The following is a 97902-nucleotide window of genomic DNA, read 5'->3' as shown; positions in this document are numbered from 1 at the left end:
CCCAAAACTGCCTCCAAAAAGCAGCCTTGAATCAATCCCGAGCCTTGCCGTCAAGCTTTGTCCACGAGGCCTAGGTCCATTTCATGTTGGACGCAACGCTTTGAACTTATGACGGGCGGCAAACTCGGACGAGGCTGACGCGATCAGGGCAGATTTCTAGATCAGTGAGCGAGCAATGGCATCCGCGGCTCGATCGGCACCAACGTGCTCAGCCCCAACAGATCCTCGAGCACGGCGCCTGCACCCAGTAGCGCTGCCTCGCCGCGTGGGCGGCCGATAAGCTGCACGCCGACGGGGCGGCCGTCGGTCGTGAAGCCGGCGGGGAGGGCCAGGGAGGGGCAGGAGGTCATGGTGACGACGCTGGCGATCTTGAGCCAATCGACATAGTTTTCGAACACCGTGCCCTCCACTTCGCGGACCCAGCGCTGCTCGATGCCGAGCGGCGGGGTGCAGGCAGCCGGGGTGACCAGCACGTCATAGCGCGAGAAGAAGGCAGCGATATCGTCATAGAGCTTGCTGCGGCGGAGCATGGCGGCACCGATCGTATCGGCCTCGAGGGCACGGCCTTTCTCGATGTTCCAGATCACGTCGGGCTTGAGTTCGCTGCGGCGCGTCTCGAGCAATTCGCGCATGCCGGCGGCGTAGGACAGGGCGCGCAGCGTCTGGAAGGCTTCCGGCACGCCGGCAAAGTCGGGACAGGCTTCCTCGACGATGCTGCCGGCCTCTTCCAGCCGCCTTGCAGCGGCCTCGGCGATGGCCCGGGTCTCGCGATTGACCGGGGTGACGCCGAGGTCGGGCGAGAAGGCCACGCGCTTGGGTGCCTGCCGGCGGCGGGCGCTTTCGCGAAAACCGATAGCCGGTGCTTCCAGCGACAGCGGGTCCTCGATATGCCAGCCGGCCATGGCGTCGAGCATCAGGGCAACATCCTCGACAGTGCGCGCCATCGGGCCGTTGACCGGGAGGGTCTCGAACTTGATGCCGTCTGGGCCGCTGGCGACCCGGCCGGGCGAAGGGCGCAGGCCCACGACCGAGCAGAAGCTGGCGGGCGTGCGCAGCGAGCCGCCGAGATCCGAGCCGGTGGCCAGCCAGACCTGCCCGGTGGCGAGCGCCACGGCCGCCCCGCCCGAGGAGCCGCCGGCATTGAGGCTGGTGTTCCAGGGGTTGAGCGTGTCGCCGAATACGGCATTGAAGGTATTGGCGCCGGCGCCGAATTCGGGCGTGTTGCTCTTGCCGATGGTGATGCCGCCGCGGGCTTCCAGGCGCTCGACCATGATGTCCGAGCGCTCGGGCACATGATCCCTATAGATCTGCGAGCCATAGGTCGTGCGCACGCCGGCAACGTCGTTGAGGTCCTTCACCGCAAGCGGGAGGCCGCCGAGCCAGCTGGGATCTTCGCTTGGCGCAGTCGCCATCAGGCGACGGGCCTGGTCGCGGGCGCGCTCGGGGCAGAGCGTGACCATGGCATTGACCTTGCCGTCGACAGCCTCGATGCGGGCGAGCGAAGCCTCGACGAGATCAAGCGGGCTGATTTCGCGCCGTCGCAAGCGCTCGACGACCTCGCAGGCGGTGAGACGGATCAGGTCGTCGGCGTTGCTCATGGCGTTAATTCCCGGGAGGCTGGACTGGCTTTGTCATGCGCAGGGCCGGCTGGGTCGCCAGCTCTCGATATTTGTCGATCGGCAGGCCTGGATCGGCCGTTGCCTCAGCCGAAACGGGCCTTGAGATAGGCATAGAGCGCGCGGGCGCCCATCACCTCGGCCCCCTCGGGCCGGCCGGGCTTGGCGGAAGGGGTCCAGGCGAAGATGTCGAGATGCACATAGGCGTCGGCCTTCTCGACGAAGCGGTTGAGAAAGAGGGCAGCGGTGATCGAGCCGGCAAAGCCGCCGCCGGGGGCATTGTTGAGATCGGCGACCTTGGAATCGAGCATGACGTCATAGGGGGGCCAGAGCGGCAGGCGCCAGAGCGGATCGTTCTCGCTGGCGGCATAGGCCAGGAGGTCGGCTGCCACCGCCTCGTTCCGGCAGAACAAAGGCGGCAGGTCAGGGCCGAGAGCGACGCGGGCGGCGCCCGTCAGCGTCGCCATGTCGACGATCAGTTCGGGCGCTTCCTCGTCGGCAAGCGTCAGGGCATCGGCCAGCACGAGGCGGCCCTCGGCGTCGGTATTGCCGATCTCCACGCTCAGCCCCTTGCGCGAGGCCAGGATGTCGCTGGGCCGGAAGGCATCGCCGGAAATCGAATTCTCGACCGCCGGGATCAGCACGCGCAGGCGCAGTTTGAGGCCTGCGGCCATGATCATGCTGGCGCAGGCGAGCACAGAGGCAGCCCCGCCCATGTCCTTCTTCATCAGCAGCATGCTGGCCGATGGCTTGATGTCGAGGCCGCCGGTGTCGAAGATCACGCCCTTGCCGACCAGCGTCACCTTGGGATGGACGGCGTCGCCCCAAGTCAGGTCGATCAGCCTGGGCGCGCGCGAGGAGGCGCGGCCGACGGCATGGATCATCGGGAAATTCTCGGCGAGCAGCTCCTCCCCGACCACGACCCGGAACGAGGCACCATGCTTTTCGGCCAGGGCGCGTGCCGCCTCGGCGAGTTCCGCCGGACCGAGATCATTGGCCGGCGTGTTGACGAGATCGCGCCCGAGCGCCACGGCCTCAGCGACCGACAGGATCTCATCGCGATCGATACCATCGGGTGCGACCAGCCGTACAGCCTTGATATCTTTGCGCTTGTAGCGGCCGAAACGGTAGAGGCTCAACACCCAGCCGAGGGCGGCGAGCCGGTCGTCATGGCTGGCATTGGCGAAGCGATAGGTGCCTGCCGGCAGCACAGTGGCGAGCTTGCCGGGCAGGAAGCCGTCGCGATGGCGGGCCGATTCGCCCTCGAGGCCGAAGATCACCCCGGCGAGGTTGCCGTCAGGCCCCGGCAGAACGAGGTGGCGGCCGGCGCTTGCCTCGAAACCGTTGGCGGCGATCCAGTCCCGCTGCACCTGCGGCAGGTGCTCCAGCACCGCGCCGGCGGTCTCCTTGGTGGCGAACCAGATGGGAACGGCCTGGATCGATGCGCTTTCTTGGGCGGCAAGCAGGAACTCGGACATGGTGCGACTTTCAGGGTTCGGGGAAGATCTCGTCGATGCGCCCGCTCAGCCGGTAGGACAGCAGACCGATCCACTCGCGCACGGCGAGGTTCACCTGGCGCAGCCCGTCACTCATCGCGTAGAAGGGCCGCACGCCATCCTGCGGGCCCGCCGTGCGATAATTGACGGGATAGGCCATTACATCGAAGCCTGCCTTGCGAAACAAGGCCATCGAGCGCGGCATGTGGTAGCCGGAGGTGACCAGCAGATAGGTCTCGCCGGGCTTGGGCTTGAGAAGATCGTAGGTGAAGACGGCATTCTCATAGGTGTCGCGCGAACGGTTCTCGAACAGCATCCGCTCGTCGGGGATGCCGAAGCTGCGGAAAAGCTGGCGCGAGGCGTCCGCCTCGGTGATGTCGCCCCAGATCTGGCCGGCCAGCGAGCCGACGCCGCCGGTGAAGATGATGCGGGCCTCGGGGAACTGGCGCGACAAGCCGGCGACGGCCGTCATCCGCTCGGCTGAATCGGTCAGGGCCGTCTCGTGCCTGGTGGTGGAGATGTGGGTGTCCACCGCGCCGCCCAGCACGATGATGCCCGCAATCCTGGCCTGGGGGGCGATCGCGGCCTGGGGAAAGCGTTCCTCCAGCGGCTGGATCAGCCAATTGCCCAGCGGAGACCAGCCCATCACGGCAAAGGCCAGCAGCGCAAAGCCCATCAGGAAGCGGCCGAAGCGCTGTGCGCGGCGGATGAAGCTCAGGAGCAGGCCGACGAGGCCGACCACCAGCGCCGCGTTGGAGGGCAGGATCAGGAAGCCCAGGGTCTTGGCGAGATAATAGAACATGAAAACTCGGTGTGCCGGTCTTCAGACCGGCAATAGCCCAATCAGTGCCGATCGCGCGTCATGGATATGCAAATGCCGGTCTGAAGACCGGCACACCCATTTACGCTGCATCCGCCTTCAGGAAGCGCTGGTCGGCGAGGTCGAGCTGGCGGCGCAGGCGCACGATGGTGAGGCTGTCGTCGACGACGCAATTGTCATGGCTGAGCAGTTCGCCCTTGCGGATCGGCTTGGTGACGCGGGCACGCTCGGCCAGGCCCAGCGGCAGCAGCCGCTCCCGCCTGGCATCGGCCCAGCGCATCGACCAGCCGCGATAATCATATTCGCCGATGCGCCCGAGTACGGTGCCGGGGGCGAGGTCCCGCTTGGCCACTGCCGCGGTCTCGGCCACGGGATGGTCGAGCGGCTGCAGGTCGGCGGTGCCGTAGAGCACGGCGCGGGCGGCGGTGAGCGGCGTCTCCAGGCTGGTGAGATGGTAGGGGCGATGCAGGGTGAAGAACGGGCCCTTGCCGACATGCAGGTCGGTCATGCGTTCGAGCACGCGCGGATGGTTGGGCTCGACCACGCAGAACACGCCCGGCGCCACGCCCTTGCCGATAGTGTAGTCGACGCAGCCGCGCTTGGAGAGCACGCCGCCATGGCTCACCGGGATCAGCACCTCGGCGAGTTCTTCCTTGCTGGCGCGCGGCCCATGCAGGCCGGGCTTGTCCGGCTCGAGGCCGGTGGCATTGGCGAGGGCCACCATCTCCACCATGGTCTTGGAGCCGTCGACGAATTCCACCAGCACGCGCGGGTTCATGTCGCGCGCCGTCGCCTCGGCGACATAGTCGTCGGGCACCGCATCGAAATTCAGGGCGTTGTTCTTGCCCTTGCCGGCGGCGACGACCGTCATGCCGAGGGTGCGGGCGAAACAGACCAGTTCGAGCGCGGCGGCAGGTTCGTCCCCTGCGGCACCGGTATAGATCACGCCGGCCTTCTCCGCCTCGGCCTTGAAATGGCGGCCGATGGTGATGTCGGCCTCGACATTGAGCATGACGATGTGCTTGCCGTGCCGGATGGCGGCCTCCGCCACGATGGCCCCGGATTCGGGATGGCCGGTGGCGTCGATGATCACTTCGATGCGCCCGGCGGCGGCCAGCGCCTCCAGGTCGGTGGTGATGGCGATGCGCCCGGTTTCGATGGCCCGGTCGATTGCCGAGGCATTGGCGACCTCGACGAGCTCGTCGAGCCGATGGCCGGCGCTCAGGGCAGCCGCTATGGCATTCTGCGGGCGTGAGCGCACCGCGACCGCACCGATACGGATGCCCTGCATCAGCGCGATCTGCACGATGAGGTCGGTGCCCATCTGGCCGGCCCCGACCAGGCCGATGGTAACAGGGCCCTTGTCACGGGCGCGTTCCATCAGATCAGCGGCAAAGGAGGGGTTCATCGGCGGCTCCGCAATCTCGTTACGCCCCGTCTAAGCACCAAATCGCGGCGCTGCAAAGGAAAATGCCTGTGTCCTTTCGGTGCAGGGGGGCGTCTTTTCGGGTGAAAGGACGGCCCGTTTCGTTCAGGTGCCGAAGCGTTCCGCCCCATAGGCGGATGGATCGATGAAGGGCTTTTGGCCTGTTATCATCTCGGCCAGCAACCGGCCCGTGGCGGGCCCCAGGGTGAAGCCGAGATGCTGGTGGCCGAAGGCTAGCCAGAGGCTATCATGGCGTGGCGCCTTGCCGATGATCGGGCGCGAATCGGGGAAGATCGGCCTCGATCCCATCCAAGGTTCGGCCTCGGCGCGCTCGCCGAGCGGGAAGAGCTTGCGGGCGAGCTTTTCCGTGCGCTCGACTTGCACGGGTGTCCTCGGAGCGTCGCGCCGGGCGAATTCGGCGCCGGTTGTCAGGCGGATGCCGCCGACCATCGGCGTGATGACGAAGCCGCCCTGTTCGTCCAGCACGGGGCGGCTGAGGCCGGCATTGCCCTCGGCGCGGTAATGCATGTGATAGCCGCGCTTCACCGCGAGCGGGAAGCGGTAGCCGAGCGGGGAAAGCAGGTCCATCGACCAGGGGCCGAGCGCCACGACGGCCTGGCGCGCCTCGATCGGACCGTCTCCTGTCGTGACGCTCCAGCCGGAGGACCCCGGGCGCAGGCTGCGTGCGTCCCCGGTCAGGACCCGCCCGCCGATCGTCTCGAAATAGCCGGCATAGGCCTTGGTGACGCTGCCGGGATCGGAGACGCTATGCGGATCCTGCCAATGCACGGCCGCGGTGAAATCGGGCCGAAGATTGGGTTCGAGCGCCAAGGCTTCATCGCGCGTCAGCGCTTTCACGCGATAGCCGAACTCCGCGGCGAGGGGGAATTCCCGCTTTTCGGCTTCGAACGCCGCCTCGCTGCGATAGACCTTGAGCCAGCCGGTGTCGCGGAACAGGGAGTCGGCACCGGCCTTGGCCGCCAAAGAGCGATGCTCGTCCACGGTGGCGCTGAGCAAGGGCTGCATCATCCGGGCGGTGGCGAGAAGCCTGTCGGGGGCGGAGTTGCGCCAATAGGCGAGCAGCCAGGGGGCCAGGGCCGGCAGGGCCGACCAATGATAGTTGGCACCGGGATAGCGCTTGAGCACGACGTCTGCGAGGGCGGACAGGCTGCGCGGGAAGGCAACGGGAAGCAAGGCGGAGCGCTCGACCACGCCGCTATTGCCGTAGGAGGTTTCCTCGCCCGGGCCGCGCCGGTCGACCAGGGCGACGGAGCGGCCGCGCTGCTGCAGATGTGCGGCGATCGAGGTGCCGACGATGCCGGCGCCGAGTACCACGACGTCGTAACGCATGGAAAAACCCCATTGGTGCTGAAAAGAAGTTCGGTATCGAATGCGGTTCGGTTGGAGCGGCCTGCCGTCAGCCGAGCCTGCGCCCGTTCTCGTCCAGCAGCAAGATGTCCTGGGGCGCGATGTCCACCGCGACGGCCTCGCCGTCATGCCAGACCCTGTCCTCGATGGTGGCGTTGGCCTGCAGCCTCAGGCCGTCGAGGTCGAGGACATAGGCGGCGGTGCCGCCGAGATAGGAAGCGGCGACGATGGTGGCGCGCAGCTCACCGGGATGGCCGCCCGGCGGGCCGAGCCGGATGCGCTGGGCACGCACCACGCCCGTCGCCCGAGTGCCGGCGCGGGCGCTCGCCGGCGCGATGGCGACCAGTTGCACGCCATTGTCGAGATGCAGGGCAAGACGCCCCTCGGATACGTCCATGATCTTGCCCTCGACCAGGTTCGACTGGCCGAGGAAGCTGGCGACAAAGCGGGTATCGGGAAGCTTGTAGACCTGCTCGGGCGTGCCCTGCTGCTCGACCACGCCCTTGTTCATCACCACGATGTGGTCGGACATGGCCAAGGCTTCTTCCTGGTCGTGGGTGACGAAGATTGAGGTGATGCCGATCTCGCGCTGGATGATCTTGAGCTCGGTGCGCATTTCCTCGCGCAGATGCGCGTCGAGGGCCGAGAGCGGTTCGTCGAGCAGCAGCACGTCCGGCTCGATCACGATGGCGCGGGCGAGCGCGATGCGCTGCTGCTGGCCGCCGGAGAGTTCGGAGGGCAGCTTGCGCTCGACGCCGGGCAGGCGGACCATGTCGAGGGCGCGCTTGACCTTGGCGGCGATGGTGGCCTTGTCGGCGCCGCGATATTTCAGGCCGAAGGCGATATTGTCGTACACGCTTTTGTGCGGGAACAGGGCGTAGTTCTGGAAGACCAGGCCGATATTGCGCTTGTGGATCGGTACATTGTCGATGCGCTTGCCCGCCACCACGATCTCGCCGGCCGTCGGCTGCACCAGGCCGGCGATCGAGCGCAGGATCGTGGTCTTGCCGCAGCCCGAGGGGCCAAGCAAAGTGACGAAGTCACCCTTGCGAATGGTGAGGTTGACGTCCTTGACGGCAACGAAATCGCCATAGGCCAGATTAACATTGGTGAGTTCCACGGCCGTCGGCTTGGTCATCAGTCACGCTCTCGTTCGACAGGGGCGATATGGATGCTTTTCCCCTGGTCCATTCAGATGGGTTTGATCTTTCCGTTCCATGGCCGGCCGATCCACACACGGGTAGTCCGATGATAAAGCGCGGGAATCCTTCCCCGACTTCGGGGAAGGTGCCGGTGTGCAGCACCGGCGGAAGGGGGAGCGTGGCAGGAGCGATCAGAAAAAAGCTCGGTCGTACCACTCTCCCCCACCCGAGCCGGCCTTCGCCGGCCCACCCTCCCCGAAGTCGGGGAGGGATTGTCGCGCTTCAACCGTTCTGGCCGAGCCGTGCAGATCCACCAGCTATGAAGCTGGAAGGACTTTCTCCCAAATTACGCACCCTTGGCGATGCGATCCCAGGTCTTGGTCCACTCGTCCGTGTGCTTGTCCCAATAGGCGGCGTCGGCGAAGGTCAGCGAAGCCATCTTGCCGGTGGGGTCGAAGGCCGGCAGCGCCTTGACCTTGTCCGTCAGCTTCACCTTGGTGGGATCGAGCGCCGGCGGGTAGCTCTGCCCCTCCGCCACCGCGATCATCACTTCGGGCTGCAGCATGAAGTTGAGCAGTTCCTCGCATTCGGCCATCGGGGCGCCCTTGAGCACCAGCAGGTCTTCCATCCAGGCATAGGAGCCGGGCGGATCGAGATAGCCGATCGGTGCGCCCTGGGCTTGCAGGGCAGCGACGCGTCCCGACCAGGCATCGGTCACCACCACCTCGCCCTTGGAGAGCAGGTCCATCAACTCGGCGCCCGACGACCAGTATTTCTTGGCGAGGTCGCGCTGCTCGCGGACCTTGTCCCAGACGGCATCGATGTCCTTGATGGCATTGGGGTCCTGCCCCAGGGCAAGCGCCGCGTACCAGACGCGGGTGATCATGTTGCCATAGCCGCCGATCTTGTCCTTGTATTTGGGATCGAACAGCAGATTGACGCCCTTCTCCTTGGCCTCGGCCTCGGAGATGACCTTGGTGTTGTAGGCGATGCCGGTGGTGCCGTAGTCATAGGGCACGCAGGACAGGTCCGGCGAGATCTTGCGGAACGGCTCGAACATCACCTGCATGATGTTGGCCATGTTGGGGATGTTGGCGTCGTTGAGCTTGGTGGTCAGCCCGGCATCGACATAGCGCTTGTAATATTCGACGCCGGAGGAATGGATCACCTGGAACTCGCCGGGCGAGGCGGTCTTGACCTTGGTGATGATCTCGTTCTCGTCGCCGAAGGTGCCCTGCACCACATTGTTGCCGGTTTTGGCCGTGTAGGGCTTGAAGGCGTATTTATCCATCGCCTCCTGCACGCTGCCGCCCCAGCCGTCGAAGCGCACCTCCTTGGCGGCGGCGAGGGCCGAGCCGCCCCATTTCAGATTGATGCCGGCCCCGGCCGCCGCTGCCGCGGTGAGGCCGAGGAAGGTGCGGCGGCTCATGCCGCCATTGAGATAGCGCTCCTTGAGGCGCTCCAGGCGCCTGGTCTGCGACATTTTCATTGGTCTGGTTCCCCTCCTGGTGGTTTAATGACTGGCCCTAGCGAATGCCGCGGGCGAGATAGCGGGCAAGGCCGCCGCCGATCAGCGGCACGCCCACGGTCAGCAGGATCATCAAGGCGCCGAGGGCGTTGATCTCCGGGCTGATGGACACTTTCAGCATCGACAGGATCTGCGTCGGCATGGTCTCGACGCCCGAGGGGCGCCAGAACAGGCTGGCGGTGACGTTGTCGAAGGATATGGTGAAGACGAGCAGCAGGCTGGCGATGACGGCCGGCATCAACAGCGGCAAGGTGATCTCGCGGAAGGTGTGGAAGCGGTTGGCGCCGAGCGACAGGGCCGCTTCCTCATAGACCTTGCGGATGCCCACCAGCCGCGACTGCACCACCAGGATGACATAGGGCAGCGCCAGCATGATGTGGCCGAGCACCAGCAGCACCAGCGTGCGCGGCTGCTGGGCCCAGCGCATCAGGAGCAGCAGGCCGACGCCGAGCACCGTTTCCGGCACCAGGGCAGGGGCGATCAGCAGCGTGTTGATGAACTGCTTGCCCGGGAAATCGTAGCGCACCAGCGCCATCGCCCCCATGATGCCCAGCACCGTGCAGACCACCGCGGTGATCAGGGCGACCCAGAGCGAGGTCTTGAAGGCGCGGATCACCGCCTCGTTCTCCATCAGCTTGCTGTACCAACGCAGGCTGAAGCCGGTCATCGGGAAGCCGCCGAATTGCGAATCGTTGAAGGAGAGGATCACCACCACCAGGATCGGGGCGAACATGAAGATGTAGACGAGGATGGTGAAGACCTTCACGGCCTGCCAGGACCAGTCTCTCTCCATACCGGGCAGGTCGCTCATTGGCTCAACCCCTTGAAGATGCGCGACAGGCCCATATAGCGACTGTAGATCGCCGCCACGATGCCGAGCAGCACCAGCAGCACGATGGAGAGCGTCGAGCCCAGCGGCCAGTTCAGCTGCGTCATGATGGTGTCGTAGATCAGATTGCCGAACAAAGCGTCGCGGGTAGAGCCCAGCACCTGCGGGGTGACGTAGCTGCCCGCCGCCAACACGAAGCAGAGCAGCAAGCCCGCCATCAGGCCCGGCAGGGACAGCGGCAGCACGACTTCGCGGAAGGCCTGGCCCTGGGTGCAGCCGAGCGTGCGCGCTGCCGAGATCAAGTTGCGGTCGATGCCCTCGAGGCTGACATAGATGTTCAGGATCATATAGGGCAGCAGGAAATGGATCATGCCCATGATCACCGAGCCCTGGGTGTAGAGCATGCGCAGCGGCTCTGAGATCAGGCCGATTTTCATCAGCACCACATTGATGATGCCCTGCTCGCCCAAGATGTGGATCCAGGAGAAGGTGCGGATGGTGAAGCTGATCCAGAACGGCACGATCAGGAGCAGCAGCAGCAGCCATTTGTGCCGCGTGCGCGTCATCGCAATGAAATAGGCCGGCGGATAGCCGAGCAGCGCGCAGAGGATGGCGGTGATGGCCGCCACCTTCACCGTCTTCCACAGAAAGAGGTGGTAGAAGCTGTCGGTGAAGAATTCGTGCCAGTTCGCGGTGGTGAAGACCTGCTTCTCCACCCCGGCGGTGACGAATTCATAGAAGCTGAACACCGTCATGATGACGATGGGCACCACCATCAGCACGGTGAGGACGATCAGGGTCGGGGAGAGCAGGTACCAGGGGCGCAGCCGGTCGCGCGCAGAAAGCTGCTGGCCTGCCATCATGTCCCCACGCTGTTCCCTGGAAGTAATATTTGTTTCGTTCAGGGTGGATCTTCTCTAGGCATGTGTCAATTGCCGGACAATACAAATCCGGCTGTGGTTACCACCCGTGCCATGAGGCCCCGCTCCGATGCTGTTGCCAGACTATCTCGCCCAAGCGGTGCCGCCCGGCCTCGAAGGGCTGAAGCCCTTCGTCAAGATGCACGGCCTGAGGAATCATTTCGTCATCTTCGACCAGCGCCTGCATCCGCGCGCCCTGCCGGTGGCGGATATCGTGCGGCTCTGCGATGTCGAGGCCGGGGTGGGGGCCGAGCAGGTGCTCACCATCGAGGCGCCGACGTCGGCCGGCGCGGCGGGCGGGAGCTATGCCCGCATGCGCATCTTCAACATAGACGGGTGTGAGGCCGGGGCCTGTGGCAACGCAACGCGCTGCGTCGCCCATATCCTGCTGGAAGAAAGCGGGAGGGACGAACTGGTGCTGGAGACGGGCGGGGGCCTGCTGGCTTGTCGCCGGGCTGGCCCCATGGCCGTGGCGGTGACGCTCGGGCCGATCGTGATGGGGTGGGAACAGATTCCGCTCGCCCGCCAGGCCGACACCACCCGCCTGCCGCTCACCAGCGGCCCGCTTCGCGATGGCCTTGCCCTGAATATCGGCAATCCGCATGCGGTGTTCTTCGTCGAGGACCTCGATGCCGTCGATGCCCGGGCCGTGGCGCCGGCTATCCAGAACGATCCGCTGTTCCCGGAAGGCGTCAATGTCGGCATGGCAGAGATCGTCGATCGTACCACGCTGCGCCTCAAGGTCTGGGAGCGGCCGGGGATCCTGACAAAAGCCTGCGGTACCGGTGCCTGCGTCGCCGCCTATGCCGCCCGCCTGCGTGGTCTCATCGATGGCGACCACGTTGCCATACACTTGCCGGGCGGAACCCTCTCCATCGAATTGCTGCCGGAGGGCTACGCGATCATGACCGGGCCGGTGGCCATATGCTGCCTCGGCTATGCCTGAGAGAGAGCTGGCCGCGCTTGTTCTTTCTCCCAGGATGAGGCGCGGATCATCCTTCCCCGACTTCGGGGAAGGTGTCATTTCGTAGAAATGACGGGAGGGGGAGTGTGGCGCGACGATGCCAATTTTGGCCCGAGAATCATCACTCTCCCCCACCCGACCCGACTTTGCCGGGCCACCCTCCCCGAAACCGGGGAGGGATTGTCGTGCTTTATTCGGCTTGGTCGGAATTATGGTGTGCGCTGTCCGCAAGCATCAGGCATGGCGCAGGCGCGAGCTGAGGCCTGAAATCTCGATGACGGTGGCCGCCGGGGCGCCCTGGGTGCGTGGGCGGGGCGGCGGCATGCGCGTGCCGATGGTGAACATCACGGCGCTGGCCGCGGCAAAGGCGGCGAAGGTGAGGAACATGCCGGTGCCCCCGAAGGCGCCGAGCATCAGGCCACCGATGGCGGGGCCGAAGAAATTGCCGATGGTCGAGAAGGAGTGGGCGCCGAAATAGCTGCCCCGGTTGCGGGCATTGCAGATGCCGTCGACCAGCAGATATTCGGAGGGCACCACCAGGATCTCGCCGATGGTGAACAGCACCATGAAGAGGGCGAAGCCGGTGAAACCGGTTGAGGCCAGGAAGCCGAGCTCGCTGGCGAGAATGAGCACGCAGCCCATCACCATGGCATGCAGGGCGCCGACCTTTTCGATCAGGCGGCGCGCGAACAGATTGCCGACAAGCACCACCAGCCCGTTGATGGAGAGGAGATAGGCGAAGATGTCGACGCCGCCTTCCATCGTGGCGCCGAGATAGGGAGCAAGGGTGGCCGACCACTGGCCGTAAACGGCGAGCAGGAGAGTGCCGCCGCCAACGAAGAAGGCGAGCCGTGGATCCCGCGCGGCCGAGCGAATGCTCTCGATGACGGAAGGTTGCCGATGGCTTTCGCTCCTTTCGGCATCGACGGTTTCGGGTGTGCCGAGCAGATGCAGCGCGATGGCGAAGACAGCGTAGATGCATCCGGCCACGATGAACATCGCGCTGAGCGCTGTCCCGGCGGCCACACCGATCAGGGGCCCGACGGCCCATCCTGCATTCGCAACCATGTAGCGCCAGGAGAAATATTTCAGGCGTCGCTCGGGAGGGCAGATATCGCTCATCAAGGCACGCGATATCGGCTCGTAGACGGCGATCGATACAGCCGCGACGATCTGGGCCGCGCAGAAGGCCGTGACCGATTGCGCAAATCCCATGCCGATCAGGGCCAGGGCCGTCAGCGACAGCATCAACACCAGCATGAGCACCCGGCCGACCCTGTCCGACAGCGAGCCGGCGAAGGGAGCCGCGATGGCACCCAGAAGCGGTCCGGTACCGAGCAGGATACCAATGGCAGCAGGTCCCAGCCCGAAGGATTTCTGCAGTTTCACCGCGAGGAAGGACAGGCTCATCGCGCGGGCCACACTGACGAGGCCCGATCCGGCGATCAGGAAATAGACGAAGCGAAGGCGGCGCGAATCGGGGTTCATCGGCTGATTCCGGGCAGGATTGCGACCCTTTACTATGTCGTGCTCGGCTTCACCACTTCCTTCCCGGGGCCGCCAGCATCTCGCTGGCTCTTCCATTCAGCAAACGCCCCGTTTCCGAGAGCCGGCAGGGCGCTTGCGGTCCCAGGGGTCACGTCTTGAAGAAGGCGCGGATCTGCGCCAGGAACTGTGCGGGCGGGCCTGGCTGCGCATAGAGAGCGGCCGCCTCGTCGCGGGCGAGGAAGGCCTGGCCCCGGCGGACCGAAGCCTCGAACGCCTCGGCCAGCCCGGGTTCGGCAGCGAGGACGGGATCGAGATCCTCCTTGCGAAGTTCGAAGACGATGCAACGGGTCAGGGCCAGGATCGTGCCCGGATTGGGGGCGCCGGTAATCACGCCCAGCTCGCCGAAATGATCGCCCGGCCCCAGCCGTCCCACCACATGCGAGTGGTCGCGGATGGTGCGGCTCGCTTCCAGCACGCCGGAGGCAACCACCAGGAGGGAAGCGAGCGATCCCCCTTGCGACACCAGCGTCGCCGTTGCCTCGAGATGGCGCTTGACCATCTTGCCGGAAAGGTCGGCCCGCTGCTTCGGCGAGAGCTCACGGAACAGGGGGATGTCGGCAAGGAGCTGTTCGGGCGGCAAGGTCTCCAGTGGACCGAGATTGACCTGGACCGGGCCGATCGGCGTCGACACCGCACCTGGATTGACCAGCCGGATGCCGTGATAGTGGAATTGCCTCAGCACTTGGCCGAGCAGGGCGCTCTTGACCTTGCCGAGATGGTCCGTGTGCGCCACCGAAAAGCTGATGTCGTAGCTGTTGGTGCGGGCGCCGATCCGCGCCAGTGAGGTTCCGGGAGCGGGGCTGGAGAGGATCTGTGCCGTCAGCAGGGCCGCATGGCGCAGATATTCCAGCACGAGATCCGGCCGGGCCGTAGAATCGCAGGCAACCTGGACCGAATCGTCGCGCCGGGTGCTCGGCCGGCTGCGATTGATCACCCGCGACTTGGAGATCAGGCTGTTGGGAATGGTGACGATGTCGTTGCCATCGGTGCGCACATGGATGGAACGCCAGTTGATCTGGACGATCACGCCCTCGAAGGAACCATCTATGCCGATGCGGTCGCCGACCACATAGGGATGCTCGATGCCCACCGCGATGCCGGCGAAGACGTCGGCCAGCGTGTTCTGCAGCGCCAGGGCCAGCACCACGGCGATGATGCCCGAGGTGGCCAGGAGGGCACGGACGGGCAGGTCGAACACGAAATTGACGATCGCCAGCACGGCGGTGAGATAAGTCAGGCCGGCCAGGAGGTCCGAAGCGATCTTGGGTTGGCTCGATTCGCGCTTCTGCCAGAGGATCAGGGGCAGGATGCCCACTGCCAGCCTTGCGCCGAGCAGCCACCACAGGGCGATCAGGCCGCGCTGCCAGGTGGCGATCCGCGTGTCGGCATCGAGCACCGGCGCGGCCGGCATGCCGCCGACCCGCAGGACCAGCAGGGTGAACAGGCAGAAAAGGCCAGCCGCGACACCGATACGCAGCCAGGCCGGCTGCCAGCCGATCCGCCAGTTGAGGATGATCACGGCCGCGAGGGCCGTGGCGAGGATCAGTTCGGAGAGCAGCGACACCGGGGCCACGCAGCAGGACGAAAGGGCGGCATGATTGCATCACTCCGCGCTGCATGCCAGAGCGGGAATGCGGCAGGGCCCAAGACGAAACCAAACATGGCAAACGATCCAGCCTCTCCGCACCTGTCCGTCTCGTCATACCGGAAGGAACGGTCTTGGAACTGAAATGGCTTGAGGATTTCCTGAGCTTGGCCGAGACGCGCAGTTTCTCGCGCTCGGCGGCGGACCGCAACATCACCCAATCGGCCTTCAGCCGGCGCATTCGGGCGCTCGAAGTCTGGCTGGGCACCGAACTGCTGGATCGCAGCACCTTTCCGATCACCCTGACCGCCGATGGCCGGCAGTTCCGCGAAACGGCGGAGGAAACGGTGCGCCTGCTCACCCTGGCCCGTTCGCAGTTCCGCAGCCGCCAGGAGGGCAGCAAGCTGCCGGTGCTGGCCGTCACCGCGCTGCATGCCCTCTGCCTGACCTTCCTGCCAGGCTGGCTCACGCAGATCCGGCGCAAGGTCGGCCCTGTAACGAGCCGCGTGCTGCCGGAGAACTTCCACACCTGCATCCAGGCCCTGGTGGAAGGCGGCTATGATTTCCTGCTCACCTTCCATCATCCCAACATCTCGGTGCCGCTCGATCCCGAACGCTTCGCTTTTCTCACTGTCGGGCGCGACAGCCTGGTCGCGGTGGCGGCACGGCCCGAACGCCGCAATTGGCAGGCCGGTGACGAGCGTGTGCCGCTGCTGCATTATTCGCGCGGTTCCTTCCTGGGGTTGCTGGCCGCCATCGCCCAGGCCCGCGAGGGTGCTCCGGCGACCTATCTTGCCCATACCAATGAAGGCTCCATGGCCGAGGCCCTGAAGTTCATGGCGCTGGACGGCCATGGCGTGGCCTGGCTGCCGCGCAGCCTGGTCGCCGACGAGATCGCCGAGGGATCCCTGGCCGCGGTCGCGCCGGAAATGCCGATGGATATCCGGCTCTACCGCAGCGCGGACCGCTCCCGGCCCTTCGTCGACCGGGTCTGGAGCGCGGCGCGGGAGGCTTCCGGCTGAAGGTTATGCAGATTTGGAATAGGCTTTGCCGCGATAGCATTGGCGGGGAGTTCCGGTCGGGCGTATGAGCCTTCCCAGCGCGGCGGAACGGAGCCGGCAAAGCAAGACCTGCCTCGTTCCGCCCGCTGTTTCACGATCCACCAGCGCGCTTGGGCGCGACGCTGCAACTCGCCGTGGCCTGGGGAGACCCTGGCGCTTGGCCGGAGGAAACCTGCCTTGTCCGAGATCGCCTTCCGCCTCGAGCACGACCTCTTGGGTGACCGCGAAGTGCCCGTCGATGCCTATTATGGCGTCCACACCCTGCGGGCCGTCGAGAATTTCCCGATCAGCGGCCAGACCCTTGCCACCTGCCCGGACCTGATCCGGGCCCTGGCCTCGATCAAGCAGGCGGCAGCCCTCGCCAATCGCGAGCTTGGCCTGCTCGACGACAAGCGCACCGCCGCCATCGTGGCGGCCTGCGAGGAGATCAGGGCCGGGGCGCTGCACGACCAGTTCGTGGTCGACCTCATCCAGGGTGGCGCCGGCACCTCTACCAACATGAACGCCAACGAGGTGATCGCCAACCGGGCTCTGGAGCTCCTCGGCCACCGGCGCGGCGACTACGGCCAGCTGCACCCCAACGAGCACGTCAATATGGGGCAGAGCACCAATGACGTCTATCCGACCTCGCTGAAGATCGCGGCCTGGTTCGGCATTCACCGGCTGATCGAGGCGATGGGCGTGCTGCGCCGGGCCTTCGAGGCCAAGGCGGAGGAATTCGCCGACGTCCTCAAAATGGGCCGCACCCAGCTGCAGGACGCCGTGCCGATGACGCTGGGCCAGGAATTCGGCACCTATGGGCTGATGCTGGCTGAGGACGAGGCGCGGCTCGCCGAGGCGGCCGGCCTGATCCGCGAGATCAACATGGGGGCCACCGCGATCGGCACCGGCATCACCGCCCACCCGCTCTATGCCGGCATCGTCTGCAAGCGCTTGGCCGAGATCACCGGCATCGACCTGATCACCGCGCCCAACCTGGTGGAGGCCACCCAGGATTGCGGCGCCTTCGTGCAGCTTTCGGGTGTGCTCAAGCGCGTCGCCGTGAAGCTCTCCAAGACCTGCAACGATCTGCGCCTGCTCTCCAGCGGGCCACGGGCCGGGCTCAACGAGATCAACCTGCCGGCGCGCCAGGCCGGCTCCTCGATCATGCCGGGCAAGGTCAATCCGGTGATTCCGGAAGTGGTCAACCAGATCGCCTTCGAGGTGATCGGCAACGACGTCACCATCTCCTTCGCGGCCGAGGCCGGGCAGCTCCAGCTCAACGCCTTCGAGCCGATCATCGCCTACAGCCTGTTCCGCAGCGTCGAGCATCTGCGCGCCGCCTGCCTGACGCTGGAAAAGAACTGCATTACCGGCATCACCGCCAATCGCGAGCGCCTGCGTGCCAGCGTCGAGCAGTCGATCGGCATCGTCACGGCTCTCAATCCCTATATCGGCTATCGGCATGCCACCGAAGTGGCGATGGAGGCGCATGCCACCGGCCGCGGCGTCTACGAGCTCGTGCTGGAGAAAGGGCTGATGCCGCGCGACCAGCTCGACGCCGTGCTGCGACCGGAAAACCTCACCCGGCCGCAGTCCTTCGAGATGAAGCTGTAGGCGTCATCGTCAATGCCTTTCGGCATCAGCCGTTCAGCGTCTTCTGCATGAAGACGAGGTCGAGCCAGCGCCCGAATTTCTGGCCGACTTCGGGCATGCGCGCCGTTTCGGTGAAGCCGAAGCGCCGATGCAACGCGAGCGAGGGCTCGTTACCGGCTTCGATGCCGCCCAGCATGACATGCTTGCCGGCATCGCGGGCCGTGCCGATCAGGGCATCCAGCAGGGCAGCGCCCGCCCCCCGGCGGCGCGCCGACCCGGCGACATAGATCGAGTGCTCGACCGTATGGCAATAGCCGTCGAAGGGCCGCCAGTCGCCATAGCTGGCATAGCCGATCGCCGTGCCCTCGGCGTCGGCGACGAGGATGGGATAGCCCTGGCTCCTGCGCAGATCGAACCAGGCCTGGCGGTTGGCGAGGTCGACCGTGTTCCAGTTCCAGATCGCCGTCGAGTTCAGCACGGCATCATTGTAGATCGCGAGGATATCAGGCAGGTCGTCAGGGGTGGCGGGACGGATGATCATCGATCCAAATCTTTCCAGAACAAGGTGGTGTCGCAATAGCCGCCCTGTGGCCAGAGCGCATAGCGCGGAATGACGCCGGCCTTCTGCCAGCCAAGATTTTGATAAAGCCGCTCGGCGGACGAGCCGGTCGCGGTGTCCAAGCAGAGCACGATGCGCCCTTCGGCCCGGGCGCTCTCCTCAAGGGCTGCCATCAGCGCGCCGGCGATGCCGAGATTGCGGCCGCGCCGATGCACCATCAGTTTCTGCACGTCGGCGCGATGGGGCTGGTTCGCGCGATTTTCCGGACTGAGCAGCACGGTGCCGACCGGCTGGCCGTCGAGATAGGCGACATGCAGCAGGGTACCGCCCTCGGCCACCCGTGCGGCGACGCCGCGCCAGAAGGCTTCGGCCTCCTCGCGAGCGAGCGGCAGCATGAAGCCGATGGAGGCTTCCCCCTCGACGCAGTCGATCAGGATCTCTGCCAAAGCGGGCACGAGTGTCTGCGCCTGCTCCGGCGTTGCAATGGCGATGGTAAGGTCGGTCATCGGGAAACCTGTCGCGAGGGGCAGAGCATGACGAAGTAACGCGCCGGCTCGTCGCCTGGATTATGGAACATCACCAGCTTGTCGAGCCGCATATGCAGGCAGTCGCCCGGCTCCAACGGAAAGGCCGCGCCATCGACCGTCATGGTGAGGCTGCCCGATTGCAACCAGACCAACTGGTCGAAGGAGGTTGCCTGCGGTTCGAAGGGGATCAGGGCGCCGGCTGGCAGCTCGACCTCGACAAGATCGAGAATGCCATTGGCCGTGGCGGGCGAAACCGAGCGGCGCAGATAGCCGGTGGCCGGATCGCGCCAGAGTGACTGCTCCGCCCGCCGGGCCAGGGGGGAAGCCGTCGGTTCCACGGCGGCGAACAGGGTCGACAGGCTGACGCCGAGGCCGCCGGCGAGGCGAGCCAGCAATTGGGCGGTGGCGCTCGACTCGCCGCGCTCGATGCGCGAGATCATGGCGCGACTGACCCCGCTGGCAGCAGCGAGCTGATCGATCGTCAGATGCATCTGGCCACGCAGGGCCTTGATGCGACCGCCCAACTCCCTATCGATGGTGACATCGCTTGATTCCATAATGTAAGAATATTTATCCACTATAGTGGAGTCAAGTTCGCATAGCCCTGTTGCAGATCGGCTGGCATGAGCCTAGAACCTAGTTCGTTTTCTTAAGCAACAAATTGGACCTGCCATGTCGGAGACCATTCCCGCTCTCAGCCTGCGTGCGCTCGATGATCTTGCCGCGGTGGTGAAGGCCCTCCCTGACGATGCGGCCGACGGCCTGATCGAAGCCCTCGCCACGGCGGGGCGCATCGCCATCTACGGCGCCGGCCGCGAGGGGCTGCAGATGCGCGGCCTGGCCATGCGCCTGTTTCATCTCGGGCTCGACGTCCATGTCGTCGCCGACATGACCGTGCCGCCGATCGGTCAGGGTGACCTCCTCTTCGTGTCGTCCGGGCCCGGCGCTTCCAATATCGGCGATGCCTTGATCGGCGTCGCCCGCAAGGCCGGCGCCAAGGTTGCGGTTGTCACGGCCCAGCCCGAGGCGCTTACGCCCAAGCTCGCCGACGTCGTCTTCACCATTCCGGCCCAGACCATGGCGGATGACCGGGGGGGCGGGGTTTCGGTGCTGCCGATGGGCTCGCTGTTCGAGACGGCGCAGATGCTGGTCTTCGAGATCATCGTGCTGAAGCTGCGCGATCGTCTCGGCGAAACCGCCGAGACGATGCGGGCGCGCCACACCAATCTGGAGTGATGCCGTCAGGCCGCCGGCGAGGCCCGATCTTTGAGAAAGGCCGAGACGGCGTCTGAAAAATCATAGCCGCCGAAGGCCGAAAGCGGCACGCCGTGCTCGACCAGGGCCCGCGCACAGCCGACATAGTCCTGCGGCACGATGCTGGCGATATCCTCCGCCTGGCTGGCATAGGAGAGCGTGCCGAGGACATTGTTGCCGAAGCCGTGCTCGGTGCGCCAATCGGCTCCCTCCTCCAGGAGCAGCCGCAGCATGGCGGCATCGCCCTGGAACATCGCCTTGTTCAGGGCCGTCGCCGACCATTCATGCTCCTTCACCTCGCGGGGCCAGCCCAAAGCGAGCATGACGCGAACGGCCTGGATCGCGCCATTCCCGGCCAGCAAGGGCAGTGTCCGTAACTGCCTCTCGCTGAGTCGGGCGAAAATGTCCGGCTCACTGTCGAGAATTTCAGCTGCGGTCGCCTGGTCTGCCCTCGTGCAGGCCGCGACGAAGGCCTCTTCCCGCGTAAGATCCTCCTCGACACCCAGCACCTCGAGCATCTCGACCACGTCAGTGCGGCCCTGCTCCTGGGCAAAGCGATAGAGGCTCATGCCGTCATCGTTGGTCGCGCGCGGGTCGGCGCCGGCGTCCAGCAAGATTCGGATATGGGCGGCGGAGCGCCCCCGTAGGATGGCATGGTGGATCCAGGGCCGTTCCCTGGCATCGCCGCCATGGGCAAGCAGCAGCCGGAGCGCGTCGAGCTTGTCGAAATCGAGCACGCGGCCCAGCGCATTGGTATCGGGGACGCGCGCGCCGGCCGCGAGCAGCAGGCGGGTACCGACGTCGTCGGAACTTTCGACGGAGTGATAGAGGGATTCGTTGTCGTTGGGATCGGCGCCTGCTTCGAGCAGCAGCCGGATCATTGCCTCGTCATGGGTGCGCCCGGCCGCGCCATAGAGCACGGAAAGCGGCGAATCCGGCCAGCGCGGATCCGTCCAGGTCGCGTTGACGTCCGCGCCATGGGCGAGTAGCAGGCGGGCGCAGGCGAGCAGCTTCATCTTGAAGCCCGGCTCGCGGATGAGGCCGGAATGGCTGACGCCGATCAGGGGAGGCATGGCGAGCGGGCCGCCGCTGCGGTTCGCGAAGGCGGGATCCTCGGCGATGAGGGCCCTGAGCCGAATCTCGTCACCGGTGATGCAGGCGAGCCAGGGATCCTGCGCGAACAGGGCCGGCTGTTCGGCGAGGGTGCGGCGCGCCAGATGACGCTGGGCCGCATTGCCCTCCAGCACCCAGGCGAGCCAGGTTCGCAGTCTTTCGGCCGTGGCGCTGCGCGTCCACTCGACATAGTGCTTGAGCTCGTTCCAGGACCGGAAGCCGTAATCGCGCGCGATGACCGACTGGGCGTCATGCAGAGCGAGCTCGCGGCCGGCGAGCTTTGCCGGATCGACGCTGCGGGCCGAGGGCAGGCTTTCGGCGAAATGGCGAAGGGCCTCGCTCTCGCCATTGCGGGCGGCGCGCAGGAGCTGCTTGGCCTGGTTCTTGAGATGCGAAAGGTCGGGCGAAACCGGAAGGGTCTTCATGGTGCCTCCATGTGCGCAAGGCCGAAGACCCGCAATCGGCTGCACAGGGGCAGATCGTCTGACGTCGATGATGGTGAGGGGGCTGAGCCCTTCCCGCGGGTCCGGAGGCGTCTCGCAGCGCCGAAGCGGAGCTTAGGGCGTTTCTTGTCCGGAGGGAAGCCCGACCCGCCGTGCAGTGACCGGCTTTCTTGGCGAGGATCGGTGGCTGCTATGCTCCGGCGAGGCGGGATTTGCCGAGCGACGCCATGAGATCGCCGAAGCGTTCGCCCTGGATGGCGACATGGGCGCGCAGATGGTCCGCGGCGCGCAGGGTTTCGCCCGCGCGGATGGCGGCGACGACCGCTTCATGCTCCTCCTGTGAGGTCTTCATGCGGTTGCGCACGCGCAGTTGCAGGCGGCGGAAGGGCGCCAGGCGCTTGTTGAGGGCCAGGGCCTGGCCTGCGAGGAACGTATTGCCGCCGGCGCGATAGATGATGCGGTGAAAGATCTCGTTCTCATAGTAATAGGCGTCGGGATCGCCCCTGGCGGCCGCCTCCTGGCAGGCGGCCAATGCCGCCACGAGTGCCTTTTCATCCTCGGCGAGAAGACGGCGGGCGGCAAGGCGGCCGCACATCGCCTCCAATTCGGCCATGACCTCGAACATTTCCATGAGCTGGCTGGGGTCGGGCGCACTCACGACGGCGCCGCGCCGCGCCCGCAATTCCACCAGACCGGCGGCGGCGAGTTGCTGGAGCGCTTCTCGGATCGGCGTTCGCGACACGCCGAAACGCTCGGCAAGGGACACTTCGTCGAGACGCTCACCCGGCTTCAACTGGCCGGTGGCAATCTCGTCCTCGATCGAATCCCGCAATTGGGTGGCTCGGCGCTCGGTCATAGGCCCATATCGCGCCTTCTGCCGATGCCGGCAAGCCGTGATTGCCTTCACGGCGCCGCGAAGGGCGAGGCATGCCGGTTCGGCCGCCTCGCCTGTTGGCGTCATGCCGGCTTGAGCGCCGGCGGCAGCCTGTTCTGCGGCCAGCCGGTGGCCTGCTCATAGGCGTAGGCGAGCTGCAGCACGGACATCTCGGCATGGTTGCGGCCGACGAGCTGCATGCCCATGGGCAGGCCGCGTTCGTTGAAGCCGACAGGCACGCTCATCGCCGGACAGCCGGACATGGTCACCGGGATCACCACCTCCATCCAGCGATGATAGGTATCCATCGCGCGGCCGTTGACCTCCTTGGGCCAATGCGTGGTGGCGTCGAAGGGGAACACCTGCGCCGACGGCAGAATGAAATAGTCGTAGCGCTCCATGAAATTGCGGACCGCCTGATACCATTGCGTGCGTGCGGCGGCGGCATCGGAGAGCTGGACGGCGCTGAGCTTGAGGTAGTTCTCGATCTCCCATTGCGCCTCGGGCTTGAGCAAGGTGCGCTTGGCCGGATCGTCATAGAGCACCTTCAGGCCGGAGCCGGTCTGCCAGGCGCGCAGCGGCAGCCAGTTGCGCCAGACATTCTCGATCGGATAATCGGGCCTGGCTTCCTCGACGGTGCAGCCGAGCGTTTCGAAGGTCTTGAGCGCCGTCTTGCACAGCTCGAGCACGCCCGGCTCGAAGGGCAGATAGCCGCCACAATCACCGAGCCAGGCGATGCGCACGCCCTTGAGATCGCGCTTCAGGGGCTCGGTGAAACGCGTGGGATCTTCATGGAGCGAAAGCGGTGCGGCAGCGTGATAGCCCGACTGCACCGCGAGCAGCAAAGCGAGATCCGAGACATTGCGTGCCATCGGCCCGTTCACGCCCAGCGCCGCATCGAACACGTCGGCGCCCGGCGAAGGAACCCGTCCGAAGGAGGTGCGAAAGCCCAGCACATTGTTGAAGGCCGACGGGTTGCGCAGCGAGCCGGCATGGTCGCTGCCATCGGCGACCGGCAGCATGCGCATCGCGAGGGACACGGCGGCCCCGCCGCTGCTGCCGCCGGAAGTCTTGCTGTGATCATAGGCGTTCAGCGTGGTACCGAAGACCTGGTTGTAGGTCTGCGACCCCAGCCCGAACTCCGGCGTGTTGGTCTTGCCGACGATGATGCTGCCCGCGCGCTTCATGCGGTCGACGAAGATCGCGTCGGCCTTGGGAATGCGGTCCTTGAACAGGGGCGAGCCCTGCGTGGTGCGGATGCCCTTGGTGTCGGCCAGGTCCTTGATCGCCTGAGGGAAGCCATGCATCCAGCCGGCATAGTCGCCACGGGCGAGCTGGGCGTCGCGCTCTCCGGCCTGCTTGATGAGGTCGCCGCGCTCCTGCCGGGAAACGATGGCGTTGACGGTGGGATTGAAGCGGTCGATGTGATCGAGATAGGCCGTCATCACCTCCACGCAGGAGATGGATTTCGACTTGATCGCCTGCGAGAGCGGGATCGCATCCATCATCACGATGTCGGAGGGCGGCGTTTTCGCCAGGGCGGGGCCAGGCCGGGCCGCCTGGCCGACAAGAGCCGCCGATGCCGCACCGGCCAAACCCTTCGCGCTCAGATTCAGGAAACTGCGTCTGCTGAAGCCACGCCCCTGCGTGGGTTGCGACGTGCCGCTGTGTTGCTTGCCGGCCATGGGACACCTCCTCGATCAACCTTCTGGATGAGGTTGTGTCCACACATTGTCAGACTCTGTGTCACCGATCAATTAAATTGTATACAAAAATATTAATCAATAATACATAAATGGCATTTACTTATGCAATGAGCAAACCAAGCTTTTGCGATGTACGCGCTAGAGCATGATTGCCGCGTGGCGTGGGTAGTGCGGCAGGGCAACTGAATTGCGGCCGCAATGTCGGGTTGATGCCGGGGATCCCGAAGGCCTGCCCTGGCGGCGCGGTTATCCCCGGTCTTCGACCAGTTCCGCCAACTGCCCAATCACCGTGCCCCAACCGTCATGGAAGCCCATCTTTTCATGCAAAGCGCGATCCGCGTTGCTCTTGTGCATGACATGGGCGCTGTAGTCAGTCCCGTCCGGGTGGTCGGCGAAATCGATGATCGCCGTGATGAAAGGCTGTTCGGCGGGGCGCCAGCCGCCGGTGAGCGCATTGGTGAACACGATGCGCTGCTGATCGTCGACAGTCAGGAAGCAGGCATCGAGATGGGGCTGGAAAGCGTCGCCATCCTCGCTGATCCGGGTCACGAAGGCGCCGCCCGGCGACAGGTCCATCTCGGCGACCAGGCATCGGGCTGGGGCCGGCACCCACCATTGCTCGAAAAGCGCGCGTTGGGTCCAGGCCTGCCACACGGCGGCCCGCGGAGCCTTGATGACACGGCTGATGTGGAGGTCGCGTTCTGGATCGAAGCGGTGGCTCATGTCGGCTGTTCCTTATCGAGCATGGCAGCGACGACGCGTTCCAGCCTGTCGGTCCGGCCTTCCCACACGGCGTGCTGGGCGGCCAGCCAGCCCTCGACGGCGGCGAAAGCCTGTTCTTGGATGGTGCAGGTTCGTACGCGTCCGTGCTTGCGGGTGCTGATCAGGCCCGTGCCTTCGAGCATGCGGATATGTTTCATGAAGGAGGGCAGGGCCATGTCGAACGGCTCCGCCAGGTCGCTGATGCTGGCCGGTCCCCGCCCCAGGCGGCCGAGCACGGCGCGTCGGGTTGGATCCGCCAGGGCCAGGAAGATCTCGTCGAGTTGCTCGGTACGATAAGCCATCAGGCTAAGTATCAGATCGATGTCCGACCTGCAAGGACCTCATCCGGCCATGGTTTCGAACCCAGCTGCGGACTTGCCGTCCGGGCTGCCAAATATGCAATTCAAACAATTTGAACAATAATTATGACTCGAAATCGAGTGCACAAGCGTATTGACGATTGCCATGACCTCCAGTCTCGATAATATGAAGGTATGAGTGACGAAAGGTAGTTGCGTGTCAACGACCCGGGCGGGCCGATTAAAATTTCGACCGCTTTGGCTAAAGCAAGCGACGTATTGGTAACTGAACAGTCTGACGCCAGGCTGAGTTGGAGGAAATAATGTCCTGGTTGGTTTGTATCCTCCTATACTGCTTGTCTTCCTCGATCATGGCTTCTTTGCTCGGACAGTTGCTGCGTGAGGAACGCGTTTCCTGAATGCGATCGCATTCCAAGAATTTCTTTATTGAAGGCAGAAGCCAATCCATCTCCATTGCAATTGCATGAATCAACGCGCCGGCCTTTGATGGTAACAGGGCGTGTCCTCGGCACGCCGTCACCCATGCTCGGTCCATAACAGCCTTCAGGTATCGACATGGCGTTGCGCTTCCTCACGAACGGCCCCGAGGATGCAGGGATCACCCTCCTGCTCGCGCATGGTGCTGGCGCACCTATGGATTCGGCTGCCATGTCCGCCAGCGCCGAGGCACTCGCTGCGGCCGGATTGTGCGTTGCCCGGTTCGAATTCGACTATATGGCGGCCCGGCGCCAATCGGGCGTCCGCAAGCCGCCGCCGCGCGCCGAGACGCTCGAAGGCGAATATCGCGCTGCCATCGAGGCCTTCGGGGCGGCAAGGCCGCTTGTCATCGGCGGCAAATCGATGGGTGGCCGGGTCGCCAGCATGATCGCCGACGACCTCCATGCCAAAGGCCGCATCGCGGGCCTGCTGTGCCTCGGCTATCCCTTCCATCCTATCGGCAAGCCGGGGCAGTTGCGTACGGCGCATCTCGCCGGTTTGCGCACGCCGGCTCTGATCGCCCAGGGGACGCGCGATCTTTTCGGCACGAAGGAAGAGGTTGCGTCCTACGCCCTGTCGCCCCGCATCGAAATCCTGTGGCTGGAGGACGGCGACCACGACCTCAAGCCGCGCAAGGCCGTTTCCGGCTTTTCGGCCGCCGACCATCTCAAGACCATGGCGACGGCCGTCGCGGCGTGGGCCTCGCGTCTCACCGCCTGATCTGCCCGATCAGGACGGGAGCTTTCCAAGAAAGTCGAGCACCGCCCGGTTGAAGAGCGCCGGCCGCTGCAGCGGTGCGAAGTGGCTCACGCCCGGCAGAATGGTCAGCCTCGCCCCGGGAATGGTGCGGGCGAGATAGGCGGCATGGTCGGGGCGGATGAACTCGTCATGCTCGCCCAGCACGATTTCGACCGGCACATCGATCGCGCCTAGGTCGCTCGCGCTGTAATCGGGCTGGGTGCGCATCATCTCGCTGACGGCGGCGACGAAGGGCTCGAATCCATCGGGCGTGGCTGAGAGCGAGACATAGTCCTGGCGGTGCCGGGCAAAGCAGCGATCGAGCGCCGGGCTGGGCCCCATCGGCTTGGTGCCGCTGGGATCCATGTTGCAGGCGAAGAAAAACACGCCTGCCGCGCGTTCCGGACGCTCGGAGGCCAGTACCAGGGCAACACAGGCGCCGTCGCTCCAGCCGACGAAGCGGGCCTTGTCGAGACCGAGCCGATCCATCACCGCCCGCACGTCCGAGGCCATCAATTCATAGGAATAGGGCCGGTCGTCCCGCGTGCTGCGGCCATGGCCGCGGCTGTCGACCAGCACTACGCGATAGCCGGCGGCCCGCAGATCTTGCAATTGGTAGCCCCAGTTGCCGGCATGGCCGAGGCCGCCATGCAGCAGGACCACCGGCGGCCCGTCGCCATAAGACGTATGCCAGATGCGGGCGCCGTCATGCTCGAGCCATCCCTCCACATCGGCGGGCGGCAGCGGTGGTGCGCCATAGGCGTGGAAATGGCTGAGATCATCGTCTTGCGTGCTCATCGCCGTCCCTTTCCGTCCCGATGCACTCCGAAGGTCCCAGAGCGTTTTTGCGATTTGGCGGGATCGCCAGGAATCGCAAAGACGCGTCCAACCAAAGAAGTGGAGCGCGTTTCCGTCTAAACGTGCTTTGCTCGAGGCGTCGGTTTACCACATCCGGACCAATTGCAAACAGCAAGCACCCTTGCGTAGGTATGCGGCCCTGTCCAGCCTGCCTGCTTCATTCGCTCAACAGGCCGTGGCGCCGGTGCCAGTCCTCCAGCGATTCCTCGGGAAAGGTGTCGAAATGCAGATGGCCGGGATCGTCAGGTACATCGACCCAGCCGGGGGCATCGGCCAGCATCATCTCCACGATTTCCGGCGGCTTCGGCAAGGGCGTGTCGATCGCCGAGGCATGGGGATGGATGAGCTCCGGCCAGCGCGGATCCCACAGCCAGAGCGCGCTGCCGCACTCCCCGCAGAAATGCCGCCCGGCGGGCGAGCGCTGGTCGGGCTGTCCCTCTTCTCGCAACACAGCGTGATAGACGCGCAGATGCTCGCGCCCCTCCACCTTCAGGCTGTCGGCGTGGGCGCCGAGATTGATGGCATAGCCGCCCGATCCCGCCGTCTTGCGGCAGATCGAGCAGTGGCAATGCATGAAGGGGGCGGGGCTCATTGCCTCGACGCTGAACGTCACGGCGCGGCAATGGCAGGATCCTTTCAGCAGCATGTGCGTTTCCCTATAGTTTTGGTCCAGTGGACGAGATGGCCGGCTTTCGGCCGGAGCCTCCTCGCCATCCAATCCGGAAAGGATGACCCTTGAAAGGCAGATTTGTCATCATCGCCGCCGCAGCCCTGCTGTCCTCCTCCGCCGCGCAGGCCGGCGAGTATGCACCGCTCGATTGCGCCAAGGCGGCCTCGCCGGCCGAAAAGGCCGTCTGCGACAGTTACGCCCTCGGCCAGGCCGAAGCCCGCATGGCGACGCTTTACGGCGTCTCGATGTCGCTGGTGGCGATGGGCCAGCGCGGCAATATCGGCGAGGCCCAGCAGGCCTGGATCAAGACGCGCGAGGCTTGCGGCGCCGACACCGCCTGCCTCGACAAGGTCTATGGCGAAAGGATCGGCGTGCTGGACGAGGTCATTCGCAACATCGCTTCGCACGGCCCGTTCTAGACGGAGAGCCGGCAGGCCCCGCAAACCGGGGCCTGCGGCGGCCCGGAATCCCCATTTACGCTTGGCGTTGCAATCCCTTCCTGCTATTGCGCGCGGATGAGCGAAGAACTGATCGAAAATATCCGGAATTTCTCCATCGTGGCCCATATCGACCACGGCAAGTCTACCCTTGCCGATCGTCTGATCCAGGCCACGGGCACGCTGACCGACCGCGAAATGGTCGAGCAGGTGCTCGATTCCATGGATATCGAGCGTGAGCGCGGCATCACCATCAAGGCGCAGACCGTACGCCTGAACTATCGCGCCCAGGACGGCAAGGACTATGTCCTCAATTTGATGGACACGCCCGGCCATGTCGACTTCGCCTATGAGGTCTCGCGCTCGCTCGCGGCCTGCGAAGGCTCGCTCCTGGTGGTCGATGCCTCCCAGGGCGTCGAGGCCCAGACGCTCGCCAATGTCTATCACGCCATCGACGCCAATCACGAGCTGGTGCCGGTGCTCAACAAGATCGACTTGCCGGCGGCCGAACCCGACCGCATCAAGCAGCAGATCGAGGACGTGATCGGCATCGATGCCTCCGAGGCCGTGCCGATCTCGGCCAAGACCGGCCTCAACATCGACCTGGTGCTGGAAGCCATCGTCACTCGTCTGCCGGCGCCCAAGGGTGACCGCAACGCCCCGCTCAAGGCGCTCTTGGTGGATAGCTGGTACGATGCCTATCTCGGCGTGGTCGTGCTGGTACGCATCTTCGACGGCACGCTCAAGAAGGGCCAGCGCGTGAAGATGATCGGCACCAATGCGCAGTATGAGGTCGATCGCCTCGGCGTCTTCAGGCCGAAGATGCAGGCCATCGCCGAGCTTGGGCCGGGCGAGATCGGCTTCATCACCGCCGCGATCAAGGAAGTTGCCGATACCCGTGTCGGCGACACCATCACCGATGATCGCAAGAACACCAACATCGTACCGCTGCCAGGCTTCAAACCGGCGCAGCCCGTGGTGTTCTGCGGCCTGTTCCCAATGGATGCGGCGCAGTTCGAGGATCTGCGCGCCGCCATGGGGCGGCTTCGCCTCAACGACGCCTCGTTCTCCTTCGAGATGGAATCCTCCGCTGCGCTCGGCTTCGGCTTCCGCTGCGGCTTCCTCGGCCTCCTGCATCTGGAAATCATCCAGGAGCGCCTGGAGCGCGAGTTCAATCTCGACCTGATCGCCACCGCCCCATCGGTGATCTACAAGATCAACATGACCGATGGCAGCCATATCGAGCTGCACAACCCGGTCGACATGCCGGATGTGGTGAAGATCACCTCGATCGAGGAACCGTGGATCCGCGCCACCATCCTGACGCCGGACGACTATCTCGGCTCCATCCTCAAGCTCTGCCAGGACCGTCGCGGCGTGCAGGTCGACCTCAATTATGTCGGCAAGCGCGCCATGGTGCAGTATGATCTGCCGCTCAACGAGGTAGTGTTCGACTTTTATGACCGCCTGAAGTCGGTATCGAAGGGCTATGCGTCCTTCGACTATCATCTGACCGACTACAAGGAAGGGGATCTGGTCAAGATGCAGATCCTCGTCAATGCCGAGCCGGTGGACGCGCTTTCGATGCTGGTGCATCGTGATCGTGCCGAGAGCCGCGGCCGTGCCATGTGCGAGAAGCTGAAGGATCTCATCCCGCAGCACATGTTCGTCATCCCGATCCAGGCCGCCATCGGCGCCAAGATCATCGCCCGCGAGACCATCCGCGCCCTGCGCAAGGACGTTACGGCCAAGTGCTATGGCGGCGACATCTCCCGCAAGCGCAAGCTTCTGGAGAAGCAGAAGGAAGGCAAGAAGAAGATGCGCCAGTTCGGCAGCGTCGACATCCCGCAGGAAGCCTTCATTGCCGCGCTCAAGGTGGACGGGTAGGGCGGTTAGCTTTGTTCTGGGATTACCGGCTTTCTAACCGGCGTTTGGAAACCAAGTGCGCCGTGATTGAAGGGCTGGCTGGAAGGCTGGCGGTCCCAGGAACCGACAATGCGGCTCACTCGCTGTAGCGCTCTTCCCGCCAGGGATCGCCGCGATTGTGATAGCCGCGCACTTCCCAGAAGCCTGGCTTGTCGCGGCTGGCGAACTCGATGCGGGTCAGCCATTTGGCGCTCTTCCAGAAGTAGAGCCGGGGCACCACCAGCCGCACCGGGCCGCCATGGTCTGAGGTCAGTGGCTTGCCTTCCCAGGCATGGGCGATCAGCACGTCCTCGCCCAGGAAATCCTGCAGGGAGAGGTTGGTGGTGTAGCCATCGGCCGAATGCAGCACGACATGACTCGCCTCCGGCCTGGGGCGCACGATCTCGGCGAGAGCCAACGTGGGCAGGCCCTCGAAATGGTTGTCGTAGCGCGACCAGGTGGTGACGCAGTGGATGTCGCAGACCTGTGTCACCTGGGGCTGGGCCGAAAAGGCCGTGAAATCCCAGACGACCGGATTCTCGACCGCCCCGAACACATCGAGCTGCCAGTGCGCCTTGCCGATGCTGGGCTGCAGGCCGAGATCGAGCACCGGCCAGTCCTTGACGAGATGCTGGCCCGGCGGCAGGCGGTCGCTCTCGGGCCGGGAAGCCCGGCCGGTGAGGAACTTGCCGGCCTGGGCCCAGAGCTGCTTGGTGCGGGTGAGCTTGGAATCGGTCGGCGTCGCCGGGTCGTTTTCATCGGCCATGGTGCCCTCCAAAATCAAAAGATAATGCATATTTCAGGAGACGGAAGGTCGGCTGCTATAAGGCCGTATCCGAATCGAGGCTCCTGCATGTCCGCTGATACCAATCCCCTGCTCGCCCGCTCGTCCGCTCCCTTCGACGCACCGCCTTTCGCCGAGATCCGCACCGAGCATTATCGCCCGGCCTTCGAGGCGGCGCTGGCCGAGAACAGGGGCGAGATCGATAGGATCGCGGGCAACGCCGCCGAGCCGAGCTTCGACAATACGGTGGCGGCGCTGGAACGATCGGGCCGGGCGCTCGACCAGGTCGCCTCGGTGTTCTTCAACCTGGCTGGCTCCGACACCAACGACGAATTGCAGGCGATCGAGCGCGAGATGGCGCCGGTGCTCTCGCGTCATCACACCGCGATTTATCTGAACGACGCTTTGTTCCGGCGCGTCGACGCCGTTTTCGCCCGCCGCGCCGAACTCGGTCTGTCGCCGGAGCAGGCCCGGGTGCTCGATCGCTATCACACCGCCTTCCGCCGGGCCGGAGCCGGCAAGCCGGAGGCGGTCAAGCAGCGGCTATCAGCGATTTCCGAACGCCTTGCCAGCCTGGGCACCCAGTTCGGGCAGAATGTGCTGAAGGACGAGAAGGCTTGGTCGATGAAGCTCGACGGCGAGGCCGATCTTGCCGGCCTGCCCGATTTCCTGCGCTCTGCCAGCGCCGGCGCCGCCGGAGATCGCGGCGAGAGCGGCCATGTCGTCACGCTCTCGCGTTCCCTGATCGAGCCCTTCCTGCAATTCTCCGCCCGCCGCGACCTGCGCGAGACGGCCTTCAAGGCCTGGCTGGCCCGCGGCGAGGGCGGCGGCGAGACGGACAATCGCGCCTTGATCGCCGAGATGGTGGCGCTGAGGGCCGAGCGCGCCAGGCTCCTGGGCTACCAGACCTTCGCCCATTACCGGCTCGACGATTCCATGGCTCGCACGCCCGAGGCGGCGCTCGATCTCTTGCGCTCAGTGTGGCAGCCGGCCCGCGGCCAGGCCGAACGCGAGCGCGCGGGCCTGGAGGCGCTGGCGGCCGGTGAAGGCGACAATATCGCGCTGCAGGCCTGGGACTGGCGCTATTATGCCGAGAAGAAGCGCCGCCAGGAATTCGACCTCGACGAGGCCGAACTCAAGCCCTATCTGCAGCTCGACAAGATCATCGAGGCGGCCTTCGACACGGCCCGGCGCCTGTTCGGCATCACCTTCACCGAGCGCAAGGACGTGCCGGTCTATCATCCCGACGTCCGGGCCTTCGAGGCGACGGATGCGGCCGGCGCCAGCATCGGCCTGTTCTATGGCGACTATTTCGCCCGGCCCTCCAAGCGCAGCGGCGCCTGGATGAGCGCCTTCCGCAGCCAGGAGCGGCTGAACGGCGCCATCAGCCCGATCATCGTCAATGTGATGAATTTCGCCCGCGGCGCGGAGGGCGAGCCGACCCTGTTGTCCTTCGACGACGCCCGCACTTTGTTCCACGAATTTGGCCATGGCCTGCACGGCCTGTTGTCGGACGTCACCTATCCCCTGCTCTCGGGTACCGGCGTGGCGCGCGACTTCGTCGAATTCCCTTCGCAGCTCTACGAGCACTGGCTCGAACAGCCCGAAGTGCTGCAGCGCTATGCCGTGCACTACAAGACAGGCGAGCCGATGCCGAAGGCCCTGCTCGATCGCCTGCTTGCCAGCCGCACTTTCAACCAGGGCTTTGCCACGGTGGAATATGTCTCCTCCGCTTTGGTCGATCTCGAAATGCATCTGCTTGATAAGGCCGAGGCCTTCGATGTCGGTGCCTTCGAGGCCAAGGTGCTCGGCGAGATCGACATGCCCCGGGCCATGGTGATGCGTCACCGCCCGCCGCATTTCCAGCATGTCTTCTCGGGCGAGGGCTATTCGTCGGCCTATTATTCCTATCTGTGGTCGGAAGTGCTCGATGCCGACGGCTTCGATGCCTTCGTCGAAGCGGGCGATATCTTCGACGGTGAGACGGCCCGCAAGCTCAGAGAGTTCGTCTATGCCGCCGGCAACCGGCAGGATGCGGCACAGGCCTATCGCGACTTCCGCGGCCATGATCCCAAGCCCGAGGCCTTGCTGAAGAAGCGCGGCCTGGCGGCCTGAGGGTGTGCCGGTCTTCGGACCGGCATTGACCCCCTACGGTCGTCTTGGACATGCCGGTCTGAAGACCGGCACACCGCTACGCCGCGTGGCGTTCCGCGCCGGCGCCGAAATGGCCGACATAGCGGGCGCTGATCTTCTCGACCGGCAGGACCACCAGCACGTCGGTGGTACCGAACTGGTGGTCGACCACTGCGCCGTCGCCGAAAGTGGCGCCGAGGCGCAGATAGCCCTTGATCAAGGGCGGCAGGGCATGCAGCGCCTGCTTGACGTCGATGCCTTCCTTGGCGATGCGGTTCATCGAGACATAGCGCTCCGGCACGGCCTTGACGCGCCATTCGCCCTCGGCGGCAGCATGGTGGTGCAGGAAGGCGAGCGGCAAGGCAAGGCGGCTCGGGTCGGTGCCTTCGAGGCTCGCGCAGCCCAGCATCACATCGATCTTGTGGTGCAGCACATAGGTCCAGATGCCGTGCCAGAGCAGTTCCACCGTGCGCTTGTTGCGATAGGCCGGCAGCACGCAGGAACGGCCGAGCTCGAGGAAGCGGCGGCCAGGATGGGCCGCTATCAGCGGCTCGATGGCGTATTCGCCGGCCGAATAGAAGCCGCCATGGCGCTCGGCCACGTCCTGGCGCAGCAGGCGATAGGTGCCGACCACACGGCCGCCCGGCTTGCCCAGCTTGGTGGGAGCGTCATGGTCGATCACCAGCAAGTGGTCGCAGAGCGTGTCGTAATCGTCGCGGTCACGCCTGGAGATCAGGGACAGCGCGTCCGGGATGGCGGCCATCTCCTCGTAGAACACCTGATAGCGCAGCTTTTGCGCCTTCTTCACGTCCCTTGCGGTCTCAGCCAACCGCACTTCCAGGGAGCCGATGCGTCCGAGAGTCATCGGCAGACCGATATTCTCGATGCGGCGTTGGCGCAAGGCGGGCTTGAGCCGGCGGCGCGGCGCCAAGGGCACGATGCCGGCCGGCAGCTTGCTGCCCCAGCCGCGCGGATTGATCATTGCAAACAAGCCTTTCGGCGGCGTCGTCGGCATCTTCAGCCCCTGCCCGAATCCCCATCGGAGCAGCATCATCACAGTTTTCGCACGGATTTGTGACAACAAGCCGCAGTATCGCGTTACCTGATCAGGCAGTTCTAGCCGGCGCCATGGCCTGGTCGATCGCCACCACGATCAGTCCTAGCACAAAGAAGCCTGCCAGGATGACGAGGCCATTGGCGAGCGCGCCGCCATAGCCGAGCACCGTGACGTCGCCGAACGGATAGAGGTAGCGGCCGGTCAGAGCGCCGTAGAGCAGCGAATAGGCGACATAGAGCAGGGGGTAGAGCATCCATGCCAGCGGGTCGCGCCAGCTCAATCGTCCCTTCGGCACGAAGAGGAGCCAATAGAGCACGAACAAGACCGGCACGACGCGATGCAGCATGTTATCGACCGCAAGCGTCAGGCCGCTCATCGGGCGCAACCCGGTAAGAAGGACTGCGAAGATCACGCCGACCACGAAGATATAGATGGCCACGGCTGCCCGGGTTCCCGGCCGGGTCAGCAAGCCGTCGCGTTCTCCGAGAAGGGCGCTGGCCCCGGACACGATCGCCACCAGCGTGTTGGTGAGCACGGTGAAGTAGCTGAAGACGAGGATGACGCCCTCGAGCGCGCTGCCTCCCCGCGCCTGCACGGTCTCGATGCCCAGCAGCACCTGCAACAGCACGGCGCCGCCCGCGATGAGCGCGATCACCGCTGCGAAGAGGCGCCCGAGCGCTGGATTGCCTGTCACGCCATGCCTCGCTGTGGCTGCGTTCGGCGGCTTAGCAACGGGTCCATCATCATGATACCGTCAGTCGTCATTGTCGCGCGCGGATGGCGGAGCCGGCGAGAGCGCGATCGAGCGCCACCAGCGCAAGGCCGAGGCCGTAGAAGGCCAGGAGGATGAAGGCGGCATTGCCGAGGGCGCGGGGATAGCCGAGCACCGGCACGTTGGAGAAGGGATAGAGATAGCGCCCCGTCAGCGCGCCATAGACCAGCGAATAGACGACGTAGAGCGCCGGAAAGGCGAGCCAGGCCAGCGGATCTCGCCAGGCCAACCGCCCCTTCGGCACGAAGATGAGCCAATAGAGCGTGAAGAGTACCGGCACAACCCGGTGCAAGGCGATGTCGACGGGGACGGCGAGGCCCGTCAGCTGCCGCAACCCGGCGAGAAGCACGGCATAGATCACGCCGACGATGACGATGTAGACGGTGACGGCTGCCCTGGTCGCGGGCCGGGTCAGGAATCCATCGGCCTCTCCGCGCACGGCGCAGGCGGTGGCGACCACGGCCAGGATCACATTGGTCTGCAGCGTGAAATAGCTGAACACGGTGACGAGGCCGTCAAGCGCCGTGCGTCCCTGCGCCATCACTGCCCCGACTACGATCCAGGCGCGCAGGGCGACGGCGAGCCAGGCGATGATCGCGATCAGCGCCGCAAAGAGGCGTCCGGCTGCCTGGCTGCCCGTCATCAATCACCTCGATCGCTGTTGCGGCTGGCGATCCAGTCTAAAGCATCGAGCCGAAAAGTGGGCGCCGGTTTTCGGCAGGAACGATGCCAGCCCAATAGCTTGCAGCATCGGTCGAGGCTGGCCGGCCCGCAGCGTTCAATAGGGATCGCTGCGTTCGAGGATTTCCTGGCCCATCAGCACGCAGTCGCCCGGGATCTGGGCGTAGATCAGGCGCATGCGGTAATTGCCCTTATAGATCGAACCTTCGACCTCGATCACGTCGAAACGCCCCTTGCCTACCAAGGCGCCGACGGTGCCGATCGCCTTGACGCTGTCGGGATCGACCGTGGCGCGGTCGTCATTGTCGGAATGGAAGGCGAGCAGTTTCTGGGCCTGCTTCACGGCGGCGTCGGCACAGCGAGGACGGGGAGCGGCCTGGGTGGCAGCGGTGCCGGCGAGCAAGGCGAGCAAGGCGAGGCAGGCGAGGAGGGCGGGAATGCGCATGACATGTCTCGGGTGAACTTCGGCTCGGTGCTGTCTGCAGATAGCCGCTTCGCGGCCGCGTCGCCAGTCCGTCCATGCCACGGATGCTGTGCAGGGGAGGTCGAACCTATGCCAGCACCGTCGCCCGGTCTGTCCGCGCCCGGTAGCTCAGGGCCTCGGCGATGTGGATGCGGCCGACATCGGCCTCGCCGTCGAGATCGGCCAGGGTGCGCGAAACCCTGAGCACGCGGTGGAAGCCGCGGGCGGACAGGCGCATGGCTTCCGAGGCGTCGCGCAACAGCTTGGTAGCCGCCGCATCGGGGCGGGCGACCTCCTCGACCACATTGACCGGCACGCTGGCATTGGTGGAGCCGTCGGGCAGGCCGAGCGTGCGATAGCGCCGGGCGGCGCGATCGCGGGCCTCGGCCACCCGGGCCGCCACCTCGGCCGAACCCTCGGCGGGCGGCGGCAGGATGAGATCGGCGGCCGAGACGGCAGGCACCTCGACGACGATGTCGATGCGGTCGAGCAGCGGGCCGGAGATCCGGGCCTGGTAGTCGGCGGCGCAGCGCTCCACCGGTCCGCGCCGGCAGGCGAAGCCGGGATCATTGGCCTTGCCGCAGCGGCAGGGGTTCATCGCCGCGACGAGCTGGATCCGCGCGGGATAGGTGACGCGGGCATTGGCCCTGGCGATCACCGCCTCGCCCGATTCCAGCGGCTGGCGCAGGGCATCGAGGGTCTGCGGCGTGAATTCCGGCATCTCGTCGAGAAAAAGCACGCCGTGATGGGAGAGCGAGACTTCACCGGGCCGGGCATGGATGCCGCTGTCAGTTTGCGAAATAGCTGCGACTCGACGGGAATGAATCAATGAGTTACGATAAACTTGGACGAAATAGATGCGACTGGAATCTCGAATTAGCTGCGACTGGGTTCGAGATGATACGAAATAGCTGCGACTCGATTCAGTTGGAGCCCGTCCGCAAGATTGGGCCGACGCGACGGAGCGTGTCCGGCCTGCACGTCTTTCGTGGCGAGACGTCGATCCCCTACGAATCGTCGCTGGAGCGGGACTATCTGATACGGCTCGACTTCCTGCCAGGCGTGCTGGACGTGATTCCGCAGCCTGTTGCGATCGAGTTCAAGACGCCGCAAGGACGGTCGTTCGCTTATACCCCAGACTATCTGGTGTATTTCAGACTTGGAGACTTGAACTACCTCGACTACCCCAAGCCTTTGCTCGTCGAGGTGAAGCCGCAAAGCGAGTGGCGGAGCCATTGGCGTGAGTGGCTGCCCAAGTGGAAGGCAGCGTACAGGTATGCTCTTGAGCAGGGATGGCAGTTTCGGATCATGGATGAGAGTCGTATCCGGGATCTGGCCCTTGAAAACATCCAGTTTCTGTCGCGTTATAGACGCATGCAGTTTGCGCCCGAGGACTGCATGCAGGTGCTCGAAACTTTACGGCGGGCAGAAAGCACTACGATCGACTATCTGCTCGGGCGGCACTTCGTAGGTCCGTGGCGGGCGGAGGGGATCGCACTCGTCTGGCATTTGATCGCGATGCACCGGATCGATTGCGACATTTCGCGACCCTTGAACGATGCAACGGAAGTGTGGATCGGCGAGCATGGATGAAGCCACCGACGACGGTCGCCAGGACAATCCGGCGTTTCAGCCTAACCGCCGACCGGTGAAGGTGGAGCCTGGCGCGCTTGTGACGCACGCAGGTGGCACGTATCGCATCAGCGAGGTGGTGGATCTTCAAACTGTCGTAGCGCGAGCGATCGAGACCGGCCGAACGGCAGTTCTGCGAATAGGAGAGCTCGAGCCTGCCGCGACCGATCCCTTGGTTTGCAGCTCGGATCTTGGTGAGTTCTCGGAGGATGATTGGAGTGTCGCCCAGGCTAGATATGAGACCATCAAGCCGCTGATCGAAACAATCCCCTTGCGACGCGCCGACGTTGTCAATCGGTCGGCCGAGACGGGTCGTGATCCTGCCACTCTCTATCGATGGCTGCGACGTTATCAAGCTGTTGGGAGCCAGTTGGCCCTGCTGCCCAAGGCTCGTGGCTGGAGGGCGGGCAAGTCCCGGCTTAGCCGCGACACTGAAAATACGATAGACCGAGCCCTTCGCGAGCATTATTTGAAGTATCAGCGATCTCGGCCGAGCAAGACAGTGATCGAGGTCCTGCGTCGATGTGACGAGTTGGGAGTTACGCCGCCCAGCCCGGAGGCGATACGCCGACGCATTGCACGATTGCCGGAACGGGAAGTTTTGCGGGGCCGGGGTTATCGGGAACGAGCCAAGAATAAGTTCTCGCCTGCCGCGGGCTCGTTTCCGGGGGCCGACTATCCATTGAGCGTCATCCAGATCGACCATACCCGCGTGGATATCGTGCTTGTTGATGACGTGCACCGGTTGCCGGTGAAGCCGCCGTGGATCACGCTCGCGATAGATGTCTATTCACGGGTAGTGACCGGATATTATCTATCCTTCGACGATCCGTCGGAAGCATCGGTGGCTGCCTGCATTTCTCATTCGATGCTTCCTAAGGAAGAGTGGTTGCTGTTGCATGGATGTGATGGTGATTGGCCGGTCTGGGGTATACCGGCCAAGGTGCATGTCGATAACGGTCCCGACTTTCGATCCGATACATTCCGATATTCATGTGCAGCTTACGGCATCGATCTTGAGTACAGGCCAGTCAAGCAGCCAAATTATGGAGGGCACATCGAGCGTCTGCTGGGGACGCTGATGCGGGAGATCCATGATCTGCCCGGCACGACATTTTCATCGGTCAAGGAGCGCGGAGACTACGACTCGGAACGTCATGCGGTCATGACGATCACGGAGTTCGAGATCTGGCTCGTAAACTTGATCACGAAGATCTATCACCGCAAGAAGCATTCCTCGCTTGGCATGACCCCTTTGCGCCAATGGGAGCTCGGCATTTTCGGTGATCGCGAGAAACGTGGCGTGGGTCTGCCGGCGCGCCCCTCCGACCGGCAAACCGTCGTGTTGGATTTCATGCCGATGTTCCGGCGCACCATCCAGACTTTTGGCGTGTCGATCGAGGGGCTGACCTATTATGACGAGGCACTGCGGCCGTGGATCAATGAGTCTGATCCGAAAACGGGAACCAAGCGGGAGTTCATATTTCGGCGCGATCCGCGCGATATCAGCAGTATCTGGTTCTTTGACCCGACCCTGAAGCGTTATTGCCGCATTCCATCTGCAGATCTTTCCCTGCCCAGCATGAGCAAATGGGAATATCAATCCGCAAAGGAGCGGGTTCGGGAGGAAGGCGCGGCAAGCGTGAACCCGCAAGAATTGCTGCGTGCGGTCACCGAAATGAGGGCTCAAGTTGAGGCCGCATCTGAGAAGACCAAGAAGGCGCGACGGCAGGCACAACGGCGTCGCGAGCACGAACGCAAACTTTCGCAGGTCAAGCCGGTTGCGTTGGCGGCGGTAACCCAGACCCCCTCCCCGCCCCCTGCGGCAAATGGGTTGCTGAGTGGGGACATCAATGGCTTTGAGGACATCGCATGATGTCGTTGGAGCACATACACCCTGCATTTCGGCACGTCATGGCGCTGTCGGATCGGGAGCGCATGGCGTTCATGGATGAGCCGCGCTGGATCGGTCACAAGGCGGCGCAACACGTCCTCGATATCCTCCAAGGCCTGCTCAGCAAGCCGGTCCGCCATCGCATGCCGAATCTCTTGATCGTCGGCGATTCCAACAACGGCAAGACGACGGTCGTTCGTCGCTTCAAGGAATTGTGCGGCCAAGCTTATGTCAACGAGGACGCAGAGCCGGTCAAACCGGTCATCCTGGCTGAGGCGCCGCCGTCGGCTGACGAGAAGGGGCTTTACATCTCGATCCTCGAGCAGTTCTGGGCGCCCTATCGTGCCACGGACCCTGCCTCGAAACTGCGATACCAGGTCGTACATCTGGCGCGGGCCTGCAAGGTCAGGATGCTGATTATCGACGAGTTCCACTCCCTGCTCACGGGGACGCCGGTCAAGCAACGTGAGGTGATGAACGCCCTCAAGCTCCTGTGCAACGAGCTGTCGATTCCGGTCGTCGGCGCTGGCACCCGGGACGCGGTTCGGGTCCTCCACACGGATCCGCAGCATGCCAGCCGGTTCGATGTGGCCACGTTGCCCCTGTGGGAACTCAATGCTGAGTTTCAGCGCCTCCTAGCCGGGTTCGAGAAGGTGATTCCACTCAAGCAGCCTTCCCGTCTGCATGAGCCGGAACTTGCCGCACTTCTTCACGCCATATCGGAGGGCAACACCGGTAACCTGCATCGTTTGCTCGTCGAATGCGCTCTGGAGGCCATCCAGACGGGCAAGGAGCGCATCGACAAAGCGACTATCGAGAAGAAATCATGGTTGCGGCCGACCCGCGGAATCCGGGAACTGATGGGCTGACACGACTATGGGTCCTGCCTGTCCCGATCCTGGGAGACGAGCTGATCTCCTCCTGGCTAGCCCGCTCTGCTCTGACGCTGGGTTGTGATCCTCTGGTCTTGACCGGGGCTATATGGCCGCATTGGCGGGTATGGACTGTGGATGTGGATCGTGCTTTCCCGGAAGACAGGCTTGAGGCACTGATCCGAGCCTGCGGCATAGCACGTGCCAGAATCTGCAAAGCTGGTCTGGAGGACGTGCATCAGGCCATTTCCTGCCACATAGACCAGGGTATCTGGCCCTGGCTGTTGGCGTACGGTACGCGCAATCGCCGACATCGTGGCGGGCTGCAATATTGCCCCCGTTGTCTGGGCGGCAATCACATTCCCTATTACCGGCGTGCCTGGCGGCTGGCATGGCATACGGGCTGTGCAATCCACGGCGAAACTCTGCGTGATGGCTGTCCTTGCTGTTCGGCAGCGATCGAGCCGCATCTGTTGACGGCGCAGGCCATTCGTCTCGACCGCTGCGCGAGCTGTGGCGGAGACCTTCGGCAGGCGGGGCGCGGGCCGTTGCAGAGAGGAGCGTTTCGGTTTCAGCAATTGGCGGACGAGGTCGTCGAGGTCGGATGCGGCCGGTTTGGAGATCAAACCATGCCAAGCCGCGAGTGGTTTGCGTTGGCGCGCTTTCTGATCGCCTTGCTCCGGCGGGTTTCGAGCGGCAAGTCTCGGGGGCTGAGGCATTTCTTGACGAGCCTGGATGTGGATCCTTCGGACGTGGACTTACCGCCAGTGTTGCAACTTCCCCTTGAGCTGTTGTCGACTGGTGAACGTATTCAGTTGTTGAGGCCTATTGCAGGCTTGCTGGAGGCCGGGGTCGACCGATTCATCACTGCGGCGCGCGGGGCTCGCCTGACGCAGGCGTCTCTTCACAGTGTTCAACCAAATGTTCCAATCGGGCTTGGGCCATTGGTGAAAAGCCTTCCCTGCTCGAATTATTGTCGCCGACACAATTCGGCGCGTCGCCCGGAATTTCCACGCACTCCCAGTGCCGTGTTGCGCCAGTGCCGCCTGATGCACAGGCGGTTGGCACGCCGATGAGTTCGGTTGTCGATGCGAGCACATGCGACGGATGCGGTCGCCAGATGGCGCAAGCGCATCGGGTTCATCAAGGCTTGCGGTACTGCTCGACCTGTTATGCCCGCGAGTTTCGACGCCGGCTTTGCCAGCGCTGTGGAAACTTTTCCCTGCTTCCCCGGAACGAGGACCCAGGCGTTTGCAGAACTTGTGAGCGAGCAAAGCCCTGTGTGCGATGCGGACGCAGCGGGCTGCCGATCGGCAAGCTCACGGCGTATGGGCCGGTTTGTAATGCCTGCTCGGTGTATTTTCGTGCGGAACGCGCCTGCGCAGAGTGCGGAGACCTGTCAAGGCGGTTGTCGCGGGTAAGCCGGCTTGGAGTGGATGTCCAGGTTTGCTCCAAATGCGCGCGGCGAGGGATGGGCACCTGTTCATCCTGCCGACGCCATCGCATCCTCGTGACCGAGGGGGCGATGAGGCTTTGTGCCAAATGTGTCCAGGATGGCAATAGCCAGTGCCGAACCTGTGGTGATGCAATGCCCGCCGGAGGCGGCAAGATCTGCGAAGCCTGCTCGTGGCGCCAGACGTTGAGACGCAAGGTGGCTATCGACCAGGCGGCCTTTGCGGGAACATCGATGGCTGGATTATTCGGTGCCTTCGCCTCTTGGCTCGACAGCGTGACCGGGCCCAAGAAGGCTGCGATCAAGCTTCATCGGTTCCTGCCCTTCTTTCTGGAGATCGAGGGACAGTGGTCGGCGGTTCCGACCTATGAGCAGCTTCTGCAGCATTTCGGGGCGGAAGGGCTGAGACGGGTGCGTCTGCCGATGCGTTGGCTTCGTGAGCTCCACGACATAGTTGTCGATCCCAGGGCGCGTGAAGCGGATTCCGAACGTCGGCGGATCGAAGCGATATTGCATACGCTTGATGATCGACCCAGCCATGCGATACTTGCGAAGGCTTACGTCTCGTACTTGCAAGCACAGCCGCGATCGGCATCGCTGGCGCCGAAATCGCTACGCCTGGCCTTACGCCCTGCCGCGGATATTTTGCTCTTGCTCGAGGCCGACGGGGATCTGCCGGACCAGGCTACAATCGATCGCTATCTCAACCGCAAACCCGGCCACTGTGCCTCGCTCGGCGGATTTGCAAATTTCATGAGGCACGAGAAAGGCGTGGAGCTCGCAGTGAGGGTTGATCGCGCCGAAGTCAGGCGCCTGCAGGTTCGACGGCTGGAGAAGCGCCTCCAGATATTAGCGCAGGCTCCCGAGGAAGTGAACTTGGACGAATGGCTCTCAGTCGCTCTACCGTTGTTCCACGGCCTGCCACGGAATGCTGGTCGTCGAGCGGTTCTGATCGATCAAGAGTATGAATCGGTCCCGGGGGTTCAGGCGGCGCTCGGTGGCCGAACCTATTGGGTGCCCAGTCCTCAGGGATTTGCCGGTTTCATGCGGAGCGGTGCATGGCGGGTAACTGGGTGATTTTGGCCGCATGTTGCTGATCTCAACGCTGTTTCCGAATTCCAGACACTTCAACGCAGCACGAGGAAACATATCCATGACGCAGATCACTCAAATCATGAGCCTTTTGAGCGGCAATTTTCCAGAAATCCTCAAATGGCCGCTACTGATCGTTGGCGTACTGACGCTTGTGGCCGTCGCTACACACAAGATATTCAAGTGCCTCTATGCCCCTGCAACGCGCAAGGGTTTGAGAGCCGTCGGGCGTGCCCTGAACGCCCTGTTTATTGCTCTAGTTGAGTCCGTAATCCCGGAGCGGCCATTGCCGCTTCCGCGATGGTTCGATCGCACCATTCGAGATATCGCCGACCTCTCGATCGTACTGTGCGCTTCGCTGACGGCGATTTCGATGGGGGTGATGACTCTTCAGATCTTCATTGGACTGGCGGTCCATCCCGAGCAGCCGTTTCTCGGTCGTATAGCTGCAATGGGCTTTGCTGCGTTTTTTCTCTGGCTGACCTTGTTTGTAGCCAAGATGGCGGTCGACCACGGACGGTCTCTGTGGCACCGGGGCTTCGGACCCAGGCTCTAAACTCAAGAGGACCCTGGCTCGGCCTGATTGCCATTCAGTAGTCGGGTATGCGGAGGCACGGCCAATGCCAAGTTTGCGTGCAATGGCTGTGGCACCCAGCTTGTCCTGGTCGTGCGATCTCCGAATCTCGGCGGAATCGATGGTCCTCTTCCGTCCGCGATAGACGCCGCGTGCCTTGGCTGCCGCAATGCCTTCCAGTCGCCGTTCGCGCCTAAGATTGGTTTCGAACTCGGCGAAGACCCGAAGCATGTCGAGGAATGCCTTGCGAGGCGACACCCGTGCGCTTGAGGGACATGCGGGCGCCGGTGCCTTTCTGGCATGCGAGTGCGGTGCTCGATAAATTCTATGCCCCAATCCCGCTTATCGGTAGATGGAGGAACTCGCATCTCAGCAACTTAGGGAAATGAAGACCTGAGGCCGGTATCAAGCGGCAAAAAATTGATCGATCTTCTTTTGGGAGCATTTTCGGCCAACATCGCCTGTGACGCCGAGCCTAACAGGGAAAACCTCGAAATCCTCACTGAGGTGATCACGGAGATTGAAAAGTTCATACCCGATCCTTGGGAGCTGCCGATCACCAAAATCGGCTGGCCTTTGGCGTCGCGCCTTCGTTCAGCGGTTGACATGACTGATCGCTTAGAAGCGTTGAAGGAGCACAGCATCCGCCTCTTTGCGGGGGCGTACACGGCAAGCGCGCAGATTCCATACTACGATAGCGAGGATGGTCACATGTGTGTGCTCAGTACCCAGCCATTCAAGCCGGTCAGCGTTTGCCGTGTTGTATTGACCACAAGTGCGTTGGACCGGCTTACCGTTCAGGTCGACGACATGTTCATACCGCCGGCTCCCACGCCGCCGATAACATCTGCCGAAGAGAGTGAAGTCCCATTCTAGCCGAGCCACGCATCCCTATTTGGGCGTAATCTTCACATCACAGCGCCAATCGACCCGAAATTTACGAAACCGCCCGGACATTCGTGACCGGTTGGGGAATGGTCCTCTATTTTCGTGCTTCCCAGCTATGTCCTCTTAACCTCTACATCCTTCTTAAGAAGAGACATTTCGGCCTCCAGGGGTACAGTCGAAAATGACTGGTACCTAGGCGTCAAATATGTCCAGTCAGATACCCTTGAAAAGCTTCTGCGGAAACAACATTCTTTTCTCACAAGGAGAACGTCAGATGCCCGACAAGGATAGCACGACCGAGCAGGAAATCACACTCCCCGCAGCGGGAAAGAAAAAGAGCAGCAGGGCCTCAGCCGAGCGGTGGGGCGACAAGGTAATGGAGCTGGGCTTCTGTATTCTGCCTTCTCTGGTCTTCCGTGCTCAGAGGCGCCTTGGCTTGAGTCCCATACAACTTGCGGTGCTGCTGCAGCTTGCGGATTTTTGGTGGGATGCGGCCCGCAAACCGTTTCCGAAGAAGAGCGATCTCGCCGAGCGCCTGAATCTGAGTGAGCGCCAGGTTCAGCGTCATATCGCAGACCTGGAACTCGCGGGTTACGTACGCAGGATCGAACGCTTTGCGAAGCACCGTGGCAAGATCTCAAATGAATATGATCTGTCAGGCTTGGTGGAGAAACTTCAGGCCCTCGAGCCTGAGTTTCGGCAGGTGGCGGATGAGAACAAGGCGCGGAAGAGGGCAGTGGCGAAGCCGGGTTACAAACCGCCAGTCGCGGAGACGCCGGCATGATTGCGATCAGCATCGCTCTTACAGTGATGGAGCTTTTCTGTGGCCGCCGGACTTAACAAAAAGGTTCTGTGCTTCATTGACGAGTACGGGCAGGCCGGAACCGAGATATTTTATCTCGGTGCCGTCTTTGTCCTCGCTCGGGATGCCGGTCGCCTCGACAAGTGCTTTTCGGACCTGCTCGAGCCCAATGCCAACGAGATTCACGCGGTGGATCTCGATGATCGTTATATTCAGGGACTGATGCAGAGGTTTTGGGCAGAGGCACCTCAAAAGAAGGCCGTTCTGATCAATCAGAAGATACCCTATCGAGTTGGCGAGGCCCCGGTACTGTATGCCCAAGGGGTCGTAGAGACCGTCAAGATCGGTCTGAAGCGATTTCAGAGGGATGTCTTGGGGCGTGCAACCATTGGCAACGTGGATGTCATCACGGATGTCAACCAGCACAATGAGCACCCGTTGTTCGACAGCGAGCTTCGGCGCTCGCAAGAGCATGATGGGCGCTTCAAAGGGGTAAACAGGATCACGCGGGTGGATTCAGCAGCATCCAGATTGCTGCAACTTTCTGATCTTGTTGCATATTCACGCAAATGGATTGTCGCAGGAGATCTCAATGCCGTGGGGCTTCGAGAGAGATACGGCATTCAAATGCCATAGAAATAGAGCCGCCCACGGAAGTGGTGCGGCTCAGGAAACTGAATATAAAGTGTGGTCGGCAACCAAGGCTTTAGGCCTACGGGTAACCACGGCGCTTGCCAAACACGCGGCCTGACCAAGTCGCCTTACTACATATGTAGCCAAAAGCCTTTCTCATTTCAATAGCAGCGAGGAGGCATCTATGTCTCGTAGAAGTAGGACGAGCACGATCTAACGAAAGTGAACCACGCCTGCGACTAGGGGAAAGGTTGAGGAACGGGCTCTCCAATCAGCGACTAGATAGTGCAGCCTGCCTCTCAGTCGTTGCCGCCAATTCAAAGGGCGAAACACCGCGACCGCCAACACCAGGCTTGCATACGATAGCCATAGCCTCCGGCTCCTCCCGCTCAGGCAGTTCCCTCGCCTCCCGGCGTGATGCTCTGAGTTCGAAGCAACGCTATTCAGGCCAGCAGGGAACGCGCCAACTGCTGACGCGCAGGACTATCACCGTAAGCAACCTCGCCGCAGGCTGTACGTGCATATGCCTTCCCCAGTTTTGCCTTCGTGCCGATGAACGCCCGTGGATCGAGATAGACTGAGACCGCTTCGCGGGCTTCGAGGCGACGAGGCCATGGCTTTCCATCGATGATAATCGGTTGCGGGATCGTCGCTCTCACTCCCTTTTGTAGCCGCTGACCGCTGAGCGAAAAACCGACATCGGAAATCGTGACCGAAAAGGAGCTCAGATTGATGACCTCGATAGAGAACATCTGTTCATTGCTGGGTATCGCAAAAGCATGTAATGGACGCACCCGCAGCCGAACGCGTGTCTGGCTCATTGAGTTCCACGTGTTCATAATACCGAGGCCAGCGCCGAGCGTCGCCGCGCCGATTGTTACGATGTCCTTCCAGGGTAGTTGAGTCAGATCCATTCCAGTACCTTACATATGTGTTACTATCGCCCGTCAAACATAAGAGGCTGATGTGGACGATCGTTTCAAGCACCTGACCGGCGCTGCTTTGCCAGACCCAGGACGGTTGCCTCAATTCTCTCCGGTCGCGCTCCCCCCGCCTGCCAATTCGGCCAGATGGATGCATGAGCGCATCATCAAATCGATCATCGAGTTTGAAAAGAAACTCGATGATAAGACGGAGGTCGGAGGGCGCCTCGTCAACTTCGGCGCCAGAGAGACAATTGCCATTGACGATGTCGGCTTTTGGGGCCCTGATCTAGTGATCTTCTATGGAAAAAACGCCGATGGGCATCCCGTCGAGTTGCTCCAGCATGTCACTCAGATCAATGTACTGCTTGTCGCGATACCGGCCGAAACGGAGACACCTCGGCGGATAGGCTTCATTTTGGAGAAAAGATTGAAGCCCACGAAGGAAGAGGAAACCTGAATCGATTGGCCTGGCGGATCTTACCTTAAAGATCGACTATTCACGATCTTACAAATCCCTCAACATGATTCTATGGCTAATATTTTTAGCTGAGAATCCATCTTGGTGGGCTCCAAGGGGGCTTGTGTTTGTTCCACGGTACGCTCATCTAGATGCGTTCCAAGTTGGGTACGGTGTATTCTCAGCCTCTGAGAGGGTAAATGCCGGTCAACAATCGCTATGCATGGAAGATCGGCGAGCCCCTTCCGCTCCTGGGCAAACATAGCGTCGCCAAGCACGAAATCTTTGAGCAGTATGTCGAAATTTATATTGACCGGGTAACGCGCACGCCTAGTCAGAAAATGCTGAACCTGACTGTCGTGGATGGGTTCTGTGGAGGCGGGCTATATCGCCAGGGGCGAAACACAGTCGATGGCTCTCCATTGAGGCTATTAAATGCCGTTGAACGCGCAGATGCCCAACTGAAGAACGCGCGGCTCAAGGGGTTCCTAATCAAGGCGGATTTCTTCTTCGTCGACGAAGCGCCCGAGCACATTGAATTCCTGCGGGAGCAGCTCATTGGCCGCGGCTATCTCGACCGGCTCGACAAGGATATTTTCCTCATCAATTCCCCTTTTGAGGACGCCTGCCCCCAAATTTTTGCGCATATTCAAAATAAAGGTACGGCGCACCGATCGCTTTTCTTCCTCGATCAGTTTGGTTGGAAGGACGTCGCCTTCGCCACGGTCCGCAGCATTCTGACACAATTGCGCAAGCCCGAGATCCTGCTGACTTTCGCCGTCGACGCTTTGGTGAACTTTCTATCGGTGAAGACATCGGAAACTCAGGCGCTGATGGCTATCGACCTTGCACGCGAAGACGTTCGGGCTCTGATGGACATGCGCAGTGGCGAGGGCTGGCGTTATCTCATTCAAAATGGCCTCTATCGCCATATTCGGCAGCGAACCGGAGCCAGCTTCTACACCCCCTTCTTTATACATTCCCGAGAGAGCCGTCGTTCGTATTGGCTCTTACACCTGTCCAACCATCGCCAGGCTCGCGACGAGATGGGAAAGCTCCATTGGCGGATCAACAACCATTTCCAGCATCACGGCGGCGCCGGCTTTCATGCCTTGGGTTTCGACCCTAGCAAGGATCTGCGCCAGGATTTAATGCCGTTCATGTTCGATGACGACGCAAGAAAACGATCCGAGGCTACCGTATTGGAACAACTGCCCGATATGATCCGTGTCGCTCAGCAGCAGGGTTCGGATCTGACACTCGAAGAGCTTTTTACCAGGCAATGCAACGAGACGCCGGTTACGTCGGATATCTTGACGGGCCAGCTACTTTTCCTTCGCGACGAACGTGAACTTTCGATCGTCGACGAACATGGAACGCAAAAACACCGATCGAGACACATTGACTGGACGGATCGCATCATTTTGCCAAGACAGCGTTCTCTTTTCAGCCGACTCGACTGATGGTCCGCTTTTGGTCGTTGTCGCTGAGTCATATTGACGCGCCGGAACGATAACACCCTAAATTTACCGCATGCGGTATAGAATCGCTTTCTCCGAGCTTGGGGCAAGCCTTGGCGGTGCGCCTGGCTATGGCATGAGGGCGCACACATGGCCGAGTCACAGATCGAGTGGACCGATGCGACCTGGAATCCGGTCGCGGGTTGTTCCATCATCTCCTCCGGATGCACGAATTGCTATGCCATGGAGATGGCTCGCCGGCTGGACGCGATGGCCGTCCCGAAATACCACGGACTCACCCGCAGAAGTGGCAAGCGGACGATTTGGAACGGGGTCGTCCGGGAAGATCACGCATCCCTCAAAATCCCGTATGGCTGGAAAAAATCGCGAAAAATTTTTGTCAATTCGATGAGCGACCTCTTCCATCAGGGCGTAAGTGACGAATTCATCGTCGCGGTCTGGAAGGTCATGCGAGAGACGCCGCATCATCACTACCAGATTCTGACCAAGCGCCCCGATCGCATGGCGGAGCTCGTCTCAAGCCGGATTGGTGATGTGCTTCCCAACGTCTGGTTAGGGACGAGCGTCGAGAATGCGGACGTGGTGTCGCGGATTGACGAATTGCGCAAGGTGCCGACTGCGATACGGTTTATTTCGTTCGAACCGCTGATTGGTCCTGTTGGCCCAGTGAATCTTTCAGGAATCCACTGGGCAATCGTGGGCGGTGAAAGCGGCCGAGCGGCGCGGCCAATTCGCGAGGAATGGATCGACGAAATCCATGATCGCTGTCTTCATTATGGATCTGCCTTTTTCTTCAAGCAGTGGGGCACCTGGGGGAAGGACAACAAGCGCCGGTCGAAAAAGGAAAACGGTCGCGAATACCGAGGCATGACCTGGGATGAAATGCCCGTTGCCTTCACCTGAGATCGGACTTTCGAAGGCTCATGCCACCCGGGGTTAAGAGGTTCGTCAAGGATCGTTCTCAGCACCCGCCGGTCCGTTTTTATCGTCCATCGTCAAACCCGACTCGGCAATAGAAGCATAAGCCGCCCTGCTCCCTGCAGCGAGTGTTGCGCAGTATCTGCAAACGGACGGGACGAAGTGTCATTTAGGACCGTCGACCGGTTCGCGGAGCAAGATAATTATCAGATTGAAGAATCGCGCGACAGGATACGGTAGACGGAGGCTCGACCGATGCCCAGTTTGCGCGCTATGGCCGTAGCGCCGAGCTTTTCCTGGTTGCGCAGTTGTCGGATCTCGCCCGGGTCGATGGTTTGCTTCCGGCCTCGGTAGGCGCCGCGGGCCTTGGCGGCTGCGATACCTTCCAGTTGCCGTTCGCGCCTGAGATTGGTTTCAAACTCTGCGAAGACGCCGAGCATGTCGAGGAAGGCCTTGCCACTCGCGGTCGAGGTGTCGATCGGCTGCTCGGTGGCGCGCAGGGCGACGCCTTTGCTCTTGAGGGTACGGACGATGTCCTGCAGATCGCCGATCGAGCGCGCCAGGCGATCGACGCGAGTGACCATCAAGGTGTCACCTTCATGGAGGAAGTCGAGCAGGGTCGCGAGCTCGGTTCGGCCATCCCGACGGGTGCCGCTCTTCTTCTCAGAGCGGATTACATGGCACCCGGCTGCGCGAAGAGCTGTCTCCTGGATGGCAAGGTCCTGATCGACGCTGCTGACGCGAGCGTAACCGTAGGTTGGCATGGAATTGTCTCGCTAGGGTCTAGACCATGCCAAAGTACTGTCTCGAATTGTTTTTCTCAACCCTTGTGAGACGAAATTATCGTCTCGCCCGATTGTCTCGCTGGAGACTACCTAAATAAGACATTTTCGCCTAAGCTCTTTCGCCATCAGATAGCGGGAGCCCCCGAAGGAGGACGTCTCATTGGATCCGGACCATGCTATTGTCCTCCTCTAGGAGGGGAGACAATGACAACTCGATACCTTGGGGTCGCCTCCGAAATGAAGGGTACCGCCGACTATGTCCGGCGATTGGCAGCACATCACGGCGTCACCTACAGACCGGGGCCTGTTGATGTGTGGGCTGACAAGATTACGGAACTATGTGGCGACGAAGTGCAACCTGATGAAATACATGATCTAATCCTGGCCCTGAAACGCCATGCCCTCGTCACTGAGGCTGAGGCAACACAGCTTTATATCGATTATTTCAAAGAGCGTTCATCTTAGCCGACCACGACGGTGTGTCCGCCGGATGTAGCGTGCAAGATATACCAATTTGAAATATACTTATGGCGGGGTCTAGGATCGGCTTGTTGCTCGGAGCCGAATAGGGGGGTCGATATGACAACAGCTGCCGCCTCTGCACCTACGCATTGGAGCTGGGCAATAATAGTCGGAGTTGTGACATTCTTGTCGGGCATTGGTGGAAATTTAGCGACCGAATATTTCAAAACAACCGCGGAAGCGAACGCGGATGTTATGAAAGTCGAAATTGTTGAGGTACGATCAAAAATTTCCGCCACAATCGATGGATCTAATGTACCGAAATCAGAGCAGGATTGTACCAAAGCTATTGAGATCCTGACAAGTTATTTGGATATTTATACATCCGATGCGGCAAGATCCATTATTCGGCTCGGTATTGCACGTTTGGAAAATGTTCGATTGGCTATGAGTAACGCTCAATCCGAAGCGAAAATTGCGGATATATTCGCCAAGCTGCGCACGGCTGCCGAGAGTCAGCCGGGTAAGAAGGTTTGCGAGGGAGGCATTTGCTTCGAAACACTCGATTCAAAGCAATACAAGGATTTGTTGGATGGTCTGACCAAAACTCAGATCGATAAGAAAAATCAAGCGAACACAGATCTTATGGACACCATGAAAACTCTGCAAAAAGGAGAGTTTTGAACCAAAAGCATGTGGCTTCTTGGGGAGGCGGCCATGCGTGCCATTTCGAGTCGCAAGTCGCAATTAATTTGAGCGAGCTGCATCTATTTCGAGAAATGACATTAGTCCAAGTATATTCCCATTTTCTTTAACGCATTCAAGACGGCAGCCTCGCACGGAACCTCATCACTCAACGCCTTTGAGTGCTTGAAAGTATCGGCTTTTCCAGGGCATTCCCGTGCGAAATTCTCGACGATACCCTTCTCGTGGCGTACCCGATTGAGAAAAGTCTTCGTCCATGCCTCGTGCTCGTCCTGCGATCTGAGCATGCAGACCAGACCCTTGAAATTCTCTTCCTTGGGCGGGGCTTCGTCCTTCTTGTTTCTCTTCGCGCGGCGGCGGCGTTGAATCTCGAAGAAGTCAACGCATTTGCCTTGAACATGCATACGCGCCACCAGCACACCGCGCACGATGCCGGCTCGCCGGTCCAGATAGAGCCAATGGCGGATTTCCGATTGGACTCTGTCCGTGCTCAAAAAACGTGAGAGGGAATTTGTCGATGCATCGCTGGTCTCTTGGAAGCCATCCTGAAACGTGAACCATGAGACCGAGCTGATTGCCTTTGGGTATTTTCGCGTGAGGTAGCGCATGGCGCTCCACATGTCCCTCAGGACACCGTGAGACTCTAACGTTGCTCGCATCTGTTGGATATAGGGACCAACCCCCTTGCCATACCCGTGCGGCTTTCCGCCGGCGTAGCTCTCGGCTTCAGCGCCTTTGCTCGGTTGTCCCGATAACACCTCGGGCCGTTGACGGCGTACTGTTCGGACCGCACGTGCTTCTCCGAGGACGACAAAACCGGAGTCTTCCACCTTCACGGATCGAACATCCCTGTCCGGATCTTCGTCGATCAGGCTGACAATTTCCGGGGCCTTAACCAGACGGTGCCTCCCCAGGCCTCTCCAGGCACCATCGAGATCACTCGAAATGCCATTGGTTTTCTCCGATTTGAGGCCATCTCGAAGCCATTGGACCGCGACACCGGCCGGGTCGCTACAGCCAAGGATTCGCAGGCCTAGAAACCCACCCTTGAAACGTCTTCCTTCCACTCTGAGTCTTGCGGGCCCCTGAAACCAGGGTCGGATGTTCACAAACGCAGGGGAGGCGGGACGATTGCTGAAGGCGCTTTCAAGCTCGGCGTAAATCCCACGGACGATTTTGGTCGTGTAGGGATCATATTTGGCATGGGCGAGGAACACACTGTCGCCTTTGGTCAGGTTCCCGGTCGGCCGGACCTTCCAAGCCTCATCGGGCGTCTCGGGTTCTTCGAGAGGCGCGTAAAAGCGATCAGCGCACGTCTCGCCTTGTCCATCCCAGGGATAGGTAGCAAGATCGCGGCGCAGAACGGAGCTGCGGCCGTAGCATCTTGCGAAGAACTCCAGACAAGGAATGATCAGGCGATCTCCGGATCGGAGCGAAAACTCGAGAAGACGATTTCGGTCGTTTGAACCGTATTTGAGCGGATATGCCTCTTGGGGAAACGGAAGCGGGTTGTCCGCTTTGGTTTCGTCCAATAGGGAGGTCAGCCGCCATGATCCTGGCGTGAATTCGGCTTCGAATTCGGTTTTTTCGAGCACAATTGTTTGGGAGCACTGCTGGTCTTTCCACACCGATCCGATACGGACCGCTCCGAGGTCACTGACCGGCACCCTGCACATGACGGTACTCGATCGCGATGCGTCGGTTCCATCCTTGTCTCGTAGCCGCCGGAACTCCACGAGTACCTTGGGTTGGAGGCTCCGCATTTGTGGTTTGCAAAGGCCGCAATACCACCAGGCAATCCACTCCGAGTTGCTTGCCGGAACGCAATCCAAGCGCGTAATGCGCTCGACCGGGCGGACATCGAACAGGGTCTTGGGTATGGCCTCCAACATGAACTCATTGTGCCCTGCATGGCGCCGCCTGTCACCGGCGATTTCCTTACGGAATGTCGTTGGCGAGCGCGCGCTCGATCCTATGAGCTTCCGGAACGCCGGCTCGGACCAACCGGGCAAGGGCGTCATCGATTCGCGGCCGTAGCGGATGGCTTGCTGAGCGAACCGACGGGTCAGATGACATCAGGACTTCGATCCACAGAGCCAGGCGCTTCCCCAAACCGACTTCGACCCATAAGCCTGTATTGTCAGGCTGGCGCCTGAGCCAAACAAGAGCGCTGCTGAGGAAGAAGCCGTCATGCCTGGGCGCGTGAGACACCTCGAGCAAATTCATTGTCAGGATCGCAGTGAACGGGACGGGGCCCGTCTCGATCAACTGGCTGAGTTTTGGGAGGAACGCGTCAACCTGGTCAACGGCCTTTGCAAACAAGTAGCAATTGGATCCGCTGATCGGACTGTAGTGGTTGAAAAACAAGGCCGCGATTGCGGGACCAATCCGGCTCTCAACCGTAAGCTCCAATCGCTTCTGTTCCCGGTGCCAATCATGGCTTTGCATCAGGCGGTCGACGAGGTGATCGCGAATTTGAACTGCTGTCTCGCGATTTAGTCCGTGCCCATTGAAATAAAGATCGTCGATGCTTGTGGCAAGCACGGGGACGATGTCAAAAAACGATCTGTCGGGAACGTCGATAAACCGGCTGACTTCGGCGGCAGCATCGCCGGGGCTCAGTTTCAAGAGGGCACGTGCGACCAGCCGATAGAAGACGTCGTTCCAACCATCGAAGCGATTTTCAACGTCGGCGTGCCGTTCAAATTCGGATCCATTCGCCTTGCCTGTCCAATCTGCATAGGCGTTAACGAATTCCCGCAGCCAGTCATGATCTTCCGGATCAAAGGCACCCGTGAGTTGTCGAACCCACAGGGCCCCAGCCTGGCTATGAAATAGCTCTTCGGGCTCTGCTTGACGATGCGTTCGAGCCTCGATTGGCGCAGCTCCAATCCGAATTCCCGATCTGGTGCGTGGGGCGGGTGCCGGTAGGGCCGGCCAGACCGGCTCGCCGACGTGGCCGTGCAACCATGCGCGCTCGGCCGCGATGGCTGCTTCGACTCTCCTTCGATGTTGAGCTTGGTCAGCCGATTGGGCTTTTTCTGGCGTATTCCATTGATGGAATGGCTTGATTTGGGCTGTCATTGCACATCTGAGGGCCGCTCGAAGGAGCCGCCGATCACGCTGACGGATGATGCCTAGACCGGCTCCAAACCCCTGCGCGGCTTCGCTGGTGTCACGACCAGCCAGATCCAGCAATGTATCTCGATCGGCGTCACTTTGTTTCCTTAGCCACAGGTGGATGAGGCCGAGCGTAGCAATGCTGATCGGGTTGTAGCGAATTCCCTCGCGCATGCCAGAAGCGATGTCGGGGGCGGTAGTCGCAATAGCTTTCTCAATCGCCTGTCGCACCCAGTCCTCGTGCTCGCCAAGGAACATATCGGACGCGTCACGGGCGGTAATCATGGCGGCCGAGACGATCGCAATCGTTCGAGAACGCAAAACGTCCTCAGCCGCATCGTTGTCGAGCGACTGCAAGCGTCTGGCGTGAATAACTGCACGTTCCACAAGCTCTGGACTGGAGCGATCCGCATGCTCCAGGACACCGAGAAGCGCAAAATCCATGCTGAAATCCGAGCTTTCAGCAGAGTACCTGGCTTGAAGATCTGCGTTGTGCGCCAGTTCATCCGGGGGCGGCACGTAAACTCGCTCGCCATTCTCCGTGTGCCAGTTGGCTGGATCGATTGCGTTGAGCGCTCGCCGCGCCATGAGCCGGGGCTCTACTAAGGTATCACCCAGCTGGGGCTCTCCAAGCCGCTCGGCGGATGCCTGAAGGAGCACGCGGAGCCTCGTAACATCGGCGTCCTTGCTGTGCGCGAATTCGCCCAGGAGATTCTCCAGGGCCGCCCGTCGCGAAGGCCGCTGCCTGATATCGGCAAGGCTAATTGTTGCGCCGGGTTCCTTTGGCCCGACGGCGCCAAAGCCCACCGGGTTCAAACCAGGCAGCCAATCGCGCGCAAGGCGAACATGATCCAGGGACATCAGCTCGGGAGAGCCGAGAAATGGCAAGGCCGCCGGAATTGTCTGCGGCCAGTGCGAGATCAGGATATCGACCGCCACCAGAAGAAACGCGACAGGCGTGCCGTCCGGGCCCAGGATGTCGTCGATGATCTCGGCAACCGGGTCGCCCCGCTCCATGCGCATATGTGACCAAGCCTCCAGCGCCATCAGCCCTGATTCGACCGCAAACAGGCTGCCAGTGCCACGCGACCAATCGTAAGTGTGCTCCCACGGGAAGAAACGAGGCCCGGACGGCAATTCCAGGGTGAGCCCGTCTTTGCCGGGCTCCTGACCTGTGCTGATGCAGGTGACTGCGTGCTCGACCAGGCGCCGTATGAGTGGCAGACCCTGTTGCGGGGCCGAATTGAGCAAATCCCAGAACGGGCCTTGCGCCGGCGAGCTCGGCAGGAAGTCAGAATCGAGATGGCTGAAAATGGTGTCGTGAGACCGCCGGTTGGTCGGATAATCCTCCGGTCTTTGGATGAGGCCGAGAATGGTGAGCTCTGCGAGTTCGACGGGCGCCGCTTGGGCCAGGGTACCTCTGAACGTCATGAGATTACGGATCGTATAAGTGTTGTTCCGTTCTACTACGCCGAGCAGATAACGCTGGGCCCGTTCAGGAACGCTGATCGCCATGAGAGCGAAGGCCCGCTGGACGTCCACGGCTAGCTTTTCCAGCTCATGGTATCTGAAGCCCGCTTTAAAGCGCGGTTCAGGCTGGGCGAAAAGGCGGTGCTCTCGAGCCTCCTCGATCTCGTCGAGCCAGTCCGCGAGTGAGCGTGCCATCAGTTGCGTGAACTCGCCTCGCAAGAGCGTCGACATCGCGAGGTGTTGGAAAAGCTCGACGATGTCGGGCAAGGCCTGGATCGGCAGATCGGCTTGCCGCTTGATGAGCCAACACGCCAAAGTGGCCCAGGACATATTGGCTGGCCCATAGAGGCCTGCGGGAATCGCCGGCAGCCCACCTCCCTTTTCTGTCAGCAAGTCCGCGAGCGGACGGGCCTCGACCGCGATCGCCGTCCGGATCAATTCACGCAAAAGTGCCCCATCCTGTTCAAAAAGCGAGGTCGCCGCCTGATCCAGGAGTGCGAAGCCATGCTCAGAACGAAGGATCGCCAACAACGACCATCGACGCCAGGACGGATGTGCGCCTGGCACGCTGACCCGATCCAGGTAGCTGACCCAGGACCGAGCGTCCGATGAGCGCTCGAGCGCGAGCCGAGCCCCAAGCTCAACGCCCCGAACCAAAGAGGCCGCGGCAGTTTGGGAAAGAGGTAGGCGGTTTACCGTGGAAGGGGCACTGTGCAGGAGCCAGGCTATTGCCCACTCGCGCAGCACGTCATGTCGGAAGGTCACCCGGTCCAAGGCCAGCTCGCGCAGAGTTCCGCTCGAGACCAAGGATTCCACCGCGGCTGGCGGGGCTTGGGTCGTGAGGTGATCGACACCTCCAAGCACACCCTCGGAGAGGTCGCGCAGAAGTCGCGCGCGCTCCCGGCGTCCGGCAGGTGCGCCGTCGGCCGTTGTCCACCAGCGCTCGAGAAGATCGACTTCGGACCGTAGATCTTCCGTGGGGCCCTGCACATCGAGCAACCGGGACAAGCGGAATAAGTTGCGGGCAATCGGCCGGGCGGGGTGATCGTCCGCCAGGAGCGCTCGCAGAGCCGGTTTGGCCTCCTTCAGTTCATCGAGCTCCTGCTCACCGATATCTTGGATGACGACAGGCGAGGCGCGGCCTAAGCGATCCAGCACATCAGACGGCAACCAATTTGGCTCATCCTTATCAAAGCCGGTTCTTACTGTGACGATGATCTGAAAATTCGGGATGTCGGCCGCAGTGCGTACCAGATCGACCACGGTCTTGCGCTTGCTGTCGTCATCAAAGAAATCGAGACTGTCCACGAACAAGACGGCACCGCCGTCGCTGGCAAGATCGGATAGAAAGGCCTTTGGGCTTGCATCCACGCCCAGCGCGGTCTTGAACGCCAGCCAGCCTCCGGGTGTCGTTCGTTCAGGTGAAAGCACAATGGCGTTGGCTTCGCGAAGGGTCTGTTGGACAAGCATCCCCAGGACCCCGGACTTCCCAACGCCGGGACCGCCCTGAATCTCGATATAGCGACCCATAGCTCTCGATTCACGGACAGCTTGCAGTTGGGCTGAGCGCGCCAGAGTTACGCCGGCGATATCACAGCGAAGATCGGCGGCGGTCAGGGAGGCGGCATCGGATAGCGTCTCTCTCGCCAAGCGGTTTCGAAGCGATCCGCGCACGCGGAAACTGTCGACATTCGTGAGCGTTTCGAGCAGGCGCCTGCGGTCCAGATCCCCTCCTGACGCGGCGGTTCGAATGGCGGTTTCGGTCAATGCTTTCCAAAAGCCGCTCGCTCGAGAGACCTCGTCAGGTTCCAGGACGCTGCGGGACCGTTCGGTGGCCAGCTCGAGTGACTGTGAGCCCGGTGCATCATAGTCGAATGGCAGGATCTGAAAGCGTCGGAGGATCTGCCAGATCGTCTGATCATCATTGGCGCAGCCGAACTCCGCAAGATGGGCGCGGACGGTTGCCACGAAGCTCCGCATGTCGTCGTTGCATACGCCCTTACGGTCAATCCGTGCGATGAAGGTGGTTGGCGAGCTGATCTCTCGAGCCCATCGAAGAACGTCCTGGTAGGCGCCGGTGATCTTGAATGAGTTACGCTCGGTCGCGACGGCGAACTGATGGCGTTGATGGGAAAGATCAAGCTTGGCATAGGCCCGAGCCAGCTGCGCGACGACGTCTTTGAACACGGCGTCGCCCCGAGTGAACTTGATCGTTCGCTTGACCTGCACTTCAAGCGTCGCGGGCTCGCCAATACGCGTTACGCCCTGGATGATTACATCGTCGAGTGGATATCCTTCCCCTGCGCGTTGGAGTTCGACGCGCTCGATTGACATGCCCGGCAGCCCCCGAGGATCTGCGTCTGCGAGAAGCGTCAATAGGTAATGCGCGCCGACCTGCCCCTCGAAGAGGGCACCAGCCGGTCCGCTCGCAGAAGGGCTTGCCGCGGAGGACGTCCCGCCGGATGTACTATCACTCATACGAGTTTATGAGATGTGGGAGCTTCATTCATAGCTAGATATAGCGGATGGATTGCAATTGTACGAACGGACTATTGCGGAACCGCAGCCCAAACGCTGAAGACACTCCCCCTTGGCACCTCTGCTCTACCGCTCCCTTTGCCTGGTCCGATCGTGTAGAACCGACCGCACACCTCCAAATCACCGCTTGTCGAGATTTCGGAGTGTACGTATTTGCTTTCTGGTGGCCCCTGAAAAGCGGCGGTGCTTTTAAGTAGCACGCCGTTTTCTGGACGCTGAATGCAAAGCGTGCAGGACTTGCTATCAGGCCCAGCGGCACTGCCGTTTTCGCTGACGAGATAGGCGGAGTCAGTGCACATATCTCCGACGCCCTGACGGGGTATACTGGCCTTTCCCTGAAGCTTGGAGAATTTGAATTTCACGGGTTTAAGGACTGGGGGGATTTCGAGTGGTGGATAGGTCATTTTACCGATGACGATGGATATTTGGGCCTCCCGATCGGGATCGCGAGCAATGAGAAACTGTTTCCTTTCCTGAGGTATAAAGGTGCCGGTCAAACGCTTTTGACCCTCGACCGTGCCGTTTACGACACGAATCACGAAATCCCCGGCGCCCGGTCTAGGTTCCCTGGGGGTCCATTGAACATCTAGAAAAAACTCGCTTCCTCGGTAAGCCGCCGAGTTCACGACGGCCCGAATGGCTTGTGTCGCCAAGCAGTCCGAGTACATCTCTCGGCCTACTTGGGAGAGGGCGGTCCTTGCAAATGATTTCACCATAGTCCGATCGTAGATGAACTTATTTTCTTCCAGTGTCTTCTGCGCAAGAGACTTGTTTTCTCCGTAAGTCAGACTCACCGGCGCTCCGAAGTACCCGCTGCCAGACGCACTCGTGTCGGAAGCCTCCTGCCTGCTTTGTTCCGAGAAGGTGTAGGACATCATCTTGATCGTATCGGACATATCAGCTGTCTCGACATCGGCAAAAGTAAAGTTTTTGGGGTCACATTCTGCGTGTGAATCGACGATCAACGACAGAATAATCCCTGTTGCTGTCAAAATGGATTGAAGTAGATGAGACATGATTTCTCCCCGACATCAGTTACACCAAACTGAGGGCGCTCTTACTTCGACGCTCGTAGCGCGAAAGTTCGCTGGTCATAAAGCCAGGGCCATGTCACGTCGTGTTTCTTGTACGCAGTGCCAAGCGCCACGGACTAAATCTTCATGTCCTCAAATGGAGTGACCCAGCGCTCGGGCGATTGCGTGCAACCTCACATGAACTAGGCAGTGCGGCGGCAAACCACGTAAGTCCGAGATGAGCCGGGTTACACAGTTGTTTCGACGAGAAGGATGCAGCCGGTTCCGTGACGCAGCCGTGAAGACCAAAGCCGGCATTGAAAACAATTGTGAGCGTTCCCTCACATTGAATCGCAGCTATTTCGATTGGCGAGTCGCAATCAATTCGATCGAGTCGCATTTATTTCGAGAAATGACAGCCGCCGCCGATCAGCGCCGCCATCGAGGCCGAATGATGGGGTGCGCGGAAGGGGCGCCGGCTGGTGAGTTCGCCGCCGGCGAGCTGGCCCGCCACCGAATGGATCATCGAGATTTCCAGGAGCTCGGCCGGCACGAGCGGCGGCAATATCGAGGGCAGCCGCGCCGCCAGCATCGATTTGCCGGAGCCGGCGGGCCCGATCATCAGGAGATTATGCGCGCCGGCGGCGGCCACCTCCAAGGCGCGCTTGGCGGTCTCCTGGCCCTTGATGTCCCTGAGGTCGGGCAGGGCGGCCGGCGCGGCGGCAATGCGCGGCTGTGGGCGGGAAAGCAGTTGCGTGCCCTTGAAGTGATTGACGAGCTGGATCAGCGAGCGCGGGGCGAGAATGTCCATGTCGGGGCCGGCCCAGGCCGCTTCCGGCCCGCAGGCGGCCGGGCAGATCAGGCCGAGCCCTCGGCCATTGGCGGCAACGGCCGATGGCAGCACGCCGGCGACCTTGGTGATGGTGCCGTCGAGGCCGAGCTCGCCCAGCACGCAATAGCCTTCCAGCGCGTCATGCGGAATGGCGCCGATGGCAGCCATCACACCGAGCGCGATGGGCAGGTCGAAATGCGAGCCTTCCTTGGGCAGGTCGGCCGGGGCGAGGTTGACGGTGATGCGCTTGGCCGGCAGGGCCAGGCCGGCGGCGGTGAGGGCGGCGCGCACCCTTTCGCGCGCCTCCGAAACCGCCTTGTCGGGCAGGCCGACGATGGTGAACACCACCGAACCCGTCATGATCTGGACCTGCACGTCGACCTGGCGCGCTTCCACGCCCTCGAATGCCACCGTCGCGACGCGCGATACCATCTCGTTCTCGTTTCCCCATCAACCCCGCCGACGATAGCGGGGAAGCGCGGCACCGCCAAGCAAAATGAGAACAAAACGTGATTGTCGACTGCGAAATCGATAGCGCTTCGTGGCTTCTGTGGCCGTTGCACACGGCAAGACATCTGTACCGATCAGCAATGGAAACGCCGAACGAGCTGGGTATAGTCATCCCAGCGCTCCGACCAGGCAGGCCTCATTTGGATCAGATACTCGCCATACGCACCTTCGTTCGCGTCGCCGAAGCCCGGTCTTTCGCCAAGGCCGCAGACGCAATGAGCCTGCCCCGTTCCTCCGTCAGCAAGCTGGTGCAAGATCTCGAGGCGCATCTCGGGACGAAGCTTGTCGAGCGAACGACGCGCTCTGTGACAATGACCACCGAGGGCGCCGCCTATCATGAGCGTGCGTTGCGCCTTCTGGCCGATCTCGACGATATGGACGGCACCGTCGCCGGCTCTCGCAGCACTCCGAAGGGCAGGCTCCGCGTGGACATCGGGTCGGTTCTGGCGAACAGGATACTGATCCCCTGCCTCTCGGACTTTCAACGCCAATATCCGGACATCGACCTTCTTCTGGGCGTCAGCGACCGCTCCGCTGACCTCATAGGCGAAGGAATAGACTGCGTCATCCGTGGCGGTTCCCTCGTCGATTCTTCGATGAAGGCAAGGAAGCTGTGCGAACTCGATTACGTTCTCTGCGCAGCGCCCACCTATCTCGAAGGTCGAGAGCCGCCTGCTCACCCCGACGATATCCGCAGGCACCGGGTCGTCAGCTATTTTTCGGCATCGTCTGGAAAACGATTTCCCTTGCGCTTCCAGCGGTTTGACGAACGGATAGAGTTCATGCCGACGGCGAGCGGTCTCTCGGTCAATGAAAGCACCGCACATCTCAGTTCGCTGCTTGCCGGCCTGGGGATCGGGCAGAGCTTCGGTTTCCTTGCAAGACCGCATATTGAGCACGGCTCGCTGGTCGAATTCCTTCCCGCCTGGAAGCCAGAGAACCACGCCCTGCACCTCGTCTATCCCGCGGACAGATTTCCCAATCCTCGACTGCGGGCATTCGCGGACTGGGCCCAGCAAGTGTTCGAGCGCGTCGACGCCAGGCGTGGCGATTAGGTGCCCGAGATTGTCCATGTGAATGGATAATCTCTCCATGCCGGGCCGCTTCTCGCCGCCGGACTGACGAATTAGCTTCTCCACATCGGACGGCAACGACAGGCCAAGGGCCAGCGCCACCTCCCGAACAGTTTCAAAGCACCATTGGCCGCGTTCGCTCGGGCTGATCCGCTACGCGTGCCCAGTAACAGGAGAGTAAGATGACCAATAGACTTGCGAACAAGATTGCCGTCGTTACCGGCGCAACCAGCGGCATCGGCCTTTCGACCGCCAAGCTCTTTGTGGCCGAAGGCGCCCGCGTCTATATCACCGGCCGCCGCAAGGACGCTCTGGACAAGGCAGTGGCCGAGATCGGCAAAGGGGCGGTCGGCGTTCAGGCAGATTCCAGCAACAATGACGATCTCGACAGGCTCTTCGCTCAGGTAAAATCGGAACAAGGGCGCCTGGACGTCCTCGTCGTTAACGCAGGCGGCGGCAGCATGCTTCCGCTTGGCCAGATCACCGAAGAACAAATTGACGACACCTTCGGCCGCAACGTGAAAGCCGTCATATTCACAGTGCAGAAGGCGCTCCCACTGCTGGGCAAGGGGTCGTCGGTCGTGCTGACCGGTTCCACCGCCGGCACCGAAGGCACTGCTGCTTTTTCCGTCTACTCGGCGTCCAAGGCGGCCGTCCGCAACCTGGCCCGTTCCTGGGCGCTTGACCTCAAGGGCACCGGCATCCGCGTCAACGTCGTCTCGCCCGGTGCGACCCGCACGCCCGGCCTCGTCGAGCTTGCCGGCGACGACAGGGAGCAGCAGCAAGGTCTCCTGGACTACCTCGCTTCGCGCATTCCGCTCGGTCGCGTTGGGGAATCGGAGGAAATCGCCAAGGCGACGCTCTTCCTGGCTTCCGACGATGCAAGCTTCGTCAACGGCGCCGAGCTCTTCGCCGATGGCGGCCAGGCCCAGGTCTAATCTTGAGACAGGTCTAATCTTGAGACGGGAGCGGCCGGCGACCGCTCCCCATTGTCCAGAAGGGTCAGCAATGCGCGCTGCAGTTTATTTCAAGCACGGAAAGCCTGAAGAGGTCCTTCAGACTGTCGAAGTCGAGGAACTCGAGCGCCCGGGACGCGACGAAGTCCTGATCCGCGTGCTCCTTCGTCCCGTTCATCACGGCGATCTGCTCGGCGTAGCAGGACGCTACCAGCCTGGATCGGTCGTCCCGGAAGGCGGCGTCCGTGTCGGCTTCGAAGGCTATGGCATCGTCGAACAGGCGGGGGACGGAGTTGATCTGAAGCCAGGAAGGCGCGTTGCCTTCTTCCCCGGACGCGGCGCCTGGAGCGAGAAGGCCCTCGTTTCCGCCGAGTATGTCACCGAGATCCCCGACGATGTGTCGGACGAGGCTGCGGCGCAACTTCACGTCAACCCGTTGACGGCTGCGCTTCTCCTCAGAGCCGTCGAGACTTCGGGGGCGAAGCCAGGTCGCGATGCCATAATCCTCACCGCTGCCGGGTCCGCCGTTGCCAGATTGGCGATCGGGCTTCTTCTCGATCGCGGATTCGATGTCGTCGGCGTCGTCAGACGCGAGGCCGGCGTGAACGAGCTCAACGTCGTGTTTCCCGATCTGCCTGTTGTCTCCACCGACAAGCCCGGCTGGCAGGAGAAGGTCGACGCCGCGGCGGACGGGCATCCGATCGCCGTCGTCCTCGATCCGGTTGGCGGCGAAACGGCAAGTGCCGCTGCCGGGCTGCTCACTCAGGGCGGCAGTCTTGTTTCCTATGGCGATCTTTCCGGCCAACCGATTTCCGTTCCGGCACTCTATTTTTCGACCCGCGATATCCGCATTTCGGGAGTGACGATCGGACGTTGGTCGAACCTGCCCGCCGAGGTTCGCAAGGCCGATCTGGAGCTGGCGCTCGAACTTGCTTCTACCAAACCGGAACTGTTCACGGTCGAGAAGACATTCCACTTCGCGGATGTTGGCCAGGCTGCGGCGCTTGTCGAAAAGTCCGGCAGGACTGGTACGGTCCTCCTGGCCTCGCGCTGAAGCGCTGTGCGGTTTAGTGGAATCACCGGGAAACCTTGCCGCCAATCGCGCGGGAATGGCGCCGTCGACGCCGAACTCGCCCAGGGCAGGTCGGCGATGGTGAACACCAGCGAACCGGTCACGATTCGCACCGACCCGGTCAGATCGCGGGTCTATCCATGCCGGCGTTCTTGAAATGGAGGCGCAGCTATTTCAATGCGCCTTTGCGAGATCGACAGATCGTAAGGCGCTTCAGGGTTTCATGCCCTGCAACAACGAGGACAGTCCCGGCTCTTCGACGACGAGGGCCGCATCCGCCGGCAGAACCCAACGCACCTGGCGCTGGCCGATCTCCTTCCAGGTCGGCAAGGTCTCATTCACATGCAGAGGGTAGACGCAGACCTCGACGAGGTCGAAGTGCTCAGCCTGGCGTTTCCAATAGATGAAGCTGCCGCAGGGTTCCTTGCCGACCGTGCCGACCAAGCCGGCTTCCTGTTCGGCTTCGATTCTCGCGGCTTCCCAGTCGTTGCGTCCCTTCATCGGCCATCCCTTCGGGATCGACCAGCGGCTGGTCTCGCGCGTGGTGATCAAGCACACTTCGAGACGCCCATCCCGTTCACGCACGGGAAGAGCTCCAACTTGATGCCGTATATCGGGCTGCTTCTTTTTGTCCTTCTTGGCCATTGCCTCGACACTATAGCGTAAAAGCGCGCATGTTATGTCAGATATTCGACCCAGATTGTTGTTTTGGCAACATCTGATGATCGAAAGGCAGCCTGCCTGTCCCAGCGAGTAGACGACAGTACGGTTTTCACCCTGTGCGGGACCGGCAGTGTGATGCCGTAAGATGTCGGCCATCTTTCATGCTGGCATGCAACAAGAGGAGAACCGCCGATGGATCCCAAGGAAGAATGGCTCCGCTATAGCGGCTGGGACGCCACCGAGCAGGACCGCCGGCTGCGCGACGGGATCGCCTCGCTCTTCGACCTGGAGAAGCCCACGCCAAGGCAGCAGCAGCTGTTGCATATGGCGAGCTTGTGGCTGACGCTTCAGGACCTGCCGGCTGCGGCCTATCCAGGCCAGGAAGCCGAGCTTCGCGCGCTGGCGGAGATCGAGTTCAAGGACCCGGCCTGATCGGCCTGTCCTGGCCCACGATGCTGTTTGGCCGGCGCCTGGCCTGGAATGGCCATATCGGGGCGGACGCCTTGCCGAACAGGCTCGGGCGGATAGGCTGGGGCAAAGCGAAAACACATCCGAAAGCGAGCTGCCAATGCCCATGGAAGTCCGGACCGCGTCGCCAAGGGACGCCGGTCCGATGGCCAGACTCATCAACGAGATCATCGCGATCGGCGGAACCACGGCGCATCGCAGGCCTTTCGACAAGCACCGCATTCGCACCGAATTCATCGCGGCCACGCGCGGAATCTGCTGTTTCGTGGCGGTGGAGAAGGCGCAGATCCTGGGTTTCCAAGCCCTCGAATGGTGCGATCCGGACTGGCCGGGCGAGGACCGGCTGCCGGCTGACTGGGCCGTCATCGCAACCTATGTTGCGCCAGCGGCGCATGGCGGGGGCATCGGACGCGCCCTGTTCCGGGAAACCGCGGCCTCGGCCAAGGTAGTGGGCGTGCGCTTCATCGATGCCACCATCCGCAAGGAGAACCAAGGCGGCCAGGCTTTTTATGGGAGTATCGGCTTCGTCGATTACCGCAGCGGAGCCGAAAGCATTTCAAAGCGGTTCGCGCCTTGACGCCGGGCGGTTGGGGCAGGGTCAAGGGGTTGGAAGGGTGGCGAGGCTGTCCTTCAGAATGTCGGCCGGGATCAGGCCATTGCTCTCACCGGCGAACTGCATGTCGAAGAGCCGCCATTGTCCGTTGGTCTTGGCATAGGTCAGCCGGATGAACATCGCGTCCTTGTCGCTGACCGCGGCATAGTAGAACTGCTGGCGGAAGCCATCCATTTCTCTGTCGATGATCTTTCGGATGTGGCTGAGATGATACGGCTTCAAGCTGTCGGCGAAGCGATCGATGGAGCGCTTCATGCCTTCGCTGGTGTCGGTGACGGCCTGCCGGATGGCGTTTGCGACACTCTCGTAATCCCGCCTGGCGATGCCGGCCACGATCTTCTCACTCGTTTCGTCGACCGCCGTGACCGGTCCTGTCCGGTTGGCGCCGGTCAAGCCGACCAGGCTGCCTTCGAGGAGGCTGGCCGGAAAGAGCGCAGCCGAGGAGCCGGTCGCAAAGCGGAAGGCGCGATGGCGCCAGCCGCTGTCGTCCATCCGATAGGTGAAACGCAAATAGACCGGCGTGTAGTCGTCGGCCCGTATCGCGACATAGATCTCGCGTATGGCCTCCGGAAAGGAAAGGTCAAGTACCGTGCCCGTCGAGCTCAGCGTGCGTCCCTTGAACGAGGCGAGGGCATCGCGCAGGCCCTTGCCGAATTCGCAGTCGGGGGCATTGCCAGCGCCGCAGGCAATCTTCATCACGCCGTCGAAATCCTGCCGGGTCAGCGCATCGACATAGTGTCGGACCTGGGTTTCGGGATTTTCGACCGTCGGTATCTCCGCGGCCACGGCCAAGCGGGCGAAGCCGATGAACAAGGCGAGCGACAGAAGGAGGCGGTGCGTGAGACGGCGGGGCATCCGCGTTTCTCCAATGGGGCGGGATCAAGCCTGGCGGCGAAGGCGATGAATATCGCGCGCGACCGGACGGGGCGGACGCAAGCATGAAGCGGGCCCTCTTGCTGTGCCCTGCGGAACAGGGAGCGTCTACCTTGACAAAAGCCGGTGCTGGTGGGGTCAGGCCGTCTCCGCCGCCGCTGTCTTCAGCGGCGGCCCGTCATAGTGGGCGCGGGGGCGGATCAGGCTGCCCCGGGCCGTCTGCTCGAGCATATGGGCGATCCAGCCGACCGAGCGGGCGAGGGCGAAAAGCGTGAAGGGCGCACTCGCCGGCAGGCCATGATGGTCGGCCAGGGCCGCGAGGGCAAAATCGACATTCGGCGGCTCGTCGCTATGTTCTGCCACGGCTCCTCGGATGCCCTCATAGATCTCGCTGCAGGCAAAGCAGGCCAGCAGGGCGGTCGCTCGGGGATCCCCATCGGGATAGAGCGGATGGCCGAAGGCCGGCAGGCGATGGCCGCGGGAGAGCCAGTCATGCACGGCGTGGCGAGCGCCGATGCGGCGGGCGGTCTCGGCCAGGGCCTGCACGCTCACCGCGGCCGTGCCGTGCAGCGGGCCGGCGAGGGTGCCCAGCCCCGCCAGCAGGCCGGCGGCCAGCGGAGCGCCCGTCGATGCGGCCGTGCGGGCGGCGAAGGTCGAGGCGTTCAACTCGTGATCGGCCAGTAGCACCAGGGCACGCCGGATGAGGCCGGCGGCATTGGGCGCCTGCCAGGCCCGTGCCGCCTGCTGATGCAGCGGCAAGGCACCATCGGAACCACCACCAAGCATGGCGGCTGCCACGGTGCCGACCAGGCCTGCCGCTTCCCGGCAGAGGACGGCATGCGAGCGTCCGCCGGTGGGAAAGTCATGGCTGGCCCGCCGGGCCAAAGCGAGCAGCGCGGCTTCGAAGGGATTGGCCGGGATCGGCGCGCCCTTGACGGTCGGCGGGAAGGCGAGGTCGACCCTGCCGACCTGCCAGAGCAGCCGCGCGATCTCCTCCAGGCCTGCCCGCTCCGATAGGCGGGCGGCGTCTTCGCCGCGATACCACAGGCGGCCATCCGCGATGGTGGAGAGGGCGGAGGCCAGCACGGGCTCACCAAAGGAGATGGTTTGCGCGGCGACGTCGGCTGCGCTGCGGCGCCCGGCGTGGCGCTCCGCCAGCTTTTTGATGTCCTCGCCGTGATAGAGGCTGCGCCGCACGTCCTGCGGGTGCGGCCTGGTGCGGATCCTGCCGCGGCTGACATTGGCATAGAGTGTCTGCGGCTGGACCTTGAGCAGGGCGAGGGCTTCTTCCGAAGTGATCCAGGACATCGATGCAACCGGGCTGATATATTGACGAAATCAATCAAGATTGACGTCAATGCTAAAGCGCTCAAATGCTCGTCGCAACCGTGATAAGGAGATTGCGATGAACAATGGATTGGACGATGTCATTGCCACCGAAACCGTGATGTCGGACGTGGACGGCCTTGCCGGCCGGCTCGTCATTCGCGGCCATTCGCTCGACGATCTGGCTGGCCATGTCGACTATGAGGAACTGGTCGGCATCCTGCTCGACGGCTTCTTCCAGGATCTGCTCGGCCCGGCGGAACTGGCGTCCCGCCTCGGCAAGGCACGCTGCGAGGTATTCGAGTCGCTGGTCGCCGAGGGCACGCCGGATGCGGGTCTGCCTGCCACCGATGCGCTGCGCGCCGCCATGGCTTGGCTCGAGGATGGCGAGGACCTTGCCACGGCGCTTCGGCTGATCGCAGCGCCCGCCGTGCTCACCTCGGCCATCACCAGGCAGCGATGGGGCGAGGCGGCGATCGCGCCGGATCCGAAGGCTGGCCATGCCGCCGACATGCTGCGCATGCTGCATGGGACCGTGCCACGTTCGGAGGAAGCCGCCGCCCTCGACACCTATCTGGTCACGGTCAGCGATCACGGCCTCAATGCCTCGACCTTCACCGCCCGGGTGGTCGCCTCGACGCAGGCCGGCCTGACCTCGGCGGTGCTGGCGGCGCTGAGCGCCCTGAAAGGTCCGCTGCATGGCGGTGCGCCGGGGCCGGTTCTCGACATGCTCGACGGCATCGCCGCTGCGCAGACGGCCGAGGCCTGGCTGGAGGCGGCCCTCGACCGTGGCGACAGGCTGATGGGGTTCGGCCATCGCGTCTACCGCGTGCGCGACCCCCGGGCCGAGGCCCTCAAGCGGGCTGTCACGGCGCTGTTCAGCCCGGGCACGAACGAGACAAGCCGTCTCGCTCTGGCCGAGCATGTCGAGGCGGCCGCGACCAGCATTCTCGCCCGCCGCAAGCCGGACCGGTCGCTGCAGATCAATGTCGAATTCTATACGGCCTTGCTGCTCGAAGCCCTCGGCTTCCCGCGCGAGAGCTTCACCAGCGTCTTTGCCACCGGGCGGGTGGTGGGCTGGATCGGCCATGCCCGCGAGCAGGTGCTCTACGGCCGGCTGATCCGACCGCAGTCCCGCTATGTCGGCCCGCGGCCCGACCAGGCTGCCTGAAACGCGGAAAGCGGGCTCTTTTGCCGGAGCCCGCTTTCCGTCCTCGATAAACCTCAGGCCGCCGCGGTCACCAGGCGAGAACGCACGCCGGCGAGGATGAGCAGGACCGCCAGCAGGAGAACCAGGCCTGCAGCAACGAACACGCCGCTGGCCCCGCTGACGTCGAAGATGGAGCCACCGCCGGCGGCACCGAGAGCGATGGCGAGCTGGATCACCGCCACGATCAACGCCGTGCCGCTTTCGGTTTCGTCCGGCACGGCGCGGGTGATCCAGGCCGTCCAGGCTACCGGCACGGCGCCGAAGGCGAGGCCCCACAGGGCGATCAGCACCGTATCCGCCACCGGCGCGCTGCCGAGGCCGGCGAGCATCAGGCCGAGCACGCCCATCGCCAGGGGCATCGCGGCCAGGGTCAGCCTGAGGCTGCGCTCCAGGAGGAAGCCGCCGAGGAAGGTGCCGAGGAAATTAGCGATGCCGAAGCCGAGCAGGATGGCCGACATCGTGCTCACGCCGACCCCCGTTACCGTTTCCAGGAAGGGCCGGATATAGGTGAAGAAGGCGAAATGGCCGGTGAACACCAGGGTGACCGCCACCATGCCAAGGCCGATCTGCGGCCGCATCAGCACCTCCCACAGCGTCCTCAGCCGGGCATGCCCGCGCGGCTCCAGGCGTGGCAAGGTGGCGAATTGCACCACCAGGGCGAGGATACCGAGGCCGGCCGCCATCAGGAAGACGGCGCGCCAGCCGGCGATATCGCCGACATAGCTGCCGACGGGAGCGGCGAAGACAGTCGCGGCCGAGACGCCGCTGAACAGGATCGACAGGGCGCGCGGCACCAGCGCCTCCGGTACCAGGCGCATCACCGTGGCGGCAGACATGGTCCAGAAGCCGCCGAGCGCGACCCCGAGCAGCACCCGTCCAGCGATCAGGGCCGGCAGGCTCGAAGCGGAGGCGACCAGCAGGTTGGAGGCGATCAGCAGGATCGAAAAGGCCAGCAGGACGATGCGGCGGTCGAGGCGCCGGGTCACCGTCGCCACGATCAGGCTGGTGAGCAGGGCCACGGTCGCGGTCGCGGTGACGGCCTGCCCGGCCACGCCCTCGGTGACGCCGAGATCGCGGGCCATCGGCGTCAGCAGGCTGGCGGGCAGGAATTCCGCCGTGACCAGGCCGAACACGCCGAGCATCATGGAGACCACGGCACCCCACAGGGCGTTCTGCGATCCTGGTGCTGATGTCGCGGGTGCGGCGGGATCATCCCTGAAAGCCCGATTCGGGCCGCGATCCGGTTCGATCGCGTCAAGCGTCGAGGCGCTCTGCAACGCTTCGCTCATCTGTCATGTCCTGTCGAAGTGACCTGTAGCAAAGCGCGTTCAGGCGGAACGCGTTTTGCTACAGCGGGTTGGGTTGGCGCGTTTTTGCAATTCTAGGTGTCCCGCCAAATCGCAAAACGCTATTGCGTTGCAGCAACATAGGGTGGACATCTCGGACGATCCATGTCACTAAATCCGGAATGCTTTACCATTCGTCCGGACTTGAGCGCGTGCGTCGTGATAACCCGCCAGCCGACCTGATGAGCGAACTGCTCCTCGGGATGCGGCTGAATGGCGTGCAATATCGGCGCCTGCATGCAGCCCCCCCTTTCGGCGTGCATTTCGGCACGGTCGAAGGACGGGCCCAGTTCCATTTCGTTGCCTGCGGCACGGTCTATCTGCGCATGGCCGGCGGCGCGGTTCACAGCCTTGGGCCCGGCGATGCCGTGCTGCTGCCGCGGGGCGGAGAACACTGCCTCGTTTCCGCGCCGGACCTGCCGAGCCAGGATGTCGGCGCCTATGAGACGATTCCGCTCTGCAAGAGCGTCAGCGCCGTGTCGGCCTGCGTCGAGGAGACCTGCCCGAGCCAGCATGCCCATGTCTTCAGCGGCTGCATGGAGTTCGATCTCGGCGGCATGCATCCGCTGATCGCCCAGATGCCGGAGGTGATGCTGGTCGGCACGCTCCTGGAGCGCCAGCCGGAAATCGAGCCGATGCTGCGGGCGATGGAACGCGAGGTGCTGACGGAGCGGGTCGGCTCGGCTGGCATCCTGGCGCGGCTGGCCGATGTGGTATCGGCCTCGATCGTGCGTGGCTGGGTGGAATGCGGCTGCGGGGAGACGGCTGGCTGGCTGGATGCGCTGCGTGACCCGCGTCTGAGCCGCGCCATCGGCGCCTTGCATCGCGACCCCGGCCGAGACTGGACGGTGGCGGAACTGGCGCAGGAAATGGGGGCCTCGCGTTCGGTCTTTGCCGAGCGTTTCCTGGCGGTGACCGGCCAGACACCATTGCGCTATGTCACCGAGCTGCGCATGCGCCTGGCGGCCGAATGGATCGGACGTGACCGCATGTCGATCGACACTGCCGCCCAGCGCCTGGGTTATGCTTCTCAGGCCGCCTTCAGCCGTGCCTTCAAGCGCGTGACGGGCAGGCCGCCAGGGGCGCTGCGTACGGAAGGACCTCTCGCGAGGGCGTAAGGGTCGGCAGCCGAGCAGAGAGGCGCGACTCCCTTCTCCCGCAAGAGGAGAAGGCTGGTCGGGTTCCGCCCGCCTTCCCACCCCGGTTGCCGGCTTGCTGGAAGTGTGTCAGAAATTTGGCACAGAGGACGTCGCCCCACAGAAGGGAGCCTCATGCCGGCTGGTGAGCCTGTTGTCGCCTGGTTGAACCGTCGCAAGCACGTTGCGGCCGTTTGGAGCGCGGCAAGGACGCCTGGGACAAACGCTCGTTTCATATCTCGCCGGTTTTCCTTCGCCGATATCGCATGGGACGATGGTGCGCTCTTCGAGCCCCGCGCTTCGCCTCTTCGGCCCTACAGGCCCTCCAATAACGGCAAACCCTGCAGAGAATGGGATCCCCACCATGAGTGGACGTGAGAAGCTGCGCAGCCTCAGCGACATCTATCGTTTCCTGCGTATGAACGAGACGCCGATCTATGTCGTCACGCCGACGCCCTTCAACCTGCTCGGGCTCGACGAGTGGGTGGGCGGCCTGGAATTCATCAATTACTTCGACATTTTCGACGGCAGGCATCCGCGGGTCTTCGTGCCGCCGCGCACCGGGCCGGTCGAGTTCAAGTCGATGGAGGATGTCGCCAACTACCTGGTAGCGCATCCCGCCTTTCGGGCCCGCATCCGCAAAAAGCCGCGCGGCAAGGCCATTTTCGTGATGTTCGACGAGGAGACCGAGGAGCTCTGCGCCGAGGCCGGCGTCGATGTCGCCCTGCCCAAGGCCGCCTTGCGCACGAGGCTCGATTCCAAGATCGAGACGACGCGGCTCGGCAATGAGGCGGGGGTGGCCAGCGCGCCCAATACCATGGGCCTCGCCTCGACCTATCAGGAACTCGAAGCCCTCGCCGCCGCGGCGGGGCTCGGCAGCGACCTCGTGGTGCAAACGCCCTATGGCGACAGCGGGCGCACCACTTTCTTCGTCAAGAGCCAGCCGGACTGGGACAAATACGCTGCCAAGATCATCGGCCAGGACCTGAAGGTGATGAAGCGCATCAATCACCTTCCCGGCACCATCGAGGGCTGCTGCACCCGCCACGGCACGCTGGTCGGCCCTGTGATGACCGACATCACCGGCTTTGCCGAGATCACGCCCTATAAGGGCGGCTGGTGCGGCAATGACGTCTCGCCCACCATCCTGCCGGGCGATGCGCCCGACCGGGTGCGCGAAATGGCGCGCAAGCTCGGCGACCGCCTCTACGAGGAAGGCTATCGCGGCGTGTTCTGCTGCGACTTCCTGCTCGATACCGATACGCACGAGGTCTATCTGGGCGAACTCAATCCGCGGGTCTCCGGCGCCTCGCCGCCGACCAATCTGATCACCACCATCTATGGCGGCTGCCCGCTGTTCCTGTTCCACCTCCTCGAATTTCTCGATGTCGACTACGACCTCGACATCGAAGCGGTGCAGAGCCGCTGGAAGGAATATGACCACTGGACCCAGCTCATCCTCAAGCAGACCGAGGACAAGGTGGAAATGCTGACGCGCGTGCCGCAATCGGGCATCTGGCGCATGAACGATCGCGGCGAGATCGCCTATCAGCGCTCTGCCCTCGACCTGACCAGTGTCGGCGATGAGAACGAGGCCTTCTACATGCGCGTGTACGGCGTGGGAGAATATTGCTACCATGGCGCCGACATGGGCTGCCTGCTGGCGCGAGGCCGGATGCAATCGGACAGTCGTGAACTGCTGGCGCGTGCCAAGAAATGGAACGCCGGCATCAAGGCGCAATTCGAGTCGGTGCCGCTCTCGGCGATGACGGCCATCGTGCCGCCGGTGGACATGGCCTCAGCCAAATGGATCTGAGGGAACGGATCCGACGGAATGCGCTCGAAGGCATGAGTGGAAAGACATGAACGTAGGCTTCCGCAGTTTGCGGGAACAGGAGCCCGGCCCGGCCTGGAACGCGGTGTTCCAGGCCGGTTGGCCCGGCTGGCGGCAGTGGTTTCTGGAACGGGGCGGTGCGCAGGCGCCGAGCCTCGTTGATGCTACACGCGCCGTGCGGCGCTTCATGCCGGAGATGGAGGGGCTGTGGTCCGGACTGATCGCCGCGGTGCCCTCGGATGAGGACCTCGCCCGCTTCCTGAGCTTCTGGACGCCGCCGCGCTACCTGGTCAATTGCAGCCAGGCCGTGCTGGTCGATGAGCACGGCCCCATCCTGGTGCGCAACTACGACCTGGCGCCGGAACTGAACGAGGGCACGCTGCTGCGCTCGCGCTGGCGCAACCGGGACGTCATCGGCATGGTCGACGGCCTTTCCGGCCTTGCCGACGGCATGAACGATGCCGGCCTCGTCGTCTCGCTCACCTTTGGCGGGCGCGCGGTGGCCGGTCGGGGCTTCGGCGCACCCATGATCGTGCGCTATCTCCTGGAGGTCTGTTCCGACACCTATCAGGCCGTGGAGGCGCTGCGCTCGGTTCCCTGCCACATGGCCTACAACGTCACGGTGCTCGACCGCCAGGGCCGCTCCGAAACGGTCTATCTCTCGCCCGACCGGCCGGCGATCGTCTCCGGCAAGGCTTTCACCACCAATCACCAGCTCGGCGTGGAATGGCCGAGACATGGCCGCCTCTCGCGTACGGTACAGCGGGCCGAGGCCCTGGAGCGGATCCTGGCCGACCCCGGCCTCGACGGTGCCGGCCTGGTCGCCGCCTTCCTGACCCCGCCCTTGCTTGCGACCAGCTACGCGCAGGGCTTCGGTACGGTCTACACGGCCTGCTATCGCCCGGCCGCCGGTGCCGTGACCCTGCTCTGGCCCGGGCAGGCGGCAAGGCACTGGACCTTCCAGGACTACGGCCAGATCGAGTTCCAGGTCAGCTATCCGGATTGAGAGAGTTTTTTACCCTCCTCTTCAGGGGAGGGTAAAGATTCCTACCTCCCCGGCTGCAGCATCGTCTCCAGGTCGGGCAGTTCGCTGTGATGGACGAGAAGCACGCCGAGCTTGCGGGCGAGCTGCTCGGCCGAATTGGTGAAATCCCGGTTGGAGACCACCACGGCGTAGTCGGCATCGGCGAAGCCGGCCGCGGCATGGGCCTCCTGCACGGCCTTGTTGCCGACGGGATTGCCGAAATAGAGCTTGCATTGCAGGGCGACGGAGAGGTCGTCCCGTCGCGCCAGGATGTCGATGCCCTGGTCGCCCGACTGGCCCGTCACCTCCGCCTCCCAGCCGGCCTTGCGCAGGAGATCGGCGCAGAGATGCTCGTAGTCCTGCGGCGTGATTTCCTCCATCGCTTCCGGGATGCGCGCATCGGGCTGGGCCGAGGCCCACTTGCCCACCATGCGGGTGGCCAGGGCATCGAAACGGGGGATGTCCTTCTCGTCGAGCGAGAGCTTGGTCGAATCGCGAAAGCGCACCAGCTCGTCGCGCCATTTGTCGAATTCCTCGGCGCCATAGGCATTGACCCGCACCAGCTGGCGATAGCGCTTGGTCAGGGCCTGGTCGTGGCGGCGGATCAGGCGCCGCCATTCGGGGCTGTCGCCGCCGACGGGCAGCAGGCCGAGCCGCGTCGCCAGCCAGACCAGCACGAGGGCGGCGAGGGCAAGGCCGGCGGCGATGCCCGTCAGGCGGTCGAGACGCGCCAGATTCATCGCGACGATGAAAACGATCGCGAATTTGGTCAGGCTGACCCATGCCGACGCGCGAAATATGCCGAATCCCCGAAACATGGGCTGGTTCTAGCGCAAATATCTTGCCAAGAGGTTGGATGAGGCCGGTACTGTCCGGCACGACGAAGCGAGAATTGACGAAAGCGGGAATTGCCATGACCGAGATCGAAACGCTCAGCGCCCGCGTCGACGCGCTGGAGACGCGCGTGGCCTTCCAGGACGAGACCATCGAGGATCTAAACCAGGCTGTTATCGCGCAATGGAAACAGATCGAGGCGTTGAACCGTCTGCTCACCCAGCTCTCGGACCGCGTCGAGATCAGCGAGCAACGCGCCGATCTCGCCGGTTTGCCCGAACCGCCGCCGCCGCATTATTGAACACAACGCATTCATGCCGGAACCCATCGTGACCGAACCTTCGCAACCCAACTCCCCGATATCGCTCGCTCAGGCTGCCCGCCTTCTGGACGTGGAAGCCAAGACTCTGGCCAATGTCGCACGCCAGCACGGCTTCTTCACGGCCATGGGCCGCGAGGTCTTCTTCACCGAGGCGCAGCTCAAACAGGTGAAGGCGCTGCTGTCGGACAGGGCGCGAGCCGAGAAGAGGGCGGCCTTGCGCAAGAAAAAGCCTGTCTCCACCTTTGGCCTGCACGAGAGCACGGAGCTGCGCAAGCAGCGCCGCCGCACCAAGAAACGCCAGGGCAAGAAGGAAGAGTAATCCTGGGATCGCAGGCGTCTCGCCTGCATCTTCCCATCCATCGAGCGCGACGTTTCCAAGAGCATGCGAGACGCCTGCGATCCCAGGGGTTCCTCACCCCTCTCGGCCATATTCCTTGTTTAGATCGAGCCAATGGTATCCGAAGATGTCTGTGGCCGTGAGATCGACAACGATCACGAGAAATACGTTTCTGGCATCGGTTTGGATGAGAATCTGATCGTAGCGATGCAGGGCGTCCCTATAGACATGCGTTACATCACGGACCTGGTGCTGCGGGTCTTTCTCTAGGATCGCATCGACATGGGGCCAGATGTCGATAGGGGCTCCTTTTGCTGCGGTCACCCTGCTCATGGGCTGCGCGAAGCAATCCAGGAATTCTGATTTACTGAGAAGGCGAAGATCGACCATCGTCATCCCTCCAATTTGTCGCTTGAGCCTGGCATTCCGAGGAGCTTTCAGAAGATTACATAGTCTTCCGAACCAGTTCCCGATATCCCGCAACAAGTGGGTGACGCCAATGATCTCTTCTCATATCGGACCAACTGCCTCGTCACACCAGATTCGACCGGCTCCCTGTCAGCCCTGCGATCGTCATGGCATTCTCTTCCCTCACCCCGAAATGCCGGCGCTTGCCGAGCACCTGCTCGACGATGGCGCGGGTGAACAGCCCAGGGCCGCTCGAATAGATGCGCCAGCCACCATCGACGTCGATCGTTCCTGTTCGCACGCGACCCCATTCGGCACTGGCGACGTAGCGATCGGGGAAGGCGGCATCGGAAGAAGAGAAATAGGTGTTGCGCTGGCGCAGCGAGGCATTGGGCAAATGCTGCGTCACGGCGATCGGATTGATCAGGGCAAGGCCTTCCCAGGCCTTCTGCGCCTCGCCGAGCTTTGCCAAAGCCTCGCAATAACGCAGATGGGCATGCACATACATCAGGCCGATCTCTCGCCCGAAGAAGGACGAGGATTCGGCGCGGCGGAACAACTTTTCCGGGCCGCCATTGTAGACGACGGGCCGATCCATCAGATGGGCACCGTCCGGTAGCAACAGATGCTCCTCGATCAGCTTGAGGTGGTGGCGGGCTTGGGTCTGCGTGAACAGGCCGCCGATGATGGGCTGCGTCATCGAGATCAGCGAATAGGACAGGCCCGTCCTGGTGTCGCTGGGATGCAGCAAGAGCTCGACGCCGCCCGATTTGGCGTCAACAGGCGCAATATCGGTCTCACCGGGCGCTGCCTCCGCCTCGCCGAAGATGGCGTGATCGAACAGGCCATAGCCGGCCACCACGCCGTCGCGGATCAGATGCTGGTTGAAATCGCCGCGCATCCGGGCGGCGAGATCGGAAAGTTCGGCACTGCGGGCCGTCTCGCCCCGACGCTTGAGGATGGAAGAATAGCGCACGACCTGTTCGTAGAGCAGCGCCACCGTCCAGCTCGACACCATCCAGTCGCGCAGATGCGGATCGGCGGGCTGGAGCGAATCGTTCCAGTCGCCTTCGCCATAGCGCACCAGATGCGTGCCGGGGATGAAGCTGGCCGTGACGGTTTCGAGGAGCTTGTCGACATGGCTCGAGAGCGTCGACCGTGTTGGGGTCGCCGCGTTCTTGTCGTCGCGCCAGGGCGTCTCGGCGTCGAGCACGGTGAGGTCGCCGGTGGCCTCGACATAGTCGCAGAGGGCCTTCAGGGGCCAGACGATGACGTCGCCATGGCTGTCGCCGGCCCGGATATAGGGATAGGGCTCGAGCATGAACCATTGCGGCCAGTCGCCTCGTGATTGCGACTGCTCGCCGAACAAAGTGAGCAGGATGTGGCGCACCTCGGCATCGTGCTCGAGGGCCAGCATCAGTTCGACCGGGCCCTGGCAGACGTCGCGGGTGCCCCAGGCGGCACCCGTATATTGTTCCAGGCCATGCGGCACGGTCAGATGCATCATCGCGTCATGGGCGAGCCAGGGCAGGAAGAGATCCTGGGCCTCGACATCCGGCCCGCTGCCTCTAAGGCGCAGATCGCGGGTGAGCAGGCTCCAGAACGCGCGCGCCGGGGCGAGCAGGCTCTCGGCATCCGGCCCGGCGGCGAAGCGCGCGGCCAGTCGTTCCGCCTCGGCGGCTGATGTCATCGAGCCGGTGACGGCGAAGGCGAGTTCGTTGGTGGCCTGGGAGCGCAGGGCGACATAGGCGCCGCCGCGCGCCTGGCCGTCGACATAGAGCAGCTCGTCGCCGCCCACGGCCTCGACCGCTGAAGGGGTCGAGGTGACCAGGTGATAGGCCGCTTGCTGGTAGGTCTGCCCCCACAGCCAGTCCGCGCCGGGGGTGAGGCTGATGCGCTTGGCGGCAGCATCGATGGTGACGGTACCGGTCTGCTCATAGTCGCGCTCGCCCATCACCACATGGCCGAACACCAGGAAGCGGCAGGGCGCCCCATCGACGGTGACGCGCCATTGCATGGCGGGCGCGTCGCCGGCGGCGACGGCATGCACGGTGACCGTGCGCCCGGGCAGGCGATAGATCCAGCGGGCATCGCTCAGCCCGATGTCGAAGGCACTCGGCACGCCCAGCAACTTCCAGCCTTCGCCCTGGTCGACGAGGATGCGCAGGCCGCTGCCGCGCGTGATGTTGTAGGGATCGCGCGAGACCGAGAACAGCTTGTGGAAGGAGGTGTTGCCGATGGTGAGCTGCGCCCCGAACACGCCATGCATCCAGGCGGTGGAGCACAGGGTCGCGTCGTCGAGCCGCATGCTGGCGCCGCTGCGCAGGAGGGCGCCGTGGCGGCGTGGCACCTGGGCTTCCTTGGCTGAAAGCACGACATGCCGGTTCTGCTCGCCCTCCGGCACGAAGAAGGAGAGCAAGGTGCCGTCCTGGGTCTCTTCAGCCCGGCGTTCGGGATAGAGCGCGGCGATCTCGCCCGCCTCCAGCGGCAATGCCACCAGGGGAGCGGCATCCTGCACCAGGCTGCGCGCCGGCTCGGCGGGCGAAGGCGTATCCGTGCCGGTTTCCCCCGCACGGGCGGCTGCGGCGACGGCCACGGGCAGGTCGGCCGGGCCGGAAGCGGCCCGATGATCGGGGGATAGCAGGCCGAAGAAGGTGATCTCGGCGCTCGCGCCTTGCCCGACGCTGACGGGATTGGACTGCAGGGCGATGCAGCCGACCTCGTGCTGCCGGCGCTGCGAGGGCAGGTCGGTGCCGAAGGCGGCAGCGAATAGGCCGGTCATGCGGTAATCCGGGCCGAGGACCTGGATCGCGTCGGTGGCGAAGCCTTTCGCCCCGGTGACGCAGCCCTGCGCCAGCCAGGGAAACTTGCCGCCCTGCGACAGGTTCTGCCGGCTCATCAGCACCGGGCCGAAGGTCTCGTGATGCTCGACATGGTGGTCGAGATATTGCGAGACATAGGCCTCGCTGTTCATCAGGAAGCCGCGGCTGCCGAGGCCGACATCCTGGATGAGGACGAGGTCGCAGGGCTGGGTCGGCCCCGAGCCCGACAGTTCGACCTGCCAGAACCAGAGCGCCTCGCTGGGATGGAGTGCGAGCCTTACCCGATAGGTGATGCCGCCGGCCTCGCTTTGCCAGACCGCGCTGGAGCCAGACGCCGCGAACCGGCCCTTGGCACCGGGGCCGACCAGTTCCCGGACGAAGGGATTTGCGCCGCCGGCCCGCAGATAGAGCCGGCCGATGCCGCCATGGACGGGCGATCCCAGCACCTGGTTGAGGGTAATCCGGTCCTTGCCGTCGTCATGGTCGATCGCAAAGACCGTGCCGTTCTCCAGGAAGGAGACGCTGAGGCCGCCCTGGTTGCTGATGGTCCTGAGCTGGAGATCCTTTTCGCGCGGGATCGAAAATTGGCGCGTGCTGCCATCGGCCATGGCCTGTCTCCTCAAGCTGGCCAGCCGATAGGCGATACCCGCGAATCGCAGGGCCATCGGTCGACCTTGTCAGGACGCTACTCGGGAGGCAAAAGCGGGTCCTGTCAACGGTTGCGGGAATGACACCTTGCCGGGTGCACGGGCAGCTTGCCCGTTCTTCGAAACGTCATGCGTGGGGTGGAGAAGAGCGGACGGGACGTCCGCGCACCCGGAATCGCTTGGCCATCTGAGGGAAAAACAAGACAAAACAAGGCGAGATAGGCTTGTTGCACAAGACGTGGCTGCGCTATAATTTATTCTAAAGAAAGAAATTCCACTGTCCGTAAAACAACGAAAGCTCGCCATGACCGAATTGATCGACGGCAACGTCCATGCGGCCAATGTCCGCGCCCGCACCAAGGTTCGCGCGGAGGCCTTTGCCGCCGCCCATGGACGCAAGCCGCGCCTCGACGTGGTGATCGTCGGCAACAATCCGGCGAGCCGGGCCTATGTGAACACCAAGGCCAAGATGGCGCATGAGACGGCGATCGACGGCCGCCTGATCGAGCTGCCCGAGACCGTCTCCAAGGAAGAGCTGCTCGGCGTGATCGCCGGTCTCAATGCGGATGCCGGCGTCGACGGCATCCTGGTGCAGCTGCCGCTGCCCGACCATCTCGACGGCCAGATGATGATCGACGCCATCCATCCGGCCAAGGATGTCGACGGCTTCCACCCGATGAATGTCGGCAAGCTCTTCACGGCGTCCAAGATCGATCCGGAAGCGATGTTGATCCCCTGCACCCCGCTCGGTTCGCTGCTGATGCTGCTCGATACCGTGGGCAAGGAAGGGCTTTCCGGCAAGAAGGCCGTGGTCGTCGGCCGCTCCAACATCGTCGGCAAGCCGATGGGCGCGCTCCTGCTCGCCTATGACTGCACGGTGACGACGGCCCATTCGCGCACCAAGGATCTGCCTGCCGTCTGCCGCGAGGCCGACATTCTCGTCGCTGCCGTCGGCCGGCCTGAAATGGTCAAGGGCGACTGGATCAAGGATGGCGCCGTGGTCATCGATGTCGGCATCAACCGCGTGCCCACCGAGGACGGCAAGGGCCGCATCGTCGGCGACGTCGCCACCAAGGAAGCCATGGGCAAGGCCTCCTACATCACCCCCGTGCCCGGCGGCGTCGGCAAGATGACCGTCGCCTGCCTGCTGCACAACACCATCGTGGCAGCGGAAGCCAGGGTGAAGGGGTAGGCCGGAGAACGGCCAAGAGAAGGCGCGACTCGCCCTCTCCACGAAGTGGGGAGGGTGGCCGAGCGTAGCGAGGTCGGGTGGGGTGTGGCGGGCAGCGCACTGGCCTTGACAAGATTGCTCCACCGTTCCGCCAAATTCCTCAAGAGTATCAGACTGCCCGCCACACCCCATCCGCCCCTCCGGGGCACCTTCCCCACTTCGTGGAGAAGGCTTTAAGTATCCGTTCTTACCCCTGTCGCCGGGCTTCGTTGCTCAGCCGCCCTTCGAGCAGGTCGAGCACGGTGCGCGCCGCGTCGAGGACCGGGGTGCCCGGGCCGAACACAGCCGCAACGCCGGCCTCGCGCAGGAAATCATAGTCCTGGCGCGGAATGACGCCGCCGCAGACCACGGCGATATCGACCCGGCCCCGCGCCTTCAGCCTTTCGATCAGCTGGGGCAGCAGCGTCTTGTGGCCGGCCGCCAGCGAGGAGACGCCGACGACGTCGACTTTCTCGGCGAGGGCAAGGTCGACGGCCTCGTCCGGGGTCTGGAAGAGCGGGCCGGCGACCACCTCGAAACCCATGTCGGTGAAGGCCGATGCCACCACACGGGCACCGCGGTCATGGCCGTCCTGGCCGAGCTTGGCCACCAGGATGCGCGGCTTGGCACCGCGCTGTGCCGTGAAATTGGCGATGCGGTCCGCAAGAATTGACACTTCCGGCCCCTCGCCGAAGGCAGGCCGATAAATATCCGCCACCACCTTGGGGCGGGCGCTGTGGTCCCCGAACACAACCCGAAGCGCGTCGGAGATCTCGCCGACGGTGGCGCGATGGCGGGCCGCCTCCACGGCCGCCTCCAGCAAATTGCCGGTACCCGAGCGGGCCACCTCGGCGAGAGCTGCGAGGGCCTTGGCCACGGCCTGCGGGTCACGCCGGCGCTTGATGTCGTCCAGCCGCCGGATCTGCGCGGCGCGCACGGCGTGGTTGTCGATGTCTAGGCTGTCGATCGCGGGCTCGTCCTCGAGCTGGTAGCGGTTGACGCCGACAACCACCTCGTCGCCGCGGTCGACGGCCGCCTGCCGCTTGGTCGCGGCCTCCTCGATCAGGCGCTTGGGCAGGCCGGCCGCCACGGCCGCCGTCATGCCCCCCATCGCCTCCACTTCCTCGATCAGCGCCCAGGCCTGGGTTGCAAGGTCGTGGGTGAGGCTTTCGAGATAATAGGAGCCGGCCAGGGGATCGACCACCCTGGTCACGCCGGTCTCGTGCTGCAGGATCAGCTGGGTGTTGCGGGCGATGCGGGCCGAGAATTCCGTCGGCAGCGCGATCGCCTCGTCGAAGGAATTGGTGTGCAGCGACTGGGTGCCGCCGAGGGCCGCCGCCATCGCTTCATAGGCCGTGCGCACGATGTTGTTGTAGGGATCGCGCTCGGCCAGCGAGACGCCCGAGGTCTGGCAATGGGTGCGCAGCATCAGCGATTGCGGATCCTTGGGGCCGAATTCGGTCATGATGCGCGACCACAGCAGCCGGGCCGCGCGCAGCTTGGCAACCTCCATGAAGAAGTTCATGCCGATGGCGAAGAAGAAGGAGAGCCGTCCGGCAAAGGCGTCGACGTCGAGCCCCTTGGCCAGCGCCGCGCGCACATAGTCGCGGCCATCCGCCAAAGTGAAGGCGAGCTCCTGCACCAAGGTCGCCCCCGCCTCCTGCATGTGGTAGCCGGAAATCGAGATCGAGTTGAAGCGCGGCATCTCCCGGGCGGTGTAGGCGATGATGTCGGCGACAACACGCATCGAGGCAGCCGGCGGGTAGATATAGGTGTTGCGGGTGATGAATTCCTTGAGAATGTCGTTCTGGATCGTGCCCGACAGTTTCGCGTGCGATACGCCCTGTTCCTCGCCTGCCACGATGAAGAAGGCCAGCACCGGCAGCACCGCCCCGTTCATGGTCATGGAGACCGACATCTCCTCGAGCGGGATGGCGTCGAACAGGATCTTCATGTCCTCGACACTGTCGATGGCCACGCCGGCCTTGCCGACATCGCCCTCCACGCGGGGATGATCGGAATCATAGCCGCGATGGGTGGCAAGGTCGAAGGCGACGGAAAGGCCCTTCTGCCCGCCCGCCAGTGCCTTGCGATAGAAGGCGTTCGAGGCTTCGGCGGTGGAGAAGCCGGCATATTGGCGGATGGTCCAGGGCCGCCCGGCATACATGGTGGCACGCGGGCCGCGCAGGAAAGGCTGCTGGCCCGGCAGGGAGCCGAGATGGGCGACGCCGTCCAGGTCGGCCTCGGTATAGAGGGGCTTGACCGCGATGCCTTCCGGGGTCTGCCAGGTCAGGCTGTCGGCATCAGCCTTGACCTCTTTCCTGGCGAGGGCGCGCCAGTCTTCGAGCGCGGTGTCGGCTGCGGAAGCCGGTGCTGATATGGCGGATCCCGACATGGCTGGCCTCATTCGAATTCGAGGATGAGTTCGTCGACGGCGAGACTGGCGCCCTCGGCCACGGCGATGCGGCTGATCGTGCCGGCCTTCTCGGCACGCAGCACGTTCTCCATCTTCATCGCCTCGATGGTAGCGAGCGCCTGGCCGGCCTCCACCGCTTCGCCTTCGCTGACGGTGATCGCGGCGACCACGCCGGGCATCGGGCAGAGCAGGAGCTTGGAGGTATCGGGCGGAATTTTCTCGCGCATCAGGCGGGCAAGCTCGGCGACGCGGGGACTGCGCACCTGCACCAGGACATCGCGGCCATGCCAGCGCAGGCGTAGCCCACCGGCCGTGACGCCAATCTTCACTGCCATGGCCTCGCCGCCGACGGTAAACCGGCCGAGCGCCTGGCCCGGCATCCAGCGGCTGGTGACGGCGAGCAGCGCGCCGTCTGCGAAGACGACATGGTAGCCGCCATCGACGGCATCGATGGTGAAGGGCAGGGCCCGTCCCGCCAGGGTGGCGACGAAGTCGCGACCGATGGCGCGGCGGTGATTGTCCATGGCGCCGGAGATGGCGCTGTCGCGGCGCTGGCGGATATGGCTAACCACGGCGGCCACGGCCGCCAGGCGCGGCAGGTCGGCCTCCACGGGCACCACGCCGGTGAACCCGCCCTCATATTCCTCGGCGATGAAGGCGGTGGTCAGCCGACCGGCGCGGAAACGCTCGTGATCGGCCAGGGCGGCCAGGAAGGGCAGGTTATGGCCGATGCCCTCCAGCTCGAACTGGTCGAGGGCGCGGGCAAGGGCGTCTATGGCCTCCAGGCGGGTCGGCGCATGGGTGCACAGCTTGGCGATCATCGGGTCGTAATGAATCGAGATCTCGCCGCCTTCCTGCACGCCCGCATCGACCCGCACCAGGCCACCCTCGCCATCCGGGCCTTCGGCCGGCGGGCGATAGCGGGTCAGGCGCCCGATCGAGGGCAGGAAGTTGCGATAGGGATCCTCGGCATAGACGCGCGCTTCCATGGCCCAGCCGGTGAGACGGACCTCGTCCTGGCTGAGCGGCAGGCGCTCGCCGGCGGCGACGCGGATCATCGCCTCCACCAGGTCGATGCCGGTGACCAGTTCGGTCACGGGATGCTCGACCTGCAGGCGGGTGTTCATCTCCAGGAAGTAGAAATTGCGGTCCTTGTCGACGATGAATTCCACCGTGCCGGCGGAGTGGTAGCCGACGGCCCGGGAGAGGGCCACGGCCTGCTCGCCCATGGCGCGCCGTGTCGCCTCGTCGAGGAAGGAGGAGGGCGCCTCCTCGATGACCTTCTGGTTGCGTCGCTGGATCGAGCATTCGCGCTCGCCCAGATAGATCAGATTGCCGTGGCGGTCGCCCAGCACCTGGATCTCGATATGGCGCGGCTCGGTGACGAATTTCTCGACGAAGATGCGGTCGTCGCCGAAGGAGGACTTGGCCTCCGAACGCGAGGCGCGGAAGCCCTCGCGGGCCTCGGCATCGTTCCAGGCGATGCGCATGCCCTTGCCGCCGCCGCCGGCGGAGGCCTTGATCATCACCGGATAGCCGATCTCGCCGGCGATGCGGGCGGCTTCGCCGGCGTCCTCGATCAGGCCCATATGGCCGGGTACCGTCGACACGCCGGCTTCGGCTGCAAGCTTCTTGGAGGTGATCTTGTCGCCCATCGCCTCGATCGCCTTGGGCGGCGGACCGATGAAGGCGACGTCCGCCTCGGCGAGCGCGTTGGCGAAGGCGGCGTTCTCCGACAGGAAGCCATAGCCCGGATGCACCGCGTCGGCACCCGTCTCACGGATCGCGGCGAGGATGGCGTCGATCTTGAGATAGGACTGCGCCGAAGGCGGAGGGCCGATGCGCACGGCCTCGTCGGCCTCGCGCACATGCACGGCGTCGCGGTCGGCATCGGAATAGACCGCAACGGTGGCAATGCCGAGCTTCCGCGCGCTGCGGATGACACGGCAGGCGATTTCGCCGCGATTGGCGATGAGGATCTTCTTGAACAAGGTGGGATTCGTGTTCATGGGCGCCAATCTAGGTTTGCGTGCTGCGCGGCCTTACCCTTCCCTGGAGGGAGGGTGGGTTCGTGTTTCTGACTTTTGCGGAATGGGGCGCGAGAATCCTTCCCCGGTTTCGGGGAAGGTGCCGCGAAGCGGCGGAAGGGGGAGAGTGGCGCCTGCAACTCATCAAATAGCGGGGTTGCGCCACTCGCCCCCATCCGTCGCTGCTGCGCAGCGCCACCTTCCCCGAAACCGGGGAAGGATTCTCGCGGTTCATTTGTCCAGGCCGAGATAGAGGCATCCCCCCTCACAGCGGCATGGTGTCGTGCTTGCGCCAGCGCGTCTCGGCGGCCTTGCGGCGCAGCGCCGCGAAGGCCCTGGCGATGCGCTGGCGCGAGGTGTGCGGCAGGATCACCTCGTCGATGAAGCCGCGCTCGGCTGCGATGAAGGGATTGGCGAAGCGGGCCTCGTAGTCGCGGGTGCGCTCGGCGATCTTGTCGGCATCGCCGAGTTCGGCCCGGTGCAGGATCTCGGCCGCGCCCTTGGCGCCCATCACGGCGATCTCGGCCGTCGGCCAGGCATAATTGACGTCGGCGCCGATATGCTTGGAGGCCATGACGTCATAGGCGCCGCCATAGGCCTTGCGCGTTATCAGCGTCACCATCGGCACGGTGGCCTGGGAATAGGCGAACAGGAGCTTGGCACCGTGCTTGATCACCCCACCATATTCCTGGCCGGTGCCCGGCAGGAAGCCGGGCACGTCGACCAGGGTCAGGATCGGGATGGAGAAGGCGTCGCAGAAGCGCACGAAGCGCGCGCCCTTGCGCGAGGAATCGATGTCGAGGCACCCGGCCAGCACCAGCGGCTGGTTGGCGACCACGCCGACGGTTTGGCCCTCGATGCGGATGAAACCGGTGACGAGGTTGCGGGCGAAAGCCTCGCCGACCTCGAAGAAATCGCCCTCGTCGGCGACGGACAGGATCAGCTCCTTCATGTCGTAGGGCTTGGTGGAACTGTCGGGCACCAGCGTGTCCAGGCGCATCTCCAGCCGCGACGGGTCGTCGTGGAAGGGCCGCACCGGCGGCTTGTCGCGGTTGTTGAGCGGCAGGAAATCGAACAGGCGCCGGATCTCCTCCAGGGCCTCGACGTCATTGTCGAAGGCACCATCAGCCACCGAGGATTTCTGGGTGTGGGTGCGGGCGCCGCCGAGTTCCTCGGCGCTGACCACCTCGTTGGTGACCGTCTTCACCACGTCCGGGCCGGTGACGAACATGTAGGAGGTGTCGCGCACCATGAAGATGAAGTCGGTCATCGCCGGCGAATAGACGGCGCCGCCGGCGCAGGGGCCCATGATCACCGAGATCTGCGGCACCACGCCTGAGGCCTCGACATTGCGCTTGAACACGTCGGCATAGCCGGCCAGCGAGGCGACACCCTCCTGGATGCGGGCGCCGCCCGAATCGTTGAGGCCGATCACCGGCGCGCCGTTGCGCAGTGCCATGTCCATGATCTTGCAGATCTTCTGGGCATGGGTCTCGGACAGCGAGCCGCCGAGCACGGTGAAATCCTGGCTGAACACGTAAGTGAGGCGGCCATTGATGGTGCCCCACCCGGTGACCACGCCATCGCCCGGGACCTTCTGGTTCGCCATGCCGAAATCCACGGCGCGATGGGTGACATACATGTCGAACTCCTCGAAGGAGCCCTCGTCGAGCAGGACTTCCAGGCGTTCCCTGGCTGTCAGCTTGCCCTTGGCGTGTTGCGCCTCGATGCGTCTGAGGCCACCGCCGAGTCTCGCCTCCTCGCGGCGGCTTTCCAACTGTTCGAGGACGGCGCGCATCGGGCTTACTCCGGGAGAATTGAGATCTCGCCCTGTTAGCTTTTCTCGGCCCCTCCTTCCTGCTTGAAAGAGTGCGAATGCATGATTTATGCTAAATCGTATTGCAAATTGCGAAATTGCGAATATGGCAGGCAAACTCTTCATCGGCGCCCGCCTCAGGGCCATCCGCGAGGCCGCGCACGCCACCCAGGCGGCGTTCGCCCAGCGGCTCGGCATCTCCACCTCCTATCTCAACCAGATGGAGAACAACCAGCGCCCGCTTTCGGCGGCGGTGCTGCTGGCACTGGCCGAGCGTTTCGACATCGATATCGCCACCATCGCCCAGAGCGACGGCGACCGCCTGCTCTCGGCCCTGAACGAGGCCCTGGCCGATCCCCTCTTCGATGCCCTGGCGCCGAGCCTGCAGGAATTGAAGCTGGTCACCCAGAATGCCCCGGGCTTCGCCCACGCTTTGATCACCGCGCATCAGGCCTACAGGCGCAATTCCGAGCAATTGGCGAGCCTGGACGGGCGGCTGGCGGGAGGCCTGTCGGAGCCGACGCCCTATGAGGAAGTGCGGGATTTCTTCCACTTCCTCGACAATTACGTGCATGAGCTCGACACCGCCGCCGAAGCCCTGGCCGAGCGCCTGGGGCTGCCCCGCCGCGAGCCCGGCGCTGCCCTGACCGCTTATCTTGAAAGCCGCCATCAGGTCAGGGTGATGCAGGCGCCGGCCGAGGAGGGCATCATCCGCGACTTCGACAAGGAGGCGCGGGTGCTGCGCCTGCACCCCTATTCACCCGCCGCCACCCGGCATTTCCAGCTCGCCTTCCAGATCGCCGCTTTGGAGGCGGAGGCCGAGATCGCTGCCATCCTGGCCGGGGCCGACTGGCGCAGTGCCGAGGCGGTGGAGATCGCCCGCATCGGCCTCACCAATTATTTCGCCGGTGCGTTGACGCTGCCCTACCGAGCCTTCCACGCCGCCGCGCGGGAACTGCGCCATGACCTCGAACTCCTGGCCGCGCGCTTCGGCGCAAGCCTGGAACAGGTGGCCCATCGCCTCTCCACCCTGCAGCGACCGGGCTTCAAGGGCGTGCCGGTGTTCTTCGCCCGCATCGACCGGGCCGGCAACATCACCAAGCGTCACAGCGCGGCCAAGCTGCAATTCGCCCGCTTCGGTTCCGCCTGCCCGCTCTGGAACGTGCACCAGGCCTTCGAGGCGCCGGGCCGCATCATTCGCCAACTCGCCGAGACGCCCGACGGGGAGCGCTATCTCAGCGTCGCCACCGAGATCGCCAAGGGCGGCGGCGGCTTCAATGCAGCCCAGCGCCGCTATGCCATCACGCTGGGCTGCGAGATCGCCTATGCCCGGGACTTCGTCTATGCTGACGGCCTCGATCTCTCCAACCGGGCGGGTTTCGATCCGATCGGCATTTCTTGCCGCATCTGCGAGCGCCCGCATTGCCATCAGCGCGCCGTACCGCCCCTGAAAGCACATCTGGCGGTGAACCACGACCGGCGCGAAATCGTGCCCTATCGCATCGTCTAGGCGGGCTGCGATGGGGTGGAGCTTGAGGGCCCGGCTGTTCCACTGGGTCACGGTGATCGCGATCACCGTTCAATGGATCATCGGCCTCTCTCTGCTCGGCGGCATGGCCATGGCTGGCAATGTCTGGCTGACGGCCCATCTTTCGCTGGGCCTCGTCCTCCTGGCGCTGACCCTGCTGCGCCTCGGCTCCCGGATATTCGACCATGCGCCGCGCCGTGCCCGTTCTCCGCTTGCCGCGGTCGTGGCGACTCTCGGTCATGCCGGTCTCTATGCTCTGCTCCTGCTCGTGCCGCTCACTGGCTGGCTCGGCTATCGTCCCGCGCCGTTCATGCCGCCGCCGCTCGCCTTCGGCCTGCTGCCCATGCCCGTGCTGGCGGGTGTGGAGGGGGTGTCTTCCCGTACGATACTGGGCCTCCACGCCTTGCTGACCTGGGTGCTCGTAGCCCTCGTCGCGCTGCATGGGCTGGCGGCGCTCTTCCACGCCGTCGTGCTGCGCGATGGAGTCCTCGGCGGCATGCTGCGCGGCCGTGGTCATGAGAGCGGCGATCGGCAACCGTAGGCGCCGGCCAATCGGGCTTGGCTTGCCTCTCGACATCGTCTCGCGAAATCGCTACGCGAGGAACAACCGACATCAGGAAAGGCGCCGCCATGCTATTTGTCATCCAATGCGAGGACATTCCCAATGGTCTCGAACTCAGGCAGGCGACGCGCCCGGCTCACCTCGATTATCTGAAGACGCAGGACGCCCATATCCTCGGCGCCGGTCCGTTCCTGGACGCCGAGGAGAAGATGGTGGGCTCGCTGCTGATCGTGGATTTCCCCAGCGAGGCCGAGGCCCGGACCTTCGCCGAAAATGATCCCTACGCTAAGGCCGGCCTGTTCGCCTCCACCAGCATCCGCCGCTGGCGCTGGGGCATCAAGCCCCCGGCCGGCCTCTGATCGCGGCGGGAGGGCAATCGACATGGCCCAATGGCTGATCAAGTCCGAACCCGAAGTGTGGAGCTGGGACCAGCAGGTCGCCGCCGGCGCCAAGGGCACGCCCTGGGATGGCGTGCGCAACCATGCCGCCAAGCTCAATCTGATGGCGATGAAGAAGGGCGACAAGGCCTTCTTCTACCATTCCAACGAGGGCAAGGCCGTGGTCGGCGTCGCCGAGGTGGCGCGCGAGCATTATCCGGACCCGGCCACGCCCGGCCAGCCCTGGGTGCTGGTCGACTTCAAAGCGGTGGCGCCCTTCCCCAAGCCGGTGACTTTGGCCGACGTCAAGGGCGAGCCCAAGCTCGCCAACATGGCGCTGGTGAAGCTGTCGCGCCTGTCCGTGCAGCCAGTGACGGACGAGGAATGGCAGATCGTCTGTGCGATGGGCGGCTACAAGGGCTGAGCATAACCGTCAGGAGGCGGACAATGGGGGCATGGGGCGCTGGAATCTTCGAGAGTGACGGTGCACTTGACTTTCTGACGGAGTTGCAGCGTTTGCCTGATCCGCGAGACAGGATGCGGCAGGCTTGCGAGGCAGCCACTGGAGCCAGCTACCTCGAGGTTGACGAGGGCGGCGCTGTTCTGGTTTCGGCGGCCATCATAAAAGCTGCCATTCTGAAGGAACCGCTTACCCCCCGCCAAACGGCGGAGTGGACTCTCTGGCAGGAGAAGATCGGCCGCTTAGATATGAGCGCCCTGAAGGTGCCGGCGGTGCGTGCCTGTCGTCGCGTCCTTGCAGATGGCAGCGAACTGCGAGAGTTGTGGTTGGAAAACGCCAACATGTTCCAACAATGGAAGGGGAATGTCGATGCGATCATTTTTGCATTGGAAAGATAGCCGCTTTCCGCTCTCCATCTTGGACCCCTCATGAGATAAATCGTGGTCGGCGCCATCAAGGCCGTTGCTTTCGATGCATTCGGCACGTTGGTCGAGATCGTCGACGAGCGCCGGCCCTATGTGCAGATCGCGCGCGCCTCGAGGGCTGGTGTTCTGGCCTCGTCAATCACGCGGCCGCTCGACCTCGCCGCATTCGCCGATTTGTGCGGCGTGGAGCCATGCCTCGAATGGAACGCCGATCTCCAAGCGGAATTGGCCTCCATTCGCGCCTTTGCGGAAAGCCGGGCGGTTCTTGCCGCGTTGCGCCGGGCGGGCTATCGCATCGCCCTTGCTTCCAATCTTGCGCTGCCCTATGCGGCTCCACTGAAGGCTCTGTTCGCGGATCTGGTGGATAATGCCTGCCTTTCCTTCGAGGTCGGCGCCGCAAAGCCCGATCCTGCCTTCTATCAGGCCCTCTGCCTCCAGCTCGGCTGTGCGCCCGCAGAAATCCTGATGGTTGGCGATAGCTGGCGAAGCGATTATGAGGGTGCAAAAGGGGCGGGTCTGCAAGCTTTGCACCTCGACCGCGGCGGCGAGCGAGCCGAGCAGGAGACCATTACTATCGCGGATCTCCGTCAGTTGCTCGCCATCCTGCCGATGTGAGCATCATCTATTTGGATATCAATTTCCATGATCACCATTCGCTCCTCGCATCCTGCGGACGTGCCCCTTCTGCTTGAGATCTGGCGCGGGTCCGTCAGGGTGACGCATGATTTCCTGCTACCCGGCGACTTCGAGACGATCGACAAGCTGGTCGCCAACGACTACCTGCCGGCGGCATCGCTGCATGTTGCCGTTGATGGCGACGACCGGCCGCTCGCCTTCATGGGCATGTCGGAGCGCCATATCGATTCGCTGTTCATCGATCCCGGCAGGCGCGGCCAAGGCATCGGCACCTTGCTGATCCGCCATGCCAAGGAGCAAAGCGAGGGGTCGTTGACCGTCGACGTCAATGAGCAGAACACGCAGGCCGTCGGCTTCTACCGCCATCTCGGCTTCGTCGAGACAGGCCGCTCCGCACTCGACAGCGACGGACGCCCCTACCCGTTGCTGCATATGCGCCTGGATTAGGTTCTCGCGGCCTTGCCCTGCATTGCCGCAACGAAGTCGAGGAAGGCCCTTAGGGGCGGCGCCATCTGGCGGCGGCTGGGATAATAGAGATGGAAGCCTGGAAAGGGCGGCGACCAGTCAGCCAGCAGGTGGACGAGTTGGCCCGAGTCGAGCCCGGGGCGGACCTGGTGCTCGAACAGATAGGCGATGCCGACGCCGGCCAGCGCCGCCTGGCAGGCGACCTCCGGTTCGTTGACGATGAGCGGGCCTTCGACGGCAGCTTCCAGCGGCCGGCCTTCGCGCTCGAATTCCCAGTGATAGAGGCTGAGATCGGTCGGCCAGCGGAAATTGATGCAGCGATGGCGGGCGAGGTCATGCGGCGTCACGGGCGTGCCGTGGCGCGCCAGATACGCCGGGGCGGCGACGGCCATCAGCCTGAGCTCGCTGCCGAGCCGCACGGCGATCATGTCCTTCTCCACCATCTCGCCGAGGCGCACGCCGGCATCGAAGCGGTTGGCCACGATGTCGATCAGCCTGTCCTCGCTGACGAGGTCCAGCGTGATGTCGGGATAGGCGTCGAGGAAAGGGCCGATCAGCGGCCCGATGACATGGATGGCGGCAATGCGGGTGGCATTGATGCGCAAGAGGCCGGCAGGGCTGTCGCGCAGGCTCCTGACTTCAGCGACGGCAGCGTCGAGATCGGACAGCGCCGGGCGCAGCCGGGCAAGGAAGCGCTCCCCCGCCTGGCTCGGCGCCACGCTGCGGGTTGTGCGGTTGAGGAGGCGCACGCCGAGCCTCTCCTCCAGCGCGCGGATGGTCTGGCTCAGGGCCGAAGGCGACAGGCCGAGATGGGCGGCGGCCCGCGCGAAGCTGCCATGTTCGACCACGGCGACGAAAGCCCGCAGTTCCGCATGCTCGCTGCCGCGCATTCTATATGCTTTCCTTCATAAGCCATGCGCATTCTATAGCATTAACGAAGCAGTCTCCAAGGACCATCTTCCCGGCAGCATCGCAACGGAGGATGACCGCCATGACACTCGCTTTGGATGACTACCGCCTTCTCGGCCGCTCGGGCCTCAGAATATCCCCGCTGTCGCTGGGGGCGATGACCTTCGGCACGGATTGGGGCTGGGGCGCCGACGAGGTCGAGGCCCGCCGCATCTTCGATGCCTATGTCGATCGCGGCGGCAATTTCATCGATACCGCCAACCAATATACCAACGGCACGTCCGAGCGCTTCGTCGGCGTTTTTGCCGCCGACCGCCGCGACCGGCTGGTGATCGCCACCAAATACACGCTGCCCTCCCGCCCCGGCGATCCCAATTCCGGCGGCAATCACCGCAGGAGCATGGTCCGTTCGGTCGAGGACAGTCTGAAGCGGCTCGGCACCGACTATATTGACCTGCTCTATCTGCACGCCTGGGACTTCACCACGCCGGTGGAAGAAGTGCTGCGCGGCCTCGACGACCTCGTACGGTCGGGCAAGATCGTCTATGCCGGCATTTCGGATGCGCCGGCCTGGCAGATCGCCCGCATGCAGACCATCGCCGATCTCCGCGGCTGGGCGCCGCTGATCGCCCTGCAGGTCGAATACAATTTGATCGAGCGCACCATCGAGCGCGAACTGGTGCCGATGGCCCGCGAATTGGGGCTCGGCGTCATTCCCTGGTCGCCGCTGGCCAGCGGCGTGCTCGCCGGCAAATATAGCCGGGCCGATCTCGACGACAGCGGCGGCTCGGCCGAAGCCTCGGGCACTCGCCGCAACGTCGCGCTCGGCAATGGGGCGCTCACCGAGCGCGGTCTCGATATCGCCGAGGTGGTCAAGGCCATCGCCGGCGAGACCGGGCATACGCCCTCGCAGGTGGCGCTGGCCTGGACACTGCTGAACCCGGCGGTCGCCTCACCCCTCATCGGCGCCCGCACCCTGGCCCAGCTGGAGGACAATCTCGGCGCGCTCGAGGTGACCTTCTCGGACGAGCAGCGTGCCCGGCTGGAGGCGGCCAGCGCCATCAAGCTCGGCTTCCCGCATGATTTTCTCAACCTGCCGCTGACACGCAATGTGATGTTCGGCGGGCTGAAGATCCCGACGCGGGGCTAGAGCATCGTGCGGGAAGTTTGAGTCGAGGGATTCCGTTTTGGGTGGATTCGTGATTCACCGTGTTAGGAGGTGGATCATGGCCCATTCTGACGACTTACGCGTTCGAGTGACCGATGCGATTAGCCAAGGGCAGTCGCGCCGAGGGGCGGCGCAGCGTTTTGCCGTGAGCGCCAGTTCGGCGATCCGCTGGGCTTCACGAGTGGAACGGAGCGGGGAAGTCAAGGCGTCGAAGATGGGGCGGCCGGCGGGCAAAGGGCCGCTATCGGATCATCTGGACTTCCTCATCGCTGCGGTGGAGGAGAAGCCGGACATAACCATGCCGGAGCTTGCCGAGCGGCTCGTACGGGCGAGCGGGATTGTTGCTCATGCCGCTTCCTTGTCGCGCCTTCTGTGCCGTGCCGGGTTTACGTATAAAAAAACAGCTGATGGCGTCGGAGTGCGCACGCGCTGACGTGGCCGAGAAGCGCCGTGTCTGGATCGAGAAGCGCCAGCCCCGGATGCGCCGCCGGCCAGGCCAACTGGTCTTTATCGACGACCCGAAGGGCAGCGCGGAGCAGCAAGACGAGCCTCAACACCAAAATGACCCGCTTGCGCGGCCGCGCCCGTCGCGGTCGGCGGCTCAAGGCCAGTGCTCCCTTTGGGAAATGGGGAACCCAGACCCTGATCGCGGGCCTGCGTCACCAAGGCCTGAGCGCTCCTTAGGTGATCAAGGGCGCGATGGATCGCGCCGCCTTCAATGTCTATATTGAAACCCAACTGGCGCCGACCTTGTGCCCTGGTGACATCGTCATCCTCGACAATCTCAGTGTCCACAAAAGTGCCAAGGCCGAAGCCCTTATCCGGGCACGCGGCGCCTGGATGTTGTTTCTGCCGCAGTACTCCCCAGACCTGAACCCGATCGAAATGGCCTTCTCCAAGCTCAAGGCACATTTGCGAAAAGCCGCAGCTCGAACCTTCGAGACCCTGTTCAAAGCCCTGCACGACATCTGCAAACTCTTCGAGCCGCTCGAATGTCAAAACTACTTCAAGCAGGCAGGATATGCCTCATAATATCGGCACGACGCTCTAGAGAGCAACAAGCCGATGGAGGCGACCTCAATGCAGGGTCGCTTCCTCGATATGCCTGAGCTTGTCGGGATTGCGGGTGACGTAGATGCCGACGATCCGGCCGTCGCGGATGTCGAGGGCCGTGGTCTGCAGCGTGTCGTCGCGCTCGATGGTGATGAAGCCCGGCAGGCCGTTGATATAGGTGTAGCGCACCAGCTTCGACATGGTCTCGGCGAAGTAGTGGGCGAGGCCGGCCTGCAGCTTCATCACGTCCTCGAGGCCGAAGATCGGCTTCATCGCGGCCGGCTTCTTGCCGCCGCCATCGGAATGCACGGCGACATCGGCGGCCAGCAGGGCCTGCAGGGCCGTCATGTCGCCACTGCGCGAGGCCGCGAAAAAGGCGTGGGCGATCTCCAGCCCCCGCTCCCTAGGCATGTCGAAGCGCGGCCGGGAGGCCCGCACATGGGTGCGTGCCCGGCTGGCAAGCTGCCGGCAGGCGGCGGCATCGCGCCCGATCGTCTCGGCGACCTCGTCGAAGGAAACGCCGAAGACGTCGTGCAGCAGGAAAGCAGCGCGCTCCAGCGGCGAGAGCCGTTCGAGTGCCAGCAAGAGAGGCAAGGTGACGTCCTCGACCTCGTCCTCGCCCTCCTCGATCACCGGCTCGGGCAGCCAGGGGCCGACATAGGTCTCGCGCTGGCGCCGGGCCGACTTGAGCACGTCCAGGCACAGGCGCGTGACCACGCGGGTGAGGAAGGCCAAGGGCTCGCGCACCTCGGTGCGGTCGGTATCGAGCCAGCGCAGGAAGGCGTCCTGCACCGCGTCCTCGGCATCGGCGACCGATCCCAGCATGCGATAGGCGATGCGGATCAGCCGCGGCCGCAAGGGATCGAAGCTCGCGGCCGCATCGGCTTTGCTGGCGCCCGACATCAGGCCGCCGCTTTCGCGCGCACCGGATGCACGGCATTGAAGCCGACATTGACCCGGTTCCAGCCATTGATGGCAACGATCAGCAAGGTGAGCTTCACCTGTTCCTCCTCGGTGAACTGCGCCTTCACCGCTTCGTAGACGTCGTCGGGCGCGCGCTTGTCGGCGACCAAGGTGAGGGCTTCCGTCCAGGCCAGGGCCGCGCGTTCGCGGTCGTTATAGAGCGGCGATTCGCGCCAGGCGTCGAGCAGATAGAGCCGTTCCTCGCTCTCGCCGAGCTTGCGGGCATCGAGGGCGTGCATGTGCAGGCAGAAGCCGCAGCCATTGATTTGCGAGGCGCGCATCTTGACCAGTTCCATCAGGCTGGTTTCCAGCCCGTCGATGCCGGTGGAGAAGTCGAGCCACTGCTTCATGATGGCGGGAGAGGCGGCGAAAGGGTTCAGTCTGGCTTTCATGATCATGTCCTCTTGATCGGTTTGCACGGACATGACGAGCCGGCCTCAGGCGCTGTGACATGGAGGCTAAATTTTTTTGAGACGTGCAGGACGGCTCCATGAAGCCGTTCAGGCATTTCGCACGAGATCTCGCGGATATGGTGTGCCGATCTCCAGATCGGCACACCGTTCGTGCGCTTGGCTCAGCGCAGCTTGGCGGCGATGTGCCCAGCAAGCCGGCAGAGCTGCCCGGAAAATGCTTCAGGCGGTTGGCGAGGCTACAAGAGACCGCGGCAAGGAAGCCAGGAACAGGACCACGCAGACACAAAGCAGGACGATGTCCTTGAATAGAAACTCACCGGTCAGATTCCAGGCCATCGGATCGGTCGACAGGCTCCATTGCACCACCCCGGGTGTGGTGAAGAAGAACGACCAGGTGATCGCGAAGGTGACGATGCCCATCAGCGAACCGACAGCCGACAGGACCGGGACGAAGGCCCCTGCCGCAAGCAGCGCCGCAATGGCGAACTCGGCAACACCGAGGAAGTACGCCTCACCCCACAGGCCCAGCAGCGACAGCCATGAGATGAAGGGGCTGTTGGCAATGAATTGGGCGATGCCCTGGGCCGACTGCAATGTGAATTTCTGCATGCCGAACGACACGAAGATTACGACCATGACCCAGCGAAGAATCGCCAGAAAACGATATGAGCCGCTTCCGTTTTCCGAGATGTGGAAGAATGTTTTCATGCGGGTCGCTTCTTTCCTCTTTGCCATATTGATTTCGAAGGCGCGCTGATGGGCGTTCCTCGCAATCACTACGTTTGGAAAGAACCGGCGTTACGTTGATCCGGCGTTTGGCGGCTCACGATGACGTGTATGGCCAGTGCATGATTCTGGCGGGCTCGTGAAGGGGCGTGCTCTCCTCAGCGCAGCTTGGCGGCGATGTGCCCGGCGAGCTGGTCGAGGGCCGAGCTCATCGCCTCGACCTGGGCAGGCGCGCCGGTATCGGCCGGAGGCACGGCGATATTGGCCTGGGCCGCCGCACTGCGGCCGCCATTGCGGTAATGCAGCCGCCATTGCG

89 protein-coding genes and 3 pseudogenes are annotated in these 97902 nt (G+C 63.3%); 43 read left to right on the top strand and 49 right to left on the bottom strand.

The window, feature by feature from the left end; all coding sequences use genetic code 11:
- Positions 1-161: 161 nt before the first annotated feature.
- From U1R88_RS30200 to U1R88_RS30160, 9 genes are all read right to left on the bottom strand, one after another.
- Complete coding sequence (locus tag U1R88_RS30200; RefSeq protein ID WP_322434619.1) at positions 162-1598, bottom strand: amidase; 1437 nt, start codon at positions 1596-1598, stop codon at positions 162-164.
- A gap of 104 nt (positions 1599-1702) precedes the next feature.
- Complete coding sequence (locus tag U1R88_RS30195; RefSeq protein ID WP_322434618.1) at positions 1703-3094, bottom strand: leucyl aminopeptidase family protein; 1392 nt, start codon at positions 3092-3094, stop codon at positions 1703-1705.
- Between the two features lie 10 nt (positions 3095-3104).
- Entirely contained in the window at positions 3105-3914 is an 810-nt protein-coding gene (locus U1R88_RS30190; protein WP_322434616.1) for a YdcF family protein, read from the bottom strand.
- Positions 3915-4014: 100 nt separating this feature from the next.
- Positions 4015-5340, bottom strand: coding sequence for an NAD(P)H-dependent oxidoreductase (locus tag U1R88_RS30185; protein ID WP_322434615.1), 1326 nt, complete (start codon positions 5338-5340; stop codon positions 4015-4017).
- A gap of 123 nt (positions 5341-5463) precedes the next feature.
- Entirely contained in the window at positions 5464-6708 is a 1245-nt protein-coding gene (locus tag U1R88_RS30180; protein ID WP_322434614.1) for an NAD(P)/FAD-dependent oxidoreductase, read from the bottom strand.
- Positions 6709-6775: 67 nt separating this feature from the next.
- Positions 6776-7864: an ABC transporter ATP-binding protein gene (locus U1R88_RS30175; RefSeq protein ID WP_322434612.1), complete on the bottom strand. Its 1089-nt coding sequence runs from the start codon at positions 7862-7864 to the stop codon at positions 6776-6778.
- 350 nt (positions 7865-8214) lie between these two features.
- Positions 8215-9357: an extracellular solute-binding protein gene (locus tag U1R88_RS30170; protein WP_322434610.1), complete on the bottom strand. Its 1143-nt coding sequence runs from the start codon at positions 9355-9357 to the stop codon at positions 8215-8217.
- 37 nt (positions 9358-9394) lie between these two features.
- A complete protein-coding gene (locus tag U1R88_RS30165; protein WP_322434609.1) occupies positions 9395-10207 on the bottom strand; it encodes an ABC transporter permease in 813 nt (270 codons plus the stop codon).
- On the bottom strand, positions 10204-11088 hold the full coding sequence (locus U1R88_RS30160) for an ABC transporter permease (RefSeq protein WP_245314559.1): 885 nt from the start codon (positions 11086-11088) through the stop codon (positions 10204-10206). Before U1R88_RS30160 ends, U1R88_RS30165 begins: the two co-directional genes overlap by 4 nt.
- A 127-nt stretch (positions 11089-11215) precedes the next feature.
- Here U1R88_RS30160 and dapF point away from each other — a divergent pair, with 127 nt between their 5' ends.
- Entirely contained in the window at positions 11216-12091 is an 876-nt protein-coding gene (gene dapF / locus U1R88_RS30155) for a diaminopimelate epimerase (protein ID WP_322434608.1), read from the top strand.
- A 252-nt stretch (positions 12092-12343) separates the two neighbouring features.
- On the opposite strand, the gene U1R88_RS30150 is transcribed toward dapF, so the two are convergent.
- Complete coding sequence (locus U1R88_RS30150; protein ID WP_322434607.1) at positions 12344-13597, bottom strand: MFS transporter; 1254 nt, start codon at positions 13595-13597, stop codon at positions 12344-12346.
- 148 nt (positions 13598-13745) lie between these two features.
- Entirely contained in the window at positions 13746-15221 is a 1476-nt protein-coding gene (locus U1R88_RS30145) for a mechanosensitive ion channel family protein (RefSeq protein ID WP_322434606.1), read from the bottom strand.
- A gap of 155 nt (positions 15222-15376) precedes the next feature.
- Between U1R88_RS30145 and U1R88_RS30140 the strand changes: the two genes are divergently transcribed.
- Positions 15377-16264: a LysR substrate-binding domain-containing protein gene (locus U1R88_RS30140; protein WP_322434605.1), complete on the top strand. Its 888-nt coding sequence runs from the start codon at positions 15377-15379 to the stop codon at positions 16262-16264.
- Positions 16265-16480: 216 nt separating this feature from the next.
- Entirely contained in the window at positions 16481-17899 is a 1419-nt protein-coding gene (gene aspA, locus U1R88_RS30135; RefSeq protein ID WP_322434604.1) for an aspartate ammonia-lyase, read from the top strand.
- Between the two features lie 25 nt (positions 17900-17924).
- On the opposite strand, the gene U1R88_RS30130 is transcribed toward aspA, so the two are convergent.
- The 3 genes from U1R88_RS30130 to U1R88_RS30120 are packed head-to-tail and all read right to left on the bottom strand — an operon-like array spanning position 17925 to position 19521.
- A complete protein-coding gene (locus tag U1R88_RS30130) occupies positions 17925-18419 on the bottom strand; it encodes a GNAT family N-acetyltransferase (protein WP_322434603.1) in 495 nt (164 codons plus the stop codon).
- Positions 18416-18943 (bottom strand): GNAT family N-acetyltransferase, encoded by a 528-nt coding sequence (locus tag U1R88_RS30125; RefSeq protein WP_322434602.1) that lies wholly within the window; start codon positions 18941-18943, stop codon positions 18416-18418. The genes U1R88_RS30130 and U1R88_RS30125 overlap by 4 nt, the downstream gene beginning before the upstream one ends.
- Positions 18940-19521: a helix-turn-helix domain-containing protein gene (locus U1R88_RS30120; protein WP_322434601.1), complete on the bottom strand. Its 582-nt coding sequence runs from the start codon at positions 19519-19521 to the stop codon at positions 18940-18942. The genes U1R88_RS30125 and U1R88_RS30120 overlap by 4 nt, the downstream gene beginning before the upstream one ends.
- Before the next feature lie 115 nt (positions 19522-19636).
- On the opposite strand from U1R88_RS30120, the gene U1R88_RS30115 reads away from it, so the two are divergent.
- A complete protein-coding gene (locus U1R88_RS30115) occupies positions 19637-20200 on the top strand; it encodes an SIS domain-containing protein (RefSeq protein ID WP_322434599.1) in 564 nt (187 codons plus the stop codon).
- Between the two features lie 5 nt (positions 20201-20205).
- Here the strand turns inward: U1R88_RS30115 and U1R88_RS30110 are convergent, their stop codons facing one another.
- From U1R88_RS30110 to U1R88_RS30090, 5 genes are all read right to left on the bottom strand, one after another.
- Positions 20206-21756, bottom strand: a complete 1551-nt coding sequence (locus tag U1R88_RS30110) for an ankyrin repeat domain-containing protein (protein WP_322434598.1) — start codon at positions 21754-21756, stop codon at positions 20206-20208.
- A gap of 208 nt (positions 21757-21964) precedes the next feature.
- A complete protein-coding gene (locus tag U1R88_RS30105; RefSeq protein ID WP_322434597.1) occupies positions 21965-22630 on the bottom strand; it encodes a GntR family transcriptional regulator in 666 nt (221 codons plus the stop codon).
- Positions 22631-22731: 101 nt separating this feature from the next.
- Positions 22732-24333 (bottom strand): amidase, encoded by a 1602-nt coding sequence (locus tag U1R88_RS30100; RefSeq protein ID WP_322434596.1) that lies wholly within the window; start codon positions 24331-24333, stop codon positions 22732-22734.
- 267 nt (positions 24334-24600) lie between these two features.
- Positions 24601-25077 carry an SRPBCC family protein gene (locus U1R88_RS30095; RefSeq protein ID WP_322434595.1) on the bottom strand — a complete coding sequence of 159 codons (477 nt, stop codon included), beginning with the start codon at positions 25075-25077 and terminating at the stop codon, positions 24601-24603.
- Positions 25074-25418: an ArsR/SmtB family transcription factor gene (locus U1R88_RS30090; RefSeq protein ID WP_322434594.1), complete on the bottom strand. Its 345-nt coding sequence runs from the start codon at positions 25416-25418 to the stop codon at positions 25074-25076. The genes U1R88_RS30095 and U1R88_RS30090 overlap by 4 nt, the downstream gene beginning before the upstream one ends.
- Before the next feature lie 573 nt (positions 25419-25991).
- Between U1R88_RS30090 and U1R88_RS30085 the strand changes: the two genes are divergently transcribed.
- Positions 25992-26633, top strand: a complete 642-nt coding sequence (locus tag U1R88_RS30085; RefSeq protein ID WP_322434593.1) for an alpha/beta hydrolase family protein — start codon at positions 25992-25994, stop codon at positions 26631-26633.
- A gap of 9 nt (positions 26634-26642) precedes the next feature.
- On the opposite strand, the gene U1R88_RS30080 is transcribed toward U1R88_RS30085, so the two are convergent.
- Entirely contained in the window at positions 26643-27449 is an 807-nt protein-coding gene (locus U1R88_RS30080; protein ID WP_322434592.1) for an alpha/beta fold hydrolase, read from the bottom strand.
- A 217-nt stretch (positions 27450-27666) separates the two neighbouring features.
- On the bottom strand, positions 27667-28155 hold the full coding sequence (locus tag U1R88_RS30075; protein ID WP_322434591.1) for a GFA family protein: 489 nt from the start codon (positions 28153-28155) through the stop codon (positions 27667-27669).
- A gap of 89 nt (positions 28156-28244) precedes the next feature.
- Between U1R88_RS30075 and U1R88_RS30070 the strand changes: the two genes are divergently transcribed.
- Positions 28245-28598, top strand: coding sequence for a lysozyme inhibitor LprI family protein (locus U1R88_RS30070; protein WP_068283602.1), 354 nt, complete (start codon positions 28245-28247; stop codon positions 28596-28598).
- A 96-nt stretch (positions 28599-28694) separates the two neighbouring features.
- Complete coding sequence (gene lepA, locus U1R88_RS30065) at positions 28695-30503, top strand: translation elongation factor 4 (protein ID WP_311934124.1); 1809 nt, start codon at positions 28695-28697, stop codon at positions 30501-30503.
- A 115-nt stretch (positions 30504-30618) separates the two neighbouring features.
- Here the strand turns inward: lepA and U1R88_RS30060 are convergent, their stop codons facing one another.
- Complete coding sequence (locus U1R88_RS30060) at positions 30619-31287, bottom strand: sulfite oxidase-like oxidoreductase (protein ID WP_322434590.1); 669 nt, start codon at positions 31285-31287, stop codon at positions 30619-30621.
- Between the two features lie 87 nt (positions 31288-31374).
- On the opposite strand from U1R88_RS30060, the gene U1R88_RS30055 reads away from it, so the two are divergent.
- Positions 31375-33420, top strand: coding sequence for a M3 family metallopeptidase (locus tag U1R88_RS30055; protein WP_322434589.1), 2046 nt, complete (start codon positions 31375-31377; stop codon positions 33418-33420).
- Between the two features lie 76 nt (positions 33421-33496).
- On the opposite strand, the gene olsB is transcribed toward U1R88_RS30055, so the two are convergent.
- The 5 genes from olsB to U1R88_RS30030 form a co-directional block, all read right to left on the bottom strand.
- Entirely contained in the window at positions 33497-34420 is a 924-nt protein-coding gene (olsB, locus tag U1R88_RS30050; protein WP_371260291.1) for a l-ornithine N(alpha)-acyltransferase, read from the bottom strand.
- Between the two features lie 124 nt (positions 34421-34544).
- Positions 34545-35189, bottom strand: a complete 645-nt coding sequence (locus tag U1R88_RS30045) for a Pr6Pr family membrane protein (RefSeq protein WP_322434588.1) — start codon at positions 35187-35189, stop codon at positions 34545-34547.
- Positions 35190-35256: 67 nt separating this feature from the next.
- Entirely contained in the window at positions 35257-35910 is a 654-nt protein-coding gene (locus U1R88_RS30040; RefSeq protein WP_322434587.1) for a Pr6Pr family membrane protein, read from the bottom strand.
- Positions 35911-36045: 135 nt separating this feature from the next.
- A complete protein-coding gene (locus tag U1R88_RS30035) occupies positions 36046-36393 on the bottom strand; it encodes a hypothetical protein (RefSeq protein WP_322434586.1) in 348 nt (115 codons plus the stop codon).
- 106 nt (positions 36394-36499) lie between these two features.
- On the bottom strand, positions 36500-37426 hold the full coding sequence (locus U1R88_RS30030) for an ATP-binding protein (RefSeq protein WP_322434622.1): 927 nt from the start codon (positions 37424-37426) through the stop codon (positions 36500-36502).
- On the opposite strand from U1R88_RS30030, the gene U1R88_RS30025 reads away from it, so the two are divergent.
- The 6 genes from U1R88_RS30025 to U1R88_RS30005 all read left to right on the top strand — a co-directional run bounded on the left by U1R88_RS30025 (position 37378) and on the right by U1R88_RS30005 (position 43910).
- Positions 37378-38004 carry a TnsA endonuclease N-terminal domain-containing protein gene (locus U1R88_RS30025; RefSeq protein ID WP_322434585.1) on the top strand — a complete coding sequence of 209 codons (627 nt, stop codon included), beginning with the start codon at positions 37378-37380 and terminating at the stop codon, positions 38002-38004. The genes U1R88_RS30030 and U1R88_RS30025 overlap by 49 nt on opposite strands.
- The gene (locus U1R88_RS30020; RefSeq protein WP_322434584.1) at positions 37997-39919 is read left to right on the top strand and encodes a Mu transposase C-terminal domain-containing protein; all 1923 of its coding nucleotides are present in this window, start codon (positions 37997-37999) and stop codon (positions 39917-39919) included. The genes U1R88_RS30025 and U1R88_RS30020 overlap by 8 nt, the downstream gene beginning before the upstream one ends.
- Positions 39916-40806, top strand: a complete 891-nt coding sequence (locus U1R88_RS30015; RefSeq protein ID WP_322434583.1) for a TniB family NTP-binding protein — start codon at positions 39916-39918, stop codon at positions 40804-40806. The genes U1R88_RS30020 and U1R88_RS30015 overlap by 4 nt, the downstream gene beginning before the upstream one ends.
- Positions 40698-41885 (top strand): TniQ family protein, encoded by a 1188-nt coding sequence (locus U1R88_RS35740; RefSeq protein WP_425545499.1) that lies wholly within the window; start codon positions 40698-40700, stop codon positions 41883-41885. Before U1R88_RS30015 ends, U1R88_RS35740 begins: the two co-directional genes overlap by 109 nt.
- A 575-nt stretch (positions 41886-42460) precedes the next feature.
- Positions 42461-43339: a hypothetical protein gene (locus U1R88_RS30010; protein ID WP_322434582.1), complete on the top strand. Its 879-nt coding sequence runs from the start codon at positions 42461-42463 to the stop codon at positions 43337-43339.
- Positions 43340-43415: 76 nt separating this feature from the next.
- Positions 43416-43910: a hypothetical protein gene (locus tag U1R88_RS30005; protein ID WP_322434623.1), complete on the top strand. Its 495-nt coding sequence runs from the start codon at positions 43416-43418 to the stop codon at positions 43908-43910.
- A 171-nt stretch (positions 43911-44081) separates the two neighbouring features.
- On the opposite strand, the pseudogene U1R88_RS35735 reads toward U1R88_RS30005, so the two are convergent.
- Positions 44082-44186, bottom strand: a pseudogene (locus U1R88_RS35735) (recombinase family protein); the annotation flags it as partial.
- A 162-nt stretch (positions 44187-44348) separates the two neighbouring features.
- Between U1R88_RS35735 and U1R88_RS29995 the strand changes: the two are divergent.
- From U1R88_RS29995 to U1R88_RS29985, 3 genes are all read left to right on the top strand, one after another.
- The gene (locus U1R88_RS29995; protein ID WP_322434581.1) at positions 44349-44804 is read left to right on the top strand and encodes a hypothetical protein; all 456 of its coding nucleotides are present in this window, start codon (positions 44349-44351) and stop codon (positions 44802-44804) included.
- 286 nt (positions 44805-45090) lie between these two features.
- Positions 45091-45600, top strand: coding sequence for a helix-turn-helix domain-containing protein (locus tag U1R88_RS29990; RefSeq protein WP_322434580.1), 510 nt, complete (start codon positions 45091-45093; stop codon positions 45598-45600).
- 39 nt (positions 45601-45639) lie between these two features.
- The gene (locus tag U1R88_RS29985) at positions 45640-46254 is read left to right on the top strand and encodes a DUF3800 domain-containing protein (protein WP_322434579.1); all 615 of its coding nucleotides are present in this window, start codon (positions 45640-45642) and stop codon (positions 46252-46254) included.
- 440 nt (positions 46255-46694) lie between these two features.
- Here the strand turns inward: U1R88_RS29985 and U1R88_RS29980 are convergent, their stop codons facing one another.
- The gene (locus tag U1R88_RS29980; protein ID WP_322434578.1) at positions 46695-47165 is read right to left on the bottom strand and encodes a hypothetical protein; all 471 of its coding nucleotides are present in this window, start codon (positions 47163-47165) and stop codon (positions 46695-46697) included.
- A 52-nt stretch (positions 47166-47217) separates the two neighbouring features.
- On the opposite strand from U1R88_RS29980, the gene U1R88_RS29975 reads away from it, so the two are divergent.
- The 3 genes from U1R88_RS29975 (at position 47218) to U1R88_RS29965 (ending at position 50018) form a co-directional block, all read left to right on the top strand.
- Positions 47218-47634 carry a DUF6173 family protein gene (locus U1R88_RS29975; protein WP_322434577.1) on the top strand — a complete coding sequence of 139 codons (417 nt, stop codon included), beginning with the start codon at positions 47218-47220 and terminating at the stop codon, positions 47632-47634.
- A 200-nt stretch (positions 47635-47834) separates the two neighbouring features.
- Complete coding sequence (locus tag U1R88_RS29970) at positions 47835-49097, top strand: three-Cys-motif partner protein TcmP (protein WP_322434576.1); 1263 nt, start codon at positions 47835-47837, stop codon at positions 49095-49097.
- Positions 49098-49244: 147 nt separating this feature from the next.
- Positions 49245-50018, top strand: coding sequence for a DUF5131 family protein (locus U1R88_RS29965; protein WP_322434575.1), 774 nt, complete (start codon positions 49245-49247; stop codon positions 50016-50018).
- A gap of 221 nt (positions 50019-50239) precedes the next feature.
- On the opposite strand, the gene U1R88_RS29960 is transcribed toward U1R88_RS29965, so the two are convergent.
- Positions 50240-50797, bottom strand: a complete 558-nt coding sequence (locus U1R88_RS29960; protein WP_322434574.1) for a recombinase family protein — start codon at positions 50795-50797, stop codon at positions 50240-50242.
- 225 nt (positions 50798-51022) lie between these two features.
- Here U1R88_RS29960 and U1R88_RS29955 point away from each other — a divergent pair, with 225 nt between their 5' ends.
- Both U1R88_RS29955 and U1R88_RS29950 read left to right on the top strand, forming a co-directional pair.
- Positions 51023-51283, top strand: a complete 261-nt coding sequence (locus U1R88_RS29955; RefSeq protein WP_322434573.1) for a hypothetical protein — start codon at positions 51023-51025, stop codon at positions 51281-51283.
- A 114-nt stretch (positions 51284-51397) separates the two neighbouring features.
- Complete coding sequence (locus U1R88_RS29950; protein WP_322434572.1) at positions 51398-51964, top strand: hypothetical protein; 567 nt, start codon at positions 51398-51400, stop codon at positions 51962-51964.
- Positions 51965-52065: 101 nt separating this feature from the next.
- On the opposite strand, the gene U1R88_RS29945 is transcribed toward U1R88_RS29950, so the two are convergent.
- From U1R88_RS29945 to U1R88_RS29930, 4 genes and pseudogenes are all read right to left on the bottom strand, one after another.
- Positions 52066-53877: a hypothetical protein gene (locus tag U1R88_RS29945; protein ID WP_322434571.1), complete on the bottom strand. Its 1812-nt coding sequence runs from the start codon at positions 53875-53877 to the stop codon at positions 52066-52068.
- A gap of 46 nt (positions 53878-53923) precedes the next feature.
- On the bottom strand, positions 53924-58909 hold the full coding sequence (locus U1R88_RS29940; RefSeq protein WP_322434570.1) for a hypothetical protein: 4986 nt from the start codon (positions 58907-58909) through the stop codon (positions 53924-53926).
- A 215-nt stretch (positions 58910-59124) separates the two neighbouring features.
- Positions 59125-60129 (bottom strand): hypothetical protein, encoded by a 1005-nt coding sequence (locus U1R88_RS29935; protein ID WP_322434569.1) that lies wholly within the window; start codon positions 60127-60129, stop codon positions 59125-59127.
- 415 nt (positions 60130-60544) lie between these two features.
- Positions 60545-61390 (bottom strand): annotated as a pseudogene (locus U1R88_RS29930) (YifB family Mg chelatase-like AAA ATPase); the annotation flags it as partial.
- A gap of 218 nt (positions 61391-61608) precedes the next feature.
- Between U1R88_RS29930 and U1R88_RS29925 the strand changes: the two are divergent.
- The 3 genes from U1R88_RS29925 to U1R88_RS29915 all read left to right on the top strand — a co-directional run bounded on the left by U1R88_RS29925 (position 61609) and on the right by U1R88_RS29915 (position 64551).
- Entirely contained in the window at positions 61609-62523 is a 915-nt protein-coding gene (locus tag U1R88_RS29925) for a LysR family transcriptional regulator (protein ID WP_322434568.1), read from the top strand.
- 200 nt (positions 62524-62723) lie between these two features.
- A complete protein-coding gene (locus U1R88_RS29920; RefSeq protein ID WP_322434567.1) occupies positions 62724-63479 on the top strand; it encodes an SDR family NAD(P)-dependent oxidoreductase in 756 nt (251 codons plus the stop codon).
- A gap of 70 nt (positions 63480-63549) precedes the next feature.
- Positions 63550-64551, top strand: coding sequence for a zinc-binding dehydrogenase (locus tag U1R88_RS29915; RefSeq protein WP_322434566.1), 1002 nt, complete (start codon positions 63550-63552; stop codon positions 64549-64551).
- Positions 64552-64782: 231 nt separating this feature from the next.
- Here U1R88_RS29915 and U1R88_RS29910 read toward each other — a convergent pair whose 3' ends face one another.
- The gene (locus U1R88_RS29910) at positions 64783-65214 is read right to left on the bottom strand and encodes an NUDIX hydrolase (RefSeq protein WP_322434565.1); all 432 of its coding nucleotides are present in this window, start codon (positions 65212-65214) and stop codon (positions 64783-64785) included.
- A 210-nt stretch (positions 65215-65424) separates the two neighbouring features.
- Here U1R88_RS29910 and U1R88_RS29905 point away from each other — a divergent pair, with 210 nt between their 5' ends.
- Both U1R88_RS29905 and U1R88_RS29900 read left to right on the top strand, forming a co-directional pair.
- The gene (locus tag U1R88_RS29905) at positions 65425-65664 is read left to right on the top strand and encodes a hypothetical protein (protein ID WP_322434564.1); all 240 of its coding nucleotides are present in this window, start codon (positions 65425-65427) and stop codon (positions 65662-65664) included.
- A 181-nt stretch (positions 65665-65845) separates the two neighbouring features.
- A complete protein-coding gene (locus tag U1R88_RS29900; RefSeq protein WP_322434563.1) occupies positions 65846-66277 on the top strand; it encodes a GNAT family N-acetyltransferase in 432 nt (143 codons plus the stop codon).
- A gap of 21 nt (positions 66278-66298) precedes the next feature.
- On the opposite strand, the gene U1R88_RS29895 is transcribed toward U1R88_RS29900, so the two are convergent.
- Together U1R88_RS29895 and U1R88_RS29890 are read right to left on the bottom strand one after the other, a co-directional pair.
- Complete coding sequence (locus tag U1R88_RS29895) at positions 66299-67168, bottom strand: hypothetical protein (RefSeq protein ID WP_322434562.1); 870 nt, start codon at positions 67166-67168, stop codon at positions 66299-66301.
- 156 nt (positions 67169-67324) lie between these two features.
- Positions 67325-68494 carry a citrate synthase gene (locus U1R88_RS29890; RefSeq protein ID WP_322434561.1) on the bottom strand — a complete coding sequence of 390 codons (1170 nt, stop codon included), beginning with the start codon at positions 68492-68494 and terminating at the stop codon, positions 67325-67327.
- A gap of 97 nt (positions 68495-68591) precedes the next feature.
- On the opposite strand from U1R88_RS29890, the gene U1R88_RS29885 reads away from it, so the two are divergent.
- Positions 68592-69683: a citrate synthase/methylcitrate synthase gene (locus U1R88_RS29885; RefSeq protein ID WP_322434560.1), complete on the top strand. Its 1092-nt coding sequence runs from the start codon at positions 68592-68594 to the stop codon at positions 69681-69683.
- A gap of 53 nt (positions 69684-69736) precedes the next feature.
- Here U1R88_RS29885 and U1R88_RS29880 read toward each other — a convergent pair whose 3' ends face one another.
- A complete protein-coding gene (locus U1R88_RS29880) occupies positions 69737-71011 on the bottom strand; it encodes an MFS transporter (RefSeq protein ID WP_322434559.1) in 1275 nt (424 codons plus the stop codon).
- Positions 71012-71190: 179 nt separating this feature from the next.
- Here U1R88_RS29880 and U1R88_RS29875 point away from each other — a divergent pair, with 179 nt between their 5' ends.
- From U1R88_RS29875 to U1R88_RS29865, 3 genes are all read left to right on the top strand, one after another.
- Positions 71191-72186 (top strand): AraC family transcriptional regulator, encoded by a 996-nt coding sequence (locus tag U1R88_RS29875; protein WP_425545498.1) that lies wholly within the window; start codon positions 71191-71193, stop codon positions 72184-72186.
- 382 nt (positions 72187-72568) lie between these two features.
- Positions 72569-74020 (top strand): biotin carboxylase, encoded by a 1452-nt coding sequence (locus tag U1R88_RS29870; protein ID WP_322434557.1) that lies wholly within the window; start codon positions 72569-72571, stop codon positions 74018-74020.
- Positions 74021-74066: 46 nt separating this feature from the next.
- Complete coding sequence (locus tag U1R88_RS29865; protein ID WP_322434556.1) at positions 74067-75044, top strand: C45 family peptidase; 978 nt, start codon at positions 74067-74069, stop codon at positions 75042-75044.
- A 41-nt stretch (positions 75045-75085) separates the two neighbouring features.
- Here the strand turns inward: U1R88_RS29865 and U1R88_RS29860 are convergent, their stop codons facing one another.
- A complete protein-coding gene (locus U1R88_RS29860) occupies positions 75086-75880 on the bottom strand; it encodes a restriction endonuclease (protein ID WP_322434555.1) in 795 nt (264 codons plus the stop codon).
- A gap of 95 nt (positions 75881-75975) precedes the next feature.
- Between U1R88_RS29860 and U1R88_RS29855 the strand changes: the two genes are divergently transcribed.
- Together U1R88_RS29855 and U1R88_RS29850 are read left to right on the top strand one after the other, a co-directional pair.
- Positions 75976-76197 carry a SlyX family protein gene (locus U1R88_RS29855; protein ID WP_322434554.1) on the top strand — a complete coding sequence of 74 codons (222 nt, stop codon included), beginning with the start codon at positions 75976-75978 and terminating at the stop codon, positions 76195-76197.
- A gap of 28 nt (positions 76198-76225) precedes the next feature.
- Positions 76226-76537, top strand: coding sequence for a hypothetical protein (locus tag U1R88_RS29850; protein ID WP_322434553.1), 312 nt, complete (start codon positions 76226-76228; stop codon positions 76535-76537).
- Positions 76538-76630: 93 nt separating this feature from the next.
- Here the strand turns inward: U1R88_RS29850 and U1R88_RS29845 are convergent, their stop codons facing one another.
- Complete coding sequence (locus U1R88_RS29845) at positions 76631-76945, bottom strand: hypothetical protein (RefSeq protein ID WP_322434552.1); 315 nt, start codon at positions 76943-76945, stop codon at positions 76631-76633.
- 142 nt (positions 76946-77087) lie between these two features.
- Positions 77088-80393 carry a GH36-type glycosyl hydrolase domain-containing protein gene (locus U1R88_RS29840; protein WP_322434551.1) on the bottom strand — a complete coding sequence of 1102 codons (3306 nt, stop codon included), beginning with the start codon at positions 80391-80393 and terminating at the stop codon, positions 77088-77090.
- Positions 80394-80736: 343 nt separating this feature from the next.
- On the opposite strand from U1R88_RS29840, the gene U1R88_RS29835 reads away from it, so the two are divergent.
- Entirely contained in the window at positions 80737-81624 is an 888-nt protein-coding gene (locus tag U1R88_RS29835; protein ID WP_322434550.1) for a bifunctional 5,10-methylenetetrahydrofolate dehydrogenase/5,10-methenyltetrahydrofolate cyclohydrolase, read from the top strand.
- A gap of 226 nt (positions 81625-81850) precedes the next feature.
- Here U1R88_RS29835 and scpA read toward each other — a convergent pair whose 3' ends face one another.
- From scpA to U1R88_RS29820, 3 genes are all read right to left on the bottom strand, one after another.
- A complete protein-coding gene (gene scpA / locus U1R88_RS29830; protein WP_322434549.1) occupies positions 81851-84037 on the bottom strand; it encodes a methylmalonyl-CoA mutase in 2187 nt (728 codons plus the stop codon).
- Between the two features lie 8 nt (positions 84038-84045).
- Positions 84046-86049 carry an acetyl/propionyl/methylcrotonyl-CoA carboxylase subunit alpha gene (locus tag U1R88_RS29825; RefSeq protein WP_322434621.1) on the bottom strand — a complete coding sequence of 668 codons (2004 nt, stop codon included), beginning with the start codon at positions 86047-86049 and terminating at the stop codon, positions 84046-84048.
- 301 nt (positions 86050-86350) lie between these two features.
- On the bottom strand, positions 86351-87883 hold the full coding sequence (locus tag U1R88_RS29820) for an acyl-CoA carboxylase subunit beta (protein WP_322434548.1): 1533 nt from the start codon (positions 87881-87883) through the stop codon (positions 86351-86353).
- A 124-nt stretch (positions 87884-88007) separates the two neighbouring features.
- Here U1R88_RS29820 and U1R88_RS29815 point away from each other — a divergent pair, with 124 nt between their 5' ends.
- The 7 genes from U1R88_RS29815 to U1R88_RS29785 all read left to right on the top strand — a co-directional run bounded on the left by U1R88_RS29815 (position 88008) and on the right by U1R88_RS29785 (position 92336).
- Positions 88008-89411, top strand: a complete 1404-nt coding sequence (locus U1R88_RS29815; protein ID WP_322434547.1) for a helix-turn-helix domain-containing protein — start codon at positions 88008-88010, stop codon at positions 89409-89411.
- A 10-nt stretch (positions 89412-89421) separates the two neighbouring features.
- The gene (locus U1R88_RS29810; RefSeq protein ID WP_322434546.1) at positions 89422-89970 is read left to right on the top strand and encodes a cytochrome b; all 549 of its coding nucleotides are present in this window, start codon (positions 89422-89424) and stop codon (positions 89968-89970) included.
- A gap of 89 nt (positions 89971-90059) precedes the next feature.
- Entirely contained in the window at positions 90060-90350 is a 291-nt protein-coding gene (locus U1R88_RS29805; protein WP_105860858.1) for a YciI family protein, read from the top strand.
- Positions 90351-90372: 22 nt separating this feature from the next.
- Positions 90373-90792 (top strand): EVE domain-containing protein, encoded by a 420-nt coding sequence (locus U1R88_RS29800; protein WP_322434545.1) that lies wholly within the window; start codon positions 90373-90375, stop codon positions 90790-90792.
- Between the two features lie 23 nt (positions 90793-90815).
- On the top strand, positions 90816-91226 hold the full coding sequence (locus U1R88_RS29795) for a DUF4259 domain-containing protein (protein WP_322434544.1): 411 nt from the start codon (positions 90816-90818) through the stop codon (positions 91224-91226).
- Between the two features lie 42 nt (positions 91227-91268).
- The gene (locus U1R88_RS29790) at positions 91269-91868 is read left to right on the top strand and encodes an HAD family hydrolase (RefSeq protein ID WP_322434543.1); all 600 of its coding nucleotides are present in this window, start codon (positions 91269-91271) and stop codon (positions 91866-91868) included.
- A gap of 27 nt (positions 91869-91895) precedes the next feature.
- Positions 91896-92336, top strand: a complete 441-nt coding sequence (locus U1R88_RS29785) for an acetyltransferase (RefSeq protein WP_322434542.1) — start codon at positions 91896-91898, stop codon at positions 92334-92336.
- Here the strand turns inward: U1R88_RS29785 and U1R88_RS29780 are convergent.
- A complete protein-coding gene (locus U1R88_RS29780) occupies positions 92333-93244 on the bottom strand; it encodes a LysR family transcriptional regulator (RefSeq protein WP_322434541.1) in 912 nt (303 codons plus the stop codon). The genes U1R88_RS29785 and U1R88_RS29780 overlap by 4 nt on opposite strands.
- A 101-nt stretch (positions 93245-93345) precedes the next feature.
- Between U1R88_RS29780 and U1R88_RS29775 the strand changes: the two genes are divergently transcribed.
- Both U1R88_RS29775 and U1R88_RS29770 read left to right on the top strand, forming a co-directional pair.
- Positions 93346-94413, top strand: coding sequence for an aldo/keto reductase (locus U1R88_RS29775; protein WP_322434540.1), 1068 nt, complete (start codon positions 93346-93348; stop codon positions 94411-94413).
- A gap of 76 nt (positions 94414-94489) precedes the next feature.
- Positions 94490-95463 (top strand): annotated as a pseudogene (locus U1R88_RS29770) (IS630 family transposase).
- 45 nt (positions 95464-95508) lie between these two features.
- Here U1R88_RS29770 and U1R88_RS29765 read toward each other — a convergent pair.
- The 4 genes from U1R88_RS29765 to U1R88_RS35730 form a co-directional block, all read right to left on the bottom strand.
- The gene (locus U1R88_RS29765) at positions 95509-96387 is read right to left on the bottom strand and encodes a sigma-70 family RNA polymerase sigma factor (RefSeq protein WP_322434539.1); all 879 of its coding nucleotides are present in this window, start codon (positions 96385-96387) and stop codon (positions 95509-95511) included.
- Complete coding sequence (locus U1R88_RS29760; protein WP_322434538.1) at positions 96387-96839, bottom strand: carboxymuconolactone decarboxylase family protein; 453 nt, start codon at positions 96837-96839, stop codon at positions 96387-96389. The genes U1R88_RS29765 and U1R88_RS29760 overlap by 1 nt, the downstream gene beginning before the upstream one ends.
- A 240-nt stretch (positions 96840-97079) precedes the next feature.
- Positions 97080-97568 carry a DUF417 family protein gene (locus U1R88_RS29755; protein WP_322434537.1) on the bottom strand — a complete coding sequence of 163 codons (489 nt, stop codon included), beginning with the start codon at positions 97566-97568 and terminating at the stop codon, positions 97080-97082.
- 176 nt (positions 97569-97744) lie between these two features.
- Complete coding sequence (locus U1R88_RS35730) at positions 97745-97891, bottom strand: hypothetical protein (RefSeq protein WP_425545500.1); 147 nt, start codon at positions 97889-97891, stop codon at positions 97745-97747.
- Between the last annotated feature and the right edge of the window lie 11 nt (positions 97892-97902).

Origin of the sequence: Labrys sedimenti (genome assembly GCF_034424805.1) — a bacterium.
In the GTDB taxonomy this organism is placed as follows: Bacteria; Pseudomonadota; Alphaproteobacteria; order Rhizobiales; family Labraceae; genus Labrys; species Labrys sedimenti.
This window is presented reverse-complemented; position numbering and strand designations above follow the sequence as displayed.

Coding starts and splice junctions, on each gene's coding strand:
- U1R88_RS30200 (WP_322434619.1), bottom strand. CDS start 1,598: ATGAGCAACGCCGACGACCTGATCCGTCTCACCGCCTGCGAGGTCGTC.
- U1R88_RS30195 (WP_322434618.1), bottom strand. CDS start 3,094: ATGTCCGAGTTCCTGCTTGCCGCCCAAGAAAGCGCATCGATCCAGGCC.
- U1R88_RS30190 (WP_322434616.1), bottom strand. CDS start 3,914: ATGTTCTATTATCTCGCCAAGACCCTGGGCTTCCTGATCCTGCCCTCC.
- U1R88_RS30185 (WP_322434615.1), bottom strand. CDS start 5,340: ATGAACCCCTCCTTTGCCGCTGATCTGATGGAACGCGCCCGTGACAAG.
- U1R88_RS30180 (WP_322434614.1), bottom strand. CDS start 6,708: ATGCGTTACGACGTCGTGGTACTCGGCGCCGGCATCGTCGGCACCTCG.
- U1R88_RS30175 (WP_322434612.1), bottom strand. CDS start 7,864: ATGACCAAGCCGACGGCCGTGGAACTCACCAATGTTAATCTGGCCTAT.
- U1R88_RS30170 (WP_322434610.1), bottom strand. CDS start 9,357: ATGAAAATGTCGCAGACCAGGCGCCTGGAGCGCCTCAAGGAGCGCTAT.
- U1R88_RS30165 (WP_322434609.1), bottom strand. CDS start 10,207: ATGAGCGACCTGCCCGGTATGGAGAGAGACTGGTCCTGGCAGGCCGTG.
- U1R88_RS30160 (WP_245314559.1), bottom strand. CDS start 11,088: ATGATGGCAGGCCAGCAGCTTTCTGCGCGCGACCGGCTGCGCCCCTGG.
- dapF (WP_322434608.1), top strand. CDS start 11,216: ATGCTGTTGCCAGACTATCTCGCCCAAGCGGTGCCGCCCGGCCTCGAA.
- U1R88_RS30150 (WP_322434607.1), bottom strand. CDS start 13,597: ATGAACCCCGATTCGCGCCGCCTTCGCTTCGTCTATTTCCTGATCGCC.
- U1R88_RS30130 (WP_322434603.1), bottom strand. CDS start 18,419: ATGATCATCCGTCCCGCCACCCCTGACGACCTGCCTGATATCCTCGCG.
- U1R88_RS30125 (WP_322434602.1), bottom strand. CDS start 18,943: ATGACCGACCTTACCATCGCCATTGCAACGCCGGAGCAGGCGCAGACA.
- U1R88_RS30120 (WP_322434601.1), bottom strand. CDS start 19,521: ATGGAATCAAGCGATGTCACCATCGATAGGGAGTTGGGCGGTCGCATC.
- U1R88_RS30115 (WP_322434599.1), top strand. CDS start 19,637: ATGTCGGAGACCATTCCCGCTCTCAGCCTGCGTGCGCTCGATGATCTT.
- U1R88_RS30110 (WP_322434598.1), bottom strand. CDS start 21,756: ATGAAGACCCTTCCGGTTTCGCCCGACCTTTCGCATCTCAAGAACCAG.
- U1R88_RS30105 (WP_322434597.1), bottom strand. CDS start 22,630: ATGACCGAGCGCCGAGCCACCCAATTGCGGGATTCGATCGAGGACGAG.
- U1R88_RS30100 (WP_322434596.1), bottom strand. CDS start 24,333: ATGGCCGGCAAGCAACACAGCGGCACGTCGCAACCCACGCAGGGGCGT.
- U1R88_RS30095 (WP_322434595.1), bottom strand. CDS start 25,077: ATGAGCCACCGCTTCGATCCAGAACGCGACCTCCACATCAGCCGTGTC.
- U1R88_RS30090 (WP_322434594.1), bottom strand. CDS start 25,418: ATGGCTTATCGTACCGAGCAACTCGACGAGATCTTCCTGGCCCTGGCG.
- U1R88_RS30085 (WP_322434593.1), top strand. CDS start 25,992: ATGGCGTTGCGCTTCCTCACGAACGGCCCCGAGGATGCAGGGATCACC.
- U1R88_RS30080 (WP_322434592.1), bottom strand. CDS start 27,449: ATGAGCACGCAAGACGATGATCTCAGCCATTTCCACGCCTATGGCGCA.
- U1R88_RS30075 (WP_322434591.1), bottom strand. CDS start 28,155: ATGCTGCTGAAAGGATCCTGCCATTGCCGCGCCGTGACGTTCAGCGTC.
- lepA (WP_311934124.1), top strand. CDS start 28,695: ATGAGCGAAGAACTGATCGAAAATATCCGGAATTTCTCCATCGTGGCC.
- U1R88_RS30060 (WP_322434590.1), bottom strand. CDS start 31,287: ATGGCCGATGAAAACGACCCGGCGACGCCGACCGATTCCAAGCTCACC.
- U1R88_RS30055 (WP_322434589.1), top strand. CDS start 31,375: ATGTCCGCTGATACCAATCCCCTGCTCGCCCGCTCGTCCGCTCCCTTC.
- olsB (WP_371260291.1), bottom strand. CDS start 34,420: ATGATCAATCCGCGCGGCTGGGGCAGCAAGCTGCCGGCCGGCATCGTG.
- U1R88_RS30040 (WP_322434587.1), bottom strand. CDS start 35,910: ATGACGGGCAGCCAGGCAGCCGGACGCCTCTTTGCGGCGCTGATCGCG.
- U1R88_RS30035 (WP_322434586.1), bottom strand. CDS start 36,393: ATGCGCATTCCCGCCCTCCTCGCCTGCCTCGCCTTGCTCGCCTTGCTC.
- U1R88_RS30020 (WP_322434584.1), top strand. CDS start 37,997: ATGGATGAAGCCACCGACGACGGTCGCCAGGACAATCCGGCGTTTCAG.
- U1R88_RS30015 (WP_322434583.1), top strand. CDS start 39,916: ATGATGTCGTTGGAGCACATACACCCTGCATTTCGGCACGTCATGGCG.
- U1R88_RS35740 (WP_425545499.1), top strand. CDS start 40,698: ATGCGCTCTGGAGGCCATCCAGACGGGCAAGGAGCGCATCGACAAAGC.
- U1R88_RS30005 (WP_322434623.1), top strand. CDS start 43,416: ATGACGCAGATCACTCAAATCATGAGCCTTTTGAGCGGCAATTTTCCA.
- U1R88_RS29990 (WP_322434580.1), top strand. CDS start 45,091: ATGCCCGACAAGGATAGCACGACCGAGCAGGAAATCACACTCCCCGCA.
- U1R88_RS29980 (WP_322434578.1), bottom strand. CDS start 47,165: ATGGATCTGACTCAACTACCCTGGAAGGACATCGTAACAATCGGCGCG.
- U1R88_RS29970 (WP_322434576.1), top strand. CDS start 47,835: ATGCCGGTCAACAATCGCTATGCATGGAAGATCGGCGAGCCCCTTCCG.
- U1R88_RS29965 (WP_322434575.1), top strand. CDS start 49,245: ATGGCCGAGTCACAGATCGAGTGGACCGATGCGACCTGGAATCCGGTC.
- U1R88_RS29960 (WP_322434574.1), bottom strand. CDS start 50,797: ATGCCAACCTACGGTTACGCTCGCGTCAGCAGCGTCGATCAGGACCTT.
- U1R88_RS29955 (WP_322434573.1), top strand. CDS start 51,023: ATGACAACTCGATACCTTGGGGTCGCCTCCGAAATGAAGGGTACCGCC.
- U1R88_RS29950 (WP_322434572.1), top strand. CDS start 51,398: ATGACAACAGCTGCCGCCTCTGCACCTACGCATTGGAGCTGGGCAATA.
- U1R88_RS29945 (WP_322434571.1), bottom strand. CDS start 53,877: ATGTTGGAGGCCATACCCAAGACCCTGTTCGATGTCCGCCCGGTCGAG.
- U1R88_RS29940 (WP_322434570.1), bottom strand. CDS start 58,909: ATGTCAATCGAGCGCGTCGAACTCCAACGCGCAGGGGAAGGATATCCA.
- U1R88_RS29935 (WP_322434569.1), bottom strand. CDS start 60,129: ATGTCTCATCTACTTCAATCCATTTTGACAGCAACAGGGATTATTCTG.
- U1R88_RS29920 (WP_322434567.1), top strand. CDS start 62,724: ATGACCAATAGACTTGCGAACAAGATTGCCGTCGTTACCGGCGCAACC.
- U1R88_RS29915 (WP_322434566.1), top strand. CDS start 63,550: ATGCGCGCTGCAGTTTATTTCAAGCACGGAAAGCCTGAAGAGGTCCTT.
- U1R88_RS29910 (WP_322434565.1), bottom strand. CDS start 65,214: ATGGCCAAGAAGGACAAAAAGAAGCAGCCCGATATACGGCATCAAGTT.
- U1R88_RS29905 (WP_322434564.1), top strand. CDS start 65,425: ATGGATCCCAAGGAAGAATGGCTCCGCTATAGCGGCTGGGACGCCACC.
- U1R88_RS29900 (WP_322434563.1), top strand. CDS start 65,846: ATGGCCAGACTCATCAACGAGATCATCGCGATCGGCGGAACCACGGCG.
- U1R88_RS29895 (WP_322434562.1), bottom strand. CDS start 67,168: ATGCCCCGCCGTCTCACGCACCGCCTCCTTCTGTCGCTCGCCTTGTTC.
- U1R88_RS29890 (WP_322434561.1), bottom strand. CDS start 68,494: ATGTCCTGGATCACTTCGGAAGAAGCCCTCGCCCTGCTCAAGGTCCAG.
- U1R88_RS29885 (WP_322434560.1), top strand. CDS start 68,592: ATGAACAATGGATTGGACGATGTCATTGCCACCGAAACCGTGATGTCG.
- U1R88_RS29880 (WP_322434559.1), bottom strand. CDS start 71,011: ATGAGCGAAGCGTTGCAGAGCGCCTCGACGCTTGACGCGATCGAACCG.
- U1R88_RS29875 (WP_425545498.1), top strand. CDS start 71,191: ATGCTTTACCATTCGTCCGGACTTGAGCGCGTGCGTCGTGATAACCCG.
- U1R88_RS29870 (WP_322434557.1), top strand. CDS start 72,569: ATGAGTGGACGTGAGAAGCTGCGCAGCCTCAGCGACATCTATCGTTTC.
- U1R88_RS29865 (WP_322434556.1), top strand. CDS start 74,067: ATGAACGTAGGCTTCCGCAGTTTGCGGGAACAGGAGCCCGGCCCGGCC.
- U1R88_RS29860 (WP_322434555.1), bottom strand. CDS start 75,880: ATGTTTCGGGGATTCGGCATATTTCGCGCGTCGGCATGGGTCAGCCTG.
- U1R88_RS29855 (WP_322434554.1), top strand. CDS start 75,976: ATGACCGAGATCGAAACGCTCAGCGCCCGCGTCGACGCGCTGGAGACG.
- U1R88_RS29845 (WP_322434552.1), bottom strand. CDS start 76,945: ATGGTCGATCTTCGCCTTCTCAGTAAATCAGAATTCCTGGATTGCTTC.
- U1R88_RS29840 (WP_322434551.1), bottom strand. CDS start 80,393: ATGGCCGATGGCAGCACGCGCCAATTTTCGATCCCGCGCGAAAAGGAT.
- U1R88_RS29835 (WP_322434550.1), top strand. CDS start 80,737: ATGACCGAATTGATCGACGGCAACGTCCATGCGGCCAATGTCCGCGCC.
- scpA (WP_322434549.1), bottom strand. CDS start 84,037: ATGTCGGGATCCGCCATATCAGCACCGGCTTCCGCAGCCGACACCGCG.
- U1R88_RS29820 (WP_322434548.1), bottom strand. CDS start 87,883: ATGCGCGCCGTCCTCGAACAGTTGGAAAGCCGCCGCGAGGAGGCGAGA.
- U1R88_RS29815 (WP_322434547.1), top strand. CDS start 88,008: ATGGCAGGCAAACTCTTCATCGGCGCCCGCCTCAGGGCCATCCGCGAG.
- U1R88_RS29810 (WP_322434546.1), top strand. CDS start 89,422: ATGGGGTGGAGCTTGAGGGCCCGGCTGTTCCACTGGGTCACGGTGATC.
- U1R88_RS29805 (WP_105860858.1), top strand. CDS start 90,060: ATGCTATTTGTCATCCAATGCGAGGACATTCCCAATGGTCTCGAACTC.
- U1R88_RS29800 (WP_322434545.1), top strand. CDS start 90,373: ATGGCCCAATGGCTGATCAAGTCCGAACCCGAAGTGTGGAGCTGGGAC.
- U1R88_RS29795 (WP_322434544.1), top strand. CDS start 90,816: ATGGGGGCATGGGGCGCTGGAATCTTCGAGAGTGACGGTGCACTTGAC.
- U1R88_RS29785 (WP_322434542.1), top strand. CDS start 91,896: ATGATCACCATTCGCTCCTCGCATCCTGCGGACGTGCCCCTTCTGCTT.
- U1R88_RS29780 (WP_322434541.1), bottom strand. CDS start 93,244: ATGCGCGGCAGCGAGCATGCGGAACTGCGGGCTTTCGTCGCCGTGGTC.
- U1R88_RS29775 (WP_322434540.1), top strand. CDS start 93,346: ATGACACTCGCTTTGGATGACTACCGCCTTCTCGGCCGCTCGGGCCTC.
- U1R88_RS29765 (WP_322434539.1), bottom strand. CDS start 96,387: ATGTCGGGCGCCAGCAAAGCCGATGCGGCCGCGAGCTTCGATCCCTTG.
- U1R88_RS29760 (WP_322434538.1), bottom strand. CDS start 96,839: ATGAAAGCCAGACTGAACCCTTTCGCCGCCTCTCCCGCCATCATGAAG.
- U1R88_RS29755 (WP_322434537.1), bottom strand. CDS start 97,568: ATGAAAACATTCTTCCACATCTCGGAAAACGGAAGCGGCTCATATCGT.